Source organism: Klebsiella sp. CD33 (genome assembly GCF_051992865.1).
Lineage (GTDB): Bacteria > Pseudomonadota > Gammaproteobacteria > Enterobacterales > Enterobacteriaceae > Klebsiella > Klebsiella pneumoniae.
The window spans coordinates 4,544,459-4,659,236 of the sequence record NZ_CP197023.1 but is presented as its reverse complement, the minus strand read 5'-3'; the positions used below and the strand labels follow the sequence as shown (position 1 = coordinate 4,659,236).

General features: G+C 55.3%; 98 protein-coding genes, 1 tRNA gene and 9 pseudogenes (2 of these 108 cut by a window edge). 40 read left to right on the top strand and 68 right to left on the bottom strand.

The window, feature by feature from the left end; translation table 11 throughout:
- The 3 genes from ACR809_RS22800 to ACR809_RS22790 form a co-directional block, all read left to right on the top strand.
- Window positions 1–352, top strand: partial view of a BglG family transcription antiterminator gene (locus tag ACR809_RS22800; protein WP_032412857.1) — the 3' end only. The gene continues 1,559 nt to the left of window position 1, outside the view; the window shows 352 of its 1,911 coding nt (coding positions 1,560–1,911); its start codon lies off the left edge, out of view; the stop codon is at window positions 350–352.
- Between the two features lie 77 nt (window positions 353–429).
- Window positions 430–672 (top strand): type II toxin-antitoxin system RelB/DinJ family antitoxin, encoded by a 243-nt coding sequence (locus ACR809_RS22795; RefSeq protein WP_002886901.1) that lies wholly within the window; start codon window positions 430–432, stop codon window positions 670–672.
- Window positions 662–946, top strand: coding sequence for a type II toxin-antitoxin system RelE family toxin (locus ACR809_RS22790; RefSeq protein WP_122051597.1), 285 nt, complete (start codon window positions 662–664; stop codon window positions 944–946). The genes ACR809_RS22795 and ACR809_RS22790 overlap by 11 nt, the downstream gene beginning before the upstream one ends.
- A 3-nt stretch (window positions 947–949) precedes the next feature.
- Here ACR809_RS22790 and nrdG read toward each other — a convergent pair whose 3' ends face one another.
- The 4 genes from nrdG to ACR809_RS22770 all read right to left on the bottom strand — a co-directional run bounded on the left by nrdG (window position 950) and on the right by ACR809_RS22770 (window position 5,077).
- Window positions 950–1,414: an anaerobic ribonucleoside-triphosphate reductase-activating protein gene (nrdG, locus tag ACR809_RS22785; protein WP_004178375.1), complete on the bottom strand. Its 465-nt coding sequence runs from the start codon at window positions 1,412–1,414 to the stop codon at window positions 950–952.
- A gap of 248 nt (window positions 1,415–1,662) precedes the next feature.
- Window positions 1,663–3,801 carry an anaerobic ribonucleoside-triphosphate reductase gene (nrdD, locus tag ACR809_RS22780; RefSeq protein WP_004186701.1) on the bottom strand — a complete coding sequence of 713 codons (2,139 nt, stop codon included), beginning with the start codon at window positions 3,799–3,801 and terminating at the stop codon, window positions 1,663–1,665.
- Window positions 3,802–4,157: 356 nt separating this feature from the next.
- On the bottom strand, window positions 4,158–4,901 hold the full coding sequence (locus ACR809_RS22775) for a MurR/RpiR family transcriptional regulator (RefSeq protein WP_002886905.1): 744 nt from the start codon (window positions 4,899–4,901) through the stop codon (window positions 4,158–4,160).
- Between the two features lie 2 nt (window positions 4,902–4,903).
- Window positions 4,904–5,077: a hypothetical protein gene (locus ACR809_RS22770; protein ID WP_040248667.1), complete on the bottom strand. Its 174-nt coding sequence runs from the start codon at window positions 5,075–5,077 to the stop codon at window positions 4,904–4,906.
- An 84-nt stretch (window positions 5,078–5,161) separates the two neighbouring features.
- On the opposite strand from ACR809_RS22770, the gene ACR809_RS22765 reads away from it, so the two are divergent.
- The 3 genes from ACR809_RS22765 to celB all read left to right on the top strand — a co-directional run bounded on the left by ACR809_RS22765 (window position 5,162) and on the right by celB (window position 8,247).
- Window positions 5,162–5,470, top strand: a complete 309-nt coding sequence (locus ACR809_RS22765; RefSeq protein ID WP_040172617.1) for a PTS sugar transporter subunit IIB — start codon at window positions 5,162–5,164, stop codon at window positions 5,468–5,470.
- A gap of 90 nt (window positions 5,471–5,560) precedes the next feature.
- Complete coding sequence (locus tag ACR809_RS22760; protein ID WP_004192387.1) at window positions 5,561–6,868, top strand: 6-phospho-beta-glucosidase; 1,308 nt, start codon at window positions 5,561–5,563, stop codon at window positions 6,866–6,868.
- Between the two features lie 26 nt (window positions 6,869–6,894).
- Window positions 6,895–8,247 carry a PTS cellobiose transporter subunit IIC gene (gene celB, locus ACR809_RS22755; RefSeq protein ID WP_004146783.1) on the top strand — a complete coding sequence of 451 codons (1,353 nt, stop codon included), beginning with the start codon at window positions 6,895–6,897 and terminating at the stop codon, window positions 8,245–8,247.
- Between the two features lie 55 nt (window positions 8,248–8,302).
- On the opposite strand, the gene treC is transcribed toward celB, so the two are convergent.
- From treC to treR, 3 genes are all read right to left on the bottom strand, one after another.
- On the bottom strand, window positions 8,303–9,958 hold the full coding sequence (treC, locus tag ACR809_RS22750) for an alpha,alpha-phosphotrehalase (protein ID WP_004186708.1): 1,656 nt from the start codon (window positions 9,956–9,958) through the stop codon (window positions 8,303–8,305).
- Window positions 9,959–10,009: 51 nt separating this feature from the next.
- Entirely contained in the window at window positions 10,010–11,428 is a 1,419-nt protein-coding gene (gene treB / locus ACR809_RS22745) for a PTS trehalose transporter subunit IIBC (protein ID WP_004186710.1), read from the bottom strand.
- A 130-nt stretch (window positions 11,429–11,558) separates the two neighbouring features.
- Complete coding sequence (gene treR, locus ACR809_RS22740; protein ID WP_122051596.1) at window positions 11,559–12,506, bottom strand: trehalose operon repressor TreR; 948 nt, start codon at window positions 12,504–12,506, stop codon at window positions 11,559–11,561.
- Between the two features lie 18 nt (window positions 12,507–12,524).
- Between treR and mgtL the strand changes: the two genes are divergently transcribed.
- Both mgtL and mgtA read left to right on the top strand, forming a co-directional pair.
- Window positions 12,525–12,740, top strand: a complete 216-nt coding sequence (gene mgtL / locus ACR809_RS22735) for a mgtA regulatory leader peptide MgtL (protein WP_219620685.1) — start codon at window positions 12,525–12,527, stop codon at window positions 12,738–12,740.
- Window positions 12,741–12,885: 145 nt separating this feature from the next.
- Window positions 12,886–15,594 carry a magnesium-translocating P-type ATPase gene (gene mgtA / locus ACR809_RS22730; protein ID WP_122051595.1) on the top strand — a complete coding sequence of 903 codons (2,709 nt, stop codon included), beginning with the start codon at window positions 12,886–12,888 and terminating at the stop codon, window positions 15,592–15,594.
- Between the two features lie 72 nt (window positions 15,595–15,666).
- Here mgtA and ridA read toward each other — a convergent pair whose 3' ends face one another.
- From ridA to ACR809_RS22705, 5 genes are all read right to left on the bottom strand, one after another.
- Complete coding sequence (ridA, locus tag ACR809_RS22725) at window positions 15,667–16,053, bottom strand: 2-iminobutanoate/2-iminopropanoate deaminase (protein WP_002886926.1); 387 nt, start codon at window positions 16,051–16,053, stop codon at window positions 15,667–15,669.
- Between the two features lie 152 nt (window positions 16,054–16,205).
- Window positions 16,206–16,667 (bottom strand): aspartate carbamoyltransferase regulatory subunit, encoded by a 462-nt coding sequence (gene pyrI, locus ACR809_RS22720; protein ID WP_002886927.1) that lies wholly within the window; start codon window positions 16,665–16,667, stop codon window positions 16,206–16,208.
- Between the two features lie 13 nt (window positions 16,668–16,680).
- Window positions 16,681–17,616: an aspartate carbamoyltransferase gene (pyrB, locus tag ACR809_RS22715; protein ID WP_002886928.1), complete on the bottom strand. Its 936-nt coding sequence runs from the start codon at window positions 17,614–17,616 to the stop codon at window positions 16,681–16,683.
- Between the two features lie 2 nt (window positions 17,617–17,618).
- Entirely contained in the window at window positions 17,619–17,678 is a 60-nt protein-coding gene (locus ACR809_RS22710) for a pyrBI operon leader peptide (protein WP_227650304.1), read from the bottom strand.
- Entirely contained in the window at window positions 17,653–17,757 is a 105-nt protein-coding gene (locus tag ACR809_RS22705; RefSeq protein WP_002886930.1) for a pyrBI operon leader peptide, read from the bottom strand. Before ACR809_RS22705 ends, ACR809_RS22710 begins: the two co-directional genes overlap by 26 nt.
- Window positions 17,758–17,951: 194 nt before the next feature.
- Between ACR809_RS22705 and ACR809_RS22700 the strand changes: the two genes are divergently transcribed.
- Complete coding sequence (locus ACR809_RS22700; RefSeq protein ID WP_016529390.1) at window positions 17,952–18,404, top strand: YhcH/YjgK/YiaL family protein; 453 nt, start codon at window positions 17,952–17,954, stop codon at window positions 18,402–18,404.
- 61 nt (window positions 18,405–18,465) lie between these two features.
- Here the strand turns inward: ACR809_RS22700 and argF are convergent, their stop codons facing one another.
- Window positions 18,466–19,470 carry an ornithine carbamoyltransferase gene (gene argF / locus ACR809_RS22695; protein ID WP_122051594.1) on the bottom strand — a complete coding sequence of 335 codons (1,005 nt, stop codon included), beginning with the start codon at window positions 19,468–19,470 and terminating at the stop codon, window positions 18,466–18,468.
- Window positions 19,440–19,535 carry a putative translational regulatory protein ArgL gene (gene argL, locus ACR809_RS22690; RefSeq protein WP_370736902.1) on the bottom strand — a complete coding sequence of 32 codons (96 nt, stop codon included), beginning with the start codon at window positions 19,533–19,535 and terminating at the stop codon, window positions 19,440–19,442. The genes argF and argL overlap by 31 nt, the downstream gene beginning before the upstream one ends.
- A 98-nt stretch (window positions 19,536–19,633) precedes the next feature.
- Here argL and rraB point away from each other — a divergent pair, with 98 nt between their 5' ends.
- Together rraB and miaE are read left to right on the top strand one after the other, a co-directional pair.
- Window positions 19,634–20,056: a ribonuclease E inhibitor RraB gene (gene rraB / locus ACR809_RS22685; RefSeq protein WP_002886947.1), complete on the top strand. Its 423-nt coding sequence runs from the start codon at window positions 19,634–19,636 to the stop codon at window positions 20,054–20,056.
- Window positions 20,057–20,114: 58 nt separating this feature from the next.
- Window positions 20,115–20,879: a tRNA isopentenyl-2-thiomethyl-A-37 hydroxylase MiaE gene (miaE, locus tag ACR809_RS22680; protein ID WP_048269772.1), complete on the top strand. Its 765-nt coding sequence runs from the start codon at window positions 20,115–20,117 to the stop codon at window positions 20,877–20,879.
- A gap of 269 nt (window positions 20,880–21,148) precedes the next feature.
- Here the strand turns inward: miaE and ACR809_RS22675 are convergent, their stop codons facing one another.
- The 4 genes from ACR809_RS22675 to pepA all read right to left on the bottom strand — a co-directional run bounded on the left by ACR809_RS22675 (window position 21,149) and on the right by pepA (window position 26,702).
- Window positions 21,149–21,652, bottom strand: coding sequence for a GNAT family N-acetyltransferase (locus tag ACR809_RS22675; RefSeq protein ID WP_004152275.1), 504 nt, complete (start codon window positions 21,650–21,652; stop codon window positions 21,149–21,151).
- A 120-nt stretch (window positions 21,653–21,772) separates the two neighbouring features.
- Window positions 21,773–24,628, bottom strand: coding sequence for a valine--tRNA ligase (locus tag ACR809_RS22670; protein ID WP_065810556.1), 2,856 nt, complete (start codon window positions 24,626–24,628; stop codon window positions 21,773–21,775).
- Window positions 24,628–25,071, bottom strand: a complete 444-nt coding sequence (holC, locus tag ACR809_RS22665; protein ID WP_002886953.1) for a DNA polymerase III subunit chi — start codon at window positions 25,069–25,071, stop codon at window positions 24,628–24,630. The genes ACR809_RS22670 and holC overlap by 1 nt, the downstream gene beginning before the upstream one ends.
- Before the next feature lie 119 nt (window positions 25,072–25,190).
- A complete protein-coding gene (gene pepA, locus ACR809_RS22660) occupies window positions 25,191–26,702 on the bottom strand; it encodes a leucyl aminopeptidase (protein WP_002886954.1) in 1,512 nt (503 codons plus the stop codon).
- 389 nt (window positions 26,703–27,091) lie between these two features.
- On the opposite strand from pepA, the gene lptF reads away from it, so the two are divergent.
- Window positions 27,092–28,189 carry an LPS export ABC transporter permease LptF gene (gene lptF / locus ACR809_RS22655; protein WP_002886955.1) on the top strand — a complete coding sequence of 366 codons (1,098 nt, stop codon included), beginning with the start codon at window positions 27,092–27,094 and terminating at the stop codon, window positions 28,187–28,189.
- Entirely contained in the window at window positions 28,189–29,271 is a 1,083-nt protein-coding gene (gene lptG / locus ACR809_RS22650; RefSeq protein ID WP_002886956.1) for an LPS export ABC transporter permease LptG, read from the top strand. The genes lptF and lptG overlap by 1 nt, the downstream gene beginning before the upstream one ends.
- A gap of 48 nt (window positions 29,272–29,319) precedes the next feature.
- Here the strand turns inward: lptG and ACR809_RS22645 are convergent, their stop codons facing one another.
- Together ACR809_RS22645 and ACR809_RS22640 are read right to left on the bottom strand one after the other, a co-directional pair.
- A complete protein-coding gene (locus ACR809_RS22645) occupies window positions 29,320–30,822 on the bottom strand; it encodes a helicase HerA-like C-terminal domain-containing protein (RefSeq protein WP_002886957.1) in 1,503 nt (500 codons plus the stop codon).
- Between the two features lie 98 nt (window positions 30,823–30,920).
- The gene (locus ACR809_RS22640; RefSeq protein WP_122051593.1) at window positions 30,921–31,742 is read right to left on the bottom strand and encodes a TIM barrel protein; all 822 of its coding nucleotides are present in this window, start codon (window positions 31,740–31,742) and stop codon (window positions 30,921–30,923) included.
- A gap of 351 nt (window positions 31,743–32,093) precedes the next feature.
- Here ACR809_RS22640 and ACR809_RS22635 point away from each other — a divergent pair, with 351 nt between their 5' ends.
- Together ACR809_RS22635 and iolB are read left to right on the top strand one after the other, a co-directional pair.
- Window positions 32,094–33,599: a CoA-acylating methylmalonate-semialdehyde dehydrogenase gene (locus ACR809_RS22635; RefSeq protein ID WP_004146794.1), complete on the top strand. Its 1,506-nt coding sequence runs from the start codon at window positions 32,094–32,096 to the stop codon at window positions 33,597–33,599.
- Between the two features lie 18 nt (window positions 33,600–33,617).
- Entirely contained in the window at window positions 33,618–34,427 is an 810-nt protein-coding gene (gene iolB / locus ACR809_RS22630) for a 5-deoxy-glucuronate isomerase (RefSeq protein ID WP_004177654.1), read from the top strand.
- A gap of 1,365 nt (window positions 34,428–35,792) precedes the next feature.
- On the opposite strand, the gene ACR809_RS22625 is transcribed toward iolB, so the two are convergent.
- Window positions 35,793–36,650: a MurR/RpiR family transcriptional regulator gene (locus ACR809_RS22625; protein ID WP_004152190.1), complete on the bottom strand. Its 858-nt coding sequence runs from the start codon at window positions 36,648–36,650 to the stop codon at window positions 35,793–35,795.
- 151 nt (window positions 36,651–36,801) lie between these two features.
- Window positions 36,802–38,715, bottom strand: a complete 1,914-nt coding sequence (locus tag ACR809_RS22620; protein ID WP_122051592.1) for a bifunctional 5-dehydro-2-deoxygluconokinase/5-dehydro-2-deoxyphosphogluconate aldolase — start codon at window positions 38,713–38,715, stop codon at window positions 36,802–36,804.
- Window positions 38,716–39,220: 505 nt separating this feature from the next.
- On the opposite strand from ACR809_RS22620, the gene iolD reads away from it, so the two are divergent.
- Genes iolD through iolE form a run of 4 tightly spaced genes read left to right on the top strand, consistent with a single transcriptional unit; the run spans window position 39,221 to window position 44,070 of the window.
- On the top strand, window positions 39,221–41,161 hold the full coding sequence (gene iolD / locus ACR809_RS22615) for a 3D-(3,5/4)-trihydroxycyclohexane-1,2-dione acylhydrolase (decyclizing) (RefSeq protein ID WP_004186736.1): 1,941 nt from the start codon (window positions 39,221–39,223) through the stop codon (window positions 41,159–41,161).
- A 46-nt stretch (window positions 41,162–41,207) separates the two neighbouring features.
- Window positions 41,208–42,221, top strand: a complete 1,014-nt coding sequence (locus ACR809_RS22610) for a Gfo/Idh/MocA family protein (RefSeq protein ID WP_004152192.1) — start codon at window positions 41,208–41,210, stop codon at window positions 42,219–42,221.
- A gap of 41 nt (window positions 42,222–42,262) precedes the next feature.
- On the top strand, window positions 42,263–43,147 hold the full coding sequence (locus ACR809_RS22605) for a sugar phosphate isomerase/epimerase family protein (RefSeq protein ID WP_004152193.1): 885 nt from the start codon (window positions 42,263–42,265) through the stop codon (window positions 43,145–43,147).
- Window positions 43,148–43,170: 23 nt separating this feature from the next.
- On the top strand, window positions 43,171–44,070 hold the full coding sequence (gene iolE / locus ACR809_RS22600; RefSeq protein WP_122051591.1) for a myo-inosose-2 dehydratase: 900 nt from the start codon (window positions 43,171–43,173) through the stop codon (window positions 44,068–44,070).
- Window positions 44,071–44,207: 137 nt separating this feature from the next.
- Here iolE and ACR809_RS22595 read toward each other — a convergent pair whose 3' ends face one another.
- The 8 genes from ACR809_RS22595 to ACR809_RS22560 all read right to left on the bottom strand — a co-directional run bounded on the left by ACR809_RS22595 (window position 44,208) and on the right by ACR809_RS22560 (window position 52,588).
- On the bottom strand, window positions 44,208–45,518 hold the full coding sequence (locus tag ACR809_RS22595; RefSeq protein WP_122051590.1) for an ABC transporter substrate-binding protein: 1,311 nt from the start codon (window positions 45,516–45,518) through the stop codon (window positions 44,208–44,210).
- The gene (locus tag ACR809_RS22590; protein WP_016529154.1) at window positions 45,511–46,584 is read right to left on the bottom strand and encodes an ABC transporter ATP-binding protein; all 1,074 of its coding nucleotides are present in this window, start codon (window positions 46,582–46,584) and stop codon (window positions 45,511–45,513) included. Before ACR809_RS22590 ends, ACR809_RS22595 begins: the two co-directional genes overlap by 8 nt.
- A gap of 5 nt (window positions 46,585–46,589) precedes the next feature.
- Window positions 46,590–47,414, bottom strand: coding sequence for a phosphodiesterase (locus tag ACR809_RS22585; protein WP_060175506.1), 825 nt, complete (start codon window positions 47,412–47,414; stop codon window positions 46,590–46,592).
- A 10-nt stretch (window positions 47,415–47,424) separates the two neighbouring features.
- Window positions 47,425–48,312, bottom strand: a complete 888-nt coding sequence (locus ACR809_RS22580) for a carbohydrate ABC transporter permease (RefSeq protein WP_032415889.1) — start codon at window positions 48,310–48,312, stop codon at window positions 47,425–47,427.
- Window positions 48,302–49,186, bottom strand: coding sequence for a carbohydrate ABC transporter permease (locus tag ACR809_RS22575; RefSeq protein WP_012737244.1), 885 nt, complete (start codon window positions 49,184–49,186; stop codon window positions 48,302–48,304). Before ACR809_RS22575 ends, ACR809_RS22580 begins: the two co-directional genes overlap by 11 nt.
- Before the next feature lie 130 nt (window positions 49,187–49,316).
- Entirely contained in the window at window positions 49,317–50,336 is a 1,020-nt protein-coding gene (gene ahr, locus ACR809_RS22570) for an NADPH-dependent aldehyde reductase Ahr (protein ID WP_004178400.1), read from the bottom strand.
- Window positions 50,337–50,447: 111 nt separating this feature from the next.
- The gene (locus ACR809_RS22565; protein WP_122051589.1) at window positions 50,448–51,917 is read right to left on the bottom strand and encodes a SulP family inorganic anion transporter; all 1,470 of its coding nucleotides are present in this window, start codon (window positions 51,915–51,917) and stop codon (window positions 50,448–50,450) included.
- Window positions 51,914–52,588, bottom strand: a complete 675-nt coding sequence (locus tag ACR809_RS22560; RefSeq protein ID WP_122051588.1) for a carbonic anhydrase — start codon at window positions 52,586–52,588, stop codon at window positions 51,914–51,916. Before ACR809_RS22560 ends, ACR809_RS22565 begins: the two co-directional genes overlap by 4 nt.
- Window positions 52,589–53,171: 583 nt before the next feature.
- Here ACR809_RS22560 and ACR809_RS22555 point away from each other — a divergent pair.
- From ACR809_RS22555 to ACR809_RS22545, 3 genes are all read left to right on the top strand, one after another.
- Window positions 53,172–53,256 (top strand) — tRNA-Leu (locus tag ACR809_RS22555).
- 198 nt (window positions 53,257–53,454) lie between these two features.
- Complete coding sequence (locus ACR809_RS22550) at window positions 53,455–54,729, top strand: tyrosine-type recombinase/integrase (protein WP_069136164.1); 1,275 nt, start codon at window positions 53,455–53,457, stop codon at window positions 54,727–54,729.
- Window positions 54,730–54,837: 108 nt separating this feature from the next.
- On the top strand, window positions 54,838–55,122 hold the full coding sequence (locus ACR809_RS22545) for a hypothetical protein (RefSeq protein WP_008913927.1): 285 nt from the start codon (window positions 54,838–54,840) through the stop codon (window positions 55,120–55,122).
- A gap of 169 nt (window positions 55,123–55,291) precedes the next feature.
- On the opposite strand, the gene ACR809_RS22540 is transcribed toward ACR809_RS22545, so the two are convergent.
- Window positions 55,292–56,260: an IS5-like element IS903B family transposase gene (locus tag ACR809_RS22540; RefSeq protein WP_031942297.1), complete on the bottom strand. Its 969-nt coding sequence runs from the start codon at window positions 56,258–56,260 to the stop codon at window positions 55,292–55,294.
- Window positions 56,261–56,514: 254 nt separating this feature from the next.
- Between ACR809_RS22540 and ACR809_RS22535 the strand changes: the two are divergent.
- Window positions 56,515–56,751 (top strand): annotated as a pseudogene (locus tag ACR809_RS22535) (antirestriction protein ArdA); the annotation flags it as partial.
- A 12-nt stretch (window positions 56,752–56,763) separates the two neighbouring features.
- Here the strand turns inward: ACR809_RS22535 and ACR809_RS22530 are convergent.
- The 3 genes and pseudogenes from ACR809_RS22530 to ACR809_RS22520 form a co-directional block, all read right to left on the bottom strand.
- Window positions 56,764–57,072, bottom strand: a pseudogene (locus tag ACR809_RS22530) (integrase core domain-containing protein); the annotation flags it as partial.
- A 16-nt stretch (window positions 57,073–57,088) separates the two neighbouring features.
- Window positions 57,089–58,165 carry an IS110 family transposase gene (locus tag ACR809_RS22525; RefSeq protein ID WP_000227969.1) on the bottom strand — a complete coding sequence of 359 codons (1,077 nt, stop codon included), beginning with the start codon at window positions 58,163–58,165 and terminating at the stop codon, window positions 57,089–57,091.
- 272 nt (window positions 58,166–58,437) lie between these two features.
- Window positions 58,438–59,306: pseudogene (locus ACR809_RS22520) on the bottom strand (IS3 family transposase); the annotation flags it as partial.
- Between the two features lie 236 nt (window positions 59,307–59,542).
- On the opposite strand from ACR809_RS22520, the gene ACR809_RS22515 reads away from it, so the two are divergent.
- Both ACR809_RS22515 and ACR809_RS22510 read left to right on the top strand, forming a co-directional pair.
- A complete protein-coding gene (locus tag ACR809_RS22515) occupies window positions 59,543–59,881 on the top strand; it encodes a hypothetical protein (RefSeq protein ID WP_122051587.1) in 339 nt (112 codons plus the stop codon).
- A gap of 823 nt (window positions 59,882–60,704) precedes the next feature.
- Window positions 60,705–61,469 (top strand): hypothetical protein, encoded by a 765-nt coding sequence (locus ACR809_RS22510; RefSeq protein WP_225517269.1) that lies wholly within the window; start codon window positions 60,705–60,707, stop codon window positions 61,467–61,469.
- A gap of 2 nt (window positions 61,470–61,471) precedes the next feature.
- Here ACR809_RS22510 and ACR809_RS22505 read toward each other — a convergent pair whose 3' ends face one another.
- From ACR809_RS22505 to ACR809_RS22475, 7 genes are all read right to left on the bottom strand, one after another.
- Entirely contained in the window at window positions 61,472–64,210 is a 2,739-nt protein-coding gene (locus ACR809_RS22505; RefSeq protein ID WP_225517270.1) for a DEAD/DEAH box helicase, read from the bottom strand.
- Between the two features lie 21 nt (window positions 64,211–64,231).
- The gene (locus tag ACR809_RS22500; RefSeq protein WP_069135965.1) at window positions 64,232–65,938 is read right to left on the bottom strand and encodes a site-specific DNA-methyltransferase; all 1,707 of its coding nucleotides are present in this window, start codon (window positions 65,936–65,938) and stop codon (window positions 64,232–64,234) included.
- A gap of 57 nt (window positions 65,939–65,995) precedes the next feature.
- Window positions 65,996–67,831 carry an AIPR family protein gene (locus ACR809_RS22495; RefSeq protein WP_122051586.1) on the bottom strand — a complete coding sequence of 612 codons (1,836 nt, stop codon included), beginning with the start codon at window positions 67,829–67,831 and terminating at the stop codon, window positions 65,996–65,998.
- 17 nt (window positions 67,832–67,848) lie between these two features.
- A complete protein-coding gene (locus ACR809_RS22490) occupies window positions 67,849–68,778 on the bottom strand; it encodes an Abi family protein (RefSeq protein ID WP_094314883.1) in 930 nt (309 codons plus the stop codon).
- 157 nt (window positions 68,779–68,935) lie between these two features.
- Window positions 68,936–71,830, bottom strand: a complete 2,895-nt coding sequence (locus ACR809_RS22485) for an SNF2-related protein (RefSeq protein WP_122051585.1) — start codon at window positions 71,828–71,830, stop codon at window positions 68,936–68,938.
- Complete coding sequence (gene mads1 / locus ACR809_RS22480; protein ID WP_035015591.1) at window positions 71,817–72,017, bottom strand: methylation-associated defense system helix-turn-helix domain-containing protein MAD1; 201 nt, start codon at window positions 72,015–72,017, stop codon at window positions 71,817–71,819. The genes ACR809_RS22485 and mads1 overlap by 14 nt, the downstream gene beginning before the upstream one ends.
- A 243-nt stretch (window positions 72,018–72,260) precedes the next feature.
- The gene (locus tag ACR809_RS22475; protein WP_228200878.1) at window positions 72,261–72,743 is read right to left on the bottom strand and encodes a hypothetical protein; all 483 of its coding nucleotides are present in this window, start codon (window positions 72,741–72,743) and stop codon (window positions 72,261–72,263) included.
- A gap of 160 nt (window positions 72,744–72,903) precedes the next feature.
- Between ACR809_RS22475 and ACR809_RS22470 the strand changes: the two are divergent.
- Window positions 72,904–73,698 (top strand): annotated as a pseudogene (locus ACR809_RS22470) (IS630-like element ISSpu2 family transposase); the annotation flags it as partial.
- A 55-nt stretch (window positions 73,699–73,753) separates the two neighbouring features.
- Here ACR809_RS22470 and ACR809_RS22465 read toward each other — a convergent pair.
- A pseudogene (locus ACR809_RS22465) lies at window positions 73,754–74,722 on the bottom strand (IS5 family transposase).
- Window positions 74,723–74,994: 272 nt separating this feature from the next.
- Here ACR809_RS22465 and ACR809_RS22460 point away from each other — a divergent pair.
- Entirely contained in the window at window positions 74,995–77,196 is a 2,202-nt protein-coding gene (locus tag ACR809_RS22460) for a hypothetical protein (RefSeq protein WP_049193204.1), read from the top strand.
- Entirely contained in the window at window positions 77,196–78,902 is a 1,707-nt protein-coding gene (locus tag ACR809_RS22455; RefSeq protein ID WP_021314762.1) for a LeoA/HP0731 family dynamin-like GTPase, read from the top strand. Before ACR809_RS22460 ends, ACR809_RS22455 begins: the two co-directional genes overlap by 1 nt.
- 538 nt (window positions 78,903–79,440) lie before the next feature.
- Here ACR809_RS22455 and ACR809_RS22450 read toward each other — a convergent pair.
- From ACR809_RS22450 to ACR809_RS22440, 3 genes are all read right to left on the bottom strand, one after another.
- Window positions 79,441–81,240: a DUF262 domain-containing protein gene (locus ACR809_RS22450; RefSeq protein WP_021314761.1), complete on the bottom strand. Its 1,800-nt coding sequence runs from the start codon at window positions 81,238–81,240 to the stop codon at window positions 79,441–79,443.
- A gap of 206 nt (window positions 81,241–81,446) precedes the next feature.
- Window positions 81,447–82,373: a metallophosphoesterase gene (locus ACR809_RS22445; RefSeq protein WP_122051584.1), complete on the bottom strand. Its 927-nt coding sequence runs from the start codon at window positions 82,371–82,373 to the stop codon at window positions 81,447–81,449.
- A complete protein-coding gene (locus tag ACR809_RS22440) occupies window positions 82,370–83,623 on the bottom strand; it encodes an ADP-ribosylglycohydrolase family protein (protein ID WP_021314759.1) in 1,254 nt (417 codons plus the stop codon). Before ACR809_RS22440 ends, ACR809_RS22445 begins: the two co-directional genes overlap by 4 nt.
- 237 nt (window positions 83,624–83,860) lie before the next feature.
- Here ACR809_RS22440 and ACR809_RS22435 point away from each other — a divergent pair.
- A pseudogene (locus tag ACR809_RS22435) lies at window positions 83,861–84,357 on the top strand (transposase); the annotation flags it as partial.
- Here ACR809_RS22435 and ACR809_RS22430 read toward each other — a convergent pair.
- Window positions 84,349–85,424 (bottom strand): annotated as a pseudogene (locus ACR809_RS22430) (IS3 family transposase); the annotation flags it as partial. The pseudogenes ACR809_RS22435 and ACR809_RS22430 sit on opposite strands and share 9 nt — an antisense overlap.
- Window positions 85,425–85,591: 167 nt before the next feature.
- Between ACR809_RS22430 and ACR809_RS22425 the strand changes: the two are divergent.
- Window positions 85,592–86,560: an IS110 family transposase gene (locus tag ACR809_RS22425; protein ID WP_004213807.1), complete on the top strand. Its 969-nt coding sequence runs from the start codon at window positions 85,592–85,594 to the stop codon at window positions 86,558–86,560.
- Between the two features lie 55 nt (window positions 86,561–86,615).
- Here ACR809_RS22425 and ACR809_RS22420 read toward each other — a convergent pair whose 3' ends face one another.
- Genes ACR809_RS22420 through ACR809_RS22410 form a run of 3 tightly spaced genes read right to left on the bottom strand, consistent with a single transcriptional unit; the run spans window position 86,616 to window position 89,026 of the window.
- Window positions 86,616–88,208: an IS66-like element ISKox1 family transposase gene (locus tag ACR809_RS22420; RefSeq protein ID WP_122051583.1), complete on the bottom strand. Its 1,593-nt coding sequence runs from the start codon at window positions 88,206–88,208 to the stop codon at window positions 86,616–86,618.
- Window positions 88,209–88,238: 30 nt separating this feature from the next.
- Complete coding sequence (gene tnpB / locus ACR809_RS22415; RefSeq protein ID WP_004189161.1) at window positions 88,239–88,589, bottom strand: IS66 family insertion sequence element accessory protein TnpB; 351 nt, start codon at window positions 88,587–88,589, stop codon at window positions 88,239–88,241.
- Complete coding sequence (locus tag ACR809_RS22410) at window positions 88,586–89,026, bottom strand: transposase (RefSeq protein WP_004189163.1); 441 nt, start codon at window positions 89,024–89,026, stop codon at window positions 88,586–88,588. The genes tnpB and ACR809_RS22410 overlap by 4 nt, the downstream gene beginning before the upstream one ends.
- Window positions 89,027–89,112: 86 nt before the next feature.
- Here ACR809_RS22410 and ACR809_RS22405 point away from each other — a divergent pair.
- Window positions 89,113–89,770: pseudogene (locus tag ACR809_RS22405) on the top strand (DDE-type integrase/transposase/recombinase); the annotation flags it as partial.
- 39 nt (window positions 89,771–89,809) lie between these two features.
- Here the strand turns inward: ACR809_RS22405 and ACR809_RS22400 are convergent.
- The 3 genes from ACR809_RS22400 to ACR809_RS22390 form a co-directional block, all read right to left on the bottom strand.
- Entirely contained in the window at window positions 89,810–90,031 is a 222-nt protein-coding gene (locus ACR809_RS22400; RefSeq protein WP_122051582.1) for a helix-turn-helix transcriptional regulator, read from the bottom strand.
- Between the two features lie 96 nt (window positions 90,032–90,127).
- On the bottom strand, window positions 90,128–90,652 hold the full coding sequence (locus ACR809_RS22395; RefSeq protein ID WP_064161306.1) for a putative zinc ribbon protein: 525 nt from the start codon (window positions 90,650–90,652) through the stop codon (window positions 90,128–90,130).
- Window positions 90,653–91,032: 380 nt separating this feature from the next.
- Window positions 91,033–91,599 (bottom strand): YagK/YfjJ domain-containing protein, encoded by a 567-nt coding sequence (locus ACR809_RS22390; protein WP_021312427.1) that lies wholly within the window; start codon window positions 91,597–91,599, stop codon window positions 91,033–91,035.
- Window positions 91,600–92,412: 813 nt separating this feature from the next.
- Between ACR809_RS22390 and ACR809_RS22385 the strand changes: the two genes are divergently transcribed.
- The 5 genes from ACR809_RS22385 to ACR809_RS22365 all read left to right on the top strand — a co-directional run bounded on the left by ACR809_RS22385 (window position 92,413) and on the right by ACR809_RS22365 (window position 95,562).
- Window positions 92,413–93,267, top strand: coding sequence for a hypothetical protein (locus ACR809_RS22385; RefSeq protein ID WP_122051581.1), 855 nt, complete (start codon window positions 92,413–92,415; stop codon window positions 93,265–93,267).
- A gap of 220 nt (window positions 93,268–93,487) precedes the next feature.
- Entirely contained in the window at window positions 93,488–93,919 is a 432-nt protein-coding gene (locus ACR809_RS22380) for an antirestriction protein (protein WP_021312429.1), read from the top strand.
- Between the two features lie 100 nt (window positions 93,920–94,019).
- Window positions 94,020–94,841, top strand: a complete 822-nt coding sequence (locus tag ACR809_RS22375) for a DUF932 domain-containing protein (protein WP_064161307.1) — start codon at window positions 94,020–94,022, stop codon at window positions 94,839–94,841.
- A 17-nt stretch (window positions 94,842–94,858) separates the two neighbouring features.
- Window positions 94,859–95,353 (top strand): RadC family protein, encoded by a 495-nt coding sequence (radC, locus tag ACR809_RS22370; RefSeq protein WP_064161308.1) that lies wholly within the window; start codon window positions 94,859–94,861, stop codon window positions 95,351–95,353.
- Window positions 95,350–95,562 (top strand): DUF987 family protein, encoded by a 213-nt coding sequence (locus ACR809_RS22365; RefSeq protein ID WP_074187292.1) that lies wholly within the window; start codon window positions 95,350–95,352, stop codon window positions 95,560–95,562. Before radC ends, ACR809_RS22365 begins: the two co-directional genes overlap by 4 nt.
- Before the next feature lie 447 nt (window positions 95,563–96,009).
- Here the strand turns inward: ACR809_RS22365 and ACR809_RS22360 are convergent.
- Both ACR809_RS22360 and ACR809_RS22355 read right to left on the bottom strand, forming a co-directional pair.
- Window positions 96,010–96,162: pseudogene (locus ACR809_RS22360) on the bottom strand (IS3 family transposase); the annotation flags it as partial.
- Window positions 96,163–96,201: 39 nt separating this feature from the next.
- Window positions 96,202–97,170, bottom strand: a complete 969-nt coding sequence (locus ACR809_RS22355; protein ID WP_162992557.1) for an IS5-like element IS903B family transposase — start codon at window positions 97,168–97,170, stop codon at window positions 96,202–96,204.
- 19 nt (window positions 97,171–97,189) lie between these two features.
- Here ACR809_RS22355 and ACR809_RS22350 point away from each other — a divergent pair, with 19 nt between their 5' ends.
- A complete protein-coding gene (locus ACR809_RS22350) occupies window positions 97,190–97,774 on the top strand; it encodes an HNH endonuclease (protein ID WP_122051580.1) in 585 nt (194 codons plus the stop codon).
- Window positions 97,775–97,856: 82 nt separating this feature from the next.
- On the opposite strand, the gene ACR809_RS22345 is transcribed toward ACR809_RS22350, so the two are convergent.
- Together ACR809_RS22345 and ACR809_RS22340 are read right to left on the bottom strand one after the other, a co-directional pair.
- Complete coding sequence (locus tag ACR809_RS22345; RefSeq protein ID WP_002887062.1) at window positions 97,857–99,536, bottom strand: glycoside hydrolase family 43 protein; 1,680 nt, start codon at window positions 99,534–99,536, stop codon at window positions 97,857–97,859.
- Between the two features lie 58 nt (window positions 99,537–99,594).
- Window positions 99,595–101,034, bottom strand: a complete 1,440-nt coding sequence (locus ACR809_RS22340) for an MFS transporter (RefSeq protein WP_072157864.1) — start codon at window positions 101,032–101,034, stop codon at window positions 99,595–99,597.
- A 426-nt stretch (window positions 101,035–101,460) separates the two neighbouring features.
- Between ACR809_RS22340 and xylA the strand changes: the two genes are divergently transcribed.
- Both xylA and ACR809_RS22330 read left to right on the top strand, forming a co-directional pair.
- Complete coding sequence (xylA, locus tag ACR809_RS22335) at window positions 101,461–102,780, top strand: xylose isomerase (RefSeq protein ID WP_017900971.1); 1,320 nt, start codon at window positions 101,461–101,463, stop codon at window positions 102,778–102,780.
- A gap of 330 nt (window positions 102,781–103,110) precedes the next feature.
- On the top strand, window positions 103,111–104,493 hold the full coding sequence (locus ACR809_RS22330) for a carbohydrate porin (protein ID WP_122051579.1): 1,383 nt from the start codon (window positions 103,111–103,113) through the stop codon (window positions 104,491–104,493).
- A 298-nt stretch (window positions 104,494–104,791) separates the two neighbouring features.
- Here the strand turns inward: ACR809_RS22330 and ACR809_RS22325 are convergent, their stop codons facing one another.
- The 10 genes from ACR809_RS22325 to ACR809_RS22280 form a co-directional block, all read right to left on the bottom strand.
- Window positions 104,792–105,751 (bottom strand): YbgA family protein, encoded by a 960-nt coding sequence (locus tag ACR809_RS22325; RefSeq protein WP_004152213.1) that lies wholly within the window; start codon window positions 105,749–105,751, stop codon window positions 104,792–104,794.
- A complete protein-coding gene (locus ACR809_RS22320) occupies window positions 105,748–106,299 on the bottom strand; it encodes a DUF3833 domain-containing protein (RefSeq protein ID WP_004177586.1) in 552 nt (183 codons plus the stop codon). Before ACR809_RS22320 ends, ACR809_RS22325 begins: the two co-directional genes overlap by 4 nt.
- Window positions 106,296–106,820: a hypothetical protein gene (locus ACR809_RS22315; RefSeq protein WP_004178438.1), complete on the bottom strand. Its 525-nt coding sequence runs from the start codon at window positions 106,818–106,820 to the stop codon at window positions 106,296–106,298. The genes ACR809_RS22320 and ACR809_RS22315 overlap by 4 nt, the downstream gene beginning before the upstream one ends.
- The gene (locus ACR809_RS22310; RefSeq protein WP_122051578.1) at window positions 106,817–107,302 is read right to left on the bottom strand and encodes a DUF2878 domain-containing protein; all 486 of its coding nucleotides are present in this window, start codon (window positions 107,300–107,302) and stop codon (window positions 106,817–106,819) included. The genes ACR809_RS22315 and ACR809_RS22310 overlap by 4 nt, the downstream gene beginning before the upstream one ends.
- A complete protein-coding gene (locus ACR809_RS22305) occupies window positions 107,299–108,519 on the bottom strand; it encodes an SAM-dependent methyltransferase (RefSeq protein WP_004888756.1) in 1,221 nt (406 codons plus the stop codon). The genes ACR809_RS22310 and ACR809_RS22305 overlap by 4 nt, the downstream gene beginning before the upstream one ends.
- Window positions 108,516–109,238, bottom strand: coding sequence for a DUF1365 domain-containing protein (locus ACR809_RS22300; protein ID WP_004178444.1), 723 nt, complete (start codon window positions 109,236–109,238; stop codon window positions 108,516–108,518). Before ACR809_RS22300 ends, ACR809_RS22305 begins: the two co-directional genes overlap by 4 nt.
- Before the next feature lies 1 nt (window position 109,239).
- Window positions 109,240–110,499, bottom strand: a complete 1,260-nt coding sequence (locus tag ACR809_RS22295) for an NAD(P)/FAD-dependent oxidoreductase (protein WP_094642217.1) — start codon at window positions 110,497–110,499, stop codon at window positions 109,240–109,242.
- Window positions 110,496–111,215, bottom strand: a complete 720-nt coding sequence (locus ACR809_RS22290) for an SDR family NAD(P)-dependent oxidoreductase (RefSeq protein WP_096812523.1) — start codon at window positions 111,213–111,215, stop codon at window positions 110,496–110,498. The genes ACR809_RS22295 and ACR809_RS22290 overlap by 4 nt, the downstream gene beginning before the upstream one ends.
- Window positions 111,212–111,646, bottom strand: a complete 435-nt coding sequence (locus ACR809_RS22285; RefSeq protein WP_004178448.1) for a nuclear transport factor 2 family protein — start codon at window positions 111,644–111,646, stop codon at window positions 111,212–111,214. Before ACR809_RS22285 ends, ACR809_RS22290 begins: the two co-directional genes overlap by 4 nt.
- A gap of 231 nt (window positions 111,647–111,877) precedes the next feature.
- Entirely contained in the window at window positions 111,878–112,606 is a 729-nt protein-coding gene (locus ACR809_RS22280; protein ID WP_002887258.1) for a MerR family transcriptional regulator, read from the bottom strand.
- Window positions 112,607–112,722: 116 nt separating this feature from the next.
- On the opposite strand from ACR809_RS22280, the gene ACR809_RS22275 reads away from it, so the two are divergent.
- Window positions 112,723–113,256 carry a lipocalin family protein gene (locus ACR809_RS22275; RefSeq protein WP_002887259.1) on the top strand — a complete coding sequence of 178 codons (534 nt, stop codon included), beginning with the start codon at window positions 112,723–112,725 and terminating at the stop codon, window positions 113,254–113,256.
- 9 nt (window positions 113,257–113,265) lie between these two features.
- On the opposite strand, the gene ACR809_RS22270 is transcribed toward ACR809_RS22275, so the two are convergent.
- Window positions 113,266–113,613 (bottom strand): DUF1294 domain-containing protein, encoded by a 348-nt coding sequence (locus ACR809_RS22270; protein WP_004177568.1) that lies wholly within the window; start codon window positions 113,611–113,613, stop codon window positions 113,266–113,268.
- 72 nt (window positions 113,614–113,685) lie between these two features.
- Window positions 113,686–114,778: the end of a CusA/CzcA family heavy metal efflux RND transporter gene (locus ACR809_RS22265; protein ID WP_122051577.1), read on the bottom strand. 2,057 nt of this gene lie beyond the right edge of the window; only the last 1,093 of its 3,150 coding nucleotides appear in the window; its start codon lies beyond the right edge, outside the window; it ends in the stop codon at window positions 113,686–113,688.

The following is a 114,778-nucleotide window of genomic DNA, read 5'->3' as shown; positions in this document are numbered from 1 at the left end:
GCTGCTGGAGGAAGGCTTTGTCGATGCGGAGTTTCATGCTTCGGTGGTGGAACGTGAAGCGATCGTCAGCACCATGCTGGGGGATGGCATTGCGCTGCCGCACTCCCTGGGGCTGCTGGCGAAAAAGACGGTGGTTTATACCGTTATCGCCCCGCAGGGCATCGCCTGGGGCGACGAAACCGCCCATCTCATCTTCCTGCTCGCTATCAGCAAGCGCGAGTATGAAGAGGCGATGGCGATCTACGATATTTTCGTGACTTTCCTGCGCGAGCGCGCCATGAGTCGCCTCGCCGCGACCCGCAGCTTTGATGAGTTTAAAACGGTGGCGATGGAGTGCGTCAGCCGGTTTTGAGAGGCGTTTTCCAGATTCGAGTGTAATTCAAATGTAATGCTATACTGCATTACAAAATTCCCCTTTCCGGAGGCATAATGGCCACGCTCAATGTTCGACTGGACGATAAACTCAAAAAAGAGGCTTATGCCGTGCTGGAGAAACTCGATATGACACCAACGGAGGCGGTACGCCTGCTGTTTCAATACATTGCGGAAAATGGCCGCATGCCGGTGAAAAGTATGACCATCAGTGATGGCGAAGCGGCGTTATTACGCACCGTTCGCGAACGGCTGGAAAACCCACGGCCAGGGGTTAAGGTGAGTCTGGATGACCTATGAACTGGAGTTTGATCCACGAGCCTGGCGCGAATGGCAGAAGCCTGGCGAGACGGTCAAAAAACAGTTCAAAAATAAGCTCCAGCAGATTGTGCAGAATCTGCGAATTGAGTCGACCAGGCTGAGCGATTTACCGGATTGCTACAAAATCAAGCTTAAGGCGTCAGGTTATCGGTTGTTGTATCAAGTACGAGATAGTGTGGTGGTGGTTTACGTTATTGCCATTGGCAAAAGAGAGAAAGCGGCCGTTTATCATCAGGCGAATAAACGGCTCTAAACGCTATCGCAAATGATGTACGACCTGGTTGCTGCTGCCGCGCCAGATAAGCGCCGGATCTTTCAAATCCTGCACAAACTTACCGTCAACCAGCACGTTAATCAGGTTCACCACCTGCATTTGCGCCTCATTCAGCTCATCAAGTTTATAGCCGGTCCAGACCCAGATATCTTTGCCGGGGCATTCGGCGCGCACGCGCTGAACCAGCTTTAAAATATCCGCGACGTTCTGCGGATGCAGCGGATCGCCGCCGGAGAGCGAAAGCCCCTGGCGTTTGATGCGGGTGTCGTTGAGGTCGGCGATGATACGGTCGGCCATCTCAGCGGTAAACGGCATACCGGAGTTCACCCGCCAGGTGCTTTTGTTGTAGCAGCCGGGGCACTCGTGGACGCAGCCGGAGACAAACAGGGTGCAGCGGGTGCCGGGGCCGTTGACGATGTCGACGGGGTAGTACTGGTGATAATTCATTTTCACTTCTCAATTAACGCCAGAGCGGCGTTGGCTGCGCTCACTCACCCCAGTCACGTACTGAATGTACGCTCCTGGGGATTCCTTCGTTTGCCGCCTTGCTCTGACGCTAATTGCTTTGCGAAAACGGAGGAATGCGGCCATTTCCCGGGTTGCGGCGTTCCGCCTTACCCGGGCTACCGGACGGTGCAAAACAGTAGCCCGGATAAGGCGCTGCGCGCCGCTATCCGGGAAAAGCGCATTGGTCTTTAACCAATCTGCCCATTGCCCAGGTGCTTCACGCGGCGCTTCACTTCTTCCTGCTTGCCGGCGTTGAACGGCCGCGCGTCCGGGCTGCCGAGATAACCGCACACCCGGCGGGTAACGGAAACGCGGGCGGCGTCGTGGTTACCGCATTTCGGGCAGGTAAAGCCCTTGCTGGTGCACTCGAACTCGCCGGTAAAACCGCACTCGTAGCACTCATCGATCGGCGTATTGGTCCCGTAGTACGGCACGTGCTGATAGCTGTAATCCCACACGTCTTCCAGCGCCTTGAGGTTATGCTGGATATTCGGGTACTCGCCGTAGCAAATGAACCCCCCATTGGCCAGCGGCGGGTACGGCGCTTCGAAATCGATCTTATCGTACGGGTTGACCTTCTTCTCCACGTCGAGGTGGAAGCTGTTGGTGTAGTAACCTTTGTCGGTTACCCCTTCCACCACGCCAAACTCGGCGGTGTCGAGACGGCAGAAGCGATCGCACAGGTTTTCGCTCGGCGTGCTGTACAGGCTAAAGCCGTAGCCGGTTTCTTCCTTCCACAAATCGACGGCGTCGCGCAGGCGCTGGACGATGGCTACGCCTTTCTCACGCAGCGCCTCGCTGTCGTACATATGCTGGTTGCCGTACAGCGCATTGATGGTTTCATGGATACCGATATAGCCCAGAGAAATGGACGCGCGGCCGTTTTTGAAGATCTCGGAGACGTCGTCGTCGGCTTTCAGCCGCACGCCGCAGGCGCCTTCCATATACAGGATCGGCGCCACGCGAGCCTTCACTCCTTCCAGGCGGGCGATACGGGTCATCAGCGCTTTACGCGCCAGCTGCAGGCGCTCGTCCAGCAGCGCCCAGAAGGCGGCTTCATCGCCTTTCGCTTCCAGGGCGATGCGCGGCAGGTTGAGACTGATCACGCCGAGGTTATTGCGTCCATCATGCACCTGCTCGCCGTTCTCGTTTTCCCATACCCCGAGGAAGCTGCGGCAGCCCATCGGCGTTTTAAACGACCCGGTGACTTTCACCACCTGATCGTAGTTGAGGATATCCGGGTACATGCGCTTGCTGGCGCACTCCAGCGCCAGCTGTTTGATGTCGTAGTTCGGGTCACCGAACTTATGGTTCAGGCCGTCGCGGATCGCGAACACCAGTTTCGGGAACACCGCGGTTTTGCGATTTTTACCGAGGCCGGCAATGCGGTTGCGCAGAATCGACTGCTGGATCAGCCGCGATTCCCAGCTGGTGCCAAGGCCGAATCCGAAGGTGACGAACGGCGTCTGGCCGTTGGCGGTATGCAGTGTGTTAACCTCATACTCCAGCGACTGGAAGGCGTCGTAGCACTCTTTTTCGGTACGGGCGCGGGCATAGCCTTCGGCATCCGGGATCTGCCACTCTTCGGCGATTTTGCGATGCTTTTTGAAGCTTTCGCTGACGAACGGCGCCAGCACTTCATCGATGCGGTTGATGGTGGTGCCGCCGTAAATATGGCTGGCGACCTGGGCGATGATCTGCGCCGTCACCGCGGTGGCGGTAGAGATAGACTTCGGCGGCTCGATCTCCGCGTTGCCCATCTTAAAGCCCTGGGTCAGCATGCCTTTCAGGTCGATCAGCATGCAGTTGAACATCGGGAAGAAGGGCGAGTAATCGAGGTCATGATAGTGGATCATGCCGCGCTCGTGGGCCATCACCACATCGTGGGGCAGCAGGTGCTGCCGGGCGTAGTGCTTGGCGACGATCCCGGCCAGCAGGTCGCGCTGGGTCGGGATGACTTTACTGTCCTTGTTGGCGTTTTCGTTGAGCAGCGCGGAGTTGGTCTGCTCGACGAGGCCGCGGATCTCCTGATTGAGGCGGCCGCGCTTCTCACGCTGGCTATCGCGGTCATGGCGATACTCAATGTAGGCGCGCGCCAGCTGCTTATAGGGGCCGGACATCAGCTGGTTTTCCACCGCGGTCTGGATCTCGTTGATGTCGACCTGGGCGCGGCCCTGCATTTGTTGGCTAACGACTTCTGCGACGGTGGCGCAATAGTCTGCGTCATCGACTCCCGCTGCTTTAGCTGCACGCAGAATTGCTTCCTGAATGCGCTCTGAGTTGAACGGCACTTTACAGCCATCACGTTTCATCACATGCGGTGTCATGATCACTCCATATATAGAACAGGTTATCCACAGAGGCGGAGGTTATCCCGAAGGCGCTGCACGCTACGGCTCGTGCTGTTTACCTTCGGATCCGGCCCGTTTTATCCACATCTCATCACCGCCAGACATCGACAAGATATGGTGACATAATAGACGATTAATACAACATGTTGGGCCGAGGCGCATTTTAAGTTCTATATGTAGTGATTTGCATCAAAGATGTTTGCGATTTTATTGACCCAGAACAAGGTAAAAAGGTGAGAGTACGGATGATGGGCGCTGGCGATAAATGTAAATTTAGGCGCTTAAAATATAAGCAAAAATCGAGCCCGTTCACGCATGAAACGGGCAAATATTCAGGCAATCAACGTATCGTTAAGCAGATCGACCAGCAGTAGCAGGGCATAGCGAGCCTGCTGCGGGTCAGCGGGCAGCGGCAGGATGGCGCTGGCCATATCGCCAAGGGCGTGCTGTTCCGGCGTCAGAGCAATAATGGTCACTCCCTGCGTACGCGCCTGCAAAGTGGCGCTTTGCAACACAGGGTTGGCCTCGGCAGTGGCCAGCACCAGCAGCAGATGATCGTCATTGAGGGTGCTGGCGGTCAGCCGCATCAGCGCCGCATCCTGGCAGAGATTAATCGCGATGCCGGAGGGCAGTAGCTGATGCTGGAGCAGCGCGGCCAGCGTCACGTCCTGGGCGCCAAGGGCGAAGCAGTGTACCGCACGGGCGCTCAGCAGGCGCGATTTACACTTTTCCACCGCCGCTTCTGCGGTATGGCCGAGCTGACGAGTTAGGGTAACGCCAAGGCTGCTAAGTTTGTCGCGCCAGGCGACGGGCAGGGCGGCGCTGTCCGGCGTAAGCCAGCTGGCGCGCCGTTCGCTGGCCTGCGCCAGCTGTTTACGCAGATCACGAATATCATCGCAGCCCACCGAGCGGGCGAAGCGGGTAATGGTGGCAGGGCTGACCCCCGCGCTGGCTGCCAGCTCGTCAATAGAGGCGCTGGCGGTAAAGCTAAGATTTTGTAGAATAAAGGTGGCGACGCGCGACTCCTGGGCACTAAAGCGGCGCATTCCTTCCTGCAGCTGACCTACGATATCCATCCTCATGTTCCCTTTGGCAAAACCCGCATTTGAAAATATTTTTCAATTATCGACTGTCTCTCTTTATAGCACCCACGCCGGATATTTCCTATGGTCAGAGCAGTAAAGGGTGACACCCTGGCGATAAAAATGCGCAAAAATTGAGCCTCGATCACATCGGTGAAAATTATTTTCATATAGCCTTCACTATCACACAATATTAACAATATAGTCGTCCAGGCCCTGAGGGCTGAAGCGATAACACGTAAAGGGGAAGCGCAATGCAACGAATCGTACTCTGTTGTGCCGCAGGCATGTCGACCAGCATGCTGGTGAACAAAATGAAAGCAGAAGCCCAGCAGCGTGCGCTGGCGCTGGAAATCTATGCGGTGGCGGTGGCGGAATTTGAACGCGAATTGCCAAACGCCGACGTCATCCTGCTCGGGCCGCAGGTTAAATATGAAGCCGGACGGCTAACCGCGCTGGCCGCGCCGCAGGGCAAGGCGGTGGCGGTGATCGATATGGCTGACTACGGCATGATGCGCGGCGCTGCGGTGTTGGATAAAGCGCTAGCCCTGCTCGAACACTAATTTTCTCATCCCGTTTTTCATCATCATCACGTGCGGTCCTGACGATCGCGCGCGGCGCTCTGTATGCCGAAAATCCGAAAAGAGGACACTATGCAAGCACTGAAAATTGCCGTTATCGGCGGCGGCAGCAGCTACACGCCGGAGCTTATTGAAGGGATTATCGTTCGTTACGAGCAGCTTCCGGTTACAGAGCTGGCGCTGGTAGATGTCGAATCCGGCCGGGAAAAGGTGGAGATCATCGCCGCGCTGACCCGGCGGATGCTGAAACATAAAGGGCTGGAGCAGGTGGCGGTCAGCGTCCACTTTACGCTCGATGAGGCCATCCGCGGCGCCAGCTTTGTGCTGACCCAACTGCGTGTCGGACAGCTGGCGGCGCGCGCCGCCGATGAGCGGCTGGGTCTCAAGTACCACCTGCTGGGCCAGGAGACCACCGGCGTCGGCGGTTTTGCCAAGGCGCTGCGGACGATCCCGGTGATCCTTGAGGTGGCGCGCAAAGTGGAACAGCTGGCGCCGGAAGCGTTCATTCTCAACTTTACTAATCCGGCGGGGATCGTCACCGAGGCGGTCAGCCGCTACAGCAAGGCGAAGATCATCGGCCTGTGCAATGTGCCGATCAACATGCAGCACATGATCGTCGGGATGCTGGGCGCCCAGGAGTCCGAAGTAAAACTGCGCTTTGCCGGGCTCAACCATATGGTCTGGGTGCATAAGGTGCTACAGGGGCGCGAGGATGTCACCGGCAAGGTGATCGACATGCTGTGCGACGGTAAGGCGCTGTCGATGAACAACATTAAAGAGCTGCCGTGGCCAGCGGAATTCCTGCGCGCGCTGAAGGCGATTCCGTGCCCCTATCATCGCTATTTTTGGTTGACGCCGGCGATGCTGGCGGAAGAGATCGCCGCGGCGAAAACCAAGGGCACCCGCGCCGAGCAGGTGATGAAAGTCGAGCAGGAGCTGTTTGCGCTGTACGCCGACCCGCAGCTGGAAGAAAAACCGGAGCAACTGAGCTTTCGCGGCGGCGCCTACTACTCGGAGGTGGCCGTCGAGCTTATCAACGCGATCTACAACAACCTGGGCGCGGAGATGGTGGTGAATACCCGCAACAACGGCGCGATTCATGGTCTGGATGATGATGCGGTGGTGGAAACCAACAGCATTATTGATGCGCAAGGGGCGCGGCCGCTGGCGTTCGGCCCGCTGCCGCCGGCGATGAACGGCCTGACCCAGCAGGTAAAAGCCTTCGAGCGGTTGACGATTGAAGCCGCGGTACACGGCTGTCGCGAAAGCGCACTGCTGGCGCTGGTGACCAACCCGCTGGTCGGTAACGTCACCGATGCCCAGGCGCTGCTGGATGAAGTATTAACCATCAACCGTCAATGGCTGACGCAATTTAACTGACCGCTATTTCCCCTCGGGAGCACACCATGTCGAATACAAGCTGGATTGAACGTTACGTCATGCCGGCGGCGCTGAGAATCGCCGGGCAAAAGCACGTCCTGTCGGTGCGCGACGGCATCATTCTCAATATGCCGTTTATGTTGATTGGCTCATTCTTCCTGATTTTCGCCTACCTGCCGATCCCCGGCTATGCCGATATGATGAGCAGCCTGTTTGGCGAGGTCTGGCGCGATAAAATGTTGTACCCGGTGAAAGCGACCTACGACATCATGGCGCTGATTTCCAGCTTCGGCATCGCCTACCGGCTGGCGGAGAAGTATCGCACTCTCGATCCGCTGAGCGCTGGAGCGATGTCGCTGGTGGCCTTCATGATGACGATCCCGCAGAACACGCTGTTTACGCCGGTACACGGCGCGGCGGAGGTGATTAAAGGGGTGATCCCGGTGAGCATGGTCGGCAGCCAGGGGCTGTTTGTCGCCATTGTCATTTCGCTGCTGTCGACGGAGATTTATCGTTTGGTCGCCAGCCGCAATCTCGTTATCCGCATGCCGGACGGCGTGCCGCCGGCAGTGGCGAAATCATTCCTCGCCCTGATCCCCGGCTTCTGCGTGCTGGCGGTGGTGCTGGCGCTGCGCCTGGCGGTCGAGGCCTCGCCGTTCGGCGACATCAACAGTATGATCGCCACCCTGATTGGTATTCCGATGCACCACGTCGGCGGTACGCTGCCGGGCATGATTATTTCAGTCATTTTGATTGGTATTTTGTGGACCCTGGGCCTGCACGGCGACGCGATCGTACTGGTGTTTATCCAGCCGGTATGGCTGTCGAATATGTCCGAGAACCTGACGGCCTTCCAGAACGGTCAGCCGATCCCGCATATCATTACTCAGCAGTTTTACGATCTGTGGATTGCCCCCGGGGGTACCGGCGCGCTGCTGGGGCTGGTGATTTTTATGTTGCTGCGTAGCCGTAGCCAGCAGATGAAGCAGCTGGGGAAAATTGCCGCGCCCGGGGCATTGTTTAACATCAGCGAGCCGATGGTGTTTGGCATCCCGCTGGTGATGAACCCGTACTTTTTCCTGCCGTTTATTTTAACGCCGGTGCTGCTGGTGATCGTGTCCTATACCGCCATGGCGACCGGGCTGGTGGCGCCGCCCGCCGGAATCGCGCTGCCGTTCACCACGCCGATCTTCATCAGCGGCTATCTGGCGACCGGCGGCCATATCTCCGGCACGGTGCTGCAGGTGGTGAATTTAGCGATTTCGCTGGTGGTCTACTATCCGTTCTTCCGCGCCTGGGATCGGCTAAAGGCAAAAGAAGAGCACGCCTCGGCGCAACCACAAGCGAGCGCTGCGATTGCTGATGCCGACCGCGCATAACTTCCAGCCTGACGAATCGTAGCCCCGGTGAGCGTTGCGCCACCGGGGAAAAGCGTTATCCCTGCAGCCACCATATCGCTTCGAACGGCCGCAGCGTCAGCCCGGTCGGGCGCGGGGTGGTCTCGGCATAGTTGCTGATGATCATCTTCCACTCGCCCGGGGCCTCAGCGGGCTGCCAGGCCTGCAGCTCGCGGCTCAGGTTAGCGGCGACTACCAGCGTTTGCCCCTGCCACTGACGACGATAGCACCACAGCGACGGATGCTCCGGCAGCAGATCCTCGTAATCACCCCAGGTCAGTAGCGGCAGGGTTTTACGCAGCGTAATCAGCTGCTGATAGGTATAAAACACCGAATCGGGGTCCGCCAGCGCCGCCTCGACGTTGATCTCCTGGTAATTATCGCCAAGGCCGATCCACGGCTCACCGTCGCTGAAGCCACCGTTCTCGCCGGCGTGCCACGGCATCGGCGTGCGGCTGTTGTCGCGCGACTTGCTGGCGAGGATCGCCAGCAGTTCGTCCGGGCTTTGCCCCTGCGCCGCACGTTCGATAAACATATTGTGGCTTTCGACGTCACGGTAATCGCTGATGCTGCTGAAGTGCGGATTGGTCATGCCGATCTCTTCGCCCTGGTAGATATAGGGCGTGCCCTGCATGCCGTGCAGCACCATCGCCAGCATCTTCGCCGCCGTCACCCGGTACTCGCCTTCGTCGCCAAAGCGCGACACGATGCGCGGCTGATCGTGGTTACACCAGAACAGCGCGTTCCACGCCCGATTGTGCATTCCCTGCTGCCAGTGGCGGAACAGCGCCTTCAGCGCCACATAGTCCGGGCGGGCTAGGGTCCATTTCTCTCCGCCGGGATAATCGACTTTTAAATGGTGGAAGTTAAAGGTCATCGACAGCTCGCGGCCGTCCAGCGCGGCGTACTGCTGGCAGTGCTCCAGCGAGGTGGAGGACATCTCGCCGACGGTCATCAGGTTACGCGGGGTGAAGACATCGCGGCTCATCTCCTGCAGGAACTCATGCACCCGCGGGCCGTCGGTATAGAAGCGGCGGCCATCCCCGTCCAGATCGCAGGGAAAGGTCTGGTCTTTTGAGATCAGGTTGACCACGTCGAGGCGCAGACCATCGACGCCGCGGTCAGCCCAGAATTCGCAGACCTTTTTCAGCTCGGCGCGCACCGCCGGATTCTCCCAGTTGAGATCCGCCTGCTCAATGGCGAACAGGTGCAGATAATACTGCCCGCTGTCGGCGTGCCACTGCCAGGCGTTACCGCCAAATTTAGAGCGCCAGTTGTTCGGCAGGGCGTCCGGTTCGCCATCGCGCCAGATATAGAACTGGCGGTAGGGACTCTCCTTATTCAGCGACTGACGGAACCATTCATGTTCGGTCGACGTGTGGTTCAGCACCATATCCAGCACGATACGGATGCCGCGGGCCTTCGCCTCCGCCACCAGGGCGTCAAAGTCGGCCATCGTGCCGTAGGAGGGATCGATGGCGGTGTAGTTCGCCACGTCGTAGCCGTTATCTACCTGCGGTGAGACGTAGAACGGCGTCAGCCAGATGGCGTCGACCCCAAGCTTTTGCAGATAGTCGAGGCGGGAGGTGACGCCGCGCAGGTCGCCGGTACCGCTGCCGGTGGTATCCTGAAAACTCTTCGGATAGATTTGATAAATAACGCCGTTTTGCCACCAGTGGGGGAGATGATTCATAGTACTTTCCTGCTGCAACGAGGGGCGCCAAAGGCGCCCCGAAAGAAGAAGTTAGACAATCTGCAAGGTGCCCTGACGGTACTTGCGCTGATACACCACGCTGGTGAGGATAATCGGCACCACCACCGCGATAGCCATCGCCATGGCGTACACCTGCCAGTAGGTAGGCTGGATGGAGAGGATCCCCGGCAGGCCGCCGACGCCGATGCCGTTCGCCAGCACGCCGTTCAGGCCGCACAGCAGGCCGGCGAGGCCAGAGCCAATCATTGCGCACAGCATCGGGAAGCGGTATTTCAGGTTGATACCGTACATCGCTGGCTCGGTGACCCCGAGATAGGCGGAGATCGCCGCCGGTACCGAGATTTCACGTTCATTCTGCTTGCGGCTGGCGATGATGATGCCGACCACCGCCGACGCCTGGGCAATATTCGACAGCGCAATCAGCGGCCACACCGGGGTACCGCCCATGCTCTGGATCATCTGCATATCGATAGCGAGGGTGGTCTGGTGGACACCGGTAATCACCAGCGGCGCGTAGAGGAAGCCGAACAGCGCGGCGCCGATCGGCGCGAAGCTGCCGGTTAACAGATGGCGTACCGCGAAGGCCACGCCGTCGCCGATCAGGCGGCCGAACGGACCGATAATGGCGTGCGCGAGGAACACCGCGAGGATCAGCGAGCAGACCGGGACAATCACCAGGTAGAGGTAGTCAGGCACAATGCGCTTGAGGCGCGTCTCGATAAAGCCTAAGGCCAGGCCAGCCAGCAGGGCCGGGATCACCTGCGCCTGGTAGCCGACTTTGGCAATGGTAAACAGGCCGAAGTTCCACACCTCCGGCACCTGCTGGCCGAGGAGATAGGCGTTCATCAGCTGCGGGGAGACGAGGGTGACGCCAAGGACGATCCCGAGGATCGGCGTGCCGCCCATCTTCTTCACCGCTGACCAGCAGATCCCCACCGGCAGATAGAAGAAGATCGCCTCGCCAATCAGCCACAGGAAGTCATAGATGGTTTTCAGCGACGGGTGCATCTGGGCCAGCGTCTGGCCATTGCTCATGGGCAGGTCGCCGATAACGTTGCGGAAACCGAGGATCAGACCGCCGCTGATCAGGGCCGGCAGCAGGGGAAAGAAGATCTCGGCGAAGTGCGAGATTAACTGTTCATGCCACTTCATATTTTGCCGCGCGGCCTGCTTGACCTGCTCTTTATCGGCGGAGGTCTGGCCGGTGGTCGCCAGCAGGGCCTTGTAGTAATCGCCCACCTCGGTGCCGATGACCACCTGGAACTGGCCGGCGTTAGTGAAGCATCCCTTCACCATGCGCAGCTGCTCAATCTCTTTTGGTCTGGCGATGGCCGGGTCGTTCAGCACAAAGCGCAAACGGGTAATACAGTGGCTGACGGTGGCGATGTTACCGCGCCCGCCCACCAGTTCGATCAGTTTATCGATGTCCTGCTGGTTTACTTTGCTCATGATGAAGCCTCAAAAACAGAGGGGAGAGATGCCGTTTTTACCTTGAGGGCATCCTAACCGTTCCGCTTAATTTGCAAAATGGGAACGTTCCCGAAACCCGGCGACGATCACATAAATCGCCCGAGCGAGATTAATTGAGGGCGGCGGGAATCACGATCTGGCGGGGATCGATGCTGCCGGCGATCTGCTCGATCAACTGCCGGGCGGCCCGGCGTCCGGACTCGGCATAGCCCGGATCGACGGTCAAGATTTCCGGGTGGAGAAACTTCATCAGCGGCGTGCTGCCGACGCTGGCGAGCTGCAGCGCATCGCGACCCTGCTGCTGGAGGTACTTGCTGGCGCCGAGGGCGAGGGTATCCGTCGCGCAGACCAGGGCGCTGGTTTCAGCCGTCAGCACGCTGGCGACGGTGTCATATCCCTGCTTCATGCCCAGCCCCGGCAGGGCGGCGGTGGGCGTCAGACGATGCTTTTTACAGAAGGCGAGGTAGGCCAGATGGCGGCGTTCGCCGGTGGTGACGTCGCTGTGCGGTACGCCAAGAAAACTGATGTGGCGGTGTCCGCGATCGTAGAGCCGCTGCATCAGCAGCGTGATGGCCCCCTCGTCGTCATAGCACACCGAGGCGAAGCCGGGAGCGTCGCGGGCCATCAGCACCAGGGTGTCGCGCCAGGGGGCGAGCATCGCTTCGTCGATGCCGGTAAAACCGAACAGCACCACGCCGTCAATATTGCGCCGGGCGAGCATGCCGAGATGCTCCTCCACCAACGCCGGGGAGAACTGGCTCTCCATCATAATCGGATCGTAACCCTGCTCATAAAAGGCGGGCAGCATGGTCTGCACGGCAAGGTTTTCCGACAGCGAATCGAGACGGGTGACGATAATCGCCACCACTTTATCGCTCTGGCCGCGCATGGCGCGGGCGGAACGGGAGGGCGAGAAACCGTGCTGCTGCATCACCGCTTCGACGCGCTCGCGGGTCCGTTCGCTGACCCCGCTCTCGTTGTTAAGGACGCGGGATACCGTCGATTTCCCTACGCCGCTTAAGCGCGCGATATCTTTGATGGTCAGCCGGTTCTGCATGCGGAATTCTCGTCAGGGATGGTAGAAGTGAGCCTAATGCTACTCAACCAAACCGCAATGAGCAAAGTCTGGTTTACGTTCGGTTTAGTTGCGCGGGTTTATCATCGCCATTATTGCCACACAATCCTCAGCGAGGGCGCTATAATTCGCGCCGTTTATATTCACTTACCGGAGATAGTTATGGACCCCGATCCCACTCCTCATCCTCGATGGAGTAACCTTTCTTTCCGGTAAGCCTGTTTAACACTGCTTTACCGGAAAGCGTAAAGCAGTGACGTCCTTGATGTCCCTGCCATAAAAATAACATGCCTGACAGGTAGGTTTTGCTACGCCCGTCGGCAACGCTGCGTTCGCTTTGGCGAGCGCGGAGGGACTGTTTATGCTGAAAAATTATACCCGGCAGCTGTTCGCGCAGCTTAGCCGCCATCTGCCACGTCGTTTAGTCCAGCGCGATCCGCTGCCGGACGCCCGCCATCTGGCGAGTGGCCCCATTCCTGAATCGCTTGGTCAGCATTGCCTGAACGTGGCGGCGATGGACGACCAGGAGATCTGGCGCGCCTTTGACAGCCACCCTGAAGGGCTCAATGAAGGCGAAGTGGCGGCGAAAATCCTCAAACATGGTGACAACCAGATCCCGGAGCAGAAGCCCTCCCCGTGGTGGGTGCATCTGTGGACCTGCTATCGCAACCCGTTCAACCTGCTGCTGACGGTGCTCGGCATCGTCTCCTATTCCACCGAGGATCTGTTCGCCGCCGGGGTTATCGCCCTGATGGTGGGGATCTCGACATTGCTCAATTTCATCCAGGAGGCGCGCTCGACCAAAGCGGCGGATGCGCTGAAGGCGATGGTGAGCAACACCGCCACCGTGCTGCGGGTGGTGAACGAGCAGGGGGAGAGCCGCTGGCTGGAGCTGCCTATCGACCAGCTGGTGCCGGGCGACATTATCCGGTTGTCGGCGGGAGATATGATCCCGGCGGACCTGCGTATCCTGCAGGCGCGGGATTTATTCGTCGCCCAGGCCTCGCTGACCGGCGAATCGCTGCCGGTGGAGAAAGTGGCCCGCAGCCGCGATCCGCTGCAGCAAAACCCGCTGGAGTGCGACACCCTGTGCTTTATGGGCACCAACGTGGTGAGCGGCTCGGCGCAGGCCATCGTCTTCGCCACCGGCGGCCGCACCTGGTTTGGCCAGCTGGCCGGCCGCGTCAGTGAACAGGATAGCGAGCCGAACGCCTTTCAGAAAGGCATCAGCCGGGTCAGCATGCTGCTGATCCGCTTTATGCTGGTGATGGCCCCGGTGGTGCTGCTGATCAATGGCTACACCAAAGGCGACTGGTGGGAGGCGGCGCTATTCGCGCTGTCGGTGGCGGTCGGCTTGACGCCGGAGATGCTGCCGATGATCGTCACTTCGACGCTGGCGCGCGGGGCGGTGAAGCTGTCGAAGCAAAAGGTCATCGTGAAGCACCTCGACGCCATTCAGAATTTCGGCGCGATGGACATCCTCTGCACTGATAAAACCGGCACCCTGACCCAGGATAAGATTGTGCTGGAGAACCATACCGACGTCTCCGGCAAGGTCTGCGAGCGGGTACTGCATGCCGCCTGGCTCAACAGCCACTACCAGACCGGCCTGAAAAACCTGCTCGACACCGCGGTGCTGGACGGGGTTGAGCTGGATGCCGCCCGCGGGCTGGCGGAACGCTGGCAGAAGGTGGATGAGATTCCCTTCGACTTCGAACGCCGCCGCATGTCGGTGGTGGTGAAGGAGGATGACGCCGCGCATCAGCTGATCTGCAAAGGGGCGCTGCAGGAGATCCTCAACGTCTCGACCCAGGTGCGCTACAACGGCGATATCGTACCGCTGGACGACACCATGCTGCGCCGCATTCGCCGGGTGACCGATACCCTGAACCGTCAGGGACTGCGGGTGGTGGCGGTGGCGACCAAATACCTGCCGGCCCGCGAAGGCGACTACCAGCGCGCCGATGAGTCGGACCTGATCCTTGAAGGTTACATCGCCTTCCTCGATCCGCCGAAAGAGACCACCGCCCCGGCGCTGAAGGCGCTGAAGGCCAGCGGCATCACGGTGAAGATCCTCACCGGTGACAGCGAGCTGGTGGCGGCGAAGGTGTGCCATGAAGTGGGACTGGATGCTGGCGAAGTGGTGATTGGCAGCCAGATTGAAGCCATGAGCGACGACGAACTGGCGGCGCTGGCCAAACGCACCACGCTGTTCGCCCGCCTGGCGCCGCTGCATAAAGAGCGTATCGTGACGCTGCTCAAGCGTGAAGGTCACGTGGTGGGCTTTATGGGCGACGGCATAAACGACGCCCCGGCGCTGCGCGCGGCGGATATCGGCATCTCGGTCGACGGCGCGGTGGATATCGCCCGCGAGGCGGCGGATATCATTCTGCTGGAGAAGAGCCTGATGGTACTGGAGGAGGGGGTAATCGAAGGCCGCCGCACCTTCGCCAACATGCTCAAGTACATCAAAATGACCGCCAGCTCCAACTTCGGCAACGTCTTCAGCGTGCTGGTGGCCAGCGCCTTCCTGCCGTTTCTGCCGATGCTGCCGCTGCACCTGTTGATTCAGAACCTGCTGTACGATGTCTCCCAGGTGGCGATCCCGTTTGATAACGTCGATGATGAGCAGATCCGCAAGCCGCAGCGCTGGAACCCGGCCGATCTCGGGCGCTTTATGGTCTTCTTTGGACCGATCAGCTCGATTTTCGATATCCTCACCTTCGGCCTGATGTGGTGGGTGTTCCACGCCAATACCGTGGAGATGCAGACCCTGTTCCAGTCCGGCTGGTTTATCGAAGGGCTGCTGTCGCAAACGCTGATTGTGCACATGATCCGCACCCGGCGCATTCCGTTCGTTCAGAGCCGGGCCGCCTGGCCGCTGTTCGCCATGACCCTGGTGGTGATGGCGGTGGGTATCGCGCTGCCGTTCTCGCCGCTGGCTAGCTACCTGCAGCTGCAGGCCCTGCCGCTGAGCTACTTCCCATGGCTGGTAGCGATCCTGGCGGGCTATATGGTGCTGACCCAGGCCGTGAAGGGCTTCTACAGCCGCCGCTACGGCTGGCAGTGAGGGACGCGTTTTCGGATGACCCACGTAAAAAAGGCAGCCACTGGCTGCCTTTTTTCATGCCGAGGTTAGCGATCAGCGACGCACGGCGATGGCTTCGATCTCGATCTTCACGTCTTTCGGCAGACGTGCGACTTCAACGCAGGAGCGCGCCGGGAAGGTGGCGTTATGCTCGGTGAAGAACGCTTCGTAGGTGGCGTTAACGGTAGCGAAATCGTTGAGATCTTTGACGAATACGGTGGTCTTGACGATATCGCCGACGGTGAGGCCTGCGGCTTCAACGATCGCTTTCACGTTGTTCAGCGACTGGCGCGCCTGCGCGGACACGTCTTCCGGGACGCTGCCGGTTTTCGGGTCGACCGGGATCTGGCCAGAGGTGATGATCATGCTGCCGAGGTCAACGCCCTGAACGTAGGGGCCAATCGCCGCTGGTGCATTTTCCGTCGCAATAGTTTTGCTCATGTTATCTCCAGATGAACTGAGTAATGTTACGCAAAATCATTCAGGTTGCCGCCAGGCGGTAAGCGCTGTATCGCCGGCGCAGACGCCGCCTGAAGGACGAAGCGTAGGGTGGTAGCCATTATAGGGAGGCCTACCACCAATACCAACCGCATTTAGTTGGCCAGCACCACATAATGAGAAAACTCTTTTTCGCAGTATTTGCATTTGAGTGCGATGTCATCAGCGCGTTTTTTCACTGCAAAACTGGAAGAAACCGGTTCGGCGTGGCTGATACAGTTGCTGTTCGGACAGACCAGCACGCTGTCGATACGATCCGGCAGGCTCGGGCGGGATTTGCCCACCACTTCGTAATCATCAATGCGGTTTACCGTCGCCTGCGGGGCGTACAGCGACAGCTGGTTAACCTGCTCGTCGGTCAGGAAGGTGTTCTCGATTTTAATCAAATCCTTGCGGCCCATCTCGCCGGAGGGCAGGTTCAGGCCGATGGTGATGCGCTGGTCGGTTTCGGTCAGTTTGAACAGGGTGAGCAGCTTAAAGCCGACCTGCGCCGGGATATGGTCAATCACGGTGCCGCGTTTGATCGCTTCTACCTGCAGTTTATTGTCGTGTGTCATCTCTCATTCCCCCTTACAGTGCCAGCTCGCTATTCAGTACCAGTGCCAGTAACGCCTGGCGGGCGAAGATGCCGTTACCGGCCTGCTGGAAGTACCAGGCGTGCGGTGTTTTATCGACATCGGTGGTGATTTCATCAATGCGCGGCAGCGGGTGCAGCACTTTCATGTTGGCGCGCGCCCCTTCGAGGTCGGCGGCGCGCAGGACGAACTGCGCTTTGACGTTGGCGTATTCCGACGGATCCAGACGCTCTTTCTGCACGCGGGTCATGTACAGAATATCCACTTCCGCCATCACGTCGTCGATGGCGCTATGCAGGCTCCAGGCGATGCCTTTTTCATCGAGCATATCGAGGATGTACTGCGGCATGGCCAGCGCGTCCGGGGCGATGAAGTAGAAGCGGTTGCCGTTGAATTTGGCCAGCGCCTGGGTCAGGGAGTGGACGGTACGGCCATACTTCAGATCGCCGACCATCGCCACGTTGAGGTTTTCGAGGCGGCCCTGGGTCTCCTGAATGGTGAACAGGTCGAGCAGGGTTTGGGTCGGGTGCTGGTTAGCGCCGTCGCCGGCGTTCAGTACCGGCACGCCGCCGGAGAATTCGGTCGCCAGGCGCGCGGCGCCCTCCTGCGGATGACGCATCACGATGGCGTCGACGTAGGTGCTGATGACGGAGATGGTATCCGCCAGCGTTTCCCCTTTTTTGCCCAGTGAGGTGTTGGCGCTGTCGGAAAAGCCGACCACGCTGGCGCCCAGGCGGTGCATCGAGGTTTCAAAAGAGAGGCGGGTGCGGGTCGAGGCTTCAAAGAAACAGCTGGCGATAACCTTATGCTTCAGCAGCTCGGGTTGTGGATTGGCTTTCAGCTTTGCCGCCGTCGCCAGCACCAGTTCGAGGTCTTCGCGGCTGAGATCGTTTATGGAAATGATATGTTTTTGATATAGCGGGTTAGCCATGCTTATCTCCTGACGCCTGGGCAAAAAAAAAGCCCCTTAAATAAGGGGCTTCGGGAATCCAATGAGCAACGGAAAGAAAAACGGCAGGCCAGCGTCTGCATTGAGACGCGCTAAGACAGAATGTCGTACGCAATTGGCCATGCTTCCTCCCGGCAAAACGACTGGCATTATACGCAGACCGTTATGACGATCAAGCGATTCATTCACAAACAGGTAATCGTTTGCCTGTCGAAAAGTGCGCCAGCGCAAAGAAGCGTGAAACTGTACTGGTATGGCAGCCGCGATGGGGGTATAAAACAAAGAAATGAAATACTGTTTTATATTTGAGGTTGGCAATGATTATTGGCAATATCCACCATCTGCAGCCATGGCTGCCTGCCGCGCTGCGCGAGGCTATCGAACACGTTATCGCTCAGGTCAGCGAGGCGACGCCGCTGGGTAAACACGATATCGACGGCGACAACCTGTTTTATCTGATCTCCGAAGACACCACCGAGCCGCAGGCCGCGCGCCGCGCGGAATACCATGCTCGCTATCTCGATATCCAGATTGTCCTCCGCGGCAGCGAGGGGATGACCTTCAGCACCTTGCCGCCAGGAGAGCCGCAGACCGACTGGCTGGCGGAGAAAGACATCGCTTTTCTTGCCGAAGGCCAGCAGGAGAAAACGGTGATCCTTAACGAAGGGGACTTTGTGGTGTTTTATCCCGGCGAAGTGCATAAACCGCTGTGCGCCGTAGGCGCCCCGGCGAAGGTGCGCAAAGCGGTGGTGAAGATGCTGATGGCGTAAAATGGCGAACCGAATCCCGGATGAACGCCGTGCCATCCGGGACACAGCCGCGAGCGAGGGGCTATTTGCTCAGCGTCGCCACCATCACCGCTTTGATGGTGTGCATCCGGTTTTCCGCCTGGTCGAAGACCACGCTCGCCGCCGACTCAAATACCTCGTCAGTCACCTCCATGCCGCCGTGCAGGCCGTAATCGGCAGCCATCTGTTTGCCCAGCGTGGTCTGGTCGTCGTGGAACGCCGGCAGGCAGTGGAGGAACTTGACCTGCGGGTTGCCGGTGAGCGCCAGCATCGCGCTGTTAACCTGATAGTCGCGCAGCAGGGCGATACGTTCGGCCCATTTTTCCTTCGCCTCGCCCATTGAGACCCAGACGTCGGTATAGATAAAATCGGCGCCTTTCACCCCTGCGGCGATATCTTCCGTCAGGGTGATGTTGCCGCCCTGCTGTTTGGCCAGCGCGGTGCAGGTCTCCACCAGCGCGGCCTCCGGCCAGCAGGCCGATGGCGCCACCAGGCGCAGATCCAGACCGGTCAACGCGGCGGCTTCCAGCATCGAATTGCCCATGTTGTTGCGCGCGTCGCCGGCGTAGACCAGCGTCATCTGGTTAAAGGCTTTGCCCGGCAGATGCTCTTTCATGGTCAGCAGGTCCGCCAGCAGCTGGGTGGGGTGGAACTCGTTGGTGAGACCGTTCCACACCGGCACGCCGGCGTATTGCGCCAGGGTCTCTACCACTTCCTGGCCGTGGCCGCGGTACTGAATGCCGTCGTACATCCGTCCGAGCACGCGGGCGGTGTCCTTGATCGACTCTTTATGGCCAATCTGGCTGCCGCTGGGCCCCAGGTAGGTCACGCGGGCGCCTTGATCGTATGCGGCAACTTCGAAAGAGCATCGTGTACGGGTTGAGTCTTTTTCGAAGATGAGCGCGATGTTTTTTCCTGCCAGTTTCTGGACTTCGATACTGTTTTTCTTATCGGCTTTCAGCTTTGCCGCCAGCTCGAGCAGGGCGGTGATTTCTGCAGGCGTAAAATCGAGTAACTTTAAAAAATGCTTCTGGTAAAACGCAGACATGGTTCCCTCACCTGGCATAGGCCACTAATTGAATTAAAATTCAATTTATATGTATGAATATTCATTTGCAAGTCTGTGATCGAAATCTTTCACTGAGAAGTGGAGGCAATGACGGCGGTATGTGACAATAGGGATAACTGCCGCACATTATGAGGAACGAGCCATGGCAAACCCGGAACACCTGGAAGAACAGCGTGAAGAGACGCGTCTGATTATCGAAGAGCTGCTGGAAGATGGCAGCGATCCGGACGCACTGTACACGATTGAGCATCACCTCTCTGCAGACGATTTCGAAACCCTGGAGAAAGTGGCGGTTGAAGCGTTCAAGCTGGGCTACGAAGTGACCGAGCCCGAAGAGCTGGAAGTGGAAGAGGGTGACATGGTCATCTGCTGCGATATTCTGAGCGAATGCGCGCTGAACGCAGACCTGATCGATGCCCAGGTGGAACAGCTGATGACGCTGGCAGAAAAATATGACGTCGAGTATGACGGTTGGGGCACCTATTATGAGGACCCGAACGGTGAAGACGGCGACGACGATGACGAAGAGTATGTCGATGAAGACGACGATGGTGTTCGCCACTAAGTCGCAAATGTCGTAGATGGATACGGCGGCGCCTGCCGCCGTATAGCAAGGAACTTTCATGGATTACCCGCAGATTCTTTCCCCGATTATCAACTTCCTGCACTGCCCGACGCCGCAGGCGTGGATTGACGAAGCCCGCAAGCCGGAAAACCTGGCGCTGCTGCTGACCGACCACATGGTGTGCGAGCTGAAAGCGGCGCAGAACGCCATGCTGCTGGTGCGTCGCTACGTCGCGGATAAAGCTGACGCCGACGAACTGTTGGCCTGCCTGAAGCCGTACGAAGACTTCACCTACCGCCGGGGGCCGGAGCCGGATTTTGTCACCCTGCATAAACGGATCAACAAAAGCGCCATGCCGCAGACCGACGACCCGTGGGGTCGCCAGCTGCTGGACAGCATGATTTTATTGATTAAAGAGGAACTGCATCACTTCTGGCAGGTGCGGGAGATGATGCTGGCGCGCGATATCCCCTATGTCAAAATCACCGCCAGCAACTATGCCCGCGGCCTGCGGCGCGAAGTGCGCTCGCATGAGCCGGTGATGCTGATCGATAAGCTGATCTGCGGCGCCTATATCGAGGCCCGCTCCTGCGAACGCTTTGCCGCCCTGGCGCCGTGGCTGGACGACGATCTGCAAAAGTTCTACCTGTCGCTGCTGCGCTCCGAGGCGCGTCACTATCAGGACTATCTGGATCTGGCGCAGAAGATTGCCGGAGAAGATATCAGCGAGCGGGTGCGCCAGCTCGGCGAGGCGGAAGCGGCGCTGATCCTCCGTCCCGAGGCCGAGTTCCGCTTTCACAGCGGTGTGCCGGTAGCGGCGTAACCCACGATATTCGGGCCCTGTAGCCCCGGTAGCCACTAACACCGGCAGTTTCAGTAGCCATGGGGAGAGATAGCGTTGAGAGCTTCAGCTCGCAATGGTACGGGCCGTAGGTCGGGTAAGGTTAGCCGCCACCCGACAAAAAAACGGCACCGCGAGCACGGGTAAGGTGCCATTCGGGACATACCCGGCTCGCGCTACGCTTAGCCGGGCTACCGAACTGTAGCCCCGGTAAGCGTAGCGCTACCGGGGACGCCTGCGATATCGAGGCGCTACAGCGTTTTCAGCATCCGTACTTCGCAGTCCACGTGGCCGGTGCAGCCCAGCGGCCCGTCAATGTGCTCGAAGCCAAGATGTTCATATAAGCCGATCGCCTCCGTCAGGAAGGCGGTGGTTTCCAGATAGCAGCGCTTAAACCCTTGTTCGCGGGCGTAGTCCAGCGCCAGCAGCGCCAGCTTCTTCGCCAGCCCCTGGCCGCGGGCGCTGGTCATAAAATACATTTTCTGCAGTTCGCAGATATCCGGCTCGCTGCAGGCGAGCGGCGCGACGCCGCCGCCGCCAACCACTTCCCCCTCTTGCTCCACCACCCAGTAGGCGGAGCCCGGCTGGCTGTACAGCTCATACAGCTCATCGAGATTCGGGTCGGCGACCGTATAGCCTTTATCGGCGGTCAGGCCATATTCAGCCGAGACCTGGCGGATGACCCTGGCGATGGCGGCATTGTCTGCCGCCGTAATGCGACGCAGCAACGTCGCCGCGGGGACGCTCGTATTCATACAATGACTCATTACCCAAAAAAGACGAATGATGATGTTAATAACATCGCGACAGGGGAAAGCGCAAGCGAGGATGTTTCATAAAAAACGCCCCTTGCCGGGTGGCAAGGGGCGGGAGGATCACAGCGCGGCGATCACCGCCTGCTGTTCAATCAGCTTCGCTTTCGCTTCCGCGTAGCCTTCCAGCTTCTCGCGCTCTTTAGCGATCACCGCTTCCGGCGCGCGGGCGACAAAGCCTTCGTTGGCCAGCTTGCTCTCGATGCGGCCAATTTCACCTTCGATTTTGGCCACTTCTTTCGCCAGACGCGCCAGCTCATCTTCTTTATTGATGAGGCCCGCCATCGGGATCAGCAGCTCGGCGCCGTCGACAATCTTGGTCACCGAGACCGGACCTTTATCATCGGCAGGCAGCACGGTAATGCTTTCCAGACGCGCCAGGTTCAGCAGGAAGCTGCGGTTGTCGTTCACACGACGCTCGGCATCTTTGCTGCAGCCGCGCAGCAGCAGTTCCAGCGGTTTGCCCGGAGCGATGTTCATTTCCGCACGGATGTTACGCACGGCGACGATCGCCTGCTTCAGCCATTCGGTGTCGGCCAGCGCCGCGTCATCCACCTGAGAAGCATCGTACTGCGGGAACGGCTGCAGCATGATGGTGTCGGCGGTGATACCGCAGATCGCTTTCACGCGCTGCCAGATGGTCTCGGTAATGAACGGAATGATCGGATGCGCCAGGCGTAGCAGACCTTCCAGCACGGTCACCAGCGTATGGCGAGTCCCGCGCAGCTCCGCTTCGCTGCCACCGTTCATAACCGGCTTGGTCAGCTCCAGGTACCAGTCGCAGAACTGGTTCCAGGTGAACTCGTACAGGATGCCAGCGGCGATATCGAAGCGGAAGTTATCCAGCGCTTCGCGGTACGCTTTCACGGTGTGGTTGAATTCCGCGAGGATCCAGCGGTCGGCCAGGGAGAGCACCATCTCGCCGCCGTTGAAGCCACAATCCTGGTCTTCGGTGTTCATCAGCACGAAGCGGCTGGCGTTCCACAGCTTATTACAGAAGTTACGGTAACCTTCCAGACGCTTCATATCCCAGTTGATGTCGCGGCCGGTAGAGGCCAGCGCCGCCAGGGTGAAGCGCAGGGCGTCGGTGCCGTGCGGCTCGATGCCGTTCGGGAACTGTTTCTCGGTACGCTTGCGGATTTTATCCGCCAGCTGCGGCTGCATCATGTTGCCGGTACGTTTTTCCAGCAGCTCCGGCAGGGTGATGCCGTCAACCATATCCAGCGGGTCGATAACGTTACCCTTGGATTTGGACATCTTCTGGCCTTCGTCATCGCGGATCAGACCGGTCATGTAGACGGTCTTAAACGGAACCTGCGGTTTACCGTTTTCATCTTTGATGAAGTGCATGGTCATCATGATCATGCGGGCGATCCAGAAGAAGATAATGTCGAAGCCGGACACCATCACGCTGGTCGGGTGGAACTGACGCAGGGCGTCGGTGTTTTCCGGCCAGCCGAGGGTGGAGAAGGTCCACAGCGCGGAGGAGAACCAGGTATCGAGAACGTCTTCATCCTGACGCAGGGCAACGTCGGCGCTCAGGTTGTTTTCCTGACGCACTTCGTCTTCGCTACGGCCTACGTAGACGTTGCCGTCGTTGTCATACCATGCCGGGATGCGGTGACCCCACCACAGCTGACGGGAGATACACCAGTCCTGAATATCGCGCATCCAGGAGAAGTACATGTTTTCGTACTGCTTCGGTACGAACTGGATGTCGCCGTTTTCAACGGCCTCGACTGCTGGCTTGGCCAGCACGTCCGCGCGCACGTACCACTGGTCGGTCAGCATCGGCTCGATCACCACGCCGCCGCGATCGCCGTAAGGGACGGTCAGGTCGTGCGGTTTGATCTCTTCCAGCAGGCCGAGGGCGTCAACTGCCGCAACAACGGCTTTACGCGCCGCGAAGCGTTCCAGTTTCTGGAACTCCGCCGGGATCTCGCTGGAGTAGACGTCGGATTCATTGCCTTTGGTGTCGTAGACTTCCGCGCTTTCGCGGATGTCGCCGTCAAAGGTGAGGATGTTGATCATCGGCAGCTGGTGACGACGACCCACTTCGTAGTCGTTAAAGTCGTGCGCCGGGGTGATCTTCACGCAGCCGGTGCCTTTTTCCATGTCGGCGTGCTCGTCGCCCACGATCGGGATGCGGCGGTTAACCAGCGGCAGCACCACGAATTTGCCAATCAGATCTTTGTAGCGCGGATCTTCCGGGTTAACGGCCACGCCGGTATCGCCCAGCAGGGTTTCCGGACGGGTGGTGGCGACCACCAGGTAATCTTTACCGTCAGCGGTTTTCGCGCCATCGGCCAGCGGGTAGCGGATGTGCCACATGGAACCTTTCGATTCGCGGTTTTCCACTTCGAGGTCGGAAATGGCGGTGCGCAGTTTCGGGTCCCAGTTAACCAGGCGTTTGCCGCGGTAGATCAGGTCTTCTTTGTACAGGCGAACAAAGACTTCTTTCACGGCATTGGAAAGCCCCTCGTCCATGGTGAAGCGCTCGCGCTCCCAGTCCACGGAGTTGCCGAGACGGCGCATCTGACGGGTAATAGTGCCGCCGGATTCCGCTTTCCACTGCCAGATTTTGTCGATAAAGGCGTCGCGGCCGTAGTCGTGGCGGGTTTTCCCTTCTTCAGCGGCAATCTTACGCTCAACCACCATCTGGGTAGCGATACCTGCGTGGTCGGTACCGGCCTGCCACAGAGTGTTTTTGCCCTGCATGCGCTGGTAGCGAATCATGGTATCCATGATGGTTTGCTGGAAGGCATGACCCATATGCAAACTGCCGGTGACGTTCGGCGGCGGGATCATGATGCAGAAGCTCTCCTGGCTTTCATCACCATTCGGTTTGAAATAGCCCTGCTTTTCCCAGTGCTCGTAAAGCGGCTGTTCGATATCTTGTGGGTTGTATGTCTTTTCCATTATTTCCAGGTTGCCGTGTTCAGGTTGAAACCAGCCATGCGGTACGCCTTATAGCGTTCGCGCGCCAGTTGTTTCAGATTGTCTTCGTAAGGGACAAAGTCTATCACTTCTGTGAAAGCGGTGGCAAAATCTGCAAAGTTTAGCCGCAGGCTGATAAGAATATCCCGCGGGCTGCTGTTGCGCTTTTGCGGCCAGGCAATCTCTACCGGCGCGCCGCCTCTCGGGCCTTCGCCCGCCAGATTATGCGGCACAAAGCTCTCCGGCGGCCGCGACCACAGCGCCTCGTCGAGACGAATCGCCTGCTGTTCATCTTCGCAGGCGATCAGGACGCGCTTGCCGTTGCGCCAACGTTCTGCGGCAATGTCACACACCAGCTGCTCGACGGCGCTCAGGCCGTCGACGGTGGCGTCATTGTCCAGAAGATAGAACGTTGCGTTTTTCATATATGGGGCTTCTTGTTGTGGATTTAAATGCAAAGCCGGGCGGCGCTACGCTTACCCGGCCTACAATGTGCTGCCGTTTGTAAGCCGGGTAAGGCATCGCCGCCACCCGGCATGTCACATCACTCTTCGCCGTTAAAACCCGCACGATTGAGCAGGAACTGCGACAGCAGCGCCACCGGACGACCGGTCGCGCCTTTGGCCTTACCGGAACGCCAGGCAGTACCGGCGATGTCGAGGTGCGCCCAGTTGTACTTGCGGGTGAAGCGCGACAGGAAACAGCCGGCGGTGATCGCGCCGCCAGGACGGCCGCCAATGTTCGCCATATCGGCAAAATTGGACTCCAGCTGATCCTGGAACTCGTCGGCCAGCGGCAAACGCCATGCGCGGTCGCCCGCCAGTTCGGAGGCGCCGATCAGCTCATGGGCCAGCGGGTTATGGTTCGACATCAGGCCGGTGATGTGATGGCCGAGGGCAATCACGCAGGCCCCGGTCAGCGTCGCCACGTCGATAACCGCTTCCGGCTCGAAGCGCTCAACGTAGGTCAGGACGTCGCACAGCACCAGGCGGCCTTCGGCGTCGGTGTTCAGCACTTCCACCGTCTGGCCGGACATAGTGGTCAGGACGTCACCCGGACGATAGGCGCGGCCGCCAGGCATGTTTTCACAGCCCGCCAGCACGCCGATGACGTTCAGCGGCAGCTGCAGTTCGGCAACCATCCGCATCACGCCGTACACCGCCGCCGCGCCGCACATGTCGTACTTCATCTCGTCCATGCCTTCGGCAGGCTTGATGGAGATACCGCCGGAGTCGAAGGTCAGGCCTTTACCGACCAGCACGATAGGGCGCGCGTCCTCAGCCGGGTTACCTTTATATTCGATGACCGACATCAGCGACTCGTTCTGCGACCCATTGCCGACGGCGAGGTAGGCGTTCATCCCCAGCTCGCGCATCTGCTGTTCGCCGATCACCCGGGTGATGACGTTTTTGCTGTAGGTATCGGCCAGCTGACGCGCCTGGGAAGCCAGATAGGCGGCGTTACAGATGTTCGGCGGCATATTGCCAAGATCTTTCGCCGCTTTGATGCCGGCGGCAATCGCCAGGCCATGCTGAATGGCGCGTTCGCCGCTGGTCAGCTCGCGACGGGTCGGCACGTTAAAGACCATTTTACGCAGCGGGCGACGCGGCTCGCTTTTGTTGGTCTTCAGCTGGTCGAAGCTGTACAGCGTCTCTTTGGCGGTTTCAACCGCCTGGCGAACTTTCCAGTAGTTGTTACGGCCTTTGACGTGCAGCTCGGTCAGGAAGCAGACGGCTTCCATTGAGCCGGTATCATTCAGGGTATTGATGGTTTTCTGGATGACCTGCTTATACTGACGCTCATCCAGCTCGCGCTCTTTGCCGCAGCCAATCAGCAGAATACGCTCAGACAGAATGTTTGGCACATGGTGCAGCAATAACGTCTGGCCAGGTTTGCCTTCCAGCTCGCCGCGACGCAGCAGGGCGCTGATGTAGCCGTCGCTGATTTTATCGAGTTGTTCGGCGATGGGGGAGAGGCGACGTGGTTCAAAGACGCCGACCACGATACAGGCGCTCCGCTGCTTCTCCGGGCTACCGCTTTTTACACTGAACTCCATGCACTATGCTCCTGAATCTTAAAGACAACAGTGGTGGCTACGGCTATACTCGTCGCCTTTCAAGTTGCAGATGCGCCGGCTGCGCCTGCTTACCCTGACGTGGCACATTGTGCGCGCCAGGGGCCACAGCCCTGCTGCCTTCTTACAACTCGAAATCCATTGAGTATATAATTGCAAGCTTTCGTAACTCATATCCGCTGTTGCGGTGACTTCGTGTTAATCTTAACGTTATTAAGGCCTGGGTTCGTCAGAAAAGATCCTGACATGCAGAACCGATGAGTCATTTAATCTTAGCGACGTTTTCGACGACCAAAGAGAATAAATGACGTTTAAGCCATGAAACAAGCAATTTTCCTGCACTAAAACGGGTTTTTACGGGCGTATTTATAGTGATAATCATAAGATATCTGGTTCGTGAGACGCTGAAAAGCCAGTTGGCGATCCTATTCATCCTGTTACTGATTTTCTTTTGTCAGAAATTAGTCAGGATCCTCGGCGCCGCGGTGGATGGCGATATCCCAACCAATCTGGTGCTCTCGCTGTTGGGGCTCGGCATCCCGGAGATGGCGCAGCTTATCCTGCCGTTAAGTCTGTTCCTTGGCCTGCTGATGACCCTCGGCAAGCTGTACACCGAAAGTGAAATTACGGTGATGCACGCCTGCGGCCTGAGCAAAGCCGTGCTGATCAAGGCGGCGATGATCCTCGCGCTGTTCACCGGCGCGGTGGCGGCGGTCAACGTTATGTGGGCGGGGCCGTGGTCGTCGCGCCATCAGGACGAGGTGCTGGCCGAAGCTAAAGCCAACCCCGGTATGGCGGCGCTGGCCCAGGGCCAGTTCCAGCAGGCCAGCGATGGTAACGCGGTGATGTTTATCGAAAGCGTCAACGGCAACCGCTTCCATGACGTCTTCCTTGCCCAGCTGCGTCCGAAAGGCAATGCGCGCCCCTCGGTGGTGGTGGCGGATTCCGGCGAGCTGTCGCAGCAGAAAGACGGCTCGCAGGTGGTGACCCTCAACAAGGGCACCCGCTTTGAAGGCACCGCGATGCTGCGCGACTTCCGCATTACCGACTTCAATAACTATCAGGCTATTATCGGCCACCAGGCGGTGAGCGCCGATCCGGACGACACCGAACAGATGGATATGCGCACCTTGTGGAAAACCCACACCGACCGCGCGCGCGCCGAACTGCACTGGCGCTTCACGCTGGTGGCGACCGTCTTCATTATGGCGCTGATGGTGGTGCCGCTCAGCGTGGTGAACCCGCGTCAGGGCCGCGTGCTGTCGATGCTGCCGGCGATGCTGCTTTACCTGGTGTTCTTCCTGCTGCAAACGTCGATTAAGTCGAACGGCGGCAAAGGCAAAATGGACCCGGCTATCTGGATGTGGGCGATTAACCTGCTCTATTTTGCGCTGGCGGTGCTGTTAAACCTGTGGGACACGGTGCCGATGCGCCGCTTCCGCGCCCGTTTTAATAAAGGAGCGGCCTGATGCAGGCGTTTGGCGTACTTGACCGTTATATCGGTAAGACGATTTTCAACACCATCATGATGACCCTGTTCATGCTGGTGTCGCTCTCCGGCATTATCAAGTTTGTCGATCAGCTGAAAAAGTCCGGGCAGGGCAGCTACGATGCGCTGGGCGCTGGTCTCTACACCATCCTCAGCGTGCCGAAGGACATCCAGATCTTCTTCCCGATGGCGGCGCTGCTTGGCGCGCTGCTGGGGCTGGGGATGCTGGCCCAGCGCAGCGAACTGGTGGTGATGCAGGCATCCGGTTTCACCCGGCTGCAGGTAGCGCTGGCGGTAATGAAAACCGCGATCCCGCTGGTGCTGCTGACCATGGCCATCGGCGAGTGGGTGGCGCCGCAGGGCGAACAGATGGCGCGCAACTACCGTGCCCAGCAGATGTACGGCGGCTCGCTGCTCTCAACCCAGCAGGGGCTGTGGGCGAAAGATGGCCACAATTTTGTCTATATCGAACGCGTAAAAGGCAACGATGAGCTGGGGGGCGTCAGCATCTATGCCTTCAACCCGGAGCGTCGTTTACAGTCGGTGCGCTATGCCGCTTCGGCAAAATTCGATAGCGAAAATAAAGTGTGGCGTCTGTCGCAGGTGGATGAATCCGACCTGACCGATCCAAAGCAGGTGACCGGGTCGCAGATGGTGAGCGGCACCTGGAAAACCAACCTGACGCCGGACAAACTGGGCGTGGTTGCCCTGGATCCGGATGCGCTGTCGATCAGCGGGCTGCACAACTATGTGAAATACCTCAAGTCCAGCGGCCAGGATCCGGGACGCTACCAGCTCAATATGTGGAGCAAAATCTTCCAGCCGTTGTCGGTGGCGGTGATGATGCTGATGGCGCTGTCGTTTATCTTTGGCCCGCTGCGTAGCGTGCCGATGGGCGTCCGGGTGGTGACGGGGATTAGCTTCGGCTTTATCTTCTATGTCCTCGACCAGATTTTCGGCCCGCTGACCCTGGTCTACGGCATACCGCCGATCATCGGCGCGCTGTTGCCGAGCGCCAGCTTCTTCCTGATAAGCCTCTGGCTGATGATGCGCAAGGCCTAGCGGGTAAGCCTGAAACGTAAGCCCCCTCAGCGATGAGGGGGCTTTTTTTTAGCGCTTGCGTCCGCCCAGCAGGCTGCCCAGCATGCCGCGGACGATCTGATTGGTGACCTGGCGAACCGCGCTTTTCGCTGCGGTCTGCACGATACCGTCGCGTTTACCGCCTCGCGGGCCGGTGCTGCCGAACAGGATATCTTTCAGGCCGCCAAGCAGCCCGTCGTCATCGCCGTTCTGCTGGCCCTTCGCCGGCGGAGCCGACTGCTGCCCGGTGGCGACCTGCACCCCTTGCTGCAGCATTTCGAAAGCCGACTCGCGGTCCACCTCCTCCTCATACTTACCGTACAGCGGCGAGTGGTTCAGCAGACCATTGCGCTCGTCATCGCTGACCGGCCCCATTCGCGAACAGGGGGCGATAACCATCGCCCGCTCGACCACCGACGGGCTGCCTTTCTCATCGAGGAAGGAGATCAGCGCCTCGCCGGTGCCCAGCTCCTGGATCGCCTGCTCGGTACTGAAGGCCGGGTTGGCGCGCATGGTCTGGGCGGCGGTTTTCACCGCCTTCTGGTCCTTCGGCGTAAAGGCGCGCAGGGCATGCTGCACGCGGTTGCCCAGCTGGCCGAGCACGGCGTCGGGAATATCCGCCGGGTTCTGCGAGACAAAGTAGACGCCGACGCCCTTGGAGCGGATAAGGCGGATCACCTGTTCAATTTTATCCAGCAGCACCTGCGGCGCGTCGTTGAACAGCAGATGCGCCTCATCGAAGAAGAACACCAGCTTCGGTTTATCGAGGTCGCCGGCTTCCGGCAGGCGCTCGTAGAGCTCGGAGAGCATCCACAGCAGGCTGGCGGCGTACAGCTTCGGCATCTGGTAGAGCTTTTCGGCGCTAAGGATATTGATCACCCCTTTACCGCTGGCATCGACGCGCATCCAGTCGGCAATATCCAGCATCGGCTCGCCGAAGAAGTGCTCGGCGCCCTGTTGCTCCAGGGTCAACAGCCCGCGCTGGATGGCGCCGATCGAGGCGCTGTTAATATTGCCGTACTGGTTCTGGAAAGACTTGGCGTTATCGCCGATAAACTGAGTGATTGCGCGGAGGTCTTTGAAGTCGAGCAGCAGCAGGCCGCGGTCGTCCGCGATGCGGAAAATAATGTTCAGTACGCCGCTCTGCACCTCGTTGAGATTGAGCAGGCGCGCCAGCAGCAGGGGGCCGAGATCGGAGACCGTCGCCCGCACCGGGTGGCCCTTCTCGCCAAAGATATCCCAGAGCACCACCGGGTTGGCGTGCGGCTCCCAGTCGCTGACGCCGATCTTCTCCAGCCGCGCCTGCAGTTTCTCTGAGCTCTGCCCCGCGGCGGCAATGCCGGTCAGGTCGCCCTTGACGTCGGCCATAAATACCGGCACGCCAATCTCCGAGAACGACTCAGCCAGCTTCTGCAGGGTGACGGTTTTACCGGTGCCGGTCGCACCGGTGATAAGCCCATGGCGGTTGGCCATCGCGGGCAGTAAATAGAGCGCGTTATCCAGCGTGCGCGCAATCAACAGGGGTGAGCTCATGGTCGATTCCTCCATTTATCCTGCGACGATTATAGGCAACCTCGTCGTCCGGCGTTGGGAAAATCGTCACGCGCCGCGCACGCTGTACCGTGAGGGTCTCAGGCGCAGTGGCGCTGGATGAGCGCGATGCTCTGCTCAATTTCGCGCTCGATATCCGCTTCGCTCCATTGCGCCAGCTCGGGGGCGAAGGGCTCAAAAGCGTACACCCCCTGATAGCCGCGGGCTTCCAGCGCTTTAACCTGCTCGCAGGTGCCGAGACGATCCTTCGGGGTTAGCATGATGCGCTCGGCATCGGTGAGCTGCTCGCGCGGACGGCTATCGTCCACTCCTGAAAGGTGCACCAGCCCAATATCCGCCACCTCTACCTGGCTGAACTCGTCCACCGCCTGCGGGTAAAGATGGTGATGGAAGGTATCGATCAGCAGCTTAAACGGCACGCGGGCGTCGTGGATCAGCGTCTGCGCCTGGTGCGCAGAACGCAGCGAGCTTTGCGGGAAGCCCAGCGGCTCCACCAGGCCGTGGATGCCATAGAAGGCGAACAGCGGCGCCAGGTCGCGCAGGGCGCCCAGGGTTTCGCTGGCCGGCACCTCGCTGCCGTCGTTGAGCGGACAGAGCACCAGCGATTTGGCGCCGATGGCCTGGGCCTCTTTCAGCAGCGATTCGGTCAACTGCCGCACCTCTTCGCTACGACGGTTAAAGGGGTAGACCGCGTTAATCGTCAGGATCTCGATGTGGTAGCGCGCCGCCAGCTCGCGCACCTGCTGATGGCTCAGATCGTCGGTCACTTTTCCACTGGGTAAATCGTTGCGCAGCTCGACCTTATTCAGGCCCAGACGGTTCACCAGACGGAAAAACGCTTCAATGCTGAGCGCTGGCGCGATTTTGCGGTTAATACAAAAACATTGCATTGCGATGGCCATAGGACACTCCTGACGGAAGAGGGGGTAGGTTCGTTCAATTGGCTAACAGTCAAAACGTTTATTCCAAAATTAGCAAGAATGGAAATGATGAATGTTTGAGCTGTCTCGCAAAATATCACCGGCACCGACTACCGGCGCGACAGCGGCGGGAAGCCTGGCGTCGAGGGCAACGAGGCGCGATGCGGGAAGCGCACAGGCGACCGGTTAGCGCAAAATGCGACTGTTATCACCAAAATGAAATTTCATTTCACAACAATGTTGAAATATAAATTTCATTTTACTACGGTTATAGCACAGCAGAATCAGCGACGGGCCGGTGTGCGCTGGCCCCCTTCACTATGAGGCGAGAACATGACGATCACAGGAAACTTTATTGGCGGGAAAACCGTTATTAGCAGCAGCAACGAAACGATGCCGGTGTATGACCCGGCGACGGGCAAAGCGGTGCGCGAAGTCACGGTGTCAACCGCGCAGGAAGTCTCCGAGGCGATTCAGGTTGCTCGCGATGCGTTTGACAGCTGGTCCCGTACCACGCCGCTGCGCCGCGCCCGCGTGCTGTTCAACTTCAAAATGTTGCTGGAGCAGCACGTGGAAGAGCTGGCGGGGATCATCGTCAGCGAGCACGGTAAGGTGTGGTCGGATGCGCTGGGCGAGCTGACCCGCGGTATGGAAGTGGTCGAATTCGCCTGCGGGATCCCGCACCTGATTAAAGGCGAATACTCCTCTGACGTCGGCACCGGCGTCGACAGCTACTCGTTGATGCAGCCCCTGGGCGTGGTGGCAGGGATCACCCCGTTCAACTTCCCGGCGATGGTGCCGATGTGGATGTTCCCGCTGGCGCTGGCCTGCGGCAACAGTTTCGTCCTCAAGCCGCCCGCGCTGGCGCCGACGGCCGCTGTGCGTCTGGCAGAGCTGCTGAAAGAGGCCGGTCTGCCGGACGGCGTGTTTAACGTCGTGCACTGCAGCAATGAAGATGCCGAGCAGCTGTACACTGACCCGCGTATTGCGGCGGTGAGCTTCGTCGGCTCCTCCGGCGTGGCGGAGTATATCTATAAGACCGCCAGCGCCCACGGCAAGCGAGTGCAGGCCTTCGGCGCCGCCAAAAACCACGCGATTGTGATGCCGGATGCCGATCTCGACGCCACCGTTAACGCCATTATGGGCGGCGCTTTTGGCTCCGCAGGCGAGCGCTGCATGGCGCTGCCGGTAGTGGTGGCGGTGGGAGATGAAACCGCCGACAAACTGATCGCCCGCCTGAAGCCGCTGGTGGAAGCGCTGAAAGTAGGCCCGGGCTGCATGCGCGGCCAGGAAGAGAACGAGATGGGACCGGTGGTGTCTGATACCCACCAGAAAAAAGTGCTCGGCTATATTGATAAAGGCGAAAGCGAAGGGGCAAAACTGGTGGTCGATGGCCGCAAACTGCGCGTGCCGGGTTACGACGCGGGCTACTATGTCGGCGGCACCCTGTTCGATCACGTCACCCCGGAGATGACCATCTGGCGCGAAGAGATCTTTGGCCCGGTGCTGGGGATTGTGCGCGCGGCGGACTATGACAGCGCCCTTGAGCTGGTCAACAGCCACGAGTTTGGCAACGGCAGCGCCGTTTTCACCAGCAACGGCCACACCGCGCGTGAATTCGTCCACGACGTGCAGGCGGGGATGGTCGGGGTGAACGTGCCGGTCCCGGTGCCGATGGCGTTCCACAGCTTCGGCGGCTGGAAGCGCTCGGTGTTTGGCGCGTTGAACGTCCACGGGCCGGACGGCGTGCGCTTCTACACGCGTATGAAGACCGCCACCGTACGCTGGCCGGCAGGGCAGCAGACCGTATCTGAATTCAGCATGCCGACGTTAGGTTAATCGGCGAAGGAGAGCGCCATGTCGTTACTGGCTAAATCGCGAAAAGAGGGACAGATCCAGCATATTACGCCGCAAAGCGCCGGTTGGCGCTATATCGGCTTTGATGTCTGGATGTTGAAAAAAGGGCAGACCGTGACGCTGGAGAGCGGCGATCGCGAGCTGTGCCTGGTGCTGGTCGCCGGGCTGGCGTCGGTGAAAACGCAACATGCCGATTTCCCGAATCTCGGTAAACGGATGTCGCCGTTTGAACGCACCCCGCCGTGGTCGGTCTACGTCCCGCCGCAGGATAAAGTCGAGGTGACCGCCGATTCCGATCTGGAGCTGGCGGTATGCAGCGCGCCGGGCAAAGGCAGCTTCCCGGCACGCCTCATTCGGCCGGAAGACGTCGGCGTAGAGCACCGTGGGAAAGGGCGCAATCAGCGCCGGGTGCATAATATTCTGCCGGACAGCGCCGAGGCGGACTGCCTGCTGGTAGTGGAAGTCTACACCGACGAGGGGGCCACCAGCTCGTGGCCGTCGCATAAGCATGATACCGCCCAGCCGGGCAAAGAGACGCAGCTGGAAGAAACCTACTATCACCGCTTCGATCCGCCGCAGGGCTTTGCCTTCCAGCGGGTCTACACCGACGACCGCAGCCTGGACGCCTGTATGGCGCCCTACAACCACGATGTGGTGATGGTGCCGCGCGGTTACCATCCGGTGGCAGCGATTGCCGGTTACGATAGCTACTATCTGAACGTGATGGCCGGGCCGGACCGGAAATGGCTGTTCACCTGGGAAGATGACCACGCCTGGATCAACACGCCGGAGTACCCGCGCCACGACTGACGTGCGGTGCAGAAGCGGATAAAGAAGGCCGGTTAGCGATGCTAACCGGCCTTCCTGTTTGAGGGCGGCAGGTGTTTTTTCGCGAAACGCTCCGCGGAATCCCACTCCCGACCCGGCAAGCGCAGCGCCGCCGGGCGATGACCACAGGCACGGCGCTGCTTTTATGCCGGGCGGCGGCTCACGCCTTGCCCGGCATACGGTTCGTGCGACCTGCCGTTAATTTATTCACCATTGTTACTGAAACTGCCGGTGCTGACGGCCTCAAAATCGCTGAGACGTTCCCGGAAGGCCGGGGCAGCCCGCATGGATGCGGGCTGAGGGCCGTGTTTTGCACGGATGCTGCCTCGGCCCGACCCGAAGCCTGCAGGGATAAGTCGAAGGGACCGCGTAGCGGCGATTTTGCTGGCCGGAGCCCGGGGGTACAGGGGGCGGCGGCGACTGGCCGCCCCCTGTGCGCTCCCTGCGCCATGCCAGGCATAACGCAGAAGATTAACCGGGAGCGCAATGTGCGCTGAAATCACATGCGACAAACGCTTTACCCGGATTAATAAAGTTGCATACCAATAACATTATCTCCGGCACCCCGCAGGCGCATATACCCCGACCCGGCAAGCGCAGCGCCGCCGGGCGATGACCACAGGCACGGTGCTGCTTTTATGCCGGGCGGCGGCTCACGCCTTGCCCGGCATACGGTTCGTGCGACCTGCCGTTAATTTATTCACCATTGTTGCTGAAACTGCCGGTGTTGCGGCCTCAAAATCGCTGAGACGTTCCCGGAAGGCCGGGGCAGCCCGCATGGATGCGGGCTGAGGGCCGTGTTTTGCACGGACGCTGCCTCGGCCCGACCCGAAGCCTGCAGGGATAAGTCGAAGGCACCGCGTAGCGGCGATTTTGCTGGCCGGAGCCCGGGGGTACAGGGGGCGGCGGCGACTGGCCGCCCCCTGTGCGCTCCCTGCGCCATGCCAGGCATAACGCAGAAGATTAACCGGGAGCGCAATGTGCGCTGAAATCACATGCGACAAACGCTTTACCCGGATTAATAGAGTTGCATACCAATAACATTATCTCCGGCACCCCGCAGGCCCATATACCCCAGGCCCGGCAAGCGCAGCGCCGCCGGGGAGGATACCTCCGGCGCCATACCCGCCTTTGTGCCGGATGGCGGCTTCGCCTTATCCGGCCTACGGGATCCTCCCGTAAGTCCCTATACACCAGGCCCGGCAAGCGCAGCGCCGCCGGGCAGGACACCGCAGATACCGTAGCCATTTTTGTGCCGGATGGCGGCATAAAGGCCTTATCCGGCCTACGGCATCCTTCCGTAAGCCTATACTGCGCCGCCGAGTAACAAACGCCAGGCAGCCTATCTCACGCCTTCTGCTTGGCCTCGGACTCCTGGCTGCTGTTCAGCGCCAGCGAAACCGCCAGCGTCTGGGCCAGACACAGGGAAGCAACCTGCGAGCGGAAGCCATCCACCTGCGCTTCACGCACCACAAAGCAGACATCGCTGAAAGCCGCCAGCGGGCTGACCTGGCTGTCGGTAATGGCGATCTGCCGCGCTTTGCGCTGCGCGCCCAGTTCCACCAGCTCGACCACTTCCCGCGCGTACGGCGAGAAGCTCACCGCCACTACCACGTCTTTCGGACCGACCAGGCTCAGCTGCTCGGTGAACATGCCGCCGAGGCCGTCGATCAGAAAAGCTTTGCGATCGAGGTGACGCAGCGCATAGGTCAGATAAGAGGCGACGCTAAACGACCGGCGCAGACCAATGACGTAAATATTTTCCGCCTCGCCCAGCAGGGCCACCGCGCGCTCCAGATCATCGCTGGAGGTCTGCATCGCCAGCTGCTGCAACGCCTGGTTGTTCACCATCGTGAACATATTGAGGATTTCCGTCGGCGTTTCCGGCGGGCTGGACTCATCGCTGGTGGTCTGGCGGAAAAGACGGGCGCGCTCGGTATAGTTGGCGGTCTCTTCCATCAAATGTTGCTTGAACATCTGTTTCATTTCGTTAAAGCCGCTGAAGCCGAAGGCGTTGGCAAAACGAATCAACGTGGAAGGGGGAACATCCGCCTGTTGCGCAATGGAGGCCACGGTATCGAAAGCCACGCTATTGCTGTTATCAAGGATATAGCGGGCGACCTGTTTCAGGCGTTTGCTTAACGTATCGTAGCGACGCCTGATTTCATCCTGCAGGATGGTCAGCTGTGTTGGGTTATTGGCCATAGAGTGCGCTCTGAGAAAATGGAAGGAATATGGCTTCCAGTGTACCAAATGAAGTGAATTTTTCATTTATTGCGACGAAATACGCGATTCATTTCACGAAGAAACAGAAAAACGCCCGTTCCGCAAGGTGACGGAGACGGGCGTCGGGGGATCAGCGGTGGGCTTCGCGCCAGTAGCCAATAAGCGTCAGGTAGTTGCGTTTCACTTCCTCTATCAGGGCCTCATCGCTGAGCTCACCCTGCATCCAGCGCCGCGACGGCTGGCCAAAGATGGTGCGCCCGACGGCGAAACCTTTGATCATCGGGTGGGCGGCCGCCTCGGCGAAACCGGCGCGCAGTTTGTCGGAAGGCGCGTCAAGCCCGAGGATCAGGATCCCGCGGCTCCACGGATCTTCACGCTCGATAAGCGCGGTGATCTGCTGCCAGCTGGCGCTGGAGAGCGGCGGCAGCTTCCACCAGTCCGGCTTGATCCCCAGCTGATAGAAGTGTTCCAGCATAGTGTGGTAATGGCGCTCGTCTTTGTCCGGGCCATTTTCCGGCAGGATCACCTCCAGCAGCAGCTCATGGCCTGACTTGTTACAGGCCTGCCAGACCTCGAGCAGCAGGGCGTCCTGCTCTGCACGCAGCGCCGCCGGGTCGTCCGGGTGATAGAAGACCAGGCATTTGACGACATGCTCCAGCGGCCAGTCGATCAGCTGCGAGCCGATGTTGCCATGCTCCAGACGCAGCGGTCGCGAGCTGGGCAGTTCGATAGGGCGCCCGATCCACCAGCCCTTGCCGGTAATGGCGTTGAGCGCACGCTGGCCGTAGGTGCCGTCGGCCAGAATGCCGCTGCGCTGATCGAGACCTGCCTCCTGCGCCGCCGCTTCGGCCGCGGCCAACAACAGCAGCTTGAGCTGCGGAATGCAGGCTTCGTCGCGCCCGGTCTCCCGCGCCAGGTCGGCCAGCTGTTTACGATGGTCAAAGGCGAAAATGCACAGCTCCGGCCACTGTTGACGGCGGCTGGTGACCCGGTGCAGGTGGTTGAGGCGCTCGTCGACGTCCGGGCGCGGCACCGATTCGGCGCGCTGCAGGTAGTCATCAAGTTCGACTTTGGTCGGCATCGCCGGCGCGCAGCCGTGGCGGGAGACCACCAGCGCCCCGCAGGCGTTGGCGTAACGGCAAGCCTGCTCCCAGCCTTCGTCGTTGAGCCAGCCGCGCAGCAGACCCGACATAAAGGCATCTCCGGCGCCCAGCACGTTGAGAACCTCCACGCGCACGCCCTGCTGCAGCGGCACCTGGTCCCAGCTGTCCGGGATGTCGCCTTCCAGCACCACGCAGCCCATCGGCCCGCGCTTGCAGATGAGGGTGGCTTTGGTGGCATTGCGCACATTTTTCAGCGCGGTCAGGGTATCGGTGCTGCCCCCGGCAATATGAAACTCTTCTTCGGTTCCCACCACCAAATCGAACAGATGCAGCACTTCCTGCAGCTGGCTGGTGACCGGTCCGGACTCAATGAAACGGGTTTCGCCATCGCCGAGCGAGGTGAGCCCCCACAGCACCGGACGGTAATCGATATCCAGCGCGGTACGCAGGCCGTGACGGCGGGCGTACTCCAGCGCCTTCAGCACCGCGGCGCGGGTGTTGGCGTGCGACAGGTGGGTGCCAGTCACCGCCAGCGCCCGGGAGGAGGCAATATACTCCTCGCTAATGTCGTCAGGCGTTAAGGCCATATCGGCGCAGTTATCGCGGTAGAAAATCAGGGGGAAGGTCTCCTGATCCTTAATCCCCAGCATCACCAGCGCGGTCAGGCGAGATTTGTCGGTAATCAGATACTCGGTATCCACCCCGGCGCGGTTGAGCGTTTCGCGCAGGAAACGGCCGTTGTGTTCATCGCCAACGCGCGCCAGCATGGCCGATTTCAGCCCCTGAATCGCGGTGCCAAAGGCCACGTTGCCGGAGGAGCCGCCCAGATATTTCGCGAAACTGGCAACGTCTTCTAGCCGCGAACCAATCTGCTGGGCATAGAGGTCGACGGCCACCCGACCTATACAGATGACGTCGAGCCGCTTTACTGCTGCATTCATAGCTAGGATTTCCTTTTTGGTGTCTGCTGCCTGGAAGGGTCGGGATCCCGACGTCGACTCCGTGAACAGCCTGAGGGTTATTGGTTACCCTTAGTTTGAGAAATAAATATTTCATTTGCAAACTCGTTCGAAATTAAAAAACCAAAAGTGTGAGGAATCTACCACTCTGCCGCACTGAGCCTCGCGCGAGCGCGGATCGCCCCCTCTGTCGACCCGGGGGAAAATGAAACGCCAAATGGCATCCATTTACCTATGATTTTTAAGGGGATATTGCCGTCTGGTGCGGCAAAAAAGGGCCCGAAAACGTGTCTGGAATGTAAGTGAAACGTATGAAATGGGTAGAGAGTTTGATCCTTCTCGCAAAATGAAATATTTCTTCTGTATTTGTATTTAATGAAAAAAATGTTTGCCTATAATCCACAGGTATTCCAGTGACGTGAACGACGGCCCCGGCGGCATCGGCGCGACGCCACACACAAATACTGAACAATAAGGATTGTGCATCATGGGCAAACTGAGACTGACAACGGCGCAGGCGCTGGTGAAGTTCCTCGATAACCAGTACCTGGAAGTGGATGGCGTAGAGCTGAAGTTCGTGAAAGGCATTTTCGCGATTTTCGGCCATGGCAACGTCCTGGGGCTGGGGCAGGCGCTGGAGCAGGACAGCGGCGATATGCGCGTCTATCAGGGGCGCAACGAGCAGGGGATGGCCCACGCGGCCACCGGTTTTGCCCGCCAGGCCCTGCGCCGGCAGATTATCGCCTGCACCTCCTCCATCGGTCCGGGAGCGGCCAACATGATCACCGCCGCCGGCACCGCCAGCGCCAACCGCATCCCGCTGCTGCTGCTGCCGGGCGATGTCTTCGCCACCCGCCAGCCGGATCCGGTGCTCCAGCAGATTGAACAGAGCTACGATCTCAGCATCAGCACCAATGACGCTTTCCGCGCAGTCAGCAAATACTGGGACCGCATTACCCGCCCGGAACAGCTGATGAGCGCCTGCATCAACGCCATGCGCGTCCTGACCGACCCTGCGGAAACCGGCGCGGTAACGCTGTGCCTGCCGCAGGACGTGCAGGGCGAAGCCTGGGATTACCCGGAATCCTTCTTTGCGCGCCGCGTGCACCGTCTCGACCGCCGCCCGGCCAGCGCCGCGCAGCTGGCGGACGCCGTGGCGGCCATCAAAGGCAGCCGTAAACCGCTGATCGTCTGCGGCGGCGGGGTGAAATACTCCGGCGCGGGCGAAGCGCTGTCCCGTTTTGCCGAGCGCTACGGGGTGCCCTTCGCCGAAACCCAGGCCGGGAAGGGGACGGTGGTCTCTTCTCACCCCCTGAACGTCGGCGGCGTCGGCGAGACGGGCTGCCTGGCGGCGAACCTGCTGGCGAAAGAGGCCGACCTGGTGATCGGCGTCGGCACCCGCTTCAGCGATTTTACCACCGCCTCGAAATGGATTTTCCAGCACCCGGAGGTGCGTTTCCTGAATATTAACGTCAGCAACTTCGACGCCTGGAAGCTGGACGGCATTGCCATGCTGGCGGACGCCCGGGAAGCGATGACCGCTCTCGACGCGGCGCTGGCGGACAGCGGCTGGCAGGCCGGCTGGGGCGCGCAGATCGAGAGCGTGCAGAGCCGTCAGTTAAAAGAGACCCAGCGCGTCTACCAGGCGGTGTGGCAGGAGAAATCCTTTGTGCCGGAGATCGACGATCATCTCGATCGTGAATCGGTGTATCGCGAGTTCCGCCAGATCACCGACTCCACCCTGACCCAGAGCAGCGTTCTTGGGGTACTGAATGAAACGCTGCCGGCCGAGGCGGTGATCGTCGCGGCGGCGGGCAGCCTGCCAGGCGATCTGCAGCGCGTCTGGCGCAACCGCGCGGAAAACACCTACCACGTGGAGTACGGCTACTCCTGCATGGGATACGAAGTCAACGCCGCGCTGGGTGTGAAGCTGGCGCAGCCGCAGAGCGAAGTCTACTCCCTGGTCGGCGATGGCTCCTTCATGATGCTCCACTCTGAGCTGGTCACCTCCCTGCAGGAGCGGGCGAAGATCAACGTCGTGCTGTTCGACAACATGGCCAACGGCTGCATCAACAACCTGCAGATGGAGCACGGGATGGACAGCTTCGGCACCGAGTTCCGCTACCGTCAGCCGGAAACCGGCCAGCTACAGGGCGGCCTGGTGCCGGTGGACTTCGCCACCATCGCCGCCGGCTACGGCTGCAAAACCTGGCGCGTCACTACCCTGGACGAACTGCGCCACGCGCTGGACGCCGCCCGTCGCGAAACGGTCAGCACTCTGATTGATATTAAAGTGCTGCCGAAGACCATGGTGCACAAATACGGCAGCTGGTGGAACGTTGGTGTCGCCCAGACGGCGCTCTCTGAGCGGATCCGCAAGGTGGCGCAAATGATTAATGAAAAGCGCGCCCAGGCGCGTGATTACTAAAACGAACATCCACTCTGAATCCTACAGACTTACGGAGAAAACCATTATGTCGCTCAAATTAGGTGTCATCGGCGCTGGCGCTATCGGTAAAGAACACATCCGTCGCTGCACCCAGGTTCTGCAGGGGGCCACCGTTGTGGCGGTGTCTGATATCAATGCCGACAACGCCCGCGCGGCGGTCGCGCTGCCGGGCGTGCAGGCGGAAGTCTACGCCGACGGTCACGACGTGATTAACGCCAGCGATGTCGATGCCATCCTGGTCACCTCCTGGGACCCGACCCACGAAGAGTACACCCTGGCCGCCATCGCCGCCGGTAAGCCGGTATTCTGCGAAAAACCGCTGGCGATGTCTGCGGAAGGCTGCCGCCGCATCGTCGATGCCGAAATGAAGGCCGGCCGTCGTCTGGTGCAGGTTGGCTTTATGCGCCCGTACGACGAAGGCTATCTGGCGCTGAAAAAAGTGATCGACGATGGCGATATCGGCGCACCGCTGATGCTGCGCTGCGCCCACCGCAACCAGTCGGTCGGCGAGAACTACACCACCGATATGGCGATCACCAACACCCTGATCCACGAGCTGGACGTGCTGCGCTGGCTGCTGAACGATGACTACCGTTCCGTGCAGGTGCGCTTCCCGCGCTCCACCTCGCACACCCATGCGCGCCTGAAAGATCCGCAGATCGTCTCCTTTGAAACCAAAAAAGGCACTCTGATCGACGTCGAGGTGTTCGTGAACTGCCAGTACGGGTATGACATCCAGTGCGAAGTGGTTGGCGAGACCGGGATTGCCCGTCTGCCGGAGCCGTCTGCCGTCCAGATGCGCAAGTCCGCCAGTCTGTCGACCGCCATTCTGACCGACTGGAAAGACCGCTTTATCAAAGCCTACGACGTCGAGCTGCAGGCCTTTATCAACGACGTCAAAGCCGGCCAGCTGCACGGCCCGTCGGCCTGGGACGGCTACGCGGCGTCGGTGGCGGCGGATGCCTGCATTAAAGCGCAGGGAACCAGCGAGCCGGTTGAAGTGACGCTGCCTGAGTGCCCGGCATTCTACAAACGTTAAGCGCGTTTTGCTGACGGAACTTCTTTGCACAGGTAACGACGATGAAAATTGCCTTTGATGTGGATGTCATTAAGGACCTCGGGATCACCCGCATGGTCCATCAGGTAGCGGAGTGGGGCTACAAGTACATTGAACAGTCGCCGCACCCGCAGATTAACCCGTTCTACAAGCACCCGCGCGCCAGCCGGGAGATCATGGCGGAGTACAAGCAGGCGCTGCGCGATACCGGCCTTGAGCTATCGTCGTTTATCTGCGTCTACCGCTGGTCCGGCCCGGACGAACTGCGCCGTCAGGCGGCGGTAAAAAACTGGAAACGGCTGGTGGAAATTGCGGTAGAGATGGGCGTTCAGGTGATCAACACCGAGTTCTCCGGCGATCCGAATCAGCCTGAGATCTGCGATGAAATGTTCTATCGCTCAATGGAAGAGCTGTTGCCGATTTTTGAGCGGGAAGGCATCCGCGTGGAGATCCAGGCGCATCCCTGGGATTTCTGCGAAGAGAACAATGAAACCGTCGATATCGTGAAGTCGTTCCGCAGCGATAACGTGAAGTACGTCTACAGCGTGCCGCACACCTTTTTCTACGACAAAGGCGTCGGCGACGTGGCGAGCATGCTGCGCTATGCCGGGAGCGATCTCTCCCATGTCCTGATTGCGGACACCCGCAATCATACGAAACATTGCCGCTATATCGTTAACCCGCCGGGCGTGGATGCCGTGGTGCACCAGCACGTAGGCGTCGGGGAAGGGGATGTGGATTTCGACGCGCTATTCCGCACCCTGCGCGAAATGAAATTCGCCGAGCAGACCTTCAAGGTCGGCGGGGAGCCGATTGTCGCCACCTCGCTGTTTGGCTACCCGGAAAAAATGAAATACCAGGCAGTGGAAACCCGTGAACTTATTGAACGTGAATTGCTGCGCCGGTAAGGCGCAGCGGCAGGAGCCCTACTATGAACAAAGATAACGTCAAACTGGCTATCGCCCCGATCGGCTGGACTAACGATGATATGCCGGAGCTCGGCAGCGAAAACACTTTCCAGCAGATCGTCAGCGAAATGGCGCTGGCCGGCTTTACCGGCAGCGAAGTCGGCAGCAAATATCCGCGCGACCCGGCGGTTCTCAAGCCGATGCTGGATATTCGCGGCATTCAGATCTGCAACGCCTGGTTCAGTACCTTTTTCGCCAACGGCCAGCGGGAAAAAACCATTGATGAATTCGTCAATCACATGAACTTCCTTCATGCGATGGGCGCGAAAGTGATTGGCTGCTCCGAGCAGAGCGGCAGCATCCAGGGGCTGGATAAACCGATCCTCGGCGATGCGAAGCCGTGCTTCAGCGACGAAGAGTGGCAGAGGGTGGCAGAAGGCTACAACACCCTCGGCCGCCTGGCGGCGGAGAAGGGGATGCAGGTCTGTCTGCACCACCACATGGGCACCGGCATTCAGACCACCGCGGAAATCGACAAATTTATGTCGCTGGTGGACGAGCGCGTCTTCCTGCTGTTCGACACCGGCCACGCCTGGTATTCCGAAGGCGGCGAAGCGCCGATGCTGGCGATCCTCAAAAAGTATCTGCCGCGCATCAACCACGTTCACCTGAAAGACGTCCGCCCGCTGGTGATTGACCAGGTGCGCCGCGACGGCCTGTCGTTCCTCGACGGCGTGAAAAAAGGCACCTTCACCGTCCCGGGCGACGGGGTGATCGATTTCCGTCCGGTGTTCAAGCTGCTGGACGACTTTGGCTATAAAGGCTGGATGGTAGTGGAAGCCGAGCAGGATCCTGCTCTGGCCAATCCTTTCGAATACGCCGTCAAAGCGCGCAAATATATTCGCGAAACGGCAGGGATCTAATCGTTGTGACATTTTCAGGCCATACCGGGTATGGCCTGCTTTTTTCCTTTCACAACCGGACTCAGGGCTTAACCACAGCGCCGGACAGTTCCCTCTCCCTCAGGGAGAGGGCCAGGGTGAGGATGACGGGTAAAGCGTCACTTCACTTCCGCCAGCGCGGTCTTATCCACATACGGTTTCATCAGCGCGTCGGCTTCCTTCTGCGCCGCCTGCACCGCCGCTTCCGGCGTCACTTTGGCATCATTGACCACCGCCGCCAGCTGGTTCTCCATCGCCTTACGCACCGCCACGGTCTCCCAGGTGGAGTACCATGGATGGGCGTACTTCAGCTGCTCAAGGGCGATCGCCGCCCGCGGATCCTGCTGCAGATAGGCCTTCATCTCCGGCGTATCGTATGACGCCTTGCGCGGCGAGAAGTAGCCGGTGAAGCGGCTCCACGCGCCGTTCACCTCGGGGCTCACCAGATAGGTCAGGAACTGATACGCCGCTTTCTTCTGCGCCTCGTTGATGCCTTTAAAGCTCACCAGGCTGGCGCCGCCGATCGGCACCGCACGCTGCTCTTTGGCCGGCAGCATCGCTACCCCAAGCTCAAAATCTTTGCTGTTCTCGCGCATAAAGCCCAGCGCGCCGGTGCTGAGCATCGCCATCCCGAGCTTGCCAGAGAAGAACGCGGCGCTGATCTGCTTCGAGTTCAAGACCCCGGACAGCATCACCTTGTCCTTGTAGATCAGATCCTGCCAGAAGCGCAGAGCGCCGATGGCGGTCGGCGAGTTGTAATAGACCTCGCCCGGATAGTCTTCGTTAAAGTATTTCCCGCCGTTGGCGCGCACCAGCGCCGAGAAGATCCAGCCGCCGTAGTCGTCGTTAGTCGACGGCAGCATGATCCCCCACTGGTCTTTGCTCTCGTCGGTCAGCTTTTTGGCATCGGCCAGCAGCTCGGCCCAGGTCTGCGGCGGCTGTTTGATCCCGGCCCGATCGAACATCGTCTTGTTGTAGTAGAGGATCGGCGTCGAGTTATGGAACGGGATCGCATAGGTGGTGCCCATCACCTGGGCGTTCTTATGCATCGCGGGCCAGAATTCCTTGTGCAGAAAATCGCCGGCCTTTTGATCGCCATATTTAAACAGCTCATCCATCGGCAGGATCTCATCCTTCAGCGCCAGATCGGTGGTGAAGTTGGCGGACATGATCACCAGCGCCGGCGGCTGGCCGGCCTTCTGCGCCGATTCGGCTTTGATCTTGGTTGTGTCGTAGTTGCCGGTGAAGATCCCGCGTACTTCGACATCCTGCTGTGAGTCGTTGAATTGCTTAATGACGCGGGTCATCTCCATGGTCAGCTTGCCGTCCACCGGCGCCGGGAACATGAAGTCTATTTTCTCTTTCGCCAGCGCCGCGCCGCTCAGGGCAAGGCTGAGGCCAACCGCGACTAGCGTAAAAGGTTTAAACATGATTACACTCCATCAGTAAATTATGCTGGGTCTCAGCATGAAAAAGATGCACATCGGCAGGCGAAAAGCCGATCGGTAGCGACTCGCCTTTCTCCGGCACCGTGCCGCGGTGGCGGCGGCTAAAGCGCAGGGTGCCGATCGGGGTGCTGACGTGGAGCAGGTAATCGGCCCCCATCAGTTCTCGTTGCAGAACGGTGGCCGGCAGGCGCAGATGGCCCTCCTCCACGCGGTCGGTAATATGTTCCGGGCGAACGCCCAGCCAGACGCGGGTCTGATCCCGGTGGCGCGGCGGCAGCGGATGGCGCTGTTCTCCCAACAGTACTTCACCGTTGGCGCAGGGCAGCGACAGGAGGTTCATCGCCGGCGAACCGATAAATCCGGCCACGAACAGGTTGGCCGGGTTGGCATACAGATATTCTGGCCGTCCTACCTGCTGCACGTGGCCGCCGTTCATCACCACGATGCGGTCGGCCATCGACATCGCCTCGGTCTGATCGTGGGTCACATAGATGGTGCTGGTTTTCAGCTGCTGGTGGAGGGCCATAATGCTGTCGCGCACTTCGCTGCGCAGGCGGGCGTCGAGGTTGGAGAGCGGCTCGTCCATCAGAAACAGCCGCGGATTACGCACGATCGCCCGGGCCATCGCCACCCGCTGGCGCTGGCCGCCGGAGAGCTTCGCCGGTTTGCGGTCGAGCAGCGCCTCCAGCTGCAGCATCTGCGCCACTTTATCTACCCGCGGCTGCCAGCTGCTTTTCTCTTCCTTGCGCACCTTCATGCCGAAGGTGATGTTGTCGCGCACCGACAGATGCGGAAACAGGGCATAGTTCTGGAAGATCATCGCGAAGTTGCGCTCGCGCGGCGTGGTGGCGGTGATGTTCTCATCATGCAGCCAGATTTGGCCTTCGCTGACCGGTTCCAGCCCGGCGAGCAGGCGTAGCAGGGTGCTTTTCCCGCAGCCCGACGGGCCGACCAGCACCACGAATTCGCCTTCGTGAATATCCAGCGACAGGGCGCTGAGCGCCGGTTTGCCGTCGAAACGTTTACTGATGTTTTGCAGACTGAGCATGGCGGTTAGCGCTCTTCCGTTGGGCAACTGATGTTTTCGTCGTACAGCCACGGCCCGGCGTAGTGGGCCAGCGAGTGCTGGTAGCTCACCCACTGCTCGCCGACCTGACGGTGCATCAGGCACGAGGCCGGGGAGAGGTCGTAATAGGGCCGGGTGTCTTCGTGGCAGTACGGCACCTGATGAACGGTGCCGGGAATGGTGGAGATCAGCGCCTGGCGATACTGGGTCATGGTCAGGCTGTGGTTGTGGCCGCAGAAGATGCGCGTCAGTGACGGGAAACGCTCCACCAGCGCCAGCAGACGGTGGCCGTTTTCGCAGGCGATCGGGTCCATCTGCGCATTGCCCAGCGGCAGCGGCGGGTGGTGCATAAAGATCGTTGCCGGTTTGTCGCCGCCCTCGAACAGCTGGGCCTCCAGCCAGCTGATGGTCTCGTCGGTCAGCCAGCCTTTTGACGTGCCGGCATGACTGGAGTCGATAAATAGCAAGCGGGTGGCGAAGTCATCCACCGCATAGCGCATATTTTGCGGATCGTTGCCCAGCTGCGGGCACAGCGGGTGAAGATGCTCGAGAAAATGGGCTTTGTCGTCGTGGTTGCCGGGGATCAGATACAGCGGATAGCTCAGGCTGCCGAGGATCTGGCGGGCCACCTGATACTCCTCCGGGCGGCCGCAGTTGACGATATCCCCGCTCACCACCACCGCGTTCGGGCGCTCGCGCAGCGCGTTAAGCTGGGAGACCACGTCGGCGTTGGCGGCATTGACGTCGATAAAGCCGTACAGCTTCTCGCCGCGGCTGCGGAAATGGGTATCGGAAATGTGCGCTAACAGCATGAATCACTCCTTATTTGATCCCGGAGAAGCCGAAGCTCCGCAGGAACTGTTTCTGAAAAAGGATGAACGCCAGCATCAGCGGCAGGCAGACCATCAGCGTCCCGGCGCCGATGGTGCCCCACTGGCCGCCGGATTCGGCGCCCATGGCGAAGGAGACCAGCCCGACGGTCAGCACCTGCTTATCGGGATCGTTGAGCATCATCAGCGGCCACAGGTACTCGTTCCAGTGGTAGGTAATGCTGACGGTGGCGAAGGCCAGCACCGACGGCCAGGACATCGGCAGCAGTACGCGGAACAGCACCTGCCACCAGCGGCAGCCCTCCATCAGCGCCGCCTCCTCCAGCTCTTTCGGGATGGCGAGGAACGCCTGACGCATCAGGAACACGCCGAACGCCGAGGTGAAGTAGGGCATCATCACCCCGGTGAGGGTGTTGAGCAGGCCGAAGGTTTTCAGGGTCAGCATGTTCGGCACCATCATCACCACCGGCATGATCATCAGCTGCACCAGGAACAGGAGAAACAGCGTCTGCTTGCCGCGAAATTCGTGGCAGGCGAAGACGTAGCCGGCGGTGGTGATGGTCAACAGCTGCACGAAGAAGGTGCCGAAGGTGAAGATAAGGGTGTTGGCGTACAGGCTCAGCCAGTCGGCGCTGTTCCAGGCGTCGCGGAAGTTATCGAGAGTCAGCGGCAGGCGGGGCAGCAGCGACGCCATATCGTCGCCGAAGGTGGTGGCGCTGAACGAGGTCGCCAGCATCCAGATAAACGGGCTGACCCACAGCAGCGCCATGCAGCACATTAATACTGTGAGCGTAAAGGGCGACGAGCGGCGCAGGCGCAGCCACAGCGGACGGGCGGCGGCGGGCGTGCGGACCAGCAGCGGCGAGATTTCAGCGCTCATAGTGGGCTCCTTTCTCCAGCAGTTTCAGGTTAATCAGCGAGAAGGCGAACAGCCCGGCCAGGGTGAGGAAGGTGGCGGCGGAGGCTTTACCGAGGTCGTGGGTATCCCAGGCGAGATTCTGGATGTAATAGAGCAGCACGGTGGTGGCGTTGTCCGGCCCGCCGCGGGTCATCACCGCCACGTGGTCGATCTGGGTGATGGAGTAGATCAGCGCGGTGGTGATCACAAAGCTCAGGGTCGGGCGCAGCAGCGGTAGCGTGACCTTAAAAAAGACCTGCGTGCGGGTAGCCCCCTCCATCAGCGCCGCTTCCCGCGTCGAGGCCGGAATGCTCTGCAGCCCGGCGAGGAAAAACAGCATGTAGTAGCCGGCGAACTTCCACACGCCGATCAGCGCCAGGGCCAGCAGCGCGCTGTTGCTGCGCCCCAGCCAGTTGTTGTTCATCGGCCCGAACAGCTTTGCCAGATAGTGGTCGAGCAGGCCGAGGCCGGGCATAAAGATAAACAGCCACAGCGCGGCGGCGCTGACCATCGGGATAATCATCGGGAAGAAAAAGGCGGTGCGCAGCCAGCGGTTGACGCGATGGTTCTCGCTCAGGGCGACCGCCAGCAGCAGGGCGAGGGTCACCCCGGGCACCACCGTCAGCAGGATATAGAGCAGATTATTGACCAGCGACTGCCAGAAAACGCCGTCGGCAAACAGGCGGGCGAAGTTATCCAGCCCGACGTACTGCGCGCCGTCGCTGGCCATGCGGGTATCAAACAGGCTGTCATACACCGAACGCCCCAGCGGGAACCAGGTAAACAGCAGTAAAAACAGCAGGGAAGGCGACAGGATCAGCCAGGGAAGCCAGGTCTTTCTCATGGTGACGCGCATCTCGTTCAGCCATTTATCGAAGCCCGGATTGTGGGAAGCAATGACTACAGAGGCATGGCGGGGAGATGACGGTTTGATGAAGCGACGGGGAAAACGCCGGGCGAGCGTGCCGCCCGGCGGGAGATAACCATCAGAAGTCGGCTTTCAGCACCGCGCGGTAGCGGGCTTTGCCTTCGCGAACGTGTTTCAGCGCTTCGTTAATCTGCGACATCGGGAACAGCTCGGTGGTCGGAGCCACTTTGCTGCGCCCGGCAAACTTCATCAGCGTGCGCAATTCGGACGGGTTACCGGTCGCCGAGCCGGAGATGCTGCGGTCGCCGCCGATCAGGGTAAAGGCCGGCACCGGGAACGGCTTCATCACCGCGCCGACGGTATGGAAGTTGCCGCCGTAAGCCAGGGCTTCGAAGTACGGCTGCCAGTCGAGGTCCACCGCCACGGTGTTGATGATCAGGTCGAACTGACCGGCCAGCGCTTTTAAGGCTTCAGGATCGCGGCTGTTGACCACGCGATCGGCGCCCATCGCCAGCACTTCCTGCTCTTTCGCCGGGTTGGAGCTGAAGGCGGTCACTTCCGCGCCCATCGCCCGCAGCAGCTTAATGGCGATATGGCCGAGGCCGCCGATGCCGATCACCCCGACGCGGCTGGTGGCGGTGACGTGGTGGGTCAGCAGCGGTTTAAAGACGGTGATGCCGCCGCACAGCATCGGGCCGGCGGACGCCAGATCGATGCTCTCCGGCAGGGGGATCACCCACTGCCAGTCGGCGCGCAGCTTATTGGCGAAGCCGCCGCGGTTGAGAATGGTCGGCACCGAGCCTTCCAGACAGTTGATCTGGTTGCCGCTGATGCAGGCGTCGCAATGGCCGCAGCTGCGCGCCGTCCAGCCGATGCCGACCTTCTGGCCAATCTTCAGCCCTTTATCCTGCGCCGCGCTGCCCAGCGCCGCCACCCGGCCAATCACCTCGTGACCGGCCACCAGCGGGTAGCTCGACATCCCCCATTCGTTGTCGATCATCGACAGGTCCGAATGGCAGATCCCGCAGTATTCCACCTCAACTTCGACATCTTCCGGCTGCAGCTCGCCGGCATCGTATTCCCACAGCGACAGATCGGCGCCCGCTTCTTTGGCGGCGTAGCTTTTAATGATGCTCATGTTCATTTCCTTGGGGTTGGCGTGATAACCCAGAAAGTGTAGAGCATGGTATTCCCCGGCGCTTGGCAATCGGAGGGGTCGCGAAGCGGGCGGACCAGCCGCCCGTTAAGGTCAGCGGCTGGCCAGCGGCCACTGATTAAGGAGGATGCCGCGCTGCGGGGCGTTCTCGGCAAAATCATCCAGCACCGCCCGCACGTCCGGGTCGAGATAGCCGACGCTGTCGTGCTCGACGATCACCACGCTCTTTTCCGGAATCTTCGCCAGCAGGGCCAGCAGATGCGGATTGTGCATAAAGGTCAGATTCTGCTGTATGCGCAGCACGTAGTGGTCATCGTAGCGCGCCAGCTGCAGCGAGTGGCGATGGCTGCGCCAGAGGCTGAACGCCATCTGGGTGGCAAGACCAATCCCGATCCCCGCCAGCATGCCGAAGGCGATAATCCCGCCGATGGTGGCGAGGAACGGAACGTACTGCGCCGCCCCCTGGCGGAACTGCTCGATGAACAGCCGCGGGGTCGCCAGCTTATAGCCGGTATACAGCAGCACGGCGGCGAGGCTGGCGAGCGGGATTAAGGTTAGCAGACCGCTAAACCACAGGCCGCAGATCAGCAGCAGCACGCCGTGGATAAAGATCGACAGTTTACTTTGCGCGCCATTGCTGACTTTCACCGAGCTGCGGACGATCACCGCGGTGATCGGCATCGCCCCCAGCACGCCGGAGAGCAGGTTGCCGACGCCCTGGGCGACCATTTCGCGGTTCGGCGAAGGCGGCGGATTTTGCGGGCGCAGCTTTTTCAGCGCCTCCTGGCTGAGCAGGGTTTCGAGGCTGGCGACCAGCGCCAGGGTTACCGCCACCACCCACACCGACGGATTGCGCCACGCGTTCCACGCCGGAGATTCCAGCTCGCCCAGCAGGTCGCCGAGGCTGCCGAACGCCGGCAGGGTAATACGCGGCAGAGCGGCCAGCTGCTGCGGCGCAAAATGGGTCAGCAGCAGGGTGGTCACGCAGCCGAGCAGGACGGCGATCAGCGGCCCGGGGATCCAGCGCAGGCTCTTCACCCGGCGGATAAGCGGCGAGCCCCACAGCCAGAGCACCAGCAGGCCGCCCGCGGCGACGGCGATAGCACTGAGGGAGAAGGTGGCGTTACCCTTCACGATATCAACGAGCCCGGTCTCTTCTGCGCTGCCGAGCGCAACGGGGATCTGCTGCATAATCAGCAGGATGCCGATCGCCGCCAGCATGCCTTTGATGACGCTGGCGGGAACGAGGGAGATAAAGCGCCCGGCCCGCAGGATCCCGAACAGCAGCTGCAGCACGCCGGCCAGCACCAGCGCCATCAGGAAGAGGGAGAAGGAACCCAGGGATTCAATGGCGGCGACGACGATGGTGACCAGTCCGGCGGCGGGGCCGCTGACGGCGAAGCGGGAGGGGCTGAGGGCGGTGACGACCAGGCCGCCGATGATGCCGGTCAGCAGGCCGACGAAGGGCGGTAAGCCGCTGGCCTGGGCGATGCCGAGGCACAGCGGCAGGGCGACAAGGAAGACGACGATGCCGGCGAGAGAGTCCTGACGAAACGTATTCATGGGGCGTGCTCCTGCGGTGAGAGGTGTTCGACGAGGGTGGTTAAATGGCCGGAAGCCAGATCGTAGACGCAGCCGTGCAGGCTGAGGGGCCGCCCGCTGGCGAGCACCGTCTGCACCGGCTCACTCTCCAGCAGACGGGCGAACTGGGCGCGAACGTTGGCTTCCACCAGGGCGTCCAGCGCATGACGAGAGCGCTCCGCGTCGGTGCTGGCGCTGGCGCCGGGGGAGGCCGCAACACAACATCCATCGGCGATCTGTGCAATTTCGTGATGCAGGGTGTGGCGCAGCTGGCCGATGCGGCGAGCCAGCGCCGAGGACTCCTGCGCCAGCGGTAGGGTGGGCAGGGAAAGCGCCGCCTGCACGCCGCCGCAGCCGTAGTGGCCGCAGAGCACCACCCGCTCCACCTCAAGGTAGTGGAGGGCATACTGCAGGACGCTCATGACGTTGTCGTCGGCGGGATCGAGCATGTTGGCGATATTGCGGTGGACAAAGAGCTCGCCGGGCTGACTGCCGGTGAGCACCTCGGCGGGCACGCGGCTGTCGGAGCAGCCGATCCACAGCGAGTGGGGCCGCTGCCCGTCGACCCATTTTTCGAAATAGTCCGGGTCATGCTGACACTTCTGCAGCGCCCAGCTGCGGTTGCGGGCCAGCAAAGGTTTTAACGTCGTCACAGGTATTCTCCTGAGTTAATTCATCGAGTGAATATGTCCATCAAGACTCGTACAGCGACTAGTAAAAATAGTGTTTACCGGAACCCTTCACGCCTGAGGAAAATCCTGGAATAAACGGCAAAAAGAAAACTTTTCATTAATGTAAAGTTATAAAAATATTGATGAAATTAATGTTTTGCCGCGGAGCGGATGAATAACTAAAAGGCATTGGCTAAAACTTTCTGGAATATATGGGAATGGTGGCGGGTGAGGTTGGGGGAATAGTTGGGGATAGGATATTGGGCATTTGTTTGAGGAGAGATGGATTGTGATGGGGATGCAGGTGAGAGTGAGATGAGAACAATTTGAGATAAGTTTGAGTGGGGTTTGGGTGTTATTGAGCGGGAAGGGGGAACGGCTGGCAGGTGGAGCTGGGTTTGCGGGAGGGGGCGGTGGTGATGGGGCGCCCTGGAATAGCGGCAAAAGGTGACGCCGCGCAGGATAGCGCTGTTTTTTTCAACACTTAGCGTGCTGGCGACACGCTGTCGCTTGCATGGCCGCCGCCGACAGGTATAATCCAGAACGTTTCCGCATCCCCTTCAGTGCCGAAGTGGCGAAATCGGTAGACGCAGTTGATTCAAAATCAACCGTAGAAATACGTGCCGGTTCGAGTCCGGCCTTCGGCACCAACAGTACGTAAATAGACCTCAACTGAGGTCTTTTTTTATGCCTGAAATCCACAAAATACAAGGCTTTACACGTCTTTTCAGTCAATACAGGTCAATTGAACTCTACCTGCATCAAGTGACATGTGAGTATATAAATGAGTATATATCTCGGTTCGATAATGGTTATATACTCAAAAGATACATAGAAGGAGAACTTTTATGGCTCTGACTGATATCAAAGTACGTTCTGCTAAACCACAAGAAAAAGAGTACACGCTGGTGGATGGTGACGGCATGTTTTTGCTTATTCATCCGAATGGCTCAAAATACTGGCGCTTCCGATTCCGTTTTGCTGGTAAGCAGCATCTTATGGCATTTGGAACCTACCCAGAAGTCTCATTGGCTGATGCACGACAAAAAAGAGAAGAGGCCAGGAAACAGATTGCTGCGGGTATCGATCCCCGTGAAAGTAAACGCGCGATAAAAGAAGAACAGCTTAAAGAGGCCATTACCTTCGAGTCAGTGGCAAGAGACTGGCATGCAGCAAATAAGAAGTGGTCAGAGTCTCATAGTGCGCGGGTATTAAAAAGTCTGGAGGATAATCTCTTCGGGGCCATTGGTAAGCAAAGTATCGCCGAGCTTAAAACGCGAGATCTTCTTACTCCTATTAAAGCCGTAGAGGCGTCTGGGCGTCTTGAAGTGGCTGCGCGCTTACAACAGCGCACGACCGCTATTATGCGTTTTGCTGTACAGAGTGGTTTGATCGATTATAACCCTGCCCAAGAGATGGCGGGTGCAGTAGCTACCAGTAATCGACAACATCGGCCTGCATTAGAACTCAGCCGTACACCCGAGCTGCTTTATCGTATCGATCACTATTCTGGCAGACCTTTAACTAAGCTAGCCGTAGAGCTTACTTTATTGGTTTTCATTCGTTCAAGTGAACTACGCTTTGCCCGTTGGTCAGAAGTAGATTTTAAAACGGCCATGTGGACGATTCCGGGCGAGCGCGAAGCGATTGACGGTGTTAAACACTCTCAACGTGGATCAAAAATGAAAACACCTCATCTTGTACCTCTTTCCCGACAGGCAGTAACAATCCTTGAACAAGTGAAGATTCTTAGCGGCGATCATGAACTGATCTTTATTGGGGATCATAATCCTCGTAAGCCGATGAGTGAAAACACGATCAATAAGTCTTTACGCGTAATGGGGTATGACACACAAGCTGAGGTCTGTGGTCACGGTTTCCGAACGATGGCCTGTAGTTCATTGATTGAGTCAGGATTATGGTCAAGGGATGCTGTAGAGCGGCAAATGAGTCATATGGAACGTAACTCTGTACGTGCTGCTTATATCCATAAAGCTGAACATCTTGATGAACGCAGGCTGATGCTGCAATGGTGGGCTGATTTTCTTGATGCAAACAGAGAAAAGGCCATCTCACCTTTTGATTATGCCAAAGTGAATAATCCCTTTAGTAATCATCGTTAAAACTTCGATGTAATACATCTCATTCAATAAAGAAGCTTTATCACTGAAAGCCTCTGTCCTCACGGACAGGGGCTTTTTGCTTTTTAATCAACTTAAAAGGAAATTATCATGGAAAATTACATTCGTTGCCCGGCCTGCGATTCAACTCGCATTCGTGAACGTCATATCGGGAAAAAGACCGGAGCTGTTGCTGGTGGCGTATCAGGCGCACTAGCTGGAGCGTCTATCGGCTCTGCTGTTCCTGTTGTAGGGACGATTGCTGGTGCTGCGGTAGGCGCTCTATTTGGACGTTTAGTAGCTGGAGCTACTGCTGGGGCTGTGAGTGGTTCAGCTTTAGATGGCGTGGTATTTGATCGTTATGAATGTATCGAGTGTGAATATACATTTGATTGATAGCCATAAGTTAATGGAAACCCCTGATGGGGTTTCATCTCTTAGGAGTCTGTGAGTCTGAACTGCCCCTAGTTTATTGGAACAGGGGCTTTTTTCGTTTTAACCCACACAAAGGCTTTGTTGAATAAATCAGATTTCGGGTAAGTCTCCCCCGTAGCGGGTTGTGTTTTCAGGCAATACGCACGCTTTCAGGCATACCTGCTTTCGTCATTTTGTTCAGCGCTCGAACCAGGGCCATAGCCTCCGCAACCTGACCATCGTAGTCACGCAGCGTCAGTGAACCCCCGAACAGCTGTTTTACCCGGTACATCGCCGTTTCCGCTATCGAGCGACGGTTGTAGTCTGTTGTCCATTTCCACCGCGCATTACTCCCGGTCATTCGCTGATTAGCCACTGCACGGTTACGGTCTGCATATTCACCGGGCCAGTAACCCGCACCTTTTCGGGGAGGGATAAGCGCGCTGATTTTCTTACGCCGCAGTTCATCGTGACATAGCCGGGTATCGTAAGCGCCATCGGCGGCGGCTGACCTGATTTTCCGGTGGGTTTGCCGGATTAACCCGGGGAAGGCCTCTGAGTCCGTAACGTTGTTCAGCGACAGGTCAGCGCAGATGATTTCATGTGTTTTACTGTCAACGGCGAGATGCAGCTTACGCCAGATACGGCGGCGTTCCTGGCCATGCTTTTTGACTTTCCACTCGCCTTCACCGAAGACCTTCAGCCCGGTGGAATCAATTACCAGGTGTGCGATTTCACCCCGGGTGGACGTTTTGAAACTGACATTAACCGACTTTGCCCGCCTGCTGACACAGCTGTAATCCGGGCAGCGTAGCGGAACGTTCATCAGAGAAAAAATGGAATCAATAAAGCCCTGCGCAGCGCGCAGGGTCAGCCTGAATACGCGTTTAATGACCAGCACAGTCGTGATGGCAAGGTCAGAATAGCGCTGAGGTCTGCCTCGTGAAGAAGGTGTTGCTGACTCATACCAGGCCTGAATAGCTTCATCATCCAGCCAGAAAGTTATGGAGCCACGGTTGATGAGGGCTTTATTGTAGGTGGGCCAGTTGGTGATTTTGAACTTTTGCTTTGCCACGGAACGGTCTGCGTTGTCGGGAAGATGCGTGATCTGATCCTTCAACTCAGCAAAAGTTCGATTTATTCAACAAAGCCCCACACAAAAATAAATCATGGTAAAAAACATAACATGTTATCGGGATCGTAAGGCAACTCATTATCCTGCTCTAAACCGTCATTAATCATTTTTAAAGCGAGTTGCCTGTTTTTCAGCTGATTGGCTTTTTATATCAATATCATCTTCTAAAGGGAAATAGCTCCCTTTATCAAAATATCGCCATTAATTAGATCACAATACATCAATAATAGGACATGAATATGCGTATAACTGCGACGGCTTCCCCATGCCTAAAATCGGGGATGATTTCTGTTTTTATTACGAATTTAGGAAAATATAACGAAGGTGAACTGGTTGGTGAGTGGCTTGAGCTTCCGGCAACCTCAAAAGAAATCGAACACTGTTTAGTGCAGATTGGCATTGATGGTATTCACTATGAAGAGTATTTTTTGACCGACTATGAATCTTCAATTGATGGCCTTTCTTCTTACATTTCAGTATTGAAGTGGTCAACAAAAACTGGCCACCGCGTTAGAGTTTTTCCAGTATCGGTTTTCTGATTCGTTTGGCGGTAACCCACCATTATATTCGTGCGGTCTTAGTGCGCTGTAATATCCAACGATATAGTCCGTTATTGCGTGAGCTGCATCGCTGAAGCTTACATAGCCCGTCGCCGGCACCCATTCGTTCTTCAGACTCCTGAAGAAGCGCTCCATTGGGCTGTTATCCCAGCAGTTTCCACGCCGACTCATACTCTGCCTGATCCGGTATCGCCACAGTAACTGCCGGAACTGCCTGCTCGTATAATGGCTGCCTTGGACGCCCTTCTAAGAGTCAAGCTGTTATCGGGATACTGTTGATCCGCCTGTTTTGATTGCGCAGTAACGTGTAAACTTCGCGGGAGATATATCGCTTTAGACAGCGTATCGCTTCCATTTTTGTATGTCCTTCGGCTACACGCCTGGCGACATATTCCTTTGTTTTTGCGTCAGTTCGTAAGCGTCCGATGGCGATGATGTGAAGTGCACTATTTGCAGCACGATCTCCACCACGATTAAGTCGGTAACGGTTCGTTTTTCCAGAAGAAACGGGGACCGGGCTGACACCACACAGTGCCGCAAATCCTGATTCTGATCTTAACCGTTGAGGATTGTCTCCGGCAGTGATCAGCAACTGTGAAGCGCTTTCGTATCCGATAGCATTACGTTTAATCAGCTCAGGTGCCAACTCGTCGACAATTGCCGCAATCATGACATCCAGATCAGCGATTTCGTCATGTAACTCGAGATAGCGTCGGGCAAGGGACTTTAATGAAATGCGATAAACGTTGGTTACATTGCGGTATTCACTGGCATCAGGTCTCCAGGAACCCAGGGTCCTGATGAGCTGCATGCGCGTCATATTTCTGAGCTGTTCACGTAATTCATCCGGGGCAGAGATAATATTTGAATGGATAATCTGGAGAGCGACTCTGCGGGCTGATATTGCTGTTTTTCGGCAAGTTTTTAATACCCGCAGGGACTCAATCATGCCATCACGCGTTTTGGGAGTAACTGTCCTGATGCCTGAGAATGCTGCATGAGCGGCACATTCAGCATCAATTGTGTCACTTTTACCCCGTTTGCGTCGCTCCATCCGGTCTGGAGCAGTCACCTCAAGAACTTCTAACCCGGCGTTCTGAAAATAACGAAGCAAACCGGAACCATAGGTACCTGTGCACTCAACACCAATTCGCTTTAATGTCCCAAACGAGGTCATCCATGCCAGCATCTGCCGGTAACCTTGTCGTGTTGTGGAGAAATACTGAGTCCCAAGGACTTTATTGTTCTGATCTACGACAGCGGCAACGTGCAAATCTTTATGTGTATCCACGCCACCCACAACGGCAGCTTCGGTAACTTTATCAACCATGACAGAGCTCCTGTGAGGAAACAGAGTTGAATCTCCAGACAGATAACCCGGACAGGACAGTAACGAGACAAGCCGTCAGGCCCTTCTTGAGTCACGCGCATCGGTGAGGAGATGCCTCGCATGAAGGCGCTTCCGGCAACCGACGGGTCCAGGGCAGGACACAAAAGGTCGATCGCTGTGTGAGTCAGGATGCGGGAAGGTCTTCAGTGCATCAGTAATCACACCAATCTGGTTAAACGGCAAACTAAGTGGTGGTAAAGACTGACATCGGCATTATTACTATCGCTGTGGAACATCACCCCGACGGGCTTACCACGGGTTTCCCATGCCATTTCCAGTGCTTTCATGGTGAGCCTGCTGTCCGGCGAGAACGACATGGCCCAGCCCACTGGTTTTCTTGCGAACAGGTCGAGAACAACGGCGAGGTACGCCCAGCGCTTACCCGTCCAGATATAGGTCACATCACCGCACCACACCTGATTTGGTTCCGTTACGGCGAACTGTCGCTCAAGATGATTCGGGATAGCAACGTGCTCATGACCGCCACGCTTATACCGGTGAGTCGGCTGCTGGCAACTGACCAGCCCCAGCTCTTTCATGAGTCTGCCAGCAAGCCAGCGCCCCATCTGGTAACCTCTCTGGGTTGCCATTGTGGCGATGCTTCTTGCTCCGGCAGAGCCGTGGCTGATGCCATGCAGTTCAAGTACCTGACTGCGTAATACAGCCCGTCTGCCGTCTGGCTTTTCAGGACGGTTTTTCCAGTATTTGTAGCTGCTGCGATGAACCCCGAACACATGGCAGAGAGTGGCCACAGGATAACGCGCCCTGAGTTTCCCGATTATCGAGAACTGTTCAGGGAGTCTGACATCAAGAGCGCGGTAGCCTTTTTTAATATTTCATTTTCCATTTCAATACGTTGTAGCTTTTTCCTGAGCTCGCGGATTTCAATTTGTTCCGGGGTAATGGGGGAGGCTTTTGGTGTTTTGCCCTGCCGTTCATCACGTAATTGTTTCACCCATCGCGTCATTGTGGAAAGGCCGACATCCATAGCGCTGGCTGCATCTGCCACGGTGTAGTTCTGGTCAACGACCAGTTGAGCGGATTCGCGTTTAAACTCTGCGCTGAAATTTCTTTTTTTCATTATGACACCTGTGTTGTTCTGAGGTGAGCATATCACCTCTGTTCAGGTGGCCAAATTCAGTAAACCACTTCAAGCCGAACACTGCCTTAACCATAAGTTAAAAGGCGTTGAGGGCATCTACGACCGCCACGATTACTTTGAAGAGCGCAGTATTGCCCATCAAACCGTGGCTGATGTGATCGAACCACTGGTGAACTTTGAGCACTCTTCACAGCACAACACAGGAGGGCATTAACATGCAATTTATGATGCGACTTGCCCCCATTACCTTTCCAATCGCCATGCTGGCAGGCCTTGGTTGGTGTATTGGCATTGCCTTACTCGAACAGCCTTATGGTATAGGCTACGCACTTACTCGGCATTGCCTGATGGTATTCGTGGTGCTCGCTCCTTGGCTGATGCTAAAAACCATGTTCTATGTGATTGTCAGTTTAGGACGCAAACTGGGACTCATCCCGCCTGCACGCCCAACGCACAGCTTGGGGTATGAAGAATCACTCTATTGGTTCAGAGTATTGGCCTTTTTCGATGGCAAACGCAGTCGCATGCCAAAAAGGCCCATCAGGCGAAACTAGCAATCCCCCATTTGCTCACTTACTGTGGGCAGTTGGGACAATGGGGCAACACTTGATACAGCGAGCTTTAGAAAGTGAATAAGAAGAAATTAAACTGCCCCAAGGAATGGGGCAGTTGGGGCTTTGATTGACAAAATAGGTCGCTAAACATAATCTTCAAGCCAATATGGCCGACGCCTCTGCATTTCTGTACGCGTCGGTTCTCATTTCGCCTTGTCACTATTCAGCCATTGCTTTTCCTACCGATAGCTCGCTTACAAAATACCACACCCAGCTTTAAGCTAAATCAACCAACCCAATTACTTACTTTGATCGGCTGATGCAATCCCCCCTAGGCGTCATTTGCTAATCCATGAGTTTCAACAGCCGCCACACACTTCCCCATGCCTTTACCCCCTTACGCCAAAACCACTATCCGTTTGGCTTTTGGATCGAAACGCCAAACAGGGAAATTAGCCCATTCACTGTTTGGCTTCTCGATTGAAATCCAATGCTGCTAAGCCTTGCCAGTACTGGATAAAAGCAAGGTTTGGCACTTTTTGCGCCTTAAACCAACTTCGAGCCCAAAGTACAAACCGTTTGATTTTTTAAACCCAAAATGCAAACGATCGTTTGGCGTCTCGATTTTTTGCACTTGGCGAATGCCGCCAAGCATCACCGTATTTTGCTATGTATATCAAATGTTTAGCCGCGCGCAGGGCATCATAAAAAACCGATTTGACTGGTTAGTTTCATGGCCATTTCTTTCATCTATTTCACCACCGAGTCTGCACCCAACGACTGAAAATAGACGGCAAGACGAACCAACAAGGTGATAAGTGACGTGTTATGGGCAAGTGGCAACGATTGGGATAGAGAATGGATACAGCAGGTGGTCGCTTTACTGGTTGGGCATGGTGCGTTTACTCTCTACCCAGCATTAAGCCAGTGCGATAATGCGGCCGAACGCTTAACCCGCTGGTTGACCTATCAGTTACCACGCGTTAAACAAGCGCACCCAGGCTGCCCGATTCACCAATGGCTAAATAGCATTGGCGCACAAGTGAGCGTAGAAAAATGGCAAAGCCCCGAGCAATGGCCAAACCTGTATTGGCTACCTTTACCTGAGGTTGATGGCAACGCACAAGGCGGGTTAGCTTTGTTACCAGCGCATTTATTACCGGCAGATTTTTTATCGTTATATGTGGATGGCACGATTCAAACCAGAACATTGCAAGCAAACACACCGGCCAACACCTGTATTTTTTGGTGCATCACACCTTTATCTAAAACAGGAAAGCACGCTACCTTGCATCCCAAACAGCAAAACCGAGCTTTTTGCCTGCCCAGCTCGCCGGAGCAAATGGGTAAATCGTGCACAGGTTTATTACTGAGCGGTTTAAGAAAAGACAATGGAAAACGAAACGGCAACGTGATCAGCCACCAGATCAACCTAGCGCTGCTGCACCATCTTTGTAGACCGGAGAATGATGTTTGGATGAAAGCGAGTTTTGGTACCCTCATCATTGAGGGTACCAACAGCAAAATACTCGGCGAATGCTATTGTCTAAGCACAGCGCCAAGCCTTAGCGGCACGAATAGTTGTTAACCTTACTCAGCTTTAGCAAACTGCTGGGTGAAGTAAGCCAATGAATTAGCTTCTTTCACGGCATCATGCGGAATGAGTAAGTATTTCCAAGGTTTGCCACCGTGCTGTGCAAGGTATTCACTGGCATGACTACACCATTTCACACCACTGCGGGCTTTTTCGGTGACTTCCTCATTCCAACTGCCGTCTTGGTTTTGATGTTGAGTACTTTTAGTTTCAATCATCAATACATAGTCGGCGGTTTCAGCAACGAAATCCGGCACGTATTCAGGATGCTCGCTACCGCGTTTGTAGTACATTTTGAATTGGCCTTTGGCAGGCTTAAACCACTTCTCGCAGTCGCGTTCTAAAATCACCGCAAAACGGCGCTCAGTGTCTGAATCAAACTTTTGCAATGGGTATAGACAACGGCTAAAGCCGCCAAAGAGCATTTGTTTGATGCGACTGACATCGCGTACTGTATCACGGTAGCTTTGCACCGGCTGGTCTTGCGCTATGGTGTAAGCGCAGTCACGTAAGGTACTAAAGCCACTGCGTACATCGACGACGTACTCGGTTGCTTCTTCAAAGAAGTGGTTGTTCAGTTGCGCATGAATTAACTTCGCAATCGCATCACTCTGGTTTTGCAGAATGTTCTCAACCACATCGTCGTCGTTTTCAGCGGCCAGTGTATTGACAGCTTGAGTGGCTAGGTCAAACAAAAGTTCAGCTTGCTCGTCGTAAGGAATATCGTCGTAATCGAACAGCTTCTTCAAAATATAGTTTTGTTTCACCGGCTCGTAGTTGCCCGAATCGCCTTCGCCACGAATGGTTTGGTGATTGTCTTGCAGGCTTTGTTGAATCAGAGTTCGGTCGATAGGTTTTAAACCTTTAATGGCAGCAATGTCCAAATCGAACGGGTGATAGCCGGTACGTACTTCACCTGATGGTGAAACAATAATACGCGGAATATCTATGGTGTTATCCACCGTGAGCTGGGTGACTTGCTCAACAATCGCCGCAATATCCACCGATTCTTCAGTAAATAGCTCCCGTTGCTCTTGGGTTAACTGAGCTTTTACTTGTTCGGTGATCTGTGCTTTTACCTCAGTCGTTAACAATGCTTTGCTGGTCGGCGCATCGGTAGGGCGTGTTTGATATTGCTTGATCACGTCCAATGCAGCGCGGGCAACGGTTTGTTGGTTAGGCGTGGTATAAGTGGCTTTAGGTTCTTCTACCTCACGGTTAACGTCTGCACCGGTTGCGGTTACACCTGAACCAGTCAGTTGCTGCTCTAGGTTCGATTTAACCTGCACACTTTGTTTGGTTACATCGTCTTCTGGGCGATCTAATACGCGTGTTTTCAGGCGCAGTGGGTTATTCGGGTCGTTAGCCTCATCAACAATTTCTTGGAATTTGTCGTGCGCAACAATGCTCAGCGTATCGACGGCTTCAACACCTGTACGTTTGCCATAAGGTAAACGCAAACCACGGCCAATTGACTGTTCAATTAGGGTTCTGGCGTTGGCTGCACGTAGTGGCACAATGGTGTACAGGTTAGTAACGTCCCAACCTTCTTTCAGCATGTTAACGTGAATGACGATCTCGGTTGGCTCATCGACATGCTCAACATTGAGCAGTGCTTGAATAGTTTCTTCTTCTTTTTTACTGCTATCCACTTGAATGACTTTGCCACGGTAGCGGCCGTCAAACACTGTTTCAAGTTTGGTTAAAAGCTCTGCTGCATGCGTGGTATCACGGGCAATCACCAACATAAAAGGCTTAACTAACTTAGCATCGTTTTCATGTGCATAAGTGATTAAATCCACCTTGGTTTGCTCATGTAAACGAATACCGTCCATTAACTTAATGGTTTCTAGTTCGTCTTTATCATATTGGCTGGCATCAAAGTTACGCTGAGTAACAACGGCCGGCTCTTTAACAAAACCATCATCCATGGCACAGGCCAATGGGTAATCAATCACCACATTTTTAAAGTGCACAGGGCCACGACTTGATTCGGTAAATGGTGTGGCCGTTAGCTCTAATGCGAATAGTGGATTAAGCTCATTGAGCGCACGCATACCGGCATCGGCACGATAGCGATGCGATTCGTCCATCAGCAGCACTAAGTCAGGTAAGTTCGATAGATACTCAAAGTAGCTTTCGCCTAGGGTTTCCGCTAAACGCTTAATACGCGGGGCTTTGCCTCCACGTACTTCGGTGTTAATTTTCGCGATGTTAAACACATTGATCCGAACCGAACCAAATAGATCGCCCATGACTTGTGCACCGCGGCTCTCATAGTTATCACCGGTGATCACTTCTGGCGGTGCTAGCACAAAATCGGTAATGCCTTTAAACACGTACTTCGGTGAGGCGGGCGAGAAATCGCTGATCAGCTTTTCATAAATAGTCAGGTTAGGTGCCAACACAAAATAATTGCGAATGCCATGTACCTGATACAAATAGGTAATAAACGCCCCCATCAAACGGGTTTTACCTACACCTGTTGCCAAGGCAAAACACAGTGAAGGAAAGTCACGTTCAAAATCGCTGAGCTTAGGAAACTGCGCTTTTAAGGTTTCTAATAGCTCCGGCACATCGCGTTTTGGGTTCAGTAGTTTGTGCTCAGAAGCACTAATCGCCACTGCCAACGCACGCAGCGAATCTTGCTGCGGCTGGCGTAAGCTTAAACGGCCAATAATATTATTAATGGCACGTAATTGGTCGGGTTTTAAGCTTGATAAATCCATGGTCATTATAATTATCCTTATTAACCGTTAATCTTGTGCTGCATCGTCATCGGCAGACGCATCGTCAGTTAGGTTTGCCACGTTTAACGAATAATCGTCCTGACCAAATTGGCACTTGTCTAAAATGGCTTTTGGCAGTTTTTTCAAGGTTAAATTGGTAAAACGACCTGGCTCGCAGCGAAATGCACCACACATAACCAGTAAAGTTCGGTCACTGCCAACTTCTTCTGACAGCGCTTCTAATTTATCTACCGATAAGCTTTGTGTGGTGACATAAATATGATCCGTCTCGGTTGAATAACCGTGATCCCACCAATTCACTTCCGATGGCGCATAGGTAAAACCTTCCAGCTTACAAACGGCTTCGGCGAGCATTTCTGGGTTGTACTCTTTATTGATCACTTCCAAGCCAAACTTATCTTTCACAATTAAGGTCGGGGCAAGTTTGTAATAGCGGAAGCCACCGCCACCTTGCCAGTTTACAGACTTAGAAATACCACCTTGATCTTCACCATCAATCACTTTTTGCAAGCGCGGGATGATATGGGTATGACAATGCTCGCCCAACTCAACCATAATCCAACGACGACCCATTTTGTGGGCTACTGCACCAGTTGTGCCTGAACCAGCGAAAGAGTCCAGTACAATATCCCCTGGCTTTGTTGTCATCTCAATACAGCGCTTAATAAGCTTCTCTGGCTTTTTTCCATTTTTAAACGTTACGTCACCTTCTCTCGCAATACCATTCCATGGAATATCTAGCCATAAATTTGTTAGAGGCTTCGCAGGGACAATCTCACCTTCAACTTCCTTCATTTTATTTGAGTAAAAATAGATCTGGCGTCCGTTCAGAATATAAACATCATCGTAGTCATCTCGAGGAAATTTATATACAACTCCAGGATTAGACTTAGACTCATCCCGCATTTCAACTATTGCTCTTCCCGCAGCATTACTTATAGCAGTTGCTTGGTAGACTGAATCCGAGTTTTTGTTTGCAAATTCAGCGACCAACACTTCAAAATCCAGCTTACCTATGGCCTTTCTTGCTGCTCTGGCATCCTCGTATCCATGATTTTGTGCAACTATCTCAACCAGAGAGCAGCTTTCCCAATCAGAATAATTCTCTTCAATATTTTTGATATATTTACCGTAAGATGCGTCGTATTCAGCTTTTATATACTGTTGCTCGTATTGATAACTCTGCCTATCTCGGCAATACATAAGAATATATTCGGTTTGAGAATATGGAGAAGGGTTAACCGTTTTGTGGCCAGATGGGTCTGATGTTTTAACTACCATCATATTAAGGAAGTTTCTTCTTTCAAATACTTCGTCCATTAAAATACGAAGATAAGCCATTTCTTTATCATCTATTTGAACGAAAATAACCCCCTCCTTATGCAAAAGAGATCTTAGTATTAGCATCCTGTCCTTCATCAAAGACAACCACGTTGAGTGCTCTAATCCATCATCATAATGCTCGAACGCTGCGCCAGTGTTATAGGGAGGGTCTATATAAATACACTTTACCCGACCAGCATATTCTTGTTCTAGTGCCTTCAGTGCCAATAAGTTATCGCCAAAAATCAGCTTATTATCAAAAATATCGTTTTCGGTGAATTTTTGGCTGGCATGGTAAGACTTACTTGGGTCTTCTAATAAAATGCGCGGCTCTAGCTTTTTGCGCTCGTTTTTACCTATCCAGGTCAGTTCTAATTTAGTTTTGCTCATGTGTTCTATGCTCATATCTTGTGTTTTTTACTTAGCATTTTCGTGCCATCGCAATAGCTACGCCTGCTGTACTTGCCGATTGGCAGCTTGAGCGTTTTGCTCTTGTCGGCGTTGCGCTTGTTTGGCTAAGTAACTGAATAAATTCCGGTTGTATGGGTCATTCGGTTGCAGCCGTTGTTTAGCTATCACAGCTGGGTTTTCTGCCAAGTTTAAATGGCTGACCCACACCGTTTGCATTAACCGTGCTGTATCGCTAAGGCGTTTAAAATAGGCGTGCGGCGCACTGCCGAATACTAATGTCCTAAAACTATCGGAGAACTTCTGACGAAGTTCATCAAAGGCTCGGCTAATTAATCTTTCGAATGCTTCTTGCTCGGTGATTTCAACGGCGGTAATTGTGTTTTTAAACTGCGCCATTAATAACGTGGTTATACAGTAGGTAAAATGGCGGTAAACCAGTTTTTCCGGGCTTGGGCTGCTGCGTTCCGCAGCTGTACATAAAGCTTGGATGGCTAAGTAAATATTGACGGCATTAATTGCCATGACCCCTTGCAAATCTGGGTTGAAAATAGCCTGATACTCGACACTTTCTTGGTTTATAAATCTACTCGGCTCTGCTTTTAGTTGATAAGGCACGCGCACATCTGCTTGCATACAGGCCAAGGCTTTTGCCAACGTTTCTATAGTAATGCTGCGAATACCCGCTGCAGCGCTTTGTTGTGGGCGATAGAGGTATTCGACACCGAACATTTTCATCTCTTGGCGTAGACGTTCTTGAGTATCATCTAGGGCCGCGAAGTTTGCTAAATCAACAGGGTTTTGCAGGTTACGCGCTTTGGTTACTTGCTTGTGAAATGCATCGTTACCCGTGTTGATAATGGTTACCATCACTTGAGCTTGGCTGATATCGGCATCAAGATTTTCACGCATAAATTGCGCAGCACTGGCGATGGTTTGTGCACCGTTAACGACAGATAGGCCATCGACTGCAATATGCTTGCTACCTGTGTGGCCTCTAATATTCCCTTTTGGTTTTACTGCATTGCCATCCAGAGTAATACCATTGTTAAGATAAATAAAATTTTCAGGCTCATGTAAAAGGGTATCTTTAATAGCCTTATTTACACCGCGTCTACCTGAACCAATAAAATAGCGAATATTTTTCTCGTAGAGTTTACGATCATGAGTAGTGTGCAAAGCAATTAAATCGGTTAGTTTGGCGATACCAAATACGACTTTTCGTGGTTGTTCTTGCACTCGAAACTTATATACGGCGACACGCTCGTTTACCGTATCAACCGCATGTTCACTGCGAAGAGCCTGCTCAACATCGGTGGCAGTGAACTCTTGATAACCAGGTTCGATTTGCTCTTCACCTTCATCAATAAGCTCTTGTATGGCAGGCTGCAAGTAGTTCTGTGCTTGCATTGTAATGCCACTACCTGTGTATGCTATCAGCAGTTGAATGTGCTCGCATTCATCTAGTGCCGTTTCAATCTGTGCTTGAAGGTTTTGTACGTTCTGATTGAAGCGATTAAATTGCTTATTTAAAAGTAATTTAATCTCCTCTATAAAGGCTTGAGCTTCACCCAATGTGAATTGGGCATCTACTTTCATTTTGGACTGTACAAGGTACAACGTCTGATCAGCTTCGTGGTAATAAATGGCATCAAGACCATGATCTTCGTAGTCATCCACTACAGCTTTTGTTGCGGTCACTACGTCTAAATCGAATTTTTGCTGTAGTACGAATGCGCTAAAAGCCCTGGAAATTTGCTTTTTAGGTTTATCTTCCTGTCCACCTTGCCCAAGTAATGGCGGTAAATGTGGCACAAAACGCTGCTGTAGCAGTTCCTTTAATGGGGCAAGAAATTGTGGTTGTAATGCTGCCAAGTGAGTTGTCCTTATTTTTATTGCCAAATTGGCCGCGCTTGCCAGTCGGCTGGAAAGCCCATGCGGTCAATGTCTATTTGGTGATGATTAATCAATTGGATGAGTCGTTGCTTCCAGTGATGTTCACCACTGATCACATCCATGAGGTAGCCCAACATCACCAAGGTGTTATAAATCTTTCGCAAACGCCGGTCGCTATCGGGCAAGTTTTGCAAGCTTTGGATCAGTGCCGGTTCGCCATGGCGTGGCAGTACCGTGGTTTTTATAAAGTCGCGGTTCCACAACCTAGAATGGTGGGTGCTTAAATTACGCACTAGTGATAAATGTTCACAGAATGAGGTCAGAGTTTTTTCATCTAGGCCGTAGCTTTTACTTATTACTTGGCGGTCGGCACGCAGCTTGATATTACTGTACCAACGGGAAAGTTGCCCCATGGTTAACAACTCAACACAGGCCCAAATAGGCGGTAGTGGCTCTTGGTATTTTTGAGTCAGGTGTTTAATAAACTCTTCACGACTGCGCTTTACCTCACCCGTGAGTTTGCCAAGGCTGCTGGCGTATTCTAATAAATCACCAAAAAGCTCTGGTTTTAAATGAGGGTGCGCCGTTTGGTATTTTTGGCTCAACTGATACGCAATTTGTGTGTGCAATGACACTTCAAAACGCTCTATGGCATCTAGCACCAACAAACGTAGTTCACGGTCGAACACATATAGGTTTAGGATTTGTTCAAACTGGGTGCCTGCGATAAACGCATGACTGGCGTGATCTTGCTCATAAGGCAAACAATAAGCCGCAAAACGATAGTAGTTCAGCTGTGCCAGGTAAAACTCAGCTTTAGGGCCATCACTAATCACTAGGCCACGCTGTTGCAACAAGCGTATTTGATCGCTAAAGCTTGTAGGGGGCTTGGTAAAAGCGACTTTAGGGACTGGTTTGCGGCTCATTTGACCTCCCATGCAACAGAAGATCGAATTTTACGGGACCCAGAAACGAGTACCCCCTCACAGGACGCTGATCTTACGGGTAGCGGTAGGGGTGTTGTTGCAGTGATTATAGCCCCAAACGGAAAAAAGTCAACGCTGGCGTTGAAATTGATTGTCATCATTGAACCGTCCACCCAATGGTAAATAGGGTCTCTTGGCTGGTTTTTTTATTCAGTTTGCCTTCTAAGCTTTCAATAAGCTGTTCGCGCTTTTCGTCCACTTCATCTTGTTTATCAAAAAGTTCGCGGCGGCTTTTATTGCGCTGACTTTCCAACTGGCGCTGCTGTTTTTGCAGGGCAAGTTTCTCTTCTAGCGTTGGGGCTATTTTGGCTTCGCGGCGTACTTGCTTGATTTGCTTATCAAGCTCTTTTATGGATTGTTCAAGCCCTTCTTTTAAATCGTCTGCCCAAGAATCTAACTTGTTTACTTCTTGCTCGAAGAAGCTGAGATTACGATCGTTAACTTGCTTTTCGATGCCTAGTCTCGACTGCTGTAACGCTTGCTGCAGCGCATTTTGATAGCCAGGATATAAGGCGGCAAGTTCTTGCTCACTGACTACACTTTGCACACAGGCACTAAGCTGCATCAGCTTTTGCACGACTTCACTTGGTAACGGGTGACCATGTTCATCTTGCGCTGCGAACAGTAAATGGTCTTCGCTACGCTCCAATGATTCAACACTAAATTTCTGTAGGCTTAGTACACCTGACGAACCCACTAAGGGTTCTAGCATACTGATTTTTGTTTGGTGGTTGCTGTAATCAAAAATTACGCTGGCAATAGGTAATTCACGTTGAAGCGCGTTGCTGATCACCCATTCACCCAGCGGGTGGGTGATACGATAAACATGGGCATTGGCTAGTTTGCCGGTTTCAATACTGCCGCTTTGCTGTCCTCGGCGTACAAGTTGGTAGCTACCTGTAGGAGCCTGATTGATGCTCTGATTAAGCGTAAAACTATGGTTGCTTGGGTCAATGTCTGCGATAGCTGCAAGCTCATGCGTACTGAGTTGCCAAAACCAACGGCCTACTTTATCGAGGCGTTGCTGCGCGGCATCAAGCTGAATTTTCAGTAAGTCGTGAATATCTTCATCGAAATTTTCCAGCAGCAGTTGCTGGGTCTCGCGCATTTTTTGGTTAATGTCGGCTTCTAGCTCTTTTTGCAATTGATCAAAAGCTGCTTCTATTTCCGCCAGTTGCCGACAAGTCTCGTATATATTTTGGATGCGTTTTTCAAAATCAATACCAGATTCGATACTGCCTAGCACATCGTCCGATGCACCAAACACGCCATCGAACAGATGGAATTTTTCTGTTAGTAGCTCTAAAACACGCTGATCGGCTTTGTTGGCTTCGTTGAGGAAGTTGATCACCACAACATCAAATTGCTGCCCATAGCGGTGACAACGGCCAATACGTTGTTCTACCCGTTGTGGGTTCCATGGTAAGTCATAGTTAATCAGTAACGAACAGAACTGTAAGTTAACCCCTTCTGCAGCCGCTTCGGTTGCGATCATAACTTCGGCATGATGGCGGAAGTAATCAATTAGGGCGGTACGGCGGTCAATTTGCGGTGAACCACTAACCTTATCACTACCTTGGTTTTCAGCTAACCACTGCTGATAAACTTTGGTTGCTTCTGGATGGTTATTGCTGCCACTAAAAGTGACTAATTTATCAGCAAAGCCATTCGCCTCGAGGAAACGAGCTAAGTATTCTTGCGTGCGCTTCGATTCGGTAAAAATAATGACTTTACGCGGCGCACCCATCTCCTCCATTTTGGCAAACCCTTGATTAAGCGCCGTTAGCAAGGCTTGGGTTTTACTGTCGGTGGTAATGGATTTAGCCTGCTCGATATAATGCTCAAGCTCGGCTATTTCAGCATTGAGTAACTCAAAGTCAATATCACTCTCAGGGGTATTGCTTTGTGTTTCTTCTACAAACTCGCTGTACTCTTCTCCTAAATCATCACTCTCAACAAGCTCACTGATAATATCGAGGTCCGATTTAGCCTGTACTTTCAAGTCAACCAATCGGCGCTTTATAGTTTCGAGTGTGTTGAGCACTGCGTGCGAACTAGATGCTAATAGCTTTCTCAGTATAAGGCCGGTTAAATGACGTTGGCTCTTGGGTAGTGCATAGCTCTCGTCCTTTTCCAATAAGGCACTAATACTTTCGTAAAGTGCCATCTCAGCATTAGAGGGTGTAAACGGTACGGTGAGTGTTTGACGTTGGGTATAGCGGACGTATTCGAGTACATCTTTGCGCAAGGTACGCTGAATAAACCCGGTAAGTCGTTTCTTTAAATGCCCTAGCGCACTTTCGTTATTGACAAAGTGTTGTTTGAAGCTTCGCTCATCGCCGAAGATTTGATCGTCGATAATGGTTGAAAGTCCATACAATTCCATGAGCGAGTTTTGTAAGGGTGTTGCAGTAAGTAATAGCTTTTTACTGCCATCTAATGCGCGGCGTAGCGTTTGACCCATTTTACTGCTGCTACGATGTGCATTACGTAGCTTGTGCGCTTCGTCGATGACGACAATATCCCATGGCTCTAGCATTAGCTGCGTTTCCATTCTCGCAGCATAGTGATAGGACATAATAGAAACGCAGTGATTAGCTAGCGGGTTAGTTTGACCATTGTTAACACTAATGCGCCACGTTTTTGCATCAAGCACTTGCGTTGGTAAATTAAACTTATCGCCCAATTCCTGCGCCCACTGGCGTCGCAATGACGCCGGGCAGATGATCAATATGCGGCGTTTACGCTCTGCCCAATACTGTGACAGTACTAAGCCTGCTTCAATAGTTTTCCCTAAGCCCACTTCATCAGCGAGTACAACACCTTTGCTTAACGGGTTGTTGAGCGCAAAAAGTGCCGCATGAATTTGGTGCGGATTGAGATCAACACTGGCATCAAAAAGAGATTGAGACAATTTATCAACGCCATTTTCAGCGTGGCGAATGGTTAATTCCTGCGCAAAGTATTTTGCTTGATAATCAGTTATTACCATCCAACCCCCCTTTTCCTTGAGCTGCTTGCGTACTGATCCATTCTTCAAGATCGGATTGTTTAAAGCGCCAAGCATTGCCAACTTTAAAAGCAGGAATTTTATGTGCCGCTGCTAGACGGTAAACAGTTCTCTCATTTACCTTCAAATACTCAGCTACTTCTTTAATTGTCAGAACGGTATCAGTCATTTTCACTCGGCCACTTTGAAAAGTGCGTCAATTATCTAATGCGAGTGTCAAAATATTACAAATAAGTACATGAATCAATCTTATTCGGCACTTGCCGGAGCTCCTTGGCTTTAATCCTCATCAATTTTAGGTACACAACCAGTACACTAACGGTATTGTCCGCCTTAGCCTTTAAACCTAGCCAAGCTCTTTGGTTGACTGGCGGTTCACTACAAGGCGACAAGCCAATACAGGATCGCCTTTTTAGTCATCCAAGATGCTGCCTTTAACACAATACATGCGTGGGCGGGTGTTGTCGGGTAGGCTGACTTTGCGCTGTGGTCGGTTGCCATCGGGGACAAGGTAGCCTGCGGCCATCAGTGCTTTGGCGGCGCGATCTGGGCTTAGGCCTTCGGTGGCTTCGCGCCAGCCGGTTGGGTAAAACAGGTAAAGGGTTTGTAGGCCTGTAGAGTCAAGCCAATCGGCGCGTTGGAGTACTTGGCTGCTGCAACCGGTTTGTTTGGGCGTAAAGCGGCTTTCGCCATGTTGCTCAATAAAACTGCGTACTTGGCGAATGGCTTGTTGGTCTTCATTGGCGGCCACACCACCGCGGGCGAGTATCCATTGGTTAAGCAGGCTTAAACAAGCGGCTTCGACACTTTGAGCTGGCCAATCGAGTACTTTGGCTTGAATGGCTAACAGGCCTGCGCTGGTCAGTAAGGCAAACTTTTCGGCGACCCGGCGCACTTGGCCGTCAGCCTCGGTTGGTAAGCTGGTTAAAAATCGTTGGCTACAAACCACAGCCTAAATAACTGTTCGGAATAGTAGATCACTTTGAGGGAACTCAGCCCGAATTGTGCGATCTGATCAATCGCTGAATATCCCAAATCACCAACCGGACTGAGCGATGCCGATCATAGCACCAATTCCCCGTGACGAACGACGCCTGATGCAGAAAGCTATCCATAAAACGCGTGATAAAAATTATGCCCGCAGACTGACCGCCATGCTGATGTTGCACCGGGGCGAGCGCGTCAGTCATGTGGCCAGAACACTCTGCTGTGCACGCTCATCGATTGGTCGCTGGATTAACTGGTTCACTCTGTCTGGTGCTGAAGGCCTGAAGTCATTACCGTCAGGACGTGGCAGGCGCTGGCCGTTCGAACATATTTGCGCATTGCTGCGTGAGCTTGTGAAGCATTCTCCCGGCGATTTCGGTTATCAGCGTTCCCGCTGGAGTACCGAACTGCTGGCGATAAAAATCCGTGATGTCACCGGTTGTCCGCTACATGCCTCAACCATCCGGAGATGGTTACCTGCAGCCGGGCTGGTATGGCGCAGAGCAGCGCCGACACTGCGTATCCGTGACCCACACAAAGAAGAAAAAATGGTCGCTATCCATGAAGCACTGGCGAAATGCAGTGCGGAAAATCCCGTGTTTTACGAAGATGAAGTGGATATTCATCTCAACCCGAAAATCGGTGCTGACTGGCAGTTACGCGGGCAGCAAAAACGTGTTGTCACACCGGGCCAGAATGAAAAGTACTATCTTGCCGGTGCGCTGCACAGCGGTACGGGAAAAGTCAGCTACGTAGGTGGAAACAGTAAAGGTTCATGTTTATTTATCAGACTGTTAAAACATCTTAAGGCGACATACCGGCGGGCAAAAACGATTACGCTCATTGTCGATAACTACATTATGGCTTTGTTGAATAAATCAGATTTCGGGTAAGTCTCCCCCGTAGCGGGTTGTGTTTTCAGGCAATACGCACGCTTTCAGGCATACCTGCTTTCGTCATTTTGTTCAGCGCTCGTACCAGGGCCATAGCCTCCTCAACCTGACCATCGTAGTCACGCAGCGTCAGTGAACCCCCGAACAGCTGTTTTACCCGGTACATCGCCGTTTCCGCTATCGAGCGACGGTTATAATCTGTTGTCCATTTCCACCGCGCATTACTCCCGGTCAGCCGCTGATTCGCAACAGCACGGTTACGGTCTGCATATTCACCGGGCCAGTAACCCGCGCCTTTTCGGGGCGGGATAAGCGCGCTGATTTTCTTACGCCGCAGTTCATCGTGACAGAGCCGGGTGTCGTAAGCGCCGTCTGCCGATGCTGCCCTGATTTTTCTGTGAGTCTGCCGGATAAGACCCGGGAAGGCTTCTGAGTCCGTTACGTTGTTCAGCGACAGGTCTGCACAGATGATTTCATGTGTTTTGCTGTCAACTGCCAGATGCAACTTTCGCCGGATACGACGGCGTTCTTTGCCGTGTTTTTTGACTTTCCATTCGCCTTCACCAAAGACCTTCAGCCCGGTGGAATCAATCACCAGATGCGCGATTTCACCCCGGGTGAACGTTTTGAAACTGACATTAACCGACTTTGCGCGCTTACTGACACTGGTGTAATCCGGGCAGCGCAACGGAACATTCATCAGTGTAAAAATGGAATCAATAAAACCCTGTGCAGCCCTCAGGGTCAGCCTGAACACGCGTTTAATGACCAGAACGGTGGTGATAGCGAGATCAGAATAGCGCTGAGGTCTTCACCGTGATGAAGGCGTTGCCGACTCATACCAGGCCTGAATAGCTTCATCGTCCAGCCAGAAAGTTATGGAGCCACGATTGATGGGGGCTTTGTTGTAGGTGGGCCAGTTGGTGATTCTGAACTTTTGCTTTGCCACGGAACGGTCTGCGTTGTCGGGAAGATGCGTGATCTGATCCTTCAACTCAGCAAAAGTTCGATTTATTCAACAAAGCCCAGGTACACCTCAAACCCAGCAACAGATTGATTTATAAAATAAAAACACTGTACCAAGATAGATTATTGATTTACTGGATGATTTTAAGTGCTATGCCATACCATGAAAGCGGTTTTATAATAATAGGAGTCCGAATTTGGCATTAAATAGCTTCACGGCAATACGGCATGCCGCACGCATGACCTGATTCTACTTATTTACTTCCATTAAAAATGGGGGGCCATTTCAAGGAAAGTACTATGGTAATTAAGACAGTCACTCCAAGCGATGTTTACCAAAACATATCTCTGGAGGTAGATCACATACTGCAAAACCTAGCGCAGACCACCAGCGATCCATCGCTACAACAAGCTAACGATAATGCTTGCCAACAGCTAGATGGTTTTCGTCAGAAGCTTAACAAAAATATAGAAAGCCTTCAAAAAAATGCTGAATGGGATACTTTTACGATTGCCTTTTACGGCGAAACAAACGCGGGTAAATCGACGGTCATCGAAACTCTGCGCATCTTGCTTAATGAAAAAAGTAAGCTTTCACGCCAGCAGGCATTCCGCGCTTTTCAACAAACACATAAGCTTACTGACAGCGATATCGAAATCTTGCAGCGCAATTTGCTCGAGAATGAAAAACGTGCCTCTGAGCTAGAGAAAGCCATTGAGGCGATCAATTTGGAATATATCGATCGCGAACAAGCTTTCCAGAACAAAATTGATGCTATCACTGCACTCATCGCAGCACAGCGCAAACAGTTTTCTCTCTGGCGTAAGTTCATCCATCTATGGGTGAAAACGAACGAGCAAAAAGAGAAAGAGGCCCAGCTGGCCCTTAAGCAGTCCTTGGAGCACGAAAAAAGTGAAGCTTTGGAATTTCTTCAGGCAAAAAAAAGGGAGTGCGATTCTCACTCCGCCTCCTTGCGACAGTTACAATCTGTGCAAAAGAGCAAGCTGGAGGAATTATCTCGGCTGGCCGATGGAGAAATTATCGGTACCGGCGTGTCAGATTTCACGATGGACACTGCCCTGTATCCTTTCGAAGTAGGAACGCAACGCTTCGCTCTCTTGGACGTGCCGGGCATCGAAGGCAAAGAGAGCAAGGTTTTGGCGCAGGTTCAGCAGGCAGTTGAAAAGGCTCATGCAGTGTTCTACGTCACCAGTAAACCTACTGCGCCGCAAAAAGGGGATGAAAATACGCCCGGAACGCTGGAGAAGATCAAAGACCATCTGAATGCACAAACTGAAGTCTGGACGCTTTTCAACAAACGTATAACTAATGTGGTTCAGTTGAATCGGCCAAGTCTTGTCAGTGATGATGAGCATCTCAGCCTCGACGATCTGAACAAAAAAATGAGCCAGCAGCTGGGTGAGAATTACCGGAATACTTTCTCAGTCAGCGCATTGCCCGCTTTTCTAAGCGTGGCGGAGCATCTGGTACCAAGTTCAGATAACGCCAAAAGACGAAGCAAATTATTAGAAAAATTCGATCCCGAAGATGTGCTGGAAAAAACCGGTTTTAAAGGCTTCTTAGCATTGCTGACCGAACAGCTAGTGTCTGACAGCAAAGCTAAGATCACCCGTTCCAACTTCAATAAAGCGCGAACTACCGTAGAAAATATCATCTCCGAGCTGTCATATCTGCAAAAAGAGAGCTATGGCAGGCTTGCTAAGCAGCTACAAAACGATACAGCCAATGCCCATCATTTACTGGATATCGCACTGGAGTCATTAAGAAACCGTCTAATTAGTCAGGGCGAAAATGCGGTGGATGAATTCCGCAGCCGCGCTCGAAAACAGATATACAGTGAAATCGACGATGATATCAGTAACGATCGTTTCAAAGATAGACTGGAAACGTCGATTAAACAACAGCATGAGGTGTTGGAAAGAACTCTGCCTGATATTTTCAAAAATGAGCTGGATACGTTCAAAGATGAAATTGAATACACCGTGCAACGCTTTCAGAAATATGCGCAGGATATTCTAGCTACATATGCGAAAATTCAGAAGCAGAAATTTGACAACGATTTTGAAGTAAAGATCGATATCGATAACGGACTGAAACTAACCAGCCTTGTAGCTACTGTGGTAGGAAGTGCACTAATGTTCTGGAATCCGGCGGGATGGTTGATCTTAGCACCTGCCTTAGCAGGCATGGTATTCGCTGCGTACAAAGCAGTGCGTAGTTTCTTTAGTTCCTCATACAAAATCGCGCAGCAAAAGCAATCTGCCGATGACAATCTCAATAAGATTGCCCGCAATATGAAGTCTAGGATTGAAGAAGGCATTGATAGCGTCTTTCCGGAGCTGGAAGAGAAAATAGAGCAACTTAAGCTCATGCTAGAAGAACCAACCCGTCAAGCATCGCAAATTAACAAGATCCTGATTAATGCAATCACTAATTTACGCAGTCTGTCACACAGACTTGCCTTCTCAGGAGAGCAATAATGGAAAAAACGCTGAATATCTTTAAAGCGCAGCAAGCGAAGAATCTCGAAATCCTCAATAACCTAAGCGCGTTTTTACAACAGGGTGAGACCTTTGGTATTCAAATGGAACCACATCTGCTGCAGAAATTAGCGATCGCGAAAGAGAACGCTGCAAACGGCAAACTGCACATTGCGTTGATAGGCGGCTTTTCGGAAGGGAAAACATCCATTGCAGCGGCATGGATGGAGAAACTGGATAAGGCGAGCATGAACATCAGCCACCAGGAATCCTCTAATGAGGTCAAAGTTTACGATGTCGGATCTGATTTCGTCCTAATCGACACTCCAGGGCTGTTCGGTTTTAAAGAGCAGTTTGATGAAAGCACACAGTCGATGGAAAAATATAAAGACATGACCAAAAAGTATGTCAGCGAAGCACATTTGATACTGTATGTCATGAACTCAACCAACCCCATTAAAGAGAGTCATAAGCAGGATCTTGAGTGGCTGTTCCGCACTCTAAATCTACTGGATCGCACAGTGTTCGTTCTTAGCCGCTTTGATGAAGTAGCCGATGTAGAAGACGAAGACGATTATCAGTCGAATGCGCGGGTGAAGTGCCAAAACGTCGCCTCGCGTCTGCAGGATCTTATTGCTCTGACACCAAAAGAGCGCGATACACTAAGTATCGTCGCTGTTGCAGCCAACCCGTTCGATATGGGTACGGACTACTGGCTGCAAAATCCGGAAAAATTCCGCGCGTTGTCTCATATTAGTACTCTGCAAACTGCAACCAGCGAAAAGATTGTACTCAGCGGCGGCCTACAGGCGTTGGAAGAAGAGACTAGAAAGAGCGTTATTCGAGACATACTAACACGCAAACTCCCGGTCGCCATCAAGCAGGATGAGCGCATCCGTGAGGAGGTCGCTGATCTGGCGACAATCCATCAACGCATGCGTAAAGAGATGAGCGCGATGCAGTCTAAAATGATAGATATCCGTGCGTCGTTACGCAAATTTGTCACCGATTACTTCGCCGATCTGATTATCCAAGCCGAAGGGCTGAGTATGGAAACCTACGCGGCATTTTTTGAACGCGAAGTTGGTGATAAAGGCATAGTGTTGTCGACGCACCTGCAAAACGAATTCGATCGCCGACTTCAATCTGTATCGCAGGCGCTCGATAAAATGCAGACTAGCTATAACTCTGAAATCAGCCACTACAATGGCACTCTTACAGCGATGGGCAAACAAGGACTGGAATATGTGGTGAACAGCAAAATAATTAACAATACCACGGTGATCGCCACGCGCGATGGTGTGGTGTCGCTGGCTAAAATGGTTGGACTGGATCTGGGAAAAATGCTGAAATTTAAGCCTTGGGGCGCAGTAAATCTAGCTAAAGGATTAAATGGACTACTTTCCTTTGCCGGACTCGCTTTAGAAGCTTGGGACTCCTTTGAACAGGCAAAACGCGAAAAAGAGTTTGCCAAAAACATTCAAAAAATGGTGACTAACTTTAGCTCTCAGCGTGAAGAGTTGATCAACCTGCTGAACTCAGATGACTACGAAGAGCGCTTCTTCTCTGGATATGTAGTGATGAAGGAAGAATTAGAAGGGCTTGAGCAAACACTGCACCGTAGTCAAGAGCGGCAAGCCCAGTTCGCAAAATGGCGTGAGCAAGCCGAGGCTATAGACGCCGAATTTACCCGGGTATACGCCTGATTACTCCCTTCGCTGGTCTTTTTTCCTTAACTAAAGACGATGCTCAGCCTCCTGCTGAACATCGTCTTTCATCAGAATCTAATCGCCTTGCCAGGTCAACGTTACTAAGTTCTTCAGCCAGATTGAGCAGACCGGTTTTGTGTTTGATAATGGGATTGGTAGTATGAATCATAAGAGTCACCTCGTGTTTTGTATAAGGATTCGACACCCATATCAAAACCGGTAACTCTCAACCTTTCAAGGCGATGTGTCAGATCAAGTCGCGACTAATACAGTGTAAGACCTTCAGGTAGCATAACATTCTCCAACACCCCAGCAATGGCACACTTCAACCAAATAGTCGGACCTGTCCGCTGCTCTGGCTGATAATCATCAAGTTCGAGCAGCTCTGGAATAAATTATTTAATCAGTGGTATGGCACTTTTCCAATGGCAGGCTTCGTCTGTCCCTAGCACCGCTGCCGAGAGCTCCCTGTACCGCAGGATTAAAATGTACTACCTCGTAGCTGCTCTATCAATTTATCAATTACTTGCATTCGTTATCTCCCGACGACACTCGGTAAACTAAACAGAATTAGTGCATTATCTACCATCGCGGTTGTTCTTTGCTCAATTTGCACTATAGACCAAGTATCAGTAATAGCCAGCTCCTGATTTAGATACAAACCATTGTTGTAGCCTACAGGACGTTTATCCCGGGTTGTACGATCACGTTTTTCCAAAAAACACTTATTTCCTAAAGAACTGTTGTATCCGGAGATAGTCAAGTTACCAAGTTTATGCACATGGCTTTGACGATATTGCTCCGCCAACGTTTTATCGCCATCTGCTATCATATCTACCCAAGAATTAGGGATATTTAATCCTTGTGGGAAAACATGCTCAATGGTCCACACATATTGCTTGCCTTCCACTGCCCATAGGTCTACTTGATTCTCCTTAGTCATCATGCTTTCTTCAAGAGCACACAGGATAAAACGGCAGACCCAGCTATTGTCTTCGTATAGATTTCCACTAAGCGCTTGGCGGAAATGCTCATCAGAGGTACTGACAGACCCTAGAGTATTAGCAATCGCGCTGACAACCTGCTCACCGCGGCAGCTTTGCAGAATTTCAGTTAACTCCATAAATATGCGGTTTAAATCCCGAGTAGCAGGCACATCAGTAGTGTTCCTACGGACAAAGAAGTTGATCAGCAAAGTGACCACTTTTTCAATATGCTCAATGCTCAATGCTAAGTTCTGTCGTCTAGCAAACAACATTAGCAATAAGAGATAAGAAGGAGTTCCTTGAATTCTATCCAGACTTTTAAGCAGTTTTGTTAGTTTAGGTTCATCCGAAACTTCGCAATTACCTACAATCTGCGCATACCAGTCAGAATGACTGCGCATAGCTTGTAGGAATTGTTGCGGGTCATGAGCAATCAATTTTTCGAAAATTTGAATAAGATTAGATTTAGTCGCTACTGGTACATTGACAATATCTTTTAACTCAGGCTTGAACGCATTGTAGTACTGACGGAAGAAACGCTCTTGCACCCCATAATCATCCCCCAAAGCTTCCATCACTTTGGTCCAGCTTATAAAAGACTTATTAATACTGCCTGGCTCAATCTGTTCGATCTTCGCCAGTAGCTTGTTTTTCATTAAATCAATCGCGGTAAGAGGCACGCCGCGATTGTTAAGTGATTCAAATAGAGTATAAGCATCTGAATGACTTGCCACCTCTATTTTTACCAGAGTAGATGCATTGACTTTATCGAGTAGCGCATTTAGTGCCTGCAATGGGGTTTCGCTTTCACTGACATACTGTTTAATACGTGTTAAAAAATGTCGATAGGCACGAAATATCCGACGATTACCTGCATTGGAAACCGACTCAGCTTCTTTAAGAATGCCTGCCTCTTTCAACACCGCCAAGTAATCCTGCTGGTTGGCATTTTGCACCTGAGGTACCAATCTGGGCTGGTCCGCATGCTTTTTCAGCACCAATTTATGCTTCAGGTTATACAGCTCTATCTGCTGATCCATCTCAAGTTCAATACCTAACTGGTTGTAACTTGCATAAATGGCGGCTAACAATAATGACAATGTGGTCATTCGCTGTTGACCATCCACTAACTCTAACTGCTGCAGAGCCAGAGTATCTGTACTTTGGTTGATACAGATAATCGATCCCAAGTAGTAATTAAGGTCATTTTCTAACAAATCTTCAAACAAAGCATCCCATTGCCATTTACCCCAAGTGTACTCCCGTTGATAGCGGGGGATGGCATACACCACCCCGGCTTCAATATCCAACAAGGTTGACACCGGATAGTTGAATACTGATTTAATCATCTGTAATTTTCCTTATTTTCATGTTTGTCTCTGGCAGTTTGTTTATCTGCAAGACTGATATGGTGGTAAATGATACGCGCTCCCTCCTTTTCACCATACTGCAGGCTCAGGTAATACTAAGGGAGCGATTCAACATCGTTGCCGATCAATATCATATCTAGCATGACTCATTAATCCGTTCTGTAACCATCAGTTCACATGGTTCTCTAGACACTATTTCCGGTACTGGAAATAAACCCTTGTGATGACAAGTATCCGTCTTCTACCATGCAGCAGTAAGCTACCAGCGGATTATCCCCTTTGGCTGCGTTAAAATCAGTGCAAATTATCAGTTCTGAAAGCGGCGTAGGCTCGCCGTGTAGCGTATAGTGACCAATCACCACCGGGATCTCAGATGATAAAGGAGAGTAAGTCTTATCAAGTGGCAGATCCGGAATCAGCGACTCAGCGTCAGGCGGCACCTGGGCCAGTTGACGATAGGTTGTCGCCTGCGGTAGCCACCAGCGAACCCGGATATTTTTGCGGGGCTGACCGGTTTTATCGGGAAACATAATGCCTTCGGGCAGAGCCAGTTCGGGGCCTTTTAACAACGTTTCTGTCATGTTGTACAGCGGCGAGTTTTTCTCAAATGCCTCCTCCCAATAAGCCTCTGCGATGGCATGGTTGGCTTTCAGATAGGGCTGAATAGCATGGATAACCGCCTCATCCCAGCAGGCATGTACCGCTCTGATGGCACCGAAGTCAGCATACAGCGGCAGGCTCTGGAACCACGTAATCCATTTCTGGTGCAGAGCAGAGTCTTCTGTCACCGCATCAAGAAAAGCCTGATGCTGTTTGCGGTTATTTTCCGTATGCGGCCGCAGCGGCTGCCCGGTTTTCTGATGACGCAGGGCCCAGCCGACAGCATTAAACTCATGGTTGCCCATCAGACAAAGGGCTTTTTTGCTATCAACCAGAGATTTCACGGTTTCCAGCGTGTTTAACTGGCTCTCAGTGATGCCTCTTTTATTGTCAATCAGGTCGCCAACAAAGACATAAAACCAGTCCGCTGACTCGGCCTGCAGAATAGCTAGCAGAGCCTGCAGTTTGGCATACTGACCATGGATATCACCGAAAAAGGCATAGCGGGTCATGATAACTCCTTGCCTGCAAAGTGCCCTAGGCGTTGCAGTAATGCATCGATTGTTCCATCCGACGCGCACTGTCTGACAATGCCGTCGAAAAAGCGATCGTTGCGTACAATTGTAGTGATAAGGGAGATGCAGTCTGCCAGAGGAGCACTGGCAATATTCTGCGGGTTCTCGCCGTATCGCTGATTGGCAAACACCTGTAACCACTCTGACCAGTCAAAGATTACGGTAAGCTTATGAAATAAATCGGAGGTCATTGAAAAACTGTATTCAGGATCTGGTCTGCATTCATCAATAAAATTCCGAATTACCCGTGGAGAGGGACGATTAATCAGCAGCCGCGCACGGCTATCCAGCACGCTGCGCCAGGCCACGGTGTTACACCACTCCCGGGGTATCGCATCATATCCATAGAAGGCTCCGGCTAACTGGCCGTAAATAGCGGCCACCGTATCGGCATCATCGCCCAGATTGGCTGCCAGCAAAGCGCCTTCGGCAAAACTGCCGCTGTGCCAGAAGCACCATAGTGCCGCCTCCAGAGAGTCGATAACAAAGCCTGAGCTGCTAATCTCATCGCGTTTTTTGATGCGATAGCTGCCCTGAATTACCGCCAGGGTATCCGCATGCATCTCCCCCAGCCAGGGTAAAAGCGCTGTGTGCTCAGAGGAGAGCAGGTCTGCTTTTGCAGGCAAATCCGGGGCTGAAAGCAGGGTATGGATCAGAAAGGTCATATACCGGCAGGTATCAATGCAGCGTTGTTCGCCATGAGTAGTCAGGCTGCTCTCTGTCGCCAGCGACATGGCGATACTGAGTGGCTTTTTGTGGGTAAAAAGCGCCACCGGGGCGACACGCATCAGGCTGCCGTTTCCGGCACTGTATTCGCTGGTGCTTCCCGCAAGCGCATTGCCTGTTTGCTCAAAAAGCCTTAATGCCTGAGCCACGGTCGATCCGATATCAAAGCAGGTACCCGTACAGGACTGATATCCACTGTCCCGCCAGGCAAGATAGCGCTGCATCTGGTCTTTGGGGTCACTGCTATTGGCATCAATCAGACTGTCGGCCAGGCAGAGTGCCATAGCGGTATCGTCCGTCCACTCTCCGGGACGCAGTTTAAACGGTCCGCCTCCCATCATGCTTTTAATGACTGGCTCAGCGGGCCTGGACTGAAACTCCAGCGTGGTCCCCAGCGCGTCGCCCACGGCCAGACCAAAGAGTGCGCCTTTTGCACGGTTAATTACATTTTCTTTTTTCATGCGCCTGTTCTTCCTTAAAGCGCCAGCCTGATATCTTAAAGTATACAAAAAACTTCCTTAAGAAAGGCAATAAATCTGGCTCATAAAGAAGGCGCTAAGAAAGTGAGAGGTGAGAAAAGAAGGACGGAATGAGTCAGCGTGGTTAGTGTAATAGCCCCCGTTTTGTAATAGCCCCCATTTAAACCGGACACTTCACCAGTAAGACATAGGCATAGAGCTATGTTTAAGGAGTGTCCAGTGCAAAGAATCGAAGTGATCACTGGCGAGCAAAAGCGCCGCCGTTATACTCCCGAAGAGAAAGCCCGTTTTGTCGCGCTCGCCATGCAGTCCGGCTACACCGTCTCACTCGTTGCCCGGCAATATGGCATCACTCCCAGTCTTCTTTTTAAGTGGAAACGACTCATGAACGAGGGTGGCAAGTCTGCGATCGCCGCAGGCGACGAGGTGGTCAGTGTCTCCGGGCTCAAAGCGCTGGAGAAAAAAGTGAAACAGCTTGAACAGATGCTGGGACGCAAAACGATGGAAGTCGAAATCCTTCGCGACGCGCTTGAGATAGCCCAGGCAAAAAAGTTGATATCGCGCATGCCATTGCTGCCACCGGACGATATCCCCTCATCCGAATAGCAGAAGTGCTCTGTGTATCGCGTTCGAATCTGTATGACCGGTTGCTGGAGAAACGCCAGCACCGGTCAGCCCGCTACAGCAAAGACGATGTGGATTGGCCCCTATATTTCCAGACACTTTTTATCGCTTAACCCATTACTGGTTCGCCGCCGCAGATATTCCCGTGGCGAACGATATCCCAGTGCACTGTGCGGATGCCATTCGTTGTAATGTTCGAAGGCCTCCGCAAGGTTCTTTACCGCTGTTAACCCGTCAGGTTTTGGCATGATGCTGATGTAGTCGCGCTTCATCGTTTTCACGAAGCTCTCCGCCATTCCGTTGCTTTCTGGACTACGTACCGCCGTATGTTTTGGCTCCAGTCCTACCATTCTGGCGAACTGACGCGTCTGATGAGAACGGTAGGCTGAACCGTTGTCTGTCAGCCACTCAACGGGGGATGTCGGCAGCCTGTTACCGAAGCGACGCTCTACTGCACCCAGCATGACGTCCTGCACGGTTTCACTGTCATATCCACCGGTACTTGCCGCTCAGTGAAGTGCCTCGCGATCGCAACAGTCCAGCGCGAACGTGACCAGCAGTTTTTCACCGTTATCACAGCTGAACCCGAAGCCGTCGGAGCACCACCGCTGGTTACTTTCTCCAACGGCCACTTTCCCTCTATGCGCCCGCTTCGAGGGCGGTATTGCCGGTTTACGCTCAAGCAGCAGCGCATTCTGACGCATGATGCGGTATACGCGTTTGGCATTGATCACCGCCATGTCGTCAGTTTCTGATTGTCTGCGCAGCAGTGCCCATACACGACGATAACCATAGGTGGGCAGATCGTCGATAACGGTATGGATACGAGCCAGCGCTTCAGTATCATCAGGCTTGCGCTTGCACCGACGATCCTGCCAGCCCTTCGACCGACGGGCCATGGCATGCAGTTGCGCACGTGAGACCCGGAGGTAACGACTGACAAGGCTTATTCGCCATCCTCCGGCAACAAGGGCACGTGCGCTATCCACTTTTTTTGTCGGTCATATTCAACGGCTTCTTTCAGCAGCTCGTTTTCCATGGTTTTTTTGCCCAGCAGGCGCTGTAACTCTTTAATTTGCTTCATTGCAGATGCCAGCTCCGACGCGGGTACAACCTGTTCACCAGCGGCAACCGCAGTGAGACTGCCTTCCTTGTATCTTGAAGACTGATTAAAATTAATACGATTAGATTTGGCAAAACGTATGCAGCCCGATGCCTTCCAGGGTTCAAGCCCGTATATCAGCGACTGGCGCATACGCTGAGCCACTCATCTGAAACCCGAACAGTTGTCCGTATTCCATAACGTATTTGCAAGGAGGGGTAAAAATGAGTCAGCCAAATCCACTTTGTGTGGGCATCGATGTTTCCAAAGCCACACTGGACATCGCTGCCAGCAGTGATGTTGCTCAGTTTACAGTCAGCAATGACTCTGATGGCTTTAACGCGATTATTACCGGACTGAGACGGCACTCCGTTGCTCTGGTTCTGATGGAGGCCACTGGTGGGCTGGAAGTTGCGGTGGCCTGTTCGCTTCAGGCCGAAGGTTTTGAGGTTGCCGTGGTCAATCCCAGGCAGGCCCGTGACTTCGCCCGTGCAATGGGATATCTTGCGAAGACCGACCGAATTGATGCCAGAGTCCTCACGCAGATGGCTGAGGTTATTAATCGTCACCCTGAGCGGAAACGCTTTATCAGGGCACTGCCGGATGCTGAACGTCAGGCCCTTGCTGCGATGGTGGTTCGCAGACGCCAGTTGATTGCGATGTTGGTGGCTGAGCGTAACCGACTGCATCCATTCCATCCGCAGAACAAGAAAAGCATTAATACCATCATTAAAGCGCTGGAAGATGAGCTTGTCAGGCTCGAGAAAGAAATGGACAGTCACATCCGTAACCACTTTAAAGAGATTGCTGAGCGCCTGAGCAGTATCAAAGGTGTAGGCACCATGACCGTTTCCGCGATGTTGGCGGAGATTCCGGAACTGGGAACGCTCTCCCGGCGCGAAATCAGTGCGCTTATAGGTGTTGCTCCTGTCAACCGGGACTCAGGGACTATGCGTGGCCGGCGAACCATTTTTGGCGGCAGGGCTGGCGTAAGATCAGCACTGTACATGGCTGCGCTTGTGGCAACCCGCTTTAATCCGGTGATAAAAACGTTTTATGTGCGCCTGCTTGCAGCCGGAAAGGCCAAAAAAGTGGCGCTGGTAGCCTGTATGCGTAAGCTGCTTACCATCCTGAACGCAATGCTCAGAAAGAACGAAGAATGGGATGAGTCGTACCACCACGTTGCTCCATAATTTTTACCTTCAAGACAGTTGCTGAGTAAGCGTTAAGTGAGCGCCGTATTGACGGTTATTTATCGGTAAGAACCACGTTCCATGGCAGCAGTTCGGCCACTTTGTTGCTGAGCCACTCCGGCAGTACGCTCAGGATATGGCGAAGGTAGGCTTCCGGATCGATACCATTCAGCCTGCACGTCCCGATCAGTCCGTACAGCAGGGCTCCGCGCTCACCACCGTGGTCGCTGCCGAAGAAGATAAAATTCTTTTTCCCAAGACAGACGGCACGAAGGGCTCGTTCGGCAGCGTTGTTATCAGGCTCTGCCAGGCCATCTTCACAGTAGTAGCACAGCGCATCCCACTGGTTCAGGACATAAGCGAACGCTTCGCCCAGACGGGACTTTTTCGACAGCGTCTCATTTTTTTCTACCAGCCATTCATGCAGCGATGCCAGCAGTGGTTTGCTTTGCGATTGTCTGGCTGCCAGACGCTCTTCTGTCGTGAGGCCGCGTATTTCTTCTTCTATCGCGTACAGCTCACCGATACGTTTCAGGGCTTCTTCCGCTGTCGCTGTGTGAGTGCTTATATAGACATCATGGATTTTTCGGCGGGCATGGGCCCAACATGCGGCTTCTGTCAGCGGCCCTCCTTCACGTTCCGGACTGAACAACCGATCGTAGCCTGCGAAGGCATCCGCCTGCAGCACACCATGATAGTGGCGAAGGTGTTGCTGAGGATGTTTTCCCTGCCGGTCTGGCGAGAAGGCGAACCATGCCGCTGGCGGATCTGATGAACCTGCGCTTCTGTCGTCACGTACATACGTCCAGATACGCCCGGTTTTCGTCTTCTTTCTGCCCGGTGCAAGCACCGGAACCGGAGTGTCATCCGTATGCAGTTTGTGGCAGTCCATCACGTAGTGGTAAAGGGCCTCATCCAGCGGGGCCATTAACCGGCAACAGGCATCCACCCAGTTGGAGAGCATAGCCCGGCTCAGATCCACGCCCTGACGGGCAAAGATTTCGCACTGGCGATACAGCGGCAGGTGTTCGCAGTATTTGGCCGTTAACACGCGGGCCAGCAGACCCGGCCCGGCGATACCCCGATCGATGGGACGTGATGGCGCAGGTGCTTCAACGATACAGTCACATCGGGTGCAGGCCTTTTTCACCCTGACCGTGCGGATCACTTTCAGGGCGCTGGAGACCAGTTCCAGCTGCTCCACGCTGACTTCGCTGAGGTACGCCATACCGCTGCCGCATTCCGGACAGCTGGTTTCCGCAGGATCCAGCCGATGTATCTCGCGGGGAAGGTGTGCCGGTAACGGGCGACGATGGCGGGACTGACGCAACTGGCGAGGTACCTGCGGATCGTCTTCCCGTCCGTTGTAGCGATCGCTTTGCTGCTCCTGCTGTTTCAGCAGGGCTTCGGCTTCTTCAACCTGTCGGCGAAGTTTTTCGGAGCGGGTACCGAACAACATTCGACGCAGTTTTTCTATCTGTGCCCGCAGATGCTCTATCTCGCGCTCTTCGTTCTCTATTTTCTCTTCTGCGCGGGCCAGTGCAGAACGCAGGAACGACTCAGTCTCTGCAACGAGACTGAGCTGACTGTCTTTCTGGCGAAGCGCGTCTTCCAGCGCAGCGATACGGGCGAGATAGTCGTGATTCATAACCGCTTTTATAATGCGGTTATATTTTTTTTACAACATTGTCAGTGAGTTAAGGCGGGATATTTTTGGCTGGCGCCAGTCCAGCTTATCAAGGAGCATGGCAAGTTGTGAGCGGGTGATCGCGATTTTGCCGTCGCGTACAGCAGGCCAGACGAACTGTCCCTCTTCCAGGCGTTTGATAAACAGGCACAGACCATCAGCATCAGCCCAGAGTATTTTCACGGTATCGCCACGGCGTCCCCGGAAGATAAACAGATGGCCGGAGAAGGGATCCTCATCCAGAACGTGGTGTATCTGTTCGCCCAGCCCGTTGAAGGATTTACGCATATCCGTGGCCCCGGCGACCAGCCAGATGCGGGTGCCTGACGGGAGGGATATCATTGTGTCCTCCCGGTCAGTTCGCGGATCAGCACAGTCAGCAACTCTGACGACGGGTTCTCCAGCGTCATTTTGCCGTGGCGGAACTCAACATGACAGGAAGTGGCGCTGGCGTGAGCGGAGGAGAACGTACACAGAGTGTCATTCTCTGCTGCGGGCAACGGGTCGTTGATAACGTCGACGGACAACAGAGTCGGAGAAGCCGGAAGAGATTGAGGTACCACCGGCCCCACGATAGTTGCAGGCATTCGACGAGAGATTCGCCCCTCTCTCTGCCAGAGGCGTAGCCACTTAAAAATGAGATTATTATCAACGCCATGTTCCCGCGCCAGTTGTGCGACGTTGGCATCTGGTCGTGAAGCCAGTTCGACCATCCGAAGTTTGAAGTCACTGGAATAGACGGTACGCGATTCAGTTCGCCAGTTGGCAGCATTTTCCATAAACAGAGCTCCTTCTAAATTAGACGGAGCTCTAAGCTAGCGATCCCGGGACTGGAATCACAGGCGGCAGTGACTTGACGCTTACCCTCAATCGTGCGCTGAAGGAACAGAACTGGCGGGTTAACCCCAAACGTATTTACCGGATCATGCAGGCGAATAACCTTTTACTGGCAAAATCTGGCCATAAAAAGCCAGAGCGCTGTCATACCGGCAACGTCGTGACACTTAAGCCGGATACGCGCTGGTGCTCAGATGGCTTCGAAATCCGCTGCTGGAATCGGGAAGTCGTGCGGGTGGTGTTCAGCCTTGACTGCTGTGATCGTGAAGCCATCAGTTGGTCGGCCACAACAGGCGGTATAAACAGCGTTATGGTGCAGGATCTGCTGACAGATAGTGTAGAAAAGCGCTTTGGAAATACGTTTTACCTGCCACACGCCGTTGAGTAGCTGACCGATAACGGCAGTTGCTACATAGCGGACGCCACAAGGACGTTCGCTGTCTCACTGGGGTTCATCGTGTGTACGACGCCGGTGCGCAGTCCGGAGAGCAATGGGATGGCTGAATCATTCGTGGCGATTCACGTTCTAACGCGACTACGTATATGTGAATGATCTGCCGGATGCCATGACGGTAATGGAAAAACTGACGGAATGGATGGAAGACTATAATAACTGGCATCCCCATAAAGGGCTGAAAATGCAGTCACCGAGAGAATACAGAAGTTCGCTGCTAGCTATAAATTAACCGTGTCCGTTTTATCGGGGGCAACTCCAGTCAGAGCTATCAGGCGGTACGAGAATCTTCAATCCGCGCCTGCATCCAGGTTTCCACCTCACTGCGTAACCAGCGTGAACTGCGGCCCAGTTTAATGGGTTTGGGAAACTCACCGTCCTGTATGAGTTTGTAGAACCACTTATCAGTGAGACCCGTGAACTGTGTCAGAAACTTCATATCAACAAGCTGGTCGTTCAACAGGCTGGTGGCGGGAGTTGTTTGTGTCGTCATTGTCTTGTCTCCTGAGTGTGAAAAGGAGAAGGCGACTGGGGTGGGAAATGTGTTGTGTCAGTCGTCCTTCAGACAATAACGGGCTGCTGTATTTTTTTATCCCGCCTTATAGTCAGCATCCGGTTCGGCCAGTCGCAGCAAAGGACCGACTGCGAGAGGTTCAGTGTGCGCGTTATTCATAACGGAGCCTGAATAACCATGAACGTCAATCACCTGACTCGTTGGTATGCTGTAAATACCCTCCCTGCATTTCGGACAACATCTCCTGACCGGCCACTCTGGACTGGTATAAAACCGATGACACCAGACGCAATACCATTCTGTGACAGGTTTGAGCGGATTAATCCCCTTGAACTGTGCAGCCAGTTCCACCTGCCTCTTCAGATAGCTGATCGTTGCCTGTACCTCCGGACAGTCCCGATATTCATCAGTAACGGGATGAGCAAAGAACACGTATTGCTTACGTCGGCTGGGATACACCTGCAGGTGGCAGTATCGGCAGTAAAAGGAAACTGGTTGTGCTGGCTGCCAGCGGGCCTGTTCTCTCACCGCATTGGTCAGGCGGCCATCAGGTAATTCAGCGATACCCATTTCCAGTTCTTCAAGGTGATAAGTACTCATTGTTTCTCTCCGGTGTCAGATGTGATCACCGGATTGATGACGGCTGTAATTTTTTACGCCCGTGAGCAGGACATGGCACTGGCTACTACCATACGTCTGAGGATGGGCGGATTAATCTGCGTCAGGAGGTTGACCCGAATAATAGCCGCCCCATTGTTATCGCCTGTGTAGTGGGAACCGACCATGCTACGGTCTGCAGTCACTGCAAGCTGATGGCGGAAGAGAAGTGATGGGTATCAATAACGCGCTCAGCGCCACTCTGCCCGTTTTATTCGGGCAGGGGATAAACGAGTAAGGCATTACTTGGATAAACGCCTGCAGGGACCGCAGAGATCGTCATACAGCCCCTGACTGGCATTGTGTTCAAAGGTAAGCATGATTTAGCGACGACGAGCCCGGGGACGTCCGGTCGGTTTCTCACTGATATCAGGCAGGCGGGAGATATGGTAAATCGGCTCAAAAGGTTTCTGCTCTGTTTTGGCTAAATAGTTCACCACGTAGCGCATGGCTTTACGGCCCGTATTATCATCAAAGTGTACCGGACGGCGTATAGCGTATCGATAATCGCTTTTATCAGGACAGTGATAGACATACCCTTCTGCGTCAGTCACGGCTCTCCACAGGGTTTCTGTGACATCCTGAAAGCCCCATTTTTTACAATGCTGCTGACCATTCACGTAAATGGCGGCATGTCCATGTAATCCCCTGTCCAGACTCTCTTCGAGTACCCAGGCATAACCAATAACGCCGGGATAGTCTGACAGACGTAACATTAAATGGCTCACGTCATCTGTAAACTGATGTTCGTCTCCATAATCAAATCGGTCAGTATTCTCAGACCAGTGAAGGTCCACTCTTATCATCAGGATTTTCGAGTAACGCTTAAACAGGTCTGACTGATGACGATGTAATACTCTCTGTAATTCAGGGATGAAGGTTAAGCTCATGATAGTGACTCCGTTGGATTAATTCATGGTGATGACTCAACGGATAAGAGCGATATGTAATTTATTCTCAGAGCTGGCCGATGACTTACAGAGAGACAGGCCTGGGGTGTGAAAGGATCACGGATAGTTAATTTGCTTACGGATAACACGCCCCCGGGTGTTGTTTTTATTCATACCCGAGGGTGGCGGGTGAGTGAGGTGATGGGAGGGGTGTGAGGTTATTTTTGATGGGGAGGTGAGAAAGTTGACTGGATGCTTCTTTAAGATTATATCAATAACCTAAAGGTTTCATTTTTATCATTCTAATCGACGTAACAAACGCTAAAATCATTCCGATAAAATCAAATCCTGAATGTGATTATTTCGAATCCATCGACAGAGACGGCTTCAATAACTGCCATCCAGTCCTGCCAAAATCGCAAAAGCCTCTTGCCGTCTGACATTATCGTAATCTTTCACTCATCCCTTCTTCTTATCATGGTTATGAGATGTTTTAAATTAATCGCTGCTATTTTTTATCATTAAAAACATCTGGCTTCAAACATCATTCTGCCGCCATGTTTTATATATAAATACAGGATTTCATATAAAAACAGAAAGCAAAAATGCCCTCAATCCTCTTGGATGTAGCATTGAAGAGATTACCGTACAGAGCGATAAGGCGCGATTAGCAGCGGTTTTTATTAATTTTAATTACGTGATCACTATCAAAAAACCACTATAAAAACACTTAAAAATCACCTCAAGACAGCTAAAAATTAACTAGAATAACATGATAAACACACAGAAAAGTTACTGGGTAATGGTGAGATTATGGCTTTTAAAGATGACTTTAAAAAGTATTCATTCCACAGCAATGATATAAATGAATCGAGATATGTTTTACATAGGCTAAATAAATCCTTAAACATTATTGAAACTAGCAGGTATTTAGAAAACTCATCCAATACAGAATTAATATGGAGAATAAATGAAATAATCAATGAGGATAATGCTGAGAAATACGTCAGGGAATACTCTTCAGACTACAAAAAGACATATGCTGAATTTGTAAATGTCGATCTGTCATGGATAAAGACTGATTTTAATGCAGGTTTGTATTTATGGTTTAGCTTGTTTGTTTCTAAATTTGAAAGTAACAGGGAAAGGTTGACAGCAGAAGAAAGGGAATGGTTTAAGAAGGCAAGGCCAATTTCATCAGAAAACATTATTGTAGATATTACGACCTACGCCTTGTCAAAAGTAAAACAAATACCATCTATTAAAAATGAGGTTAATTTTATTCATAAAGAATATCAGCAGTTAACAGGGAGGAAAAGGCTTGGGTGGTTAAAAAATGACAAAGAGCAGGCAACTTGGGCATATCGGTACCTGGAAGAGAAGGATCGTCTATTTAAACGGCTATACATGGGTGACAGCGTAAATGCGCTTGATTTTATCAAGGTGTACTACGATTTACATATCGATGATAGTGGGGTTAGACTTACTTTCATAGAAATGAGTAATGCTTGGAATCAGCAGAGATATCGAGCCAAAAGAAAACAGGATGACAAAAAAGCACTAAGCGGCTATATAAGCATTGAGGCCAAGTCAAAGCTAAAAGAAATAGCAAAAAAAGAAAAACTCTCTGAGAGCGAAATGATAGAGTTTCTTATTATGACCTACTAAAATTTTTATCTTTACGATGAAAGAAGAGCCTGTATATAGAATGGTGTACAGGCCCTAAATGAAATTACTTTCAGATATATATTACTTCAGTGAAGAATCCCCACAGATTGCTCTGACAGTCACATTCCACTATACAGGCCCTGCACCTCACGGTGCGGGGCTTTTTGCTTTTATATCACGCCATTCGGCGAAATCCTTTCTCACTTACAGGAGAACCGTTATGTTTACTCTTCAGCAAGAGCCTACCATCATCAAAACCAATCTCGTCCATTCCCGGGGTCGTAGTACCTTCTGGCGTTTCTATTTCGGCACGGTACCTGGCTGGGAGCGTTTAGAGGGCGATATCTTCAACCTGATGGACAGGATGTGTGAGGTCTATCAGGGCGCTTTCTGGGAATTCAGTATGCTGTCTAATGGAGGGGCATTTATCTGGCCTGATATGCCCGAAACCTCGCTGCGTATGTTTAATCCGCATAACGGCCATAAAGCGGAGTTAAGTCTGGAAGCAGCCGGTATCGCGGTATGCCTGATGGCTTACAGTATCTGGTCGTTCAAAACAGAAAGTCCTGTGCTGGTGGAGTATTTTTACCAGTTGCGTGACTACGCTATTCAGCATCCGGAACAGGCGAACATCTTTCATCTGATTGACTGAGCTGCCTGGCCCGATTTTAGCTTCCTCTCACCCACCAGCAGTAACGCCTTTTATCCCTTTATCGAACAATTTATCAGTTTAATGACTGAGGAGAACCCCTATGTCCCGTTTAGCCTCCCGCTTTGGCAATGCCTGTACGATTCGCCGTGACCGTCCGTTAACGAATGAAGAGCTGTACCGCACTGTACCCAGCGTGTTCGGTGAAAATAAACATGAATCCCGTAGTGACCGCTATACCTACATCCCGACCATTAAGTTGCTGGATAGTTTACAGAAAGAAGGTTTTCAGCCGTTCTTTGCCTGCCAGACCCGGGTACGGGATGCCAGTCGCCGGGAGCACACCAAACATATGCTCCGCTTACGGCGTGAAGGTCAGATTACCGGTCAGCAGGTACCCGAGATTATCCTGCTCAACAGTCACGATGGCTCATCGAGCTATCAGATGTTACCCGGCCTGTTTCGCTTTGTTTGTCAGAATGGTTTGATTACCGGCCAGACTTTCGGAGAAGTGCGTGTTCCCCATAAAGGGGATGTGGTGGAGAAGGTGATTGAAGGAGCCTATGAAGTGCTGGGCCTGTTTGACCGCATGGATGAGCAGCGGGATGCGATGCAGTCCCTGCTGTTATCCCCGCCCGCACAACAGGCACTGGCCAGCGCGGCTCTCACCTATCGCTATGGGGAGGAGCACCAGCCGGTGACACCCGAGCAAATTCTGACTCCCCGCCGCTATGAAGACAATAAGCCAGACCTGTGGACCACTTATCAGCGGATACAGGAGAACCTGATTAAAGGCGGCCTGTCCGGTCGCAATGCCAAAGGAAAACGCAGCCATACCCGTGCCGTAAAGGGCATCGCCGGAGATGTGAAGCTCAATCGCGCTTTGTGGGTGATGGCGGAAAATATGCTGCAGTTGGCATCCTGATATGGGAGGTTTTGTCCATGCATTATACCAGTGAGTCTTCTCAGAATTTCACATTACAGCCCAGTGAACAGCGAGCCATCAAACGGGCACTGAGCATACTGGATAAACATCTACGTGAGCCCGGGATTGCCTTTACCTCCACCCAAAGCGTCAGAGACTGGTTACGACTGAAAATGGTCGGGCTGGAGCGGGAGGAGTTTATGGTGCTCTATCTCAGTCAGCAACATCAGCTGACAGGTTATGAAACCCTGTTCACCGGCACTATCAACAGTACCGAAGTGCATCCCAGAGAAGTTGTGAAACGCGCATTGTACTTTAATGCGGCAGCCGTCATTTTTGCCCACAATCATCCTTCGGGAGAGATAACCCCCAGTCAGGCGGATAAAAATCTCACCCAACGTCTGGTCAATATCTTACAGGTGGTGGATATCCGGGTGCTTGACCATCTGATTGTTGGTGGCAGGCACGTCTTCTCTTTCGCTGAACACGGCCTGATACGAGGTGAACTATGAATATCATCAGTAAATCTGCGGCAATGAAAATTCACCGGCAGCATACAGATTCTCGTCTTGCTCGCTATTGTCGGGGAAAATACAAATGGCTGGGCCACAGCCGCGGTAGAGAGGTGACGGAGTGCTCTGGTATCCTGGCGGTATATGTTGAACGTCGTCAGGACGGTCATGGCCCTTATGCCTGCCTGATGAGTGTCACTTTAAATTGATGAGGTGCATGGCCTAAGATGTAGGGGGAGCAGTTCAATGGATCATTGTGATCTATTGCGAGGGGGATACGATATAGTAGAGGCTCTGAGGGAAGAAGGGCTATACGTTATGGTTTACATTCTCGGAGTAAGATTTATTGCTGAGTATACAAGTGAGTATATATTGTGATCTTACATTATTTAAATCTATTATTAATCAATGCATTGATGTTTAAATTCGAGTCCGGCCTTCGCACCATACAAAGCTTTTTTCAAGTTTACTAACGTCTATTTTAGTCCTTAAAAACAGTAAGTTAAGCAGATTTCTGACTTGGCTTAGTCTGTTCACGTCTACTCAATTCCTTGAACATATACCAACCGATGATGGTATAACTGAAGGTATTCCCGGTTCGATTGATTTTGATTCCAACACTGGAGGTGTCAACTGATTGAATTGACAGGAATAATCTAGACACTTCTCAGCTGTTGATAATATTGATTTTTATATTCCCTCGGTGGTATTTGATCATTCGAACCATGCCGACGCTTACTGTTATAAAATATTTCGATGTGAACAAAAATATTGCTTGGGGCTTCTTCCCGCGGCTTTGTTGAATAAATCAGATTTCGGGTAAGTCTCCCCCGTAGCGGGTTGTGTTTTCAGGCAATACGCACGCTTTCAGGCATACCTGCTTTCGTCATTTTGTTCAGCGCTCGTACCAGGGCCATAGCCTCCGCAACCTGACCATCGTAGTCACGCAGCGTCAGTGAACCCCCGAACAGCTCTTTTACCCGGTACATCGCCGTTTCCGCTATCGAGCGACGGTTGTAGTCTGTTGTCCATTTCCACCGCGCATTACTCCCGGTCATTCGCTGATTAGCCACTGCACGGTTACGGTCTGCATATTCACCGGGCCAGTAACCCGCACCTTTTCGGGGAGGGATAAGCGCGCTGATTTTCTTACGCCGCAGTTCATCGTGACATAGCCGGGTATCGTAAGCGCCATCGGCGGCGGCTGACCTGATTTTCCGGTGGGTTTGCCGGATTAACCCGGGGAAGGCCTCTGAGTCCGTAACGTTGTTCAGCGACAGGTCAGCGCAGATGATTTCATGTGTTTTACTGTCAACGGCGAGATGCAGCTTACGCCAGATACGGCGGCGTTCCTGGCCATGCTTTTTGACTTTCCACTCGCCTTCACCGAAGACCTTCAGCCCGGTGGAATCAATTACCAGGTATGCGATTTCACCCCGGGTGGGCGTTTTGAAACTGACATTAACCGACTTTGCCCGCCTGCTGACACAGCTGTAATCCGGGCAGCGTAGCGGAACGTTCATCAGAGAAAAAATGGAATCAATAAAGCCCTGCGCAGCGCGCAGGGTCAGCCTGAATACGCGTTTAATGACCAGCACAGTCGTGATGGCAAGGTCAGAATAGCGCTGAGGTCTGCCTCGTGAAGAAGGCGCTGCCGACTCATACCAGGCCTGAATAGCTTCATCATCCAGCCAGAAAGTTATGGAGCCACGGTTGATGAGGGCTTTATTGTAGGTGGGCCAGTTGGTGATTTTGAACTTTTGCTTTGCCACGGAACGGTCTGCGTTGTCGGGAAGATACGTGATCTGATCCTTCAACTCAGCAAAAGTTCGATTTATTCAACAAAGCCGCGTTGCGCATCAGTTTAAAAGCGCGCGTCTGTACGAGATCGAGTTTGAGGGGCGTCGGTATCCTTCAAAAGCCATCGTCGGGTTAGCGGCCACGCTTGCCACGGGAACGGAATTTACCCCGGCGGATTTCAGCGGGGGGATTAAATCCAAATGCGTGCGCCTGTTACTGGAGCAAGGATTTACGATCGCGTCGCAGGGCGCTGGCGATGACGAGGCTGCGCTTTTCCCCGATGAGGGACAGACGACTATGGAGTTCGTGGAAGGGGCGGCGATGCAGGTGGTGGTCAATCGCTATGAGCGCGACCGTCAGGCTCGTCAGGCGGCGCTTCGCCTGCACGGCTGCCGGTGTCAGGTATGCGGTCTGGATATGGCCAGCCGCTATGGCGAAATCGGCCAGGGTTTTATCCATATCCACCATCTCATTCCGCTGTCCGGAATAAAGCAGGACTACCGTCTGAACCCTGAAACCGATCTGATCCCGGTTTGTCCCAACTGCCATGCAATGCTGCACCGGCGAGATCCGCCGTTTACCCCAGAAGAGCTGAAGGCCCGGCTGCGCCCCGCAGACTGACATCCGACAGCGCTCGCTTTAATTACATCAAACACACCACAAAACCCACGCTACCTCACCGGTAGCGTGGGCCCGCTCTCTCTTACTTATCCCGCGTCTCGCCAGCCTCCCAGCTGTAACTGCCATCGGCCGCTAACCTATCGCCCAGCTCCTGATACTCGAACTGATAAAACTCAGCCTGGGTGCCGTACCCGGCGTAGTCTACCGCCGCCAGGCCGACGAACGCCCCGGTAAAGAACCCGCCGTAGCTCTGCAACACATAGTCATCGGACAGTACCGCGGCATCCAGCTGGACCGGGATCTCGGTGAACGTCACGCCATCGAAGCTGTATTCATAGCTGTAGGTCTGCTTGCGGACTTTGGTCCGGAACCAGACGTATTCGACGCCGTCCGGCACCTTGATGGCGTTATCCTTCAGGTACGACGTGTATTTTCCGCGGTTATTTTCGCCGACTTCGATGACCTTGCCGTTAATTTCATTCCAGGTCAGGAAGACGAAGCTCCAGTGGCGGTCGTTATAGTAATTCGTTAACCCGGCCATCTGCTGGTAGCTGAAGGGTTCGAATTTCACCTTCACCGCGGCGTCAAAATAGAAAGCCTGCCAGCGGCGGGCAATCAGCGACAGGTCATGCGTATTGGCTAACGAACCCTGGCCGATTAAGGTTAATTTGCCGTCGCCGGTGGTGCCCATTTTGGCCGTAAACGGCACCCGCAGGGTATTCCAGTTCGGGTCGAGGGCTGGCGAGGTAAAGTCATCCTGCTGGCTATTATCGCTGGCGCTTTCGGTGAAGATGGCGTCTTTCGGCCCTTCGACGAAGGTTTTCCCGCCGTGACCGCCTTCAATACGCGGCCAGCCCTCGTCGTCCCAGTATACTTTCTGGATCGCGGTTTCCCGGCCGAGAGTTGACCAGCCGCGCGGGTCGTAGATGGATTCCCCCGGGCGATTCCACGGCCGGGCGCAGAGCGAGGCGTAATACCATTCGCCTTCCGGGGTGGAGACCAGCGCGCCATGGCCCTGTTTCTGGATGTAGCTGTCCGGGGTATCGACATTGGTTAAGAACACGTCGCCCGGCTCGGTTTCGAAGCTGTCGGCCTCGAGGGTTTTCGACCGAGCCACCACCTCCTGGTGGGTAAATACGGTGCCGCCCTGGGCGGCAAACAGATAGTAGTAGCCGTTCAGTTTATAGAGGTGCGGCCCCTCGACCAGCGCCACGGCGGTGCCGCGGTAGATGGTGCGCGCGGTTTCCGGCATTAACTTCAGCGTTTTGGTATCCAGCTCCGTTAAGGTAATGCCATCGAAGGGGTGATGGTACTCCCGGTGATCCCAGGTTTGCTGGACGATATATTTCCGGCCATCGTCGTCATGGAACAGCGAGGCGTCAAACCCGACGCCGTTCAGCTTGATCGGGTCGCTCCACGGGCCCCGAATATCCTTCGCCGTGGTCAGGTAGTTGGTCATGTCTTTAAAGGCGCCTTCGGTGACCTTCACATCGGTATACACCAACCAGAATTGCCCGTCGGCCCAGGAGAGCGCCGGCGCCCAAATGCCGCCGGAGGAGGGGTTGCCCTTCATGTCCAGCAGGGTGGTGGTGGAGAGCGGCGAAGGCAGCAGGTTCCAGTTTTTCAGGTCTTTCGACTCATGTAAACGCACGCCCGGGAACCACTCAAACGTCGAGTTGGCAATATAGTACGTATCCTCGACGCGAATAATACTGGGGTCGGCATTAAAGCCGCGTAATATCGGGTTTTGAATAAGTGACATTTCATTACACCTTTTAAAATGGAAAGTTAAGGATCGGTCTGATTTATATTTTTTTTAACTACACGCGGATCTCATCCAGCTGACGGTTGATGTCGGTCACATGTTTATCGGAGATCGGATAAACCTGCATGATCACCATCGAAATAGCGGCCAGCGCAATTGGGATCCACACCGCGGTCATAATGATCCCGTCGATGGCGCTGGCGCTCTGCACGGCGCCGCTTTCATTAAATCCATACACCGCCAGCAGCCACAGCGGGATAGCGCCGCCGATGGTGAAGCCGATCTTGAAGAAGAGTCCCATAATGGCATTGATAATGGCGGCATTGCGTTTGCCCGATTTTAATTCGCCGTACGCGATAACTTCCGGTACCAGCGCCCACATAAAGCCGGTGGCGGAGGTTAAGCCCCACTGTTTAATAAAGGTGGCGATGTAGGCCAGCCACAGGGCGTCGTGCATCCCTTCGCGGGACCAGGCGTAGGTCAGCAGTTCGCCGACGATGAACATGGCGAGGAACAGATGGAAGAAGCCTTTTTTACCAAAGATTTTTTTCAGTTTCGGCCAGAACACCGGGAAGGCGATGCCGGGAATAGACGCGACGAGGCCCACGGCGCCCATCCATTCGGAGTGGCCGACGACGAACTGGTTGAAGAAGCCGTTAACGGTGTTCATGAAGAACATGAAGGTAAAGGCCAGCATAAAGAACATGCCGAGAATAACCAGCGGACGGTTATGTCTGAGCTCGTGGAAAAGGTCGGTAGTTTTGACGTTGGCGGTCTGCTCGGCGGTCGCGACAACGCGTTCTTTGGTGCATTTGTAGCAGATAAACAGGGCCACCGCGCCGATGATCATATAGATGGCGTACACGCCGAACCAGGCGTAGTTCGCCGACGGATCGGTATAGTTGCCGAGATTCAGCTCAAGGCCGAAAAAGCCGGTGTCTTTCAGGCTACGATCTTTCGGCGCCGCCATCTGCACAAACATCGGGAACAGGGTATAGACCAGCAGGTTGGCGCTGTTGGCCAGCATCATGCGGGTACTGGTCAGCTTATCGATCGATTCCGGGTCGCGGGTCAGCGAGGCATTCAGCGAGCCATAGGGAATATTGACTAAGGAATAAACCAGGTCCAGCGCCAGATAAATAATAAAGGCGAAAGCCACCGAACCTTTCACTCCGGGGATTGGCGCGAACAGTAATGCCGACAGGATCACCAGCGGCACGCCGGCTCGTAAAAGCCAGGGGCGATATTTTCCTGCCTTCGAGGTTCGTTTATCCACGTAGGTTCCGACCATCGGATCCCAAAACACATTAATGATGCGGACAAAAAGAAAAATAAAGCCTGCCGTTGCCGTGCTGATAGTATTTACCGTCAGCATATGCAAAGCCAGAAAACCCCCAATGGTGCCGAAAACCAGGTTTTGCGCAAAGTCGCCCATGCCATAACCAATTCGTTCTCCGCGGGTTAATTTATGATATTCATCATGCCGACTGTGCATTATGTTTTTACTCATTCTAAGCAGACTCCGGTTTGTTTTGTGTAGGTGAAACACTTTCTGACACAGTTGACCTGGAAGAATCTATTACGTTTTTAAATTAAGTAATTATGTTTTTTTACTTCTGTGATCCTCGAAGCAAAGGCCTGTATCACCTGCGTTGAATCGTTATCCGCCGCTAATTTTCTGACAGATATGCAATGTGACAAAACCGGCATTTTAATTCGCTATGTTCACCTGAATTCCCCAGGAAGTGTACGCTATACGCGCGCGAAGCGAGATATTTAAAATAGTTTTATTTGCGAGATGGCTCACATTTGAGCATTTTCTCAATCGCTGAGTGAAATAACGTAATTGAGCAACCGACGATGAGAATACACGATGTGTCACAGTTGTTAATTTTCGGCTTCCTCAATTTCGGAGTTCATCATGCAAACTTATTTTGACCAGCTCGAACGCGTTCTTTTTGCCGGACCTAAAACCGATAATCCGCTGGCGTTTCGCCACTATAATCCGGATGAAATCGTGCTGGGAAAACGGATGGCAGATCATCTGCGTTTTGCCGCCTGTTATTGGCATAACTTCTGCTGGAATGGCGCTGATATGTTTGGCGCCGGCTCGTTTGAGCGTCCCTGGCAGGCCGCGGGCGATGCGCTGGAAATGGCCAAACGCAAAGCGGACGTAGCGTTTGAATTTTTCTACAAGCTCAACGTGCCGTATTACTGCTTCCACGATGTCGACGTCTCGCCAGAAGGCGCGTCGCTGAAAGAGTATTTGCATAATTTCGCCGTGATGACCGAAGTGCTGGCGGAGAAACAGCAGCAAACCGGCGTGAAACTGCTGTGGGGCACCGCCAACTGCTTTACCCACCCGCGCTACGGCGCCGGGGCGGCGACCAACCCCGATCCGGAGGTGTTTGCCTGGGCGGCCACGCAGGTGGTGACCGCCATGAACGCCACCCACCAGCTCGGCGGCGAAAACTATGTGCTGTGGGGCGGCCGAGAAGGTTACGAGTCGCTGTTGAATACCGACCTGCGCCAGGAGCGCGAGCAGATTGGCCGCTTCCTGCAGATGGTGGTGGAGCACAAGCATAAGATTGGCTTTGGCGGCACGCTGCTTATCGAGCCGAAACCGCAGGAGCCCACCAAGCATCAATACGATTACGATGTCGCGACGGTGTATGGCTTCCTGAAGCAGTTTGGTCTGGAAAATGAGATCAAGGTGAACATTGAAGCCAACCACGCCACCCTGGCGGGGCACTCTTTCCACCATGAAATCGCCAGCGCCATCGCGCTGGGCATTTTCGGCTCCGTTGATGCCAACCGCGGCGATGCGCAGCTCGGCTGGGATACCGATCAGTTCCCGAACAGCGTGGAAGAAAATACCCTGGTGATGTACGAGATCCTCAAAGCCGGGGGATTCACCACCGGCGGCCTGAACTTTGACGCCAAAGTTCGCCGGCAGAGCACCGACAAATACGACATGTTCTATGGCCATATTGGCGCCATGGACGTGATGGCGCTGTCCCTCAAGCTGGCCGCGCGCATGATTGAGGATGGCAAGCTCGATCGGGCTCTGGCAAAACGCTATGCCGGCTGGCAGGGCGAGCTGGGGCAACAAATTATGGCCGGCCGCATGTCGCTGGATAATATTGCCCGGTACGCTGAGCAGCATAATCTGAATCCGCAGCATCACAGCGGGCGTCAGGAATTACTCGAAAATCTCGTCAATACCTATATCTTTGGTTAAATTTGGCTGATATGCCCCTGCGGGGGCATATATTCCGCCATCTGCCCGCTGCCGGGAAATAGCCTTTATTGGTTCGTGTTGTATTTATGCTGTCTGCGCCGTAAGGCCATCTGTTTGACTGTCTATAGCAGAACAATCCGCCGTGCGGATGGTTCTGCTATTGTGCCACCTGTTTAATATTAGTGAAGGAGGAAGAGTCGCGATAATTGTGTAATGCCTCTGTGACCGTACAAAATAAAAAATAACTTGTTCTGATGATAGCGACATATTCTGTCAGCTCAGAATAGGCTGGTTATTGTCTGAATAAAATTAACCTATATTGAGAAACTCATGACAATGATAAAAAAACTTCCATTAACCATGGCGGTTATCGCCGCGTTTTTTCCGCTTACCTCTGTAATGGCGCAAGAATTTACTCAGGAACAGATCGACGCCATCGTCGCCAAAGCCGTTGATAAAGCGCTGGCCGAACGCCAGGCGAAAATCGACGCCGCGGCCGACAAAAAGGTCGACGTGATCACCAACCCGCAGACCACCGCCGCCTCGCCGGATATGGCCATTCCGTTCGGCCTCAAGTTCAGCGGCTACGCCCGCTATGGCGCCCACTTCCAGACCGGCGACCAGAAATATGTCGGCGTCGACGGCTCCTATAACGGCGCCTCGGCGATCGGCCGCCTGGGCAACGAAAGCAACGGCGGCGAATTCCAGATCAGCAAGGCCTTCAAAAGCGCGCAGGGGGCTATCTGGGATCTTAACGTGATGTTCGACCACTGGAGCGACGAGGTTAACCTGAAGAAGGCCTACGTCGGCGTCACCAACGTGCTGGAATCCAACCCCAACGCCTATATCTGGGCCGGCCGCGACTTCCACCAGCGTCCGCAACAGGGGATCAACGACTACTTCTGGATGAACCACGACGGCCAGGGCGCCGGGGTGAAGAACTTTGATATCGGCGGCGTGCAGTTCGACGTGGCGGCGGTGTCGCAGGTGAAATCCTGTAGTCCGGAAGTGATGGCCGATGAGACCAACCCGTCGCGCATCACCTGTACCGGCAGCTCCGACACCGGCGACAACGGCCACTACGCGCTGACCACCAAAACCCACAACATCAAGGCCGGGCCGATCGACGTCGAGGTGTACGCCAACTACGGCTTTGACTCAAAGGCGGTGGACAGCGACGCGCGTCTCGAAGCCTGGCAGGGCGGCCTGGTGCTGAGCCACACCAACGACAGCGGGGTGAACAAGGTGATCCTGCGCTATTCCGACAACTCGGATAACAGCGTCTACAACAAAACCGACGACCTGACCACGGTCTACGCCAGCTTCGAGGGCAGCCATAAGTTCACCCAGCAGGCGCAGGTGGAATATCTGCTGGCCTTCCACGACTACGACAACGGCAAGGACAATACCGATAACCGTAAAAACTACGGCGCCATCGTGCGGCCGATGTACTTCTGGAACGACGTGCACTCCACCTGGCTGGAAGCGGGCTACCAGCGCGTGGATTACGACCAGGGCGGGGATAACCACGGCTGGAAGCTGACGCTGTCGCAGAACATCGCCATCGGCATGGGGCCGGAGTTCCGTCCGATGCTGCGCTTCTACGTGACCGGCGGCCAGGTGGACAACGAGCATACCGCGAAGGTTAACGGCACCCAGGACCAGCAGCTGGATTCGCTGAACGTCGGCGGGATGTTTGAGGCGTGGTTCTGATGCGATAGCGCTGTCGAAGGAGCGTTCCCGGCTGGCGCTACGCTTAGCCGGGCTACAACTGGTGCGCTCCATTTATGCCGGATGGCGGCATAAATGCCTTATCCGGCCTACGTTCCTTCCTGCGGGCTCCCCCTGTAGGCCCGGCAAGCTCAGCGCCGCCGGGCGGTCAGGCGCCGTACCTACGATAGTGCCGGATGGCGGCATAAATGCCTTATCCGGCCTACGTTCCTTCCTGCGGGCTCCCCCCCCAGGACCGGCAAGCGCAGCGCCGCCGGGCAGCTGGTTCAGGCCAACTCCCTCAGTTCACCGTCAGGCGCAGGGCCAGATCCTGCGGGTAGGGGTCAAAATAGTTCTGCGCCTGCAGGTAGCGATCCGGATACTCGGCCAGATAGTGCTTAAGCAGCGTCAGCGGGGCGAGGATCGGCAGCAGCCCGGCGCGATAGTTGAGGATCACCTCCCGCAGCTCGCCGCGCTGGCGGCTGTTCAGCTGGTCGCGGAAATAACCCTGAATATGCATCAGCACGTTGGTGTGGTTTTTCCGCGAGGCGGGCTGCTTGAGGATCGCCATCAGCTTCTCGCGGTAAACCTCGAAGAACGCCTCCAGATCCTCCCATTCATGCAGCGAGGCGACGAACGGGCCGATCTCCCGGTAGCCCGCCTGGTGATGAGCCAGCAGCTGCAGCTTGTAGCGGCTGTGAAAGGCCAGCAGGCTGTGGCGGGTCAGGCCGCGGGCGCGCAGGGCGTTGAGTTCATGCAGGGCGAAAACGCGCTCGACAAAATTCTCCCGCAGCAGCGGATCGTGCAGCCGGCCATCCTCTTCCACCGGCAGCCACGGGTAGCGCGCCATCAGGGCGCCGGTAAACAGCCCCACGCCTTCCTTACGCCCGCGATTGCCTTTTTCGTCATACAGCCGCACGCGCTCCATCCCGCAGCTCGGCGATTTGGCGCAGACGATAAAGCCCGACAGCTCGCCCAGGGTTGCCAGGTGGGCGCTGGCGAAATCAGCCATCTTCTCCGTCACATCCTCGTGCGGGGCGTGGCTGAAGCGCATGCGGATCTCCCCGACCGGGGTCTGCACCAGGCGGAGCGCCGGACGGGGAACGGGCAGGCCGATCGCCATCTCCGGGCAGACGGGTTTAAACGCCACCCACTGCGCGAGCTCATCCATCACAAAGCCCATACGCTTATGCCCGCCGTCGAATCGCACGGCTGAGCCGGTTAAACATCCGCTGATCCCAATGACAGGTTGCGTGTTCATGGCGCTGTCCTCTCTTCTGCTGTGGTTCGGGTAAAGAAAAGGGTCACGGTGGCGACCGTAATGCCGAATTTCTTCATCTCGGTTTTGTTAAATAAATGGCTGCCGTCCTGCAGGAACATCCAGTCGTCAAAGTGCAGCAGCCACCGGCTGCCGCTGGCCTCGACGTTCATGCTGTAGCGCCAGTGAAAGGCATTGCCTGCCGCCTGGCCGCTGGCCACGCCTTCGATATCGCCGGCGGTGCCCTGATAACGGTTATCGCCGGTGCGGCGAATGCGCCATACCCGCTGCTGCTTCTCGCCGTCGTCATAGACAAAGCGCTCATGGAGGGTCAGGGTGTCGCCGACGACGTCGCCATCGATCTCAACATGGAAGCGGCGCAGCTGCTTGCCGCTGCGATCCTGCACCATCCCCCACGCCTCGGTTCGCCCTTGAAAATAGTGAAAGATGTCGAGGGCGGGCTGCTGCTGCCGGTACTCCGTGACCTCGGTGCTGCAGCCGGCGAGGATCAGCATCAGCAGCGCCAGGCCAAGGGTCAGAATGCGTTTCATGGTGTACCTCCGATCAACTGCTGACGCAGTTCGGGATAAGTGGTGCGCGGATCGAGCCAGATGGCGAGAAAGCGGGTGCTGAACGCCGCCGACTGGCGCGGGCCGAGCGGGGTAAAGGCGGTCTGTGCGGCGCTGGCGCGGTACCAGAACTGCCCCTCGCCGCCGCGGACCACGAACGCCAGCTGGCTGCCCGGCGCGACGTCCGGCCAGATCCCCTGCAGCATGCGCAGCCAGGCTTCGCTACGCGGTTCCTGTTGCAGAATGCCCTGTGCCTGCCACTGGTCGCGGGTGGCGTCCACCAGCGCCTCACGATCGATGTCGCGCTGGTAGGTGATGATCAGCGCCCGATCCTGCTGCGGGCCGTCATACCGACCATTGGGCGTGCGCAGCTGTGAGTGATAGACGGTGAACGGCCCCCAGGTGAGGGTCGCCTCGCCGACGCGGCGCCACGCCAGCCAGTCGGCGGCGTGGGCCGCCGGGGCGAGGACGGTCAGCCATAGCAGTAACAGGGCGAATCTCATTTTTGCCTCCCCATCCCCAGATGGAATAACAGCATGATCACCAGCCAGCCGCAGGCCATGGCGGCCACAGCAAGCGCCGTCGGCACCAGCAGGGTCATGGCTCCGAGGCGAGCGCCGATCAGGTAGGCCACCGGGCCGCCGAGGGTCGCCGCCGTGGCCAGCACCCAGCCGTGAAGCGTCGCGGTGCGGGTCAGTCGGGTCCAGACGACGGCGAACATCAGCCACAGGGCCACCATCCACAGGGGCAGCAGGCTGTCGCCGCGAAAATCAATCAGCCCCGCCAGCGCCCAGCAGGCGTCCAGCCCGCAGCCCGCCGCGGCCAGCAGCAGGGCGGGCGGACGACTGGTCGCCGGCAACCGCAGCCAGGCGAAGATGGCCAGCGTCAGCCAGATCAGCAGGCCGCGCTCGCGCAACATCACCACCAGCGTCCAGTAAACATCGAACGCGAGGGCCATCAGCAAGTGCTGCGCCGGGCGTGTCATACCCGCTCCGCGGTGAGCTGCACCACGCTGATGGTGCGGGCGTTAAATCCGGCTTCGCAATAGCCGAAGTAGTAGAGCCACATCCGGCGGAAGCGCTCATCGAAGCCGAGCTTTTCAATATCCTGCCAGGCGTGGGTAAAACGCTGCCGCCAGTGCGCCAGCGTGCGGGCATAGTCCGGGCCCATGTCGAACAGGTTGCGCACCACAAAATCGGTATGGCGGGTCATCAGCTCGCTCATTGCCGTGATGCTGGGCAAAAAGCCGCCCGGGAAGATGTAGCGCTGGATAAAATCGACGCTTTTGCTGTAGTCGCGATAGCGCTGATCCTGAATGGTGATCGCCTGCAGGGCCATTTTACCGCCCGGGCGCAGGCGCGCCTGACAGGTGCGGAAGAAGGCCGGCAGGTAGCGCTGGCCCACCGCCTCAATCATCTCCACCGACACCAGTTTGTCGTACTCGCCGCGCAGATCGCGGTAGTCGCAGAGCAGCACCTCGACGCGATCCTGCAGCCCGGCGCGGGCCATGCGCTCGGTAGCCCAGCGGTGCTGCTCCCGGGAAAGGGTGGTAGTCGTGACCCGGCAACCGTAATGGCGGGCGGCGTACTCGGCCAGCGCCCCCCAGCCGGTGCCAATCTCCAGCAGATGATCGCCGGGGTTGAGCGCCAGCTGGTCGCACAGACGCGCCATCTTGGCCCGCTGGGCCTGGGTCAGATCCTGCTCGTCGTCGGTAAACAGCGCGCTGGAGTAGAGCAGGTCGTCATCCAGAAAGTGGGCATAAAATTCGTTGCCGAGGTCGTAATGGGCGGCGATGTTCTCCCGCGCCTGGGCGCGGGTGTTGCGGCGAGTCCAGTGGCGCAGGCGGGCGACAGGCTTACCCAGCAGACGAAAGCCGCGCTCCAGACGCCCCAGCACCTCGCCGTTGCGCGCGAGGATCTGCAACAGAGCCGTCAGCTGGTGGCTCTCCCAGTCGCCGTCCATCCAGGCCTCGGCCGCCGCGAGACTGCCGCCGGTCAGCAGACGCCAGTAAACCTCCGGCGTGCAGACCCGCGCCTCAGCGCGCAGCGCGGCGGCGGGGTCGCCAAAATGAAAAGTCTGCGCCCCTTCGCGCACGGTGAGCGAGCCTTCGCGGAGGCCGCTCAACAGACGAAAAAGCAGCCAGCGCGCGAGCCGCACGTTGCGCGGCACATCGGGTTCAAGCGCAAAGACGGGATCGGTCATGAGCGTTCACTCCTGCTGACAGGATGGTTGTACAGCGGCACGCGCTTCAGCCACAGCCGCAGCGCCTGCCAGTAGATGGCGAGGACGGTTTTCAGGGTCATCATCGGCAGACGCAGCAGCAGCCCGCGCAGGTTGGCGCGGGTTAACGGCACGCGGCTCAGGGCCAGCGTGGCGTCGAACACCTTGCTGGCCTGATGGTTTTCAATGTGCATGTGCAGCGTTTTGCCCGGCGCGTTGAAGCGCCAGTGATAGACCATGTCCATCGGGTTAAACGGCGAAACGTGAAAGGCTTTCTCCAGCGGGCGCGCCTGCTGGCCGTCCACCGCGTAGTAATGACGCTCATTCCACGGCGTGTTGCGCACTTCGGCCAGCACCCAGCGCAGGGTGTCGGCCTCGTCATAGCAGTAGTAAAAGTTGACCGGATTAAAATGGAAGCCGAAGTAGCGCAGCTGGGTCAGGAGCATCACGCGGCCCGCCGGGCGGCAGCCGGTCAGGCTCTCCAGCCGGTTCAGCACCTGAGCCTTCAGCGGCGCGCCCAGCGGATAATCGGCGTCGTACCAGGCGGCGGCGGCCAGGCGGTTGCGGCGGATGCCCGCCTCAGGCAGCCTGTCCAGTTCGTCGAGGTCAAGCCAGGCCATAAACAGGCGGTAGACGAAGTGGTGCGCCTTCGGCTGCAGGCGACGGTGGCGCAGGACGCCCTGATAGAGGCAGCTGTTCATTTCAGTTGTCCTCCGCCGCGGCGATGCCCTGCACCACGTCGAGCGCACTGCGCACCCCGTCCTCATGAAAGCCGTTGTACCAGTAGGCCCCGCAGTACCAGCTCCGCTGCTGGCCGTTAATCTCTTCGCGCCGCAGCTGGGCCGACCAGCTTTGCGGGTTAAACAGCGGATGCTCATAGACGAAGCGCTGCCAGACATAGCGATCGTCCACTGGCGCGTCCGGGTTCAGAGTGACGCAGAACAGGGGGGCGCCCGCAGGCAGCCCCTGGAGAATATTCATGTTGTAGGTGACGCAGGCCCGGGCCAAATCCCCGTCGCTCAGGCGATAGTTCCAGCTGGCCCAGGCGCGCTGGCGCTCCGGCAGCCAGCGCGGATCGCTGTGCAGCACCACCTCGTTGCGCTGCCAGCCGATATCCCCCAGCACCTCACGCTCGGCGTCGGTGGGCGCCGCCAGCATCGCCAGCGCCTGCGAGGAGTGGCAGGCGAAGATCACCTGGTCAAAATGCGCCTCCCCGGACGCCAGCCGCAGGATAACTCCCGCCGGGTGGCGGTCCACCTGCTGCACCGGCGCGTTGAGCCGCAGGTCCAGGCGATCGCCGAGCCTGGCAAGCAGGGCGCGGACGTATTCCCGGGAACCGCCGGGCACCACGTACCATTGCGGACGATCGCGAATATCCAGCAGACCGTGGTTTTCAAAGAAGCGCAAAAATAGCGGTAGCGGGAAGCGGCGCATCTCCTGCAGCGACGACGACCAGATGGCCGCCCCCATCGGCAGGATATAGTGGCGGGCGAAGAAGGGGCTAAAACGGTGGCGGGAGAGGAAGTTCTCCAGCGTCGCGCCCGGATCCAGCGCCTCGGTCAGCGCCAGTTTTGCCAGCCGGTTGAAGCGGACGATCTCGCTCAGCAGCCCCCAGAAGGCCGGCTTCAGCAGATTGCGTCGCTGGGCGAAGAGCGAGGTCAGACTGTGGCCGTTGTACTCCAGGCCGCTGGCCGGGTTGTGGACTGAGAAGCTCATCTGCGTTTTTTGCCCGTCGATCCCCAGCTCGCTGAGCAGGCCCATAAAGCGCGGATAGGTGCGATCGTTGTAGACGATAAATCCGGTATCGATGGCCCAGGTGCCCTGCGGCGTGGCGACATCCACGGTGGCGGTGTGGCCGCCCGGCGTGGCGCCCGCTTCGAACAGCGTTACCTGATGGTGTCCGGCCAGTCGCCAGGCGCAGGTCAGCCCGGCGATGCCGCTGCCGATGATGGCGATGTTCATGAGCGCACCATCCTGCGCAACAGCAGGCGCTGGATACCCGATGGCAGACTGGCCAGCAGACGCAGGGCCAGGCTGAAACCGGTGGGGAAGGCGATGTGGTTTTTGCCCTTCGCCAGACCGTGGCGGATCGCCGCCACCGCCCGATCCACGCTCACCCGGCCGGGCATGGCGAAGTCGTTTTTGCGCGTCAGCGGGGTGTCGACGAAGCCCGGAGAGACCACCGTGACGGCCACCCCTTTCGGCTCCCAGTCCAGACGCAGGCTATTGGCAAACCAGCTCAGCGCCGCCTTGGAGGCGCCATAGGCTTCCGCGCGCGGGAAGGGCAGCCAGTGCGCCATGGAGCTGACCAGCACCACCCGATCGCCTGCCTCCAGCTGCGTCTGCAGCGCCGACAGGCAGTTCACCGGCCCGAGGAAGTTGGTGGCCATCACCCGCTCCACGAGGGCGGCATCCACCTGTCCGTGGTCGAGGTATTCGCAGGTCCCGGCGCAGAGAATGATCAGGTCGGCAAAACAGCCTGTCAGCGCCTGGCGACAGGCGTCCCTGTCTGTCATATCGAACAGGCGTACGCTGATGTTGGGGCTGAGCTGCTGGAGCGCTGCCAGGCGCGACGCATCGCGCCCGCAGGCGATGACCAGATGGCCATCCGCCGCGAAGGATTTCGCCAGGCCGGCGCCGATCCCGGAGCTGGCGCCGGTGATGAGCACCGTCATCATGAGCGCACCCTCCGCTTCACGCCGCGTACCGCCCAGCCCAGCAGGGGAAGATGCTCGTAGATCATCTCCCCGGCGTCGTAGTAGTCGCGCTGATGGAGAACCTGCTCCCCGGCGATGTCCACCACCGAGCAGCCCGGCAGGGCCAGGGTTTCTCCACCGGCAATGCGCGGATGCGACCAGTGCATGGTCCAGGTCACGGCGAACCGCTGGCCGTCGCAAAGCGGCGTGTCGATGGTGAACCGGCACTGCTCCACGTTGGCCAGCAGATGGGTAAAGTAGCGCTGAATGGCGAACAGCCCCTGATGCTGACCAAAAGGATCGCTCAGCGTCGCGTCCGGATGGTACAGCGCGGCCAGCGCCGCGGGCGGCTGTGCATCCAGCCCGGCGTAGTACTCAACGAAACGACGAATCACGGACGGCGAGGTGCTCATGGATCACATCCTGGCTAGATACGGTAGCGTAATGGCATACTTAAAACTTACACAAATAAAATCATTTGTCCAAGTTTGTAGAAAAATATATTTTATTTGTGTTAAAAATCATGTTGTTATGATTGGTGTTTTAAGGAGTGAAAATCGCGGGTGGTGCAAAGGGCAAGCGTGAGCCCGCCGCGCCACCGGGCGCTGGCGGAACAGAGCGTGGAGGTAAGTGAAAACAGGGGGTTAGAGCGGGATCACCTCGAGGGAGACGACCTGCTGCTGCCAGAGTTCGACCTGCCTCTGGCGGGCGGCGGAAAGTTTGCCGCTGGTGACCAGCAGCCAGTTGCGCTGGGGAAAAATCTCCGGCGCCAGGGCGGCGGGAGGCACCGGCAGGACGTCGATGCGATGGCCCTGGCCGGTACGTTTGAGCGCCTCAAGCCAGATTTCGCAGGCGTCGGTTAGGTGCCAGCCGGTGATCAGAAAGTTATCCCCGGGCGCCTTCTTATCGCCTTCGAGGCAAAACGAGGTGTAGGCGATGATGATGCCGTCGAGGATTTCGCGCAGGGTCATGATGGCCGGTACGTTGGCGGAGACCTGGCTGCGCAGCGGACGCAGCACCTCGGTCACCAGCTCCTGGCGCGGATATTCGCGCCCGGCATCGTAGATCAGCTGGCGCAGGGACTCGATTTTTCCCTCTTTCAGCCGCTGCAGCATGGTCTCCTGCAGCGTCAGCCAGTTATTGGTGCGCCGCGCGCCGGGGCGCGACAGCAGGGGTTTCACCTGGCTGACCGGCACCCCTTTTTTCACCCAGTCGAGGATCTTCAGCGCCTGCTGGACGTCGTCATCGCTGTACAGACGGTGTCCTCCATCGGTGCGCAGCGGCTTAAGCAGGCCGTAGCGGCGCTGCCAGGCGCGAAGCGTGGTCGCATTTATCCCGCATAGTCGGGCAAATTCGCCGATGGAGTAAGGCATGGAGGCCACCTGTTAACAAAGAATATTCTCAATATACTACGAATCACGACGGCTGGCGTGAAGTGTAGTGGCTTTGCACTACACTTTCCCCAACCGCGTAAATGAAAGGAGTTCTCATGAAGCTATGGCCTGTTGTCACCGGCGTCGCTATCGCGTTAACCCTGGTGGCCTGCAAATCGCCCACGCCGCCGAAGGGCGTTCAGCCGATTAGCGGGTTTGACGCCAGCCGTTACCTCGGAAAATGGTATGAGGTCGCCCGCCTGGAGAATCGCTTCGAGCGAGGCCTGGAGCAGGTGACCGCCACCTACGGCGCCCGCAGCGACGGAGGGATCAGCGTCGTCAACCGCGGTTATGACCCGGTCAAAAAACGCTGGAATGAGAGCGACGGGAAAGCCTATTTCACCGGCGCCCCCACCACTGCGGCGCTGAAGGTGTCGTTCTTCGGGCCGTTCTACGGCGGCTATAACGTGATCCGCCTGGACGACGACTACCAGTACGCGCTGGTCAGCGGCCCCAACCGCGACTATCTGTGGATCCTGTCGCGAACCCCCACCATTCCGGCGGCGGTGAAGCAGGATTACCTGAATACCGCGCGCGAGCTGGGCTTTGACGTCGATCGCCTGGTGTGGATCCGCCAGACGCCGCGCTAGCCTCGCCGCTTAGCGGCTGAGCAGATGGGTATAAACCACGTACAGCCCGGCCAGCGCCGCCACGTTGAGCGCTACGCTGATGAAAAACCGCGTCCGGAAGGGCTGCTTTTGCGTTTTATGGCGAAAGCACTGCTGGCCGAGGATGGCCCCCGGCCAGCCTCCCGCCAGGCCCAGCACCAGCAGCGTGGTTTCCGGCACCCGGCGCCAGGCTTTGCGCGCCGCCAGCTTGTCGGCGCCATAGATAAGCCATGTCAGAAGGCTGCTCAGTAAAAACCACATCGCCAGCGGGTAGGGCAGCAGGGCGCTGCCCACGGCGGTGAGCAGCAGCAGGGAATAACATACCAGGTTCAGATTCATAGGGACGTTCACGCCGGCCAGAAGAATGGCGCCACTATAGCCAATTTCCCGGACCGGCGTAAACGCGGCGGGCTATTGGCTACGCTTGCCCCGATGCCGGGACAGCCACATCAGCTTATACGCCGCCGGAATGATAAACAGCGACAGCAGCGGGGCGGTGATCATCCCGCCAATCATCGGCGCGGCGATACGGCTCATGACTTCCGAACCGGCGCCGGTGCCCCATAAAATCGGCAGCAGGCCGGCGATAATCACCGCCACGGTCATCGCCTTCGGCCGCACGCGCAGCACCGCCCCCTGGTACAGCGCCTCGTCGAGCTTATCGACGCTGAAAGTCTGCGGATTCTCCAGCGATGGCTCCGCCTCGATGGCATGGCGCAGGTACATCAGCATCACCACGCCAAATTCTGCCGCCACCCCGGCCAGGGCGATAAAGCCGGTCCCGGTGGCCACCGACAGATGGAACCCCATCCAGTAGATGAACCAGATCCCGCCCACAAGGGCGAACGGCACGCTGGTGATAATCAGCAGCGCTTCGCCGACGCGGCGGAACGCCAGATACAGCAGCACGAAGATAATCATTAGCGTCATCGGCACCATCAGCTTCAGCTTCTGATTGGCGCGCTCCAGCAGCTCAAACTGCCCGGAGTAGGACACACTGATGCCCGGCTTCAGCTTCACCTCCTTGCCGATGGCCTGCTGCAGATCGTGCACTACCGACACCATGTCGCGGTCGCGGGCATCGATGTAGATCCAACTGGTCGGGCGGGCGTTCTCGGTCTTCAGCATCGATGGTCCGGTGACCACTTTCACCTCAGCCACGTCGGCGAGGACAATCTGTTGCTTCAGCGGCGTGAGGATCGGCAGCTGGCGCAGGGTCTCCGGGCTGTCGCGATAGCTCTGCGGGTAGCGGATGTTGATCGGATAGCGCTCGACGCCCTCCACTGTTTCGCCAACCATCGCCCCGCCGATGGCGGACGAGACGAACAACTGCACGTCGCCGACGGTCATCCCGTAGCGGGCCGCCTTCTCACGATGAATATCAATTTTGAGGTAGCGCCCGCCGACCAGCCGCTCGGCTAATGCTGACGTGACCCCCGGCACGGTGCGCGCCACCACTTCAATTTGCCCGGCGATGGCGTCGATATCGGCCAGGTTGGTGCCG

What these genes read in the sequence shown, in the direction of transcription:
- ACR809_RS22795 (WP_002886901.1), top strand. Translation starts at nt 430, where the DNA reads ATGGCCACGCTCAATGTTCGACTGGACGATAAACTCAAAAAAGAGGCT.
- ACR809_RS22790 (WP_122051597.1), top strand. Translation starts at nt 662, where the DNA reads ATGACCTATGAACTGGAGTTTGATCCACGAGCCTGGCGCGAATGGCAG.
- nrdG (WP_004178375.1), bottom strand. Translation starts at nt 1,414, where the DNA reads ATGAATTATCACCAGTACTACCCCGTCGACATCGTCAACGGCCCCGGC.
- nrdD (WP_004186701.1), bottom strand. Translation starts at nt 3,801, where the DNA reads ATGACACCGCATGTGATGAAACGTGATGGCTGTAAAGTGCCGTTCAAC.
- ACR809_RS22775 (WP_002886905.1), bottom strand. Translation starts at nt 4,901, where the DNA reads ATGGATATCGTAGGTCAGCTGCAGGAAGGAATGCGCCGCTTTAGTGCC.
- ACR809_RS22770 (WP_040248667.1), bottom strand. Translation starts at nt 5,077, where the DNA reads ATGAAAATAATTTTCACCGATGTGATCGAGGCTCAATTTTTGCGCATT.
- ACR809_RS22765 (WP_040172617.1), top strand. Translation starts at nt 5,162, where the DNA reads ATGCAACGAATCGTACTCTGTTGTGCCGCAGGCATGTCGACCAGCATG.
- ACR809_RS22760 (WP_004192387.1), top strand. Translation starts at nt 5,561, where the DNA reads ATGCAAGCACTGAAAATTGCCGTTATCGGCGGCGGCAGCAGCTACACG.
- celB (WP_004146783.1), top strand. Translation starts at nt 6,895, where the DNA reads ATGTCGAATACAAGCTGGATTGAACGTTACGTCATGCCGGCGGCGCTG.
- treC (WP_004186708.1), bottom strand. Translation starts at nt 9,958, where the DNA reads ATGAATCATCTCCCCCACTGGTGGCAAAACGGCGTTATTTATCAAATC.
- treB (WP_004186710.1), bottom strand. Translation starts at nt 11,428, where the DNA reads ATGAGCAAAGTAAACCAGCAGGACATCGATAAACTGATCGAACTGGTG.
- treR (WP_122051596.1), bottom strand. Translation starts at nt 12,506, where the DNA reads ATGCAGAACCGGCTGACCATCAAAGATATCGCGCGCTTAAGCGGCGTA.
- mgtL (WP_219620685.1), top strand. Translation starts at nt 12,525, where the DNA reads ATGGTAGAAGTGAGCCTAATGCTACTCAACCAAACCGCAATGAGCAAA.
- mgtA (WP_122051595.1), top strand. Translation starts at nt 12,886, where the DNA reads ATGCTGAAAAATTATACCCGGCAGCTGTTCGCGCAGCTTAGCCGCCAT.
- ridA (WP_002886926.1), bottom strand. Translation starts at nt 16,053, where the DNA reads ATGAGCAAAACTATTGCGACGGAAAATGCACCAGCGGCGATTGGCCCC.
- pyrI (WP_002886927.1), bottom strand. Translation starts at nt 16,667, where the DNA reads ATGACACACGACAATAAACTGCAGGTAGAAGCGATCAAACGCGGCACC.
- pyrB (WP_002886928.1), bottom strand. Translation starts at nt 17,616, where the DNA reads ATGGCTAACCCGCTATATCAAAAACATATCATTTCCATAAACGATCTC.
- ACR809_RS22705 (WP_002886930.1), bottom strand. Translation starts at nt 17,757, where the DNA reads ATGGCCAATTGCGTACGACATTCTGTCTTAGCGCGTCTCAATGCAGAC.
- ACR809_RS22700 (WP_016529390.1), top strand. Translation starts at nt 17,952, where the DNA reads ATGATTATTGGCAATATCCACCATCTGCAGCCATGGCTGCCTGCCGCG.
- argF (WP_122051594.1), bottom strand. Translation starts at nt 19,470, where the DNA reads ATGTCTGCGTTTTACCAGAAGCATTTTTTAAAGTTACTCGATTTTACG.
- argL (WP_370736902.1), bottom strand. Translation starts at nt 19,535, where the DNA reads ATGAATATTCATACATATAAATTGAATTTTAATTCAATTAGTGGCCTA.
- rraB (WP_002886947.1), top strand. Translation starts at nt 19,634, where the DNA reads ATGGCAAACCCGGAACACCTGGAAGAACAGCGTGAAGAGACGCGTCTG.
- miaE (WP_048269772.1), top strand. Translation starts at nt 20,115, where the DNA reads ATGGATTACCCGCAGATTCTTTCCCCGATTATCAACTTCCTGCACTGC.
- ACR809_RS22675 (WP_004152275.1), bottom strand. Translation starts at nt 21,652, where the DNA reads ATGAATACGAGCGTCCCCGCGGCGACGTTGCTGCGTCGCATTACGGCG.
- ACR809_RS22670 (WP_065810556.1), bottom strand. Translation starts at nt 24,628, where the DNA reads ATGGAAAAGACATACAACCCACAAGATATCGAACAGCCGCTTTACGAG.
- holC (WP_002886953.1), bottom strand. Translation starts at nt 25,071, where the DNA reads ATGAAAAACGCAACGTTCTATCTTCTGGACAATGACGCCACCGTCGAC.
- pepA (WP_002886954.1), bottom strand. Translation starts at nt 26,702, where the DNA reads ATGGAGTTCAGTGTAAAAAGCGGTAGCCCGGAGAAGCAGCGGAGCGCC.
- lptG (WP_002886956.1), top strand. Translation starts at nt 28,189, where the DNA reads ATGCAGGCGTTTGGCGTACTTGACCGTTATATCGGTAAGACGATTTTC.
- ACR809_RS22645 (WP_002886957.1), bottom strand. Translation starts at nt 30,822, where the DNA reads ATGAGCTCACCCCTGTTGATTGCGCGCACGCTGGATAACGCGCTCTAT.
- ACR809_RS22640 (WP_122051593.1), bottom strand. Translation starts at nt 31,742, where the DNA reads ATGGCCATCGCAATGCAATGTTTTTGTATTAACCGCAAAATCGCGCCA.
- ACR809_RS22635 (WP_004146794.1), top strand. Translation starts at nt 32,094, where the DNA reads ATGACGATCACAGGAAACTTTATTGGCGGGAAAACCGTTATTAGCAGC.
- iolB (WP_004177654.1), top strand. Translation starts at nt 33,618, where the DNA reads ATGTCGTTACTGGCTAAATCGCGAAAAGAGGGACAGATCCAGCATATT.
- ACR809_RS22625 (WP_004152190.1), bottom strand. Translation starts at nt 36,650, where the DNA reads ATGGCCAATAACCCAACACAGCTGACCATCCTGCAGGATGAAATCAGG.
- ACR809_RS22620 (WP_122051592.1), bottom strand. Translation starts at nt 38,715, where the DNA reads ATGAATGCAGCAGTAAAGCGGCTCGACGTCATCTGTATAGGTCGGGTG.
- iolD (WP_004186736.1), top strand. Translation starts at nt 39,221, where the DNA reads ATGGGCAAACTGAGACTGACAACGGCGCAGGCGCTGGTGAAGTTCCTC.
- ACR809_RS22610 (WP_004152192.1), top strand. Translation starts at nt 41,208, where the DNA reads ATGTCGCTCAAATTAGGTGTCATCGGCGCTGGCGCTATCGGTAAAGAA.
- ACR809_RS22605 (WP_004152193.1), top strand. Translation starts at nt 42,263, where the DNA reads ATGAAAATTGCCTTTGATGTGGATGTCATTAAGGACCTCGGGATCACC.
- iolE (WP_122051591.1), top strand. Translation starts at nt 43,171, where the DNA reads ATGAACAAAGATAACGTCAAACTGGCTATCGCCCCGATCGGCTGGACT.
- ACR809_RS22595 (WP_122051590.1), bottom strand. Translation starts at nt 45,518, where the DNA reads ATGTTTAAACCTTTTACGCTAGTCGCGGTTGGCCTCAGCCTTGCCCTG.
- ACR809_RS22590 (WP_016529154.1), bottom strand. Translation starts at nt 46,584, where the DNA reads ATGCTCAGTCTGCAAAACATCAGTAAACGTTTCGACGGCAAACCGGCG.
- ACR809_RS22585 (WP_060175506.1), bottom strand. Translation starts at nt 47,414, where the DNA reads ATGCTGTTAGCGCACATTTCCGATACCCATTTCCGCAGCCGCGGCGAG.
- ACR809_RS22580 (WP_032415889.1), bottom strand. Translation starts at nt 48,312, where the DNA reads ATGAGCGCTGAAATCTCGCCGCTGCTGGTCCGCACGCCCGCCGCCGCC.
- ACR809_RS22575 (WP_012737244.1), bottom strand. Translation starts at nt 49,186, where the DNA reads ATGCGCGTCACCATGAGAAAGACCTGGCTTCCCTGGCTGATCCTGTCG.
- ahr (WP_004178400.1), bottom strand. Translation starts at nt 50,336, where the DNA reads ATGAGCATCATTAAAAGCTACGCCGCCAAAGAAGCGGGCGCCGATCTG.
- ACR809_RS22565 (WP_122051589.1), bottom strand. Translation starts at nt 51,917, where the DNA reads ATGAATACGTTTCGTCAGGACTCTCTCGCCGGCATCGTCGTCTTCCTT.
- ACR809_RS22550 (WP_069136164.1), top strand. Translation starts at nt 53,455, where the DNA reads ATGGCTCTGACTGATATCAAAGTACGTTCTGCTAAACCACAAGAAAAA.
- ACR809_RS22545 (WP_008913927.1), top strand. Translation starts at nt 54,838, where the DNA reads ATGGAAAATTACATTCGTTGCCCGGCCTGCGATTCAACTCGCATTCGT.
- ACR809_RS22525 (WP_000227969.1), bottom strand. Translation starts at nt 58,165, where the DNA reads ATGGTTGATAAAGTTACCGAAGCTGCCGTTGTGGGTGGCGTGGATACA.
- ACR809_RS22515 (WP_122051587.1), top strand. Translation starts at nt 59,543, where the DNA reads ATGCAATTTATGATGCGACTTGCCCCCATTACCTTTCCAATCGCCATG.
- ACR809_RS22505 (WP_225517270.1), bottom strand. Translation starts at nt 64,210, where the DNA reads ATGACCATGGATTTATCAAGCTTAAAACCCGACCAATTACGTGCCATT.
- ACR809_RS22500 (WP_069135965.1), bottom strand. Translation starts at nt 65,938, where the DNA reads ATGAGCAAAACTAAATTAGAACTGACCTGGATAGGTAAAAACGAGCGC.
- ACR809_RS22490 (WP_094314883.1), bottom strand. Translation starts at nt 68,778, where the DNA reads ATGAGCCGCAAACCAGTCCCTAAAGTCGCTTTTACCAAGCCCCCTACA.
- ACR809_RS22485 (WP_122051585.1), bottom strand. Translation starts at nt 71,830, where the DNA reads ATGGTAATAACTGATTATCAAGCAAAATACTTTGCGCAGGAATTAACC.
- mads1 (WP_035015591.1), bottom strand. Translation starts at nt 72,017, where the DNA reads ATGACTGATACCGTTCTGACAATTAAAGAAGTAGCTGAGTATTTGAAG.
- ACR809_RS22460 (WP_049193204.1), top strand. Translation starts at nt 74,995, where the DNA reads ATGGTAATTAAGACAGTCACTCCAAGCGATGTTTACCAAAACATATCT.
- ACR809_RS22455 (WP_021314762.1), top strand. Translation starts at nt 77,196, where the DNA reads ATGGAAAAAACGCTGAATATCTTTAAAGCGCAGCAAGCGAAGAATCTC.
- ACR809_RS22450 (WP_021314761.1), bottom strand. Translation starts at nt 81,240, where the DNA reads ATGATTAAATCAGTATTCAACTATCCGGTGTCAACCTTGTTGGATATT.
- ACR809_RS22445 (WP_122051584.1), bottom strand. Translation starts at nt 82,373, where the DNA reads ATGACCCGCTATGCCTTTTTCGGTGATATCCATGGTCAGTATGCCAAA.
- ACR809_RS22440 (WP_021314759.1), bottom strand. Translation starts at nt 83,623, where the DNA reads ATGAAAAAAGAAAATGTAATTAACCGTGCAAAAGGCGCACTCTTTGGT.
- ACR809_RS22425 (WP_004213807.1), top strand. Translation starts at nt 85,592, where the DNA reads ATGAGTCAGCCAAATCCACTTTGTGTGGGCATCGATGTTTCCAAAGCC.
- ACR809_RS22420 (WP_122051583.1), bottom strand. Translation starts at nt 88,208, where the DNA reads ATGAATCACGACTATCTCGCCCGTATCGCTGCGCTGGAAGACGCGCTT.
- tnpB (WP_004189161.1), bottom strand. Translation starts at nt 88,589, where the DNA reads ATGATATCCCTCCCGTCAGGCACCCGCATCTGGCTGGTCGCCGGGGCC.
- ACR809_RS22410 (WP_004189163.1), bottom strand. Translation starts at nt 89,026, where the DNA reads ATGGAAAATGCTGCCAACTGGCGAACTGAATCGCGTACCGTCTATTCC.
- ACR809_RS22400 (WP_122051582.1), bottom strand. Translation starts at nt 90,031, where the DNA reads ATGACGACACAAACAACTCCCGCCACCAGCCTGTTGAACGACCAGCTT.
- ACR809_RS22395 (WP_064161306.1), bottom strand. Translation starts at nt 90,652, where the DNA reads ATGAGTACTTATCACCTTGAAGAACTGGAAATGGGTATCGCTGAATTA.
- ACR809_RS22390 (WP_021312427.1), bottom strand. Translation starts at nt 91,599, where the DNA reads ATGAGCTTAACCTTCATCCCTGAATTACAGAGAGTATTACATCGTCAT.
- ACR809_RS22385 (WP_122051581.1), top strand. Translation starts at nt 92,413, where the DNA reads ATGGCTTTTAAAGATGACTTTAAAAAGTATTCATTCCACAGCAATGAT.
- ACR809_RS22380 (WP_021312429.1), top strand. Translation starts at nt 93,488, where the DNA reads ATGTTTACTCTTCAGCAAGAGCCTACCATCATCAAAACCAATCTCGTC.
- ACR809_RS22375 (WP_064161307.1), top strand. Translation starts at nt 94,020, where the DNA reads ATGTCCCGTTTAGCCTCCCGCTTTGGCAATGCCTGTACGATTCGCCGT.
- radC (WP_064161308.1), top strand. Translation starts at nt 94,859, where the DNA reads ATGCATTATACCAGTGAGTCTTCTCAGAATTTCACATTACAGCCCAGT.
- ACR809_RS22365 (WP_074187292.1), top strand. Translation starts at nt 95,350, where the DNA reads ATGAATATCATCAGTAAATCTGCGGCAATGAAAATTCACCGGCAGCAT.
- ACR809_RS22345 (WP_002887062.1), bottom strand. Translation starts at nt 99,536, where the DNA reads ATGTCACTTATTCAAAACCCGATATTACGCGGCTTTAATGCCGACCCC.
- ACR809_RS22340 (WP_072157864.1), bottom strand. Translation starts at nt 101,034, where the DNA reads ATGCACAGTCGGCATGATGAATATCATAAATTAACCCGCGGAGAACGA.
- xylA (WP_017900971.1), top strand. Translation starts at nt 101,461, where the DNA reads ATGCAAACTTATTTTGACCAGCTCGAACGCGTTCTTTTTGCCGGACCT.
- ACR809_RS22330 (WP_122051579.1), top strand. Translation starts at nt 103,111, where the DNA reads ATGACAATGATAAAAAAACTTCCATTAACCATGGCGGTTATCGCCGCG.
- ACR809_RS22325 (WP_004152213.1), bottom strand. Translation starts at nt 105,751, where the DNA reads ATGAACACGCAACCTGTCATTGGGATCAGCGGATGTTTAACCGGCTCA.
- ACR809_RS22320 (WP_004177586.1), bottom strand. Translation starts at nt 106,299, where the DNA reads ATGAAACGCATTCTGACCCTTGGCCTGGCGCTGCTGATGCTGATCCTC.
- ACR809_RS22315 (WP_004178438.1), bottom strand. Translation starts at nt 106,820, where the DNA reads ATGAGATTCGCCCTGTTACTGCTATGGCTGACCGTCCTCGCCCCGGCG.
- ACR809_RS22310 (WP_122051578.1), bottom strand. Translation starts at nt 107,302, where the DNA reads ATGACACGCCCGGCGCAGCACTTGCTGATGGCCCTCGCGTTCGATGTT.
- ACR809_RS22305 (WP_004888756.1), bottom strand. Translation starts at nt 108,519, where the DNA reads ATGACCGATCCCGTCTTTGCGCTTGAACCCGATGTGCCGCGCAACGTG.
- ACR809_RS22300 (WP_004178444.1), bottom strand. Translation starts at nt 109,238, where the DNA reads ATGAACAGCTGCCTCTATCAGGGCGTCCTGCGCCACCGTCGCCTGCAG.
- ACR809_RS22295 (WP_094642217.1), bottom strand. Translation starts at nt 110,499, where the DNA reads ATGAACATCGCCATCATCGGCAGCGGCATCGCCGGGCTGACCTGCGCC.
- ACR809_RS22290 (WP_096812523.1), bottom strand. Translation starts at nt 111,215, where the DNA reads ATGATGACGGTGCTCATCACCGGCGCCAGCTCCGGGATCGGCGCCGGC.
- ACR809_RS22285 (WP_004178448.1), bottom strand. Translation starts at nt 111,646, where the DNA reads ATGAGCACCTCGCCGTCCGTGATTCGTCGTTTCGTTGAGTACTACGCC.
- ACR809_RS22280 (WP_002887258.1), bottom strand. Translation starts at nt 112,606, where the DNA reads ATGCCTTACTCCATCGGCGAATTTGCCCGACTATGCGGGATAAATGCG.
- ACR809_RS22275 (WP_002887259.1), top strand. Translation starts at nt 112,723, where the DNA reads ATGAAGCTATGGCCTGTTGTCACCGGCGTCGCTATCGCGTTAACCCTG.
- ACR809_RS22270 (WP_004177568.1), bottom strand. Translation starts at nt 113,613, where the DNA reads ATGAATCTGAACCTGGTATGTTATTCCCTGCTGCTGCTCACCGCCGTG.